93 protein-coding genes and 1 riboswitch (1 of these 94 running past the window's edge) are annotated in these 115,343 nt (G+C 31.6%); of the genes, 15 read left to right on the top strand and 78 right to left on the bottom strand.

Annotation, left to right across the window (positions count from 1 at the left end; translation table 11 throughout):
* Both O5Y44_RS02415 and O5Y44_RS02410 read left to right on the top strand, forming a co-directional pair.
* Positions 1-817 carry the 3' portion of a purine-nucleoside phosphorylase gene (locus tag O5Y44_RS02415; protein ID WP_204641693.1) on the top strand. The gene continues 8 nt to the left of window position 1, outside the view, so the window shows 817 of its 825 coding nt (coding positions 9-825); its start codon lies beyond the left edge, outside the window; its stop codon occupies positions 815-817.
* A gap of 13 nt (positions 818-830) precedes the next feature.
* Entirely contained in the window at positions 831-1,256 is a 426-nt protein-coding gene (locus O5Y44_RS02410; RefSeq protein ID WP_371465438.1) for an HIT family protein, read from the top strand.
* A gap of 163 nt (positions 1,257-1,419) precedes the next feature.
* On the opposite strand, the gene O5Y44_RS02405 is transcribed toward O5Y44_RS02410, so the two are convergent.
* Positions 1,420-2,232 (bottom strand): hypothetical protein, encoded by an 813-nt coding sequence (locus tag O5Y44_RS02405; RefSeq protein WP_371465437.1) that lies wholly within the window; start codon positions 2,230-2,232, stop codon positions 1,420-1,422.
* Positions 2,233-2,545: 313 nt separating this feature from the next.
* Positions 2,546-4,729: an anaerobic ribonucleoside-triphosphate reductase gene (gene nrdD / locus O5Y44_RS02400; RefSeq protein ID WP_271965791.1), complete on the bottom strand. Its 2,184-nt coding sequence runs from the start codon at positions 4,727-4,729 to the stop codon at positions 2,546-2,548.
* 406 nt (positions 4,730-5,135) lie between these two features.
* On the opposite strand from nrdD, the gene O5Y44_RS02395 reads away from it, so the two are divergent.
* Positions 5,136-5,828 (top strand): GTP pyrophosphokinase, encoded by a 693-nt coding sequence (locus tag O5Y44_RS02395; protein WP_271965792.1) that lies wholly within the window; start codon positions 5,136-5,138, stop codon positions 5,826-5,828.
* A 60-nt stretch (positions 5,829-5,888) separates the two neighbouring features.
* Here the strand turns inward: O5Y44_RS02395 and O5Y44_RS02390 are convergent, their stop codons facing one another.
* From O5Y44_RS02390 to O5Y44_RS02350, 9 genes are all read right to left on the bottom strand, one after another.
* Positions 5,889-7,259 (bottom strand): APC family permease, encoded by a 1,371-nt coding sequence (locus O5Y44_RS02390; RefSeq protein WP_271965793.1) that lies wholly within the window; start codon positions 7,257-7,259, stop codon positions 5,889-5,891.
* 358 nt (positions 7,260-7,617) lie between these two features.
* Positions 7,618-8,757 carry a glycine/sarcosine/betaine reductase complex component C subunit alpha gene (gene grdD, locus O5Y44_RS02385; RefSeq protein WP_371465436.1) on the bottom strand — a complete coding sequence of 380 codons (1,140 nt, stop codon included), beginning with the start codon at positions 8,755-8,757 and terminating at the stop codon, positions 7,618-7,620.
* Between the two features lie 10 nt (positions 8,758-8,767).
* Positions 8,768-10,291 carry a glycine/sarcosine/betaine reductase complex component C subunit beta gene (gene grdC, locus O5Y44_RS02380; protein ID WP_371465435.1) on the bottom strand — a complete coding sequence of 508 codons (1,524 nt, stop codon included), beginning with the start codon at positions 10,289-10,291 and terminating at the stop codon, positions 8,768-8,770.
* 55 nt (positions 10,292-10,346) lie between these two features.
* Positions 10,347-11,654 (bottom strand): glycine reductase complex selenoprotein B, encoded by a 1,308-nt coding sequence (gene grdB, locus O5Y44_RS02375; protein WP_239650319.1) that lies wholly within the window; start codon positions 11,652-11,654, stop codon positions 10,347-10,349.
* Positions 11,655-11,690: 36 nt separating this feature from the next.
* Positions 11,691-12,152 carry a glycine/sarcosine/betaine reductase complex selenoprotein A gene (gene grdA, locus O5Y44_RS02370; protein ID WP_081459799.1) on the bottom strand — a complete coding sequence of 154 codons (462 nt, stop codon included), beginning with the start codon at positions 12,150-12,152 and terminating at the stop codon, positions 11,691-11,693.
* 50 nt (positions 12,153-12,202) lie between these two features.
* The gene (locus O5Y44_RS02365; protein ID WP_048802008.1) at positions 12,203-13,489 is read right to left on the bottom strand and encodes a glycine/sarcosine/betaine reductase component B subunit; all 1,287 of its coding nucleotides are present in this window, start codon (positions 13,487-13,489) and stop codon (positions 12,203-12,205) included.
* Positions 13,490-13,515: 26 nt separating this feature from the next.
* Positions 13,516-13,833: a thioredoxin TrxA gene (gene trxA / locus O5Y44_RS02360; RefSeq protein WP_003147793.1), complete on the bottom strand. Its 318-nt coding sequence runs from the start codon at positions 13,831-13,833 to the stop codon at positions 13,516-13,518.
* 36 nt (positions 13,834-13,869) lie between these two features.
* Positions 13,870-14,814, bottom strand: coding sequence for a thioredoxin-disulfide reductase (gene trxB / locus O5Y44_RS02355; RefSeq protein WP_204641713.1), 945 nt, complete (start codon positions 14,812-14,814; stop codon positions 13,870-13,872).
* A gap of 23 nt (positions 14,815-14,837) precedes the next feature.
* Complete coding sequence (locus tag O5Y44_RS02350; RefSeq protein ID WP_271965797.1) at positions 14,838-15,206, bottom strand: GrdX family protein; 369 nt, start codon at positions 15,204-15,206, stop codon at positions 14,838-14,840.
* 69 nt (positions 15,207-15,275) lie between these two features.
* Positions 15,276-15,372, bottom strand: a riboswitch (glycine riboswitch).
* Positions 15,373-15,767: 395 nt separating this feature from the next.
* On the opposite strand from O5Y44_RS02350, the gene rarD reads away from it, so the two are divergent.
* Entirely contained in the window at positions 15,768-16,685 is a 918-nt protein-coding gene (gene rarD, locus O5Y44_RS02345; RefSeq protein ID WP_371465432.1) for an EamA family transporter RarD, read from the top strand.
* A 60-nt stretch (positions 16,686-16,745) separates the two neighbouring features.
* Here the strand turns inward: rarD and O5Y44_RS02340 are convergent, their stop codons facing one another.
* From O5Y44_RS02340 to O5Y44_RS02290, 12 genes are all read right to left on the bottom strand, one after another.
* On the bottom strand, positions 16,746-17,624 hold the full coding sequence (locus tag O5Y44_RS02340; protein WP_271965715.1) for a sulfite exporter TauE/SafE family protein: 879 nt from the start codon (positions 17,622-17,624) through the stop codon (positions 16,746-16,748).
* Between the two features lie 13 nt (positions 17,625-17,637).
* Positions 17,638-18,657 (bottom strand): proline racemase family protein, encoded by a 1,020-nt coding sequence (locus tag O5Y44_RS02335; protein ID WP_271965716.1) that lies wholly within the window; start codon positions 18,655-18,657, stop codon positions 17,638-17,640.
* Positions 18,658-18,689: 32 nt separating this feature from the next.
* Positions 18,690-19,163, bottom strand: coding sequence for a glycine/sarcosine/betaine reductase component B subunit (locus O5Y44_RS02330; protein ID WP_271987665.1), 474 nt, complete (start codon positions 19,161-19,163; stop codon positions 18,690-18,692).
* Between the two features lie 14 nt (positions 19,164-19,177).
* A complete protein-coding gene (prdD, locus tag O5Y44_RS02325) occupies positions 19,178-19,915 on the bottom strand; it encodes a proline reductase cluster protein PrdD (protein WP_371465431.1) in 738 nt (245 codons plus the stop codon).
* A 117-nt stretch (positions 19,916-20,032) separates the two neighbouring features.
* Complete coding sequence (locus O5Y44_RS08765; protein ID WP_204641747.1) at positions 20,033-20,284, bottom strand: hypothetical protein; 252 nt, start codon at positions 20,282-20,284, stop codon at positions 20,033-20,035.
* Between the two features lie 21 nt (positions 20,285-20,305).
* The gene (locus O5Y44_RS08760) at positions 20,306-20,758 is read right to left on the bottom strand and encodes a glycine/sarcosine/betaine reductase selenoprotein B family protein (RefSeq protein ID WP_483299443.1); all 453 of its coding nucleotides are present in this window, start codon (positions 20,756-20,758) and stop codon (positions 20,306-20,308) included.
* A gap of 18 nt (positions 20,759-20,776) precedes the next feature.
* Positions 20,777-21,064 carry a CBO2463/CBO2479 domain-containing protein gene (locus tag O5Y44_RS02315; RefSeq protein ID WP_271987659.1) on the bottom strand — a complete coding sequence of 96 codons (288 nt, stop codon included), beginning with the start codon at positions 21,062-21,064 and terminating at the stop codon, positions 20,777-20,779.
* A 26-nt stretch (positions 21,065-21,090) separates the two neighbouring features.
* Positions 21,091-23,022 carry a D-proline reductase (dithiol) proprotein PrdA gene (prdA, locus tag O5Y44_RS02310; protein WP_371465429.1) on the bottom strand — a complete coding sequence of 644 codons (1,932 nt, stop codon included), beginning with the start codon at positions 23,020-23,022 and terminating at the stop codon, positions 21,091-21,093.
* 152 nt (positions 23,023-23,174) lie between these two features.
* Positions 23,175-24,362 carry a proline reductase-associated electron transfer protein PrdC gene (gene prdC, locus O5Y44_RS02305; protein ID WP_483299442.1) on the bottom strand — a complete coding sequence of 396 codons (1,188 nt, stop codon included), beginning with the start codon at positions 24,360-24,362 and terminating at the stop codon, positions 23,175-23,177.
* A gap of 552 nt (positions 24,363-24,914) precedes the next feature.
* On the bottom strand, positions 24,915-25,154 hold the full coding sequence (locus tag O5Y44_RS02300) for an NUDIX hydrolase (protein ID WP_371465426.1): 240 nt from the start codon (positions 25,152-25,154) through the stop codon (positions 24,915-24,917).
* A 460-nt stretch (positions 25,155-25,614) separates the two neighbouring features.
* Positions 25,615-26,490, bottom strand: coding sequence for a UTP--glucose-1-phosphate uridylyltransferase GalU (gene galU / locus O5Y44_RS02295; RefSeq protein WP_371465425.1), 876 nt, complete (start codon positions 26,488-26,490; stop codon positions 25,615-25,617).
* 260 nt (positions 26,491-26,750) lie between these two features.
* Positions 26,751-28,127, bottom strand: coding sequence for a S1C family serine protease (locus O5Y44_RS02290; protein WP_271986724.1), 1,377 nt, complete (start codon positions 28,125-28,127; stop codon positions 26,751-26,753).
* A 383-nt stretch (positions 28,128-28,510) separates the two neighbouring features.
* Here O5Y44_RS02290 and O5Y44_RS02285 point away from each other — a divergent pair, with 383 nt between their 5' ends.
* Together O5Y44_RS02285 and O5Y44_RS02280 are read left to right on the top strand one after the other, a co-directional pair.
* Entirely contained in the window at positions 28,511-29,032 is a 522-nt protein-coding gene (locus tag O5Y44_RS02285) for a hypothetical protein (RefSeq protein ID WP_371465424.1), read from the top strand.
* Positions 29,033-29,225: 193 nt separating this feature from the next.
* Positions 29,226-30,566: an ISL3 family transposase gene (locus O5Y44_RS02280; RefSeq protein ID WP_371465423.1), complete on the top strand. Its 1,341-nt coding sequence runs from the start codon at positions 29,226-29,228 to the stop codon at positions 30,564-30,566.
* An 83-nt stretch (positions 30,567-30,649) separates the two neighbouring features.
* Here O5Y44_RS02280 and O5Y44_RS02275 read toward each other — a convergent pair whose 3' ends face one another.
* The 5 genes from O5Y44_RS02275 to O5Y44_RS02255 all read right to left on the bottom strand — a co-directional run bounded on the left by O5Y44_RS02275 (position 30,650) and on the right by O5Y44_RS02255 (position 36,636).
* Entirely contained in the window at positions 30,650-31,183 is a 534-nt protein-coding gene (locus O5Y44_RS02275; RefSeq protein WP_271986727.1) for a hypothetical protein, read from the bottom strand.
* A 26-nt stretch (positions 31,184-31,209) separates the two neighbouring features.
* Positions 31,210-31,911, bottom strand: coding sequence for a peptidoglycan editing factor PgeF (pgeF, locus tag O5Y44_RS02270; RefSeq protein ID WP_271986728.1), 702 nt, complete (start codon positions 31,909-31,911; stop codon positions 31,210-31,212).
* A 166-nt stretch (positions 31,912-32,077) separates the two neighbouring features.
* Positions 32,078-32,305, bottom strand: a complete 228-nt coding sequence (locus O5Y44_RS02265) for a KH domain-containing protein (protein WP_371465422.1) — start codon at positions 32,303-32,305, stop codon at positions 32,078-32,080.
* Positions 32,306-32,315: 10 nt separating this feature from the next.
* The gene (gene leuS / locus O5Y44_RS02260; RefSeq protein WP_271986729.1) at positions 32,316-34,745 is read right to left on the bottom strand and encodes a leucine--tRNA ligase; all 2,430 of its coding nucleotides are present in this window, start codon (positions 34,743-34,745) and stop codon (positions 32,316-32,318) included.
* A gap of 214 nt (positions 34,746-34,959) precedes the next feature.
* Positions 34,960-36,636: an N-acetylmuramoyl-L-alanine amidase gene (locus O5Y44_RS02255; RefSeq protein ID WP_371465421.1), complete on the bottom strand. Its 1,677-nt coding sequence runs from the start codon at positions 36,634-36,636 to the stop codon at positions 34,960-34,962.
* A gap of 201 nt (positions 36,637-36,837) precedes the next feature.
* Between O5Y44_RS02255 and galE the strand changes: the two genes are divergently transcribed.
* Positions 36,838-37,860 (top strand): UDP-glucose 4-epimerase GalE, encoded by a 1,023-nt coding sequence (gene galE / locus O5Y44_RS02250; RefSeq protein WP_271964920.1) that lies wholly within the window; start codon positions 36,838-36,840, stop codon positions 37,858-37,860.
* A 66-nt stretch (positions 37,861-37,926) separates the two neighbouring features.
* Here galE and O5Y44_RS02245 read toward each other — a convergent pair whose 3' ends face one another.
* From O5Y44_RS02245 to O5Y44_RS02205, 9 genes are all read right to left on the bottom strand, one after another.
* The gene (locus O5Y44_RS02245; protein WP_271964921.1) at positions 37,927-38,607 is read right to left on the bottom strand and encodes a C39 family peptidase; all 681 of its coding nucleotides are present in this window, start codon (positions 38,605-38,607) and stop codon (positions 37,927-37,929) included.
* A gap of 159 nt (positions 38,608-38,766) precedes the next feature.
* A complete protein-coding gene (locus O5Y44_RS02240; protein WP_316446964.1) occupies positions 38,767-39,768 on the bottom strand; it encodes a glycosyltransferase family 2 protein in 1,002 nt (333 codons plus the stop codon).
* 57 nt (positions 39,769-39,825) lie between these two features.
* Complete coding sequence (locus O5Y44_RS02235) at positions 39,826-41,568, bottom strand: glucosaminidase domain-containing protein (protein WP_271964923.1); 1,743 nt, start codon at positions 41,566-41,568, stop codon at positions 39,826-39,828.
* Between the two features lie 159 nt (positions 41,569-41,727).
* Positions 41,728-42,423, bottom strand: coding sequence for a sugar phosphate nucleotidyltransferase (locus O5Y44_RS02230; protein WP_271964924.1), 696 nt, complete (start codon positions 42,421-42,423; stop codon positions 41,728-41,730).
* Between the two features lie 7 nt (positions 42,424-42,430).
* A complete protein-coding gene (locus tag O5Y44_RS02225; RefSeq protein ID WP_003147758.1) occupies positions 42,431-43,309 on the bottom strand; it encodes a DMT family transporter in 879 nt (292 codons plus the stop codon).
* Positions 43,299-44,168, bottom strand: coding sequence for a phosphotransferase (locus O5Y44_RS02220; RefSeq protein WP_371465420.1), 870 nt, complete (start codon positions 44,166-44,168; stop codon positions 43,299-43,301). Before O5Y44_RS02220 ends, O5Y44_RS02225 begins: the two co-directional genes overlap by 11 nt.
* A gap of 176 nt (positions 44,169-44,344) precedes the next feature.
* Positions 44,345-45,376, bottom strand: coding sequence for an acyltransferase family protein (locus tag O5Y44_RS02215; protein ID WP_271964927.1), 1,032 nt, complete (start codon positions 45,374-45,376; stop codon positions 44,345-44,347).
* Between the two features lie 259 nt (positions 45,377-45,635).
* A complete protein-coding gene (locus O5Y44_RS02210; RefSeq protein ID WP_271964928.1) occupies positions 45,636-46,658 on the bottom strand; it encodes a ribitol-5-phosphate dehydrogenase in 1,023 nt (340 codons plus the stop codon).
* Between the two features lies 1 nt (position 46,659).
* Positions 46,660-47,367 carry an IspD/TarI family cytidylyltransferase gene (locus O5Y44_RS02205; protein ID WP_271964929.1) on the bottom strand — a complete coding sequence of 236 codons (708 nt, stop codon included), beginning with the start codon at positions 47,365-47,367 and terminating at the stop codon, positions 46,660-46,662.
* Between the two features lie 162 nt (positions 47,368-47,529).
* On the opposite strand from O5Y44_RS02205, the gene O5Y44_RS02200 reads away from it, so the two are divergent.
* Complete coding sequence (locus O5Y44_RS02200) at positions 47,530-49,011, top strand: oligosaccharide flippase family protein (RefSeq protein ID WP_271964930.1); 1,482 nt, start codon at positions 47,530-47,532, stop codon at positions 49,009-49,011.
* 48 nt (positions 49,012-49,059) lie between these two features.
* Here the strand turns inward: O5Y44_RS02200 and O5Y44_RS02195 are convergent, their stop codons facing one another.
* The 12 genes from O5Y44_RS02195 to O5Y44_RS02140 form a co-directional block, all read right to left on the bottom strand.
* On the bottom strand, positions 49,060-50,052 hold the full coding sequence (locus tag O5Y44_RS02195; protein ID WP_271964931.1) for an acyltransferase family protein: 993 nt from the start codon (positions 50,050-50,052) through the stop codon (positions 49,060-49,062).
* Between the two features lie 16 nt (positions 50,053-50,068).
* The gene (locus O5Y44_RS02190; protein ID WP_271964932.1) at positions 50,069-50,785 is read right to left on the bottom strand and encodes a LicD family protein; all 717 of its coding nucleotides are present in this window, start codon (positions 50,783-50,785) and stop codon (positions 50,069-50,071) included.
* 1 nt (position 50,786) lies between these two features.
* Positions 50,787-52,871 (bottom strand): LicD family protein, encoded by a 2,085-nt coding sequence (locus O5Y44_RS02185; RefSeq protein WP_371465417.1) that lies wholly within the window; start codon positions 52,869-52,871, stop codon positions 50,787-50,789.
* Between the two features lie 79 nt (positions 52,872-52,950).
* Positions 52,951-53,913, bottom strand: coding sequence for a glycosyltransferase family 2 protein (locus tag O5Y44_RS02180; protein ID WP_271964934.1), 963 nt, complete (start codon positions 53,911-53,913; stop codon positions 52,951-52,953).
* Positions 53,897-54,742, bottom strand: coding sequence for a LicD family protein (locus O5Y44_RS02175; RefSeq protein WP_271964935.1), 846 nt, complete (start codon positions 54,740-54,742; stop codon positions 53,897-53,899). Before O5Y44_RS02175 ends, O5Y44_RS02180 begins: the two co-directional genes overlap by 17 nt.
* Positions 54,735-55,952, bottom strand: a complete 1,218-nt coding sequence (locus tag O5Y44_RS02170; RefSeq protein ID WP_271964936.1) for a DegT/DnrJ/EryC1/StrS family aminotransferase — start codon at positions 55,950-55,952, stop codon at positions 54,735-54,737. The genes O5Y44_RS02175 and O5Y44_RS02170 overlap by 8 nt, the downstream gene beginning before the upstream one ends.
* 467 nt (positions 55,953-56,419) lie before the next feature.
* Positions 56,420-57,100 carry a sugar transferase gene (locus O5Y44_RS02165; protein ID WP_271964937.1) on the bottom strand — a complete coding sequence of 227 codons (681 nt, stop codon included), beginning with the start codon at positions 57,098-57,100 and terminating at the stop codon, positions 56,420-56,422.
* Positions 57,101-57,219: 119 nt separating this feature from the next.
* A complete protein-coding gene (locus tag O5Y44_RS02160) occupies positions 57,220-58,230 on the bottom strand; it encodes an acyltransferase family protein (protein ID WP_271964938.1) in 1,011 nt (336 codons plus the stop codon).
* A complete protein-coding gene (locus O5Y44_RS02155; protein ID WP_271964939.1) occupies positions 58,230-59,828 on the bottom strand; it encodes a hypothetical protein in 1,599 nt (532 codons plus the stop codon). Before O5Y44_RS02155 ends, O5Y44_RS02160 begins: the two co-directional genes overlap by 1 nt.
* 203 nt (positions 59,829-60,031) lie before the next feature.
* A complete protein-coding gene (locus tag O5Y44_RS02150; RefSeq protein ID WP_271964940.1) occupies positions 60,032-61,018 on the bottom strand; it encodes an excalibur calcium-binding domain-containing protein in 987 nt (328 codons plus the stop codon).
* Positions 61,019-61,259: 241 nt separating this feature from the next.
* Positions 61,260-63,314: a heavy metal translocating P-type ATPase gene (locus O5Y44_RS02145; RefSeq protein WP_271964941.1), complete on the bottom strand. Its 2,055-nt coding sequence runs from the start codon at positions 63,312-63,314 to the stop codon at positions 61,260-61,262.
* 1 nt (position 63,315) lies between these two features.
* A complete protein-coding gene (locus O5Y44_RS02140; RefSeq protein ID WP_271964942.1) occupies positions 63,316-63,597 on the bottom strand; it encodes a DUF6110 family protein in 282 nt (93 codons plus the stop codon).
* A 591-nt stretch (positions 63,598-64,188) separates the two neighbouring features.
* Between O5Y44_RS02140 and O5Y44_RS02135 the strand changes: the two genes are divergently transcribed.
* From O5Y44_RS02135 to O5Y44_RS02120, 4 genes are all read left to right on the top strand, one after another.
* Positions 64,189-65,118 (top strand): SAM-dependent methyltransferase, encoded by a 930-nt coding sequence (locus tag O5Y44_RS02135; RefSeq protein WP_371465412.1) that lies wholly within the window; start codon positions 64,189-64,191, stop codon positions 65,116-65,118.
* Positions 65,119-65,139: 21 nt separating this feature from the next.
* The gene (gene mnmM / locus O5Y44_RS02130; RefSeq protein ID WP_371465410.1) at positions 65,140-65,709 is read left to right on the top strand and encodes a tRNA 5-(aminomethyl)-2-thiouridylate-methyltransferase MnmM; all 570 of its coding nucleotides are present in this window, start codon (positions 65,140-65,142) and stop codon (positions 65,707-65,709) included.
* Complete coding sequence (locus O5Y44_RS02125; protein ID WP_271964945.1) at positions 65,697-66,269, top strand: CYTH domain-containing protein; 573 nt, start codon at positions 65,697-65,699, stop codon at positions 66,267-66,269. Before mnmM ends, O5Y44_RS02125 begins: the two co-directional genes overlap by 13 nt.
* Positions 66,270-66,721: 452 nt before the next feature.
* Positions 66,722-67,936: a Fic family protein gene (locus tag O5Y44_RS02120; protein WP_271964946.1), complete on the top strand. Its 1,215-nt coding sequence runs from the start codon at positions 66,722-66,724 to the stop codon at positions 67,934-67,936.
* Between the two features lie 187 nt (positions 67,937-68,123).
* Here O5Y44_RS02120 and O5Y44_RS02115 read toward each other — a convergent pair whose 3' ends face one another.
* The 5 genes from O5Y44_RS02115 to O5Y44_RS02095 form a co-directional block, all read right to left on the bottom strand.
* Positions 68,124-69,155: a hypothetical protein gene (locus O5Y44_RS02115; protein ID WP_371465407.1), complete on the bottom strand. Its 1,032-nt coding sequence runs from the start codon at positions 69,153-69,155 to the stop codon at positions 68,124-68,126.
* On the bottom strand, positions 69,149-70,153 hold the full coding sequence (locus tag O5Y44_RS02110; protein ID WP_371465406.1) for a hypothetical protein: 1,005 nt from the start codon (positions 70,151-70,153) through the stop codon (positions 69,149-69,151). The genes O5Y44_RS02115 and O5Y44_RS02110 overlap by 7 nt, the downstream gene beginning before the upstream one ends.
* A gap of 1,257 nt (positions 70,154-71,410) precedes the next feature.
* A complete protein-coding gene (rfbB, locus tag O5Y44_RS02105; protein WP_271964949.1) occupies positions 71,411-72,439 on the bottom strand; it encodes a dTDP-glucose 4,6-dehydratase in 1,029 nt (342 codons plus the stop codon).
* A gap of 933 nt (positions 72,440-73,372) precedes the next feature.
* On the bottom strand, positions 73,373-73,945 hold the full coding sequence (gene rfbC / locus O5Y44_RS02100; RefSeq protein ID WP_271964950.1) for a dTDP-4-dehydrorhamnose 3,5-epimerase: 573 nt from the start codon (positions 73,943-73,945) through the stop codon (positions 73,373-73,375).
* Positions 73,946-74,140: 195 nt separating this feature from the next.
* Positions 74,141-75,226, bottom strand: a complete 1,086-nt coding sequence (locus O5Y44_RS02095) for a hypothetical protein (protein ID WP_371465403.1) — start codon at positions 75,224-75,226, stop codon at positions 74,141-74,143.
* A 459-nt stretch (positions 75,227-75,685) separates the two neighbouring features.
* On the opposite strand from O5Y44_RS02095, the gene O5Y44_RS02090 reads away from it, so the two are divergent.
* Together O5Y44_RS02090 and O5Y44_RS02085 are read left to right on the top strand one after the other, a co-directional pair.
* Positions 75,686-77,938 carry an AAA family ATPase gene (locus tag O5Y44_RS02090; RefSeq protein WP_271964954.1) on the top strand — a complete coding sequence of 751 codons (2,253 nt, stop codon included), beginning with the start codon at positions 75,686-75,688 and terminating at the stop codon, positions 77,936-77,938.
* Positions 77,938-79,974 (top strand): UvrD-helicase domain-containing protein, encoded by a 2,037-nt coding sequence (locus O5Y44_RS02085; protein WP_271964955.1) that lies wholly within the window; start codon positions 77,938-77,940, stop codon positions 79,972-79,974. The genes O5Y44_RS02090 and O5Y44_RS02085 overlap by 1 nt, the downstream gene beginning before the upstream one ends.
* A gap of 229 nt (positions 79,975-80,203) precedes the next feature.
* Here O5Y44_RS02085 and O5Y44_RS02080 read toward each other — a convergent pair whose 3' ends face one another.
* The gene (locus tag O5Y44_RS02080) at positions 80,204-81,613 is read right to left on the bottom strand and encodes an oligosaccharide flippase family protein (RefSeq protein WP_371465400.1); all 1,410 of its coding nucleotides are present in this window, start codon (positions 81,611-81,613) and stop codon (positions 80,204-80,206) included.
* Positions 81,614-81,951: 338 nt separating this feature from the next.
* Here O5Y44_RS02080 and O5Y44_RS02075 point away from each other — a divergent pair, with 338 nt between their 5' ends.
* Positions 81,952-84,864 (top strand): SEC10/PgrA surface exclusion domain-containing protein, encoded by a 2,913-nt coding sequence (locus tag O5Y44_RS02075; protein ID WP_371465398.1) that lies wholly within the window; start codon positions 81,952-81,954, stop codon positions 84,862-84,864.
* Between the two features lie 113 nt (positions 84,865-84,977).
* Here O5Y44_RS02075 and O5Y44_RS02070 read toward each other — a convergent pair whose 3' ends face one another.
* The 23 genes from O5Y44_RS02070 to O5Y44_RS01960 all read right to left on the bottom strand — a co-directional run.
* Positions 84,978-86,063, bottom strand: coding sequence for a glycosyltransferase (locus tag O5Y44_RS02070; protein ID WP_371465396.1), 1,086 nt, complete (start codon positions 86,061-86,063; stop codon positions 84,978-84,980).
* A 57-nt stretch (positions 86,064-86,120) separates the two neighbouring features.
* Positions 86,121-87,149 (bottom strand): acyltransferase family protein, encoded by a 1,029-nt coding sequence (locus tag O5Y44_RS02065; protein WP_271986776.1) that lies wholly within the window; start codon positions 87,147-87,149, stop codon positions 86,121-86,123.
* On the bottom strand, positions 87,142-88,245 hold the full coding sequence (gene glf / locus O5Y44_RS02060) for a UDP-galactopyranose mutase (protein ID WP_261086813.1): 1,104 nt from the start codon (positions 88,243-88,245) through the stop codon (positions 87,142-87,144). Before glf ends, O5Y44_RS02065 begins: the two co-directional genes overlap by 8 nt.
* Positions 88,246-88,328: 83 nt before the next feature.
* Positions 88,329-89,477, bottom strand: a complete 1,149-nt coding sequence (locus tag O5Y44_RS02055; protein WP_371465393.1) for a hypothetical protein — start codon at positions 89,475-89,477, stop codon at positions 88,329-88,331.
* A 14-nt stretch (positions 89,478-89,491) separates the two neighbouring features.
* A complete protein-coding gene (locus O5Y44_RS02050) occupies positions 89,492-90,556 on the bottom strand; it encodes a glycosyltransferase (protein ID WP_371465391.1) in 1,065 nt (354 codons plus the stop codon).
* A gap of 26 nt (positions 90,557-90,582) precedes the next feature.
* Complete coding sequence (locus O5Y44_RS02045; protein ID WP_371465389.1) at positions 90,583-91,539, bottom strand: glycosyltransferase family 2 protein; 957 nt, start codon at positions 91,537-91,539, stop codon at positions 90,583-90,585.
* A 26-nt stretch (positions 91,540-91,565) separates the two neighbouring features.
* The gene (locus O5Y44_RS02040) at positions 91,566-92,558 is read right to left on the bottom strand and encodes a glycosyltransferase family 2 protein (RefSeq protein ID WP_271986783.1); all 993 of its coding nucleotides are present in this window, start codon (positions 92,556-92,558) and stop codon (positions 91,566-91,568) included.
* Between the two features lie 15 nt (positions 92,559-92,573).
* Positions 92,574-93,365 (bottom strand): DUF4422 domain-containing protein, encoded by a 792-nt coding sequence (locus O5Y44_RS02035; protein ID WP_271986785.1) that lies wholly within the window; start codon positions 93,363-93,365, stop codon positions 92,574-92,576.
* 19 nt (positions 93,366-93,384) lie between these two features.
* Entirely contained in the window at positions 93,385-94,377 is a 993-nt protein-coding gene (locus O5Y44_RS02030) for a stealth family protein (protein WP_271986787.1), read from the bottom strand.
* A 122-nt stretch (positions 94,378-94,499) separates the two neighbouring features.
* Positions 94,500-95,162 carry a sugar transferase gene (locus O5Y44_RS02025; RefSeq protein WP_271964967.1) on the bottom strand — a complete coding sequence of 221 codons (663 nt, stop codon included), beginning with the start codon at positions 95,160-95,162 and terminating at the stop codon, positions 94,500-94,502.
* A gap of 72 nt (positions 95,163-95,234) precedes the next feature.
* The gene (locus O5Y44_RS02020; protein ID WP_271964968.1) at positions 95,235-95,939 is read right to left on the bottom strand and encodes a polysaccharide biosynthesis tyrosine autokinase; all 705 of its coding nucleotides are present in this window, start codon (positions 95,937-95,939) and stop codon (positions 95,235-95,237) included.
* Positions 95,940-95,950: 11 nt separating this feature from the next.
* Positions 95,951-96,652, bottom strand: a complete 702-nt coding sequence (locus O5Y44_RS02015; RefSeq protein WP_271964969.1) for a YveK family protein — start codon at positions 96,650-96,652, stop codon at positions 95,951-95,953.
* A gap of 19 nt (positions 96,653-96,671) precedes the next feature.
* A complete protein-coding gene (locus O5Y44_RS02010; protein ID WP_271964970.1) occupies positions 96,672-97,415 on the bottom strand; it encodes a CpsB/CapC family capsule biosynthesis tyrosine phosphatase in 744 nt (247 codons plus the stop codon).
* A complete protein-coding gene (gene cpsA, locus O5Y44_RS02005) occupies positions 97,416-98,885 on the bottom strand; it encodes an LCP family glycopolymer transferase CpsA (protein WP_371465385.1) in 1,470 nt (489 codons plus the stop codon).
* On the bottom strand, positions 98,866-99,741 hold the full coding sequence (locus O5Y44_RS02000) for a diacylglycerol/lipid kinase family protein (protein ID WP_271964973.1): 876 nt from the start codon (positions 99,739-99,741) through the stop codon (positions 98,866-98,868). Before O5Y44_RS02000 ends, cpsA begins: the two co-directional genes overlap by 20 nt.
* A gap of 583 nt (positions 99,742-100,324) precedes the next feature.
* Positions 100,325-100,825 carry a DUF4064 domain-containing protein gene (locus O5Y44_RS01995; RefSeq protein ID WP_271964974.1) on the bottom strand — a complete coding sequence of 167 codons (501 nt, stop codon included), beginning with the start codon at positions 100,823-100,825 and terminating at the stop codon, positions 100,325-100,327.
* 65 nt (positions 100,826-100,890) lie between these two features.
* Positions 100,891-101,307: a hypothetical protein gene (locus O5Y44_RS01990; protein WP_271964975.1), complete on the bottom strand. Its 417-nt coding sequence runs from the start codon at positions 101,305-101,307 to the stop codon at positions 100,891-100,893.
* Positions 101,308-101,783: 476 nt separating this feature from the next.
* Positions 101,784-102,464, bottom strand: a complete 681-nt coding sequence (locus O5Y44_RS01985; protein ID WP_371465382.1) for a hypothetical protein — start codon at positions 102,462-102,464, stop codon at positions 101,784-101,786.
* A gap of 440 nt (positions 102,465-102,904) precedes the next feature.
* Complete coding sequence (locus O5Y44_RS01980; RefSeq protein WP_371465380.1) at positions 102,905-110,377, bottom strand: MucBP domain-containing protein; 7,473 nt, start codon at positions 110,375-110,377, stop codon at positions 102,905-102,907.
* A gap of 373 nt (positions 110,378-110,750) precedes the next feature.
* Complete coding sequence (locus tag O5Y44_RS01975; RefSeq protein WP_271964978.1) at positions 110,751-111,629, bottom strand: glycosyltransferase family 52; 879 nt, start codon at positions 111,627-111,629, stop codon at positions 110,751-110,753.
* 122 nt (positions 111,630-111,751) lie between these two features.
* Entirely contained in the window at positions 111,752-113,080 is a 1,329-nt protein-coding gene (locus tag O5Y44_RS01970; RefSeq protein ID WP_271964979.1) for a glycosyltransferase, read from the bottom strand.
* Positions 113,081-113,332: 252 nt separating this feature from the next.
* Positions 113,333-114,271, bottom strand: a complete 939-nt coding sequence (locus O5Y44_RS01965) for an Rpn family recombination-promoting nuclease/putative transposase (RefSeq protein ID WP_271964980.1) — start codon at positions 114,269-114,271, stop codon at positions 113,333-113,335.
* Positions 114,272-114,518: 247 nt separating this feature from the next.
* Positions 114,519-115,343 (bottom strand): MucBP domain-containing protein (locus tag O5Y44_RS01960; RefSeq protein ID WP_371465377.1); only part of this gene is annotated, 825 nt, incomplete at its 5' end.

Here is a 115,343-nt window from a genome sequence, read left to right as displayed (position 1 = left end):
TTATGAAAATATTGTAGAAACTGCAAACTACATAAAGAAATATTTTGGAGAACCTATCGACTATGCAGTAGTTTTAGGAAGTGGTATTACACTTGAACTTGAAGATCAACAAGAACTTGGTTATGAGGCTATTCCACTTTTCCCAGGAAATAAACACGCTAATCGAGTTAAAGGACATGCTAACAAACTAACTTTTGGTAAAATCTCTGGTAAAAACGTATTAGTATTAAACGGTCGTCTTCACTTTTATGAAGGTTATAGCATGAAAGATGTTGCTTTTATGACATATGTTGTTAAATTTTTAGGAGTAAAAGGATTATTCATAACTAATGCATGTGGAGCTATTAACACAAACTTCACTGAAGGTGATATCGTGTGTCTTGACGACTTTATTTCACTAGTGAGTAAAAACCCTCTAATGGGAGAAAATGATCCACGTCTAGGTGAAAGATTCGTCGATATGACTACACCATTCGATCCATATCTAGTAGAAAACTTACACAACTCTGCTAAAAAACTAGATATTACTTTACATACAGGTGTTTATGGATTCTTCCAAGGTCCATACTTTGAAACACGTGCTGAAATTCGTGCATTCAAAACAATGGGATGTGATCTCGTAGGAATGTCTACAGTCCCAGAAGTAATCGCTGCAAACCACGCATCGCTTCCTGTAGCAGTTTTAGCTTGCGCTACTAATATGGCAACAGGAATACAAGAGAAAAAACACGACCACGAACACGTACTAAAAACTGCTCAAAAAATTAGTATAAACCTGAAAAATCTTTTAATTGAAACATTAGAAAACTTAAAATAAAAGGAGTAAAATTATGGAAAAAACTATTTTCGAAAAAATCATTGATGGAGAAATCCCAAGTTACAAAGTTTATGAAGATGAATATGTATACAGCTTTTTAGATGTATTCCCTATAACAAAAGGACATACATTAGTAATACCTAAAAAACATAGTAGAAATATATTCGACTGCGATCCAGAAACAGCAGCTAATATCGGACGAGTTCTTCCAAAAATCGCTAATGCTGTGAAAGACGCATATGGATGCGATGGTGTTAATATCTTTCAAAACAATGAAGAATATGCTGGACAAAGTGTATTCCACCTACACTTCCACATTGTACCAAGATACAAAGATAAAGATACAAACTTCGATAACTTAGAAGTTAAATGGCCACCACAAAAAGTTGAACCAGCAGAATTTGAAGAAATTAGGAAAGCAATTGCTGATAAACTATAATATTAAGAAAGACTAGGTAATTTGTGCGTAACCAAAAAAATTAGACCATAGCGTCTAACTTTTTGAATGATAAGCAATAATGAATTTACCTAGTTTTTATTCTTAACATAAAAAATACGAGCCTGAGATAGATCCTCAGTCCTCGTATTTTTATATTATTGTATTATTTTCTTCCTTCTTTTGATGCGAATAAAGAAACAATCGAGTCTAAAGTAGTTTTTGGTTTTTCTTCAACAAATTCTTCAGCTTCTTCTTTTACTTCTTCTGCTTTTTCAATTACAGGAGCTACTGTTTCGTGAATTTGTTCAAATGTAGGTTCTACTTTTTCTTCATAGTGAGTTTTTGCTGTTTCTTTAGCTTCTTCTGTAAACCCTTTTACTTTCGTAAAAGTAGGCTCAGTAGCGTGTGAAAAATATTCTTTCACTTCTTCAGCCGCATCTTGTACTTTTTTTGCAACAGGCTCTGAAGCTTCTTGTGTCGCTTCTACTGCAGGCTCTGCAACCTCTTGTACTTTTTCTACTACTGGTTCTACAACTTCTTGTGCTTTTTCCACTACAGGCTCTGCAACCTCTTGTACTTTTTCTACTACTGGTTCTGCAACTTCTTGTGCTTTTTCCACTACTGGTTCTGCAGCTTCTTTTACTTCTTCTACTTTCTCAGTAGTTTCGGCTACTACATCTTCTTTTACTTCTTCTGCTTTAGCACCAAGTTGTACAAAGTTTTCTTTCACTTTTTCAGTTTCTTCAGCTGCTGTTAATTCTTCTAATTTTTCTTTAGCAACATCTTTTTCTTCTTGTGCTTGAACTTCTAATTCTTGAGTTTTTTCGTTAATAATAGCAGTTAATTTCTCAATACCATTTTTAGTATTTTCTTTTAATAATTCTTTGTGTTTTTCTAATTCTTTAGGATTTTTATAATAATAAGCTCCTAATGCACTCACTGCTCCTAATAAAGCACCCTTAAAAATTTTACCCATGTTTAAATTCCTCCTAATTTCTTATCAGTATTGATTTTATCAAAAAAATCAAATAATGTAAAGAATTTAAAGGTTTTTATTTTTGTAGATTTAAGTTTTTATTTTCTTTAAGCTTTTAAAATTATAGAACCTGACCAAAAAATCCTAAAATTTAACAGTTCATATTAGAACTCATAGACGCAGTGGTTTATTGATATCTAAATTCGCTTTATAAAAGCTTTTTAGATATCTAATAAACTGTCCGAGGGTGACTCGACAAAATCTTGTTTCTAGAAATCACGATTTTTGAGTCGCTCCCTATCAATAATTACTTTTATTTTAAGTGTTTAACCCTTGCTACAATTTCCTTATGACGACCTTTAATCATCGGACGAGCTTGTGGATTCCCTAGGTATCCACATGTTCTTTTTACTACATCGCAACTTTTTGGATCTCTATTTCCGCACTCAGGACATTTGAAACCTTTTTTAGTTGGTTCAAATTCTCCCTCATAACCACATTTATAGCAACGATCAATAGGGGTATTTGTTCCAAGATATCCCACTTTATCATATGCAAAATCCCAAACCGCTTCTAGTGCCTTAGGATTTTGTTTTAGCACCGGATATTCACAGTAATGGATAAATCCACCACTAGCGTAATAAGGATAATCTTTTTCAAAATCTAGTTTTTCAAATGGAGTCGGATTCTTTCTAACATCGTAGTGATATGAATTAGTATAGTATTCTTTATCAGTTATGTTTTCAACTATACCAAATTTCTCAGTATCCATACGACAGAATCTATCAGTTAGAGATTCACTAGGTGTTGAATAAATACTATACCAATAATCCCCTTCTTCAGTCCACTTATCAACGCATTCTTTCATATAACGCATAATGTCTAATGTAAATTCCTTCGCTTCAGGATTTTTCTCCCAGTCACCACCATAAAATACACTCGCAACCTCATATAATCCAATATAACCTAGTGATAATGTAGAACGTTTATTATCAAATAGTTGTTTCACCCTATCTTCAGGTTTAAGTCGTTTCCCAAATGCTCCATGCATATAAAGGATAGGTGCATTTTGAGGTTTTGCTTCACCACAACGTTTTGCTCTGTAATCTAGTGCATCTTTACAAATAGCTAATCTTTCTTTAAAGATTTCCCAGAATTCTTCTTTACTACCCTTAGATTCTAGTGCTATTCTAGGAAGATTTAAAGTTACTACGCCAAGGTTCATACGCCCACTTTCTACAAGCTCTCCTTGTTCATTTCTCCACGCAGGTAAAAATGATCTACATCCCATAGGAGTTTTACAGCTTCCTGTTATCTTCGTAATTGTATCATACATCAAAACATCTGGATACATTCTTTGAGTTGCACATGCTAATGCAAGTTCTTTTACATCATAGTTTGGATCTGTTGGTTTTAAGTTCAAACCATCTTTAATAACAAAAATTAACTTAGGAAAAATAGCTGTTCTTTTTTCTTTTCCTAACCCATCTATTCTAACTTGCAGAATTGCTTTTTGTATTTCTTTTTCAAAATATCCCTCACCTAAGCCAAAACCTAGAGATGTAAATGGTGTTTGCCCTTGTGATGAATATAAAGTATTTATTTCATATTCTAAGGACTGCATAGCATCGAAAATATCTTTTTTCGTTTTTTTATCTGCAAAAGCTTTTTGTTTTTCTTCGTCATCAATCCACTCTTGAGCCATTTTTAAATTTTTCTCATAATTTAATTTAGCAAAAGGAGCAAGTACCTCATCTATTCTATCAGCACTACATCCGCCGTATTGACTTGATGCCACATTAGCAATAATTTGAGCCATTTGAGCTGTTGCTGTTTGGATACTTTTAGGGCTATCTACATCTGCATTTCCTATTTTAAATCCTTTTGTCAGCATTTCTTTAAAATCGATTAAACAACAGTTTGTTAAAGGTTGATACGGAGAATAATCTAAGTCATGATAGTGAATATCTCCTTTTTGATGGGCATTTGCCACATGTTTTGGTAACATTTTAAGACCTATCGCTTTTGCCACAATACCACTTGTTAAATCTCTATGAGTATTAAATACTAAACTGTCTTTATTGGCATTCTCATTAACTACATTTTCATCACGATTAACTAGTTTTTCAATAGCTACATTAATATCAAGACTACGTTCACGTTCAATATCTCTCATACTTCTATAGCTAACATACTCTTCATATATTGCTTCTTCTCCCAAAGTAAGTAGCGTATGTTCAACAATATTTTGAAGTTCATAAATTTTAATATTATCTTTAAATCTGTTCCCTATTTCAATAATAACATTATCAACAATTCCATCAATATTAACGCTATGATTTTTTCCAAATACAGAATGAATCGCTTTTTCTATCGCTTTATAAATTTTTTCAGCATCAAATTTAACTATTCTACCATCTCTTTTTATAACTAATAAATTATTTGTTAAACTATCTACCTTCGCTTGTGTGTATGAATATAAATTATTATTACGCATGTTATCCCTCATTCCTATATAATCTTAATTTAATAAAAACATTATAATACTATCTTATCTCAAAATATTTCCTCTGTCTACGGTTAATATTTCCCGGAAATCTAGAAATCCTATAGCGTAGCCTTTGAGGTCAATTGTGAATTTTTATAGCCTTACTGTTTTCAAAAAGATATCTTTGAAATCCTATAATATCGGCAATTATCATAGTTTACATAAATTTCTGTATTATTTTCTTTTCATTTCTATTTATGATACAGATTCTTTATCCTTAACATAATAATAAATAAAAATGACACTTAAAAAGTTCTCCTATAACAAAAAAAATTATTATTTTATTACTTAAACTATGTTTTAATAATATAATTTATGATAAAATTGTATTAAAGAATAAAGTGAGAAAAGACATATGAAAAAAACACAAATAGAGAAACTAACAGATCAATTATTTTCTATGGAAAATGACAACTCATTATTAATAAATGAACTAGAACCTTATGTTGAATTATTTATGCACTATGAATGTGCTATGCTTGAGATTGAAACAAAACTTAATGTATTCGACAAAGAATTTTCATTACATGGTGAGAGTAATCCTATCGAATCAGTCTCTACTAGATTAAAAACACCAATTAGTTTAATGAATAAACTAAAAAGGTTAAATTTACCCTTTGACATAGACACAATAAAAAACAATATTTATGATGTTGCTGGTGTCCGTGTTATATGTTCATTTAAAAACGATGTATATAAGCTTGTAGATGCCTTGAAACAACAGGACGATTTAACTGTAATAGCTGAAAAAGACTACATTAAGAATTACAAAGAAAATGGATATAGAAGCTATCATCTTATAGTAAAAGTACCTATCTTTTTATCAGATAAAGTTGAACATGTTGCTGTCGAAGTTCAGTTCAGAACTATAGCAATGGATTTCTGGGCGAGTTTAGAACATAAACTTAGATATAAGAAAAACCTTAGTGAGGAAAAAGAGAAAGAAATCGAACGACGTCTATTACTCTGTGCTGAAATAAGCGCTAAACTAGACAATCAAATGCAAAAAGTTAAAGAAATTATAGAAGATGATTCACAATTTCTATAAGAATAAACCTCTAATATTAGGTGAAAATCCTATATTAGAGGTTTATTTTATTCATATAACCTATTTTTCTAAACTATGTTTCATAGAATAACTAAAGTAAATCACTAAACCAATTAAAATCCAGCTACCGAATATTAACCATGTTGATAACTGTATACCATATAATAATATTACAAATAGTAGTATTGAGATAATCGGCAAATACGGCATCCCCGGCATAGTAAAACCACGTTTAGCATCAGGATATTGTTTCCTAATTATAATAGTTGAATAACTAACCAACGCGAATGCTATAATCCATGCAACATTAGCAAGGTCAGCTAGTTGGCCTAGCGGTAAAAATCCTGTTAGCACAGCCATTAATATACCTGCACCTATTGTCGTTGAACCTGGTACATCATTCTTATTCAATTCACTTAGTTTTTTCGGTAATAATCCATCTCTACTCATAGTGTATAATATTCTAATTGAAGCATACATTGTGGCTAGAGGCCCAGCTAAAAGTCCTAATACAGCCCCCAAGGAAACTATTCCTGCAATTTTGCCTTGCCCAACTACTTCCAATACATACGCAAGTGCATCTCCTTTTCCTAATTGTGAATATGGAACCATTCCTGTTAAAACAAGACAGACAACAATATAAAAAGCTGTGCATATTAACAATGTTATTATTATAGATCTTGGTAATGATTTTTGTGGATTTATAGCTTCTTCTGCTGAAGTTGAAATAGTATCGAATCCAAGATAAGCAAAGAACACTGTTGTAGCTCCTATCATAACTCCTGATAGACCTTGTGGAGCGAAGTTATCAGTCCAGTTATTAGGCTTCACATAAAAGATTCCGACCAAAACAAATAGAATTATTACAATAATTTTAATAGAAACCATAAAATTATTGACTAACTTACTGCTACTCGTCCCTTTAAATAGCACTAACATAATCAGTAAAACAACGACTATAGCCAAGATATTTCCATAGCCACCCTCAGAAGGCAAACTAGTAAGTTCTCTAGGTATTTTGACTCCAAAGCCTTCTAATAAATTTTTAAAATAGCTGGACCAACCATTCGCAATCGCTGCCCCTGCGATTATATAGCTTCCTCCAAGAAGCCACCCCATCAAGTGTGCTACTACTTCACCTAAGGTCATATAACTATACGTATAAACGCTACCGCTTGATGGTATTGTCGATGATAGTTCCGCATAACATAAGGCAGTTAGACCGCAGGCTAATCCTGCAATTAAAAACGAAAACACTACAGATGGGCCAGCCTTAGAAGACGCTTCTCCTGTAAGAACAAGAATCCCTGAACCAATTACAGATCCTACTCCTAATAACACTAAGTCAAAAGTTCTCATAGTAGGCTTCAAAGTTTTTTTATCACTTTCATGAAGTATTGTTTCCAATGTTTTTTTTCTAAAGATTCTCATCAATCTCCCCTCCCATTATTCATTCAAATTACTTTTTCATCTCTTCTTTAAACTCATACTTCAATAAACTAAAAAGTAGGAATAATCCTCCCAATATTAAAGAAACTAGAGCATCGTAAACTTATATTTTTTCCATTGCTAAATTACTTCACATAGTTCTCTAGAGAGTTAGTAACACTCTATTTTAGTATCAATTAACTATCAAAACTATATTTACTAATTATTATAATTATTTAACAACCCTAATCTCTCTAATAAACATCATTTAAAAGTTATTCCCACTTAAATTAATATTTAACTTATATTATCTTCCTGTTTTTAATGTTTAATTAATAATATTTTTACCCTTTTTTATATATTAAGAAATATATCCTGCATCTTTTAGAATTTCTTTTGCATTTGGTTTCTTAGAAGAATTTACTAGAACTATTGGTCCTGTGCATCCCATTCCACTTTCTGCATAGATACCTTGTTTCCATAATAATTTCGTAGCATCTTCAAGATCCAATATGTCTACTCCTGATATTTGTGAAGTTACTACTTCTTTCTCAGGTACTTTTACTTCCTCAGTATTTGATCCTTCTTTTTTAACTTTTAATTTTGAAATTAGTTCCCCTAATTTGGCATTATTTGCTTTTTTGTATTCTAGTTTAGCTATTTCATTAACTTTACCTTTAGCTATCTCATAAGCATATTTAAGCGCATTAGCTACAACTGGTGAGCCAGATGCTCTCGATAATATTAATATTCTTCTGTCATAATCTTCACCAACACCTGGACCATAACCATAGCCACTAGCCTCATAATCTCCACCTGTATTAAATGCTGAAAATACCTTCATAAACAAGTTCCCAGTCAATGAGTCAACAACCATAACGTCTGGTGTCGCCATTAATAAATCGTTACCTCTCATTACTAATCCACCATCTGCTCTTTGTGATGTTGCAAATTCAAAATTGTATCCATTACCTTTAAGGTCTAACAATATTTTTTCAACTTGTCTCGCACCTTCTACGTTTGCAATTCCTACTGTAGGATTTTCTATTCCTAGTGATTTCGCAGTTGCAATACCGTATAATGTATTTCTCACCATAGCTTCTACTCTATTAGTAGCAGAAGTCCCTGTAGTGGTCGCAAGAAACATTTCGCGCCCCCTAGCAGGTGTAATAACCCTACCAACTGTAGAAACTCCAATAGGGAAATTATAGTGCATTGTAACACAAGATGCTATTTCCCCTTTATCTAATAGGTCTTCCATAATTTTGTGGGCTTCTTCTTCATCTTTTGCTTCATATGATTCGAAGTCCTTATGACCCTCACCTATTAAAACTATATCGAATATAGGATTTTTAGCTAATATCGCACCTTGAACTAAATTTTCAAAGCCATGTTCACTACCTAAAGTTGTTAAACCAACTTTTAATTTTTTGCCAAAGTTTCCTGTTTCTATGGCATTAGCTACTTCTAGCAATACTTCTGATATAATTTTTTTACTCATAGTATCACCCCTATTCTTCTAACATTTCTTGGGAAATTTTTCTCATTGATTCTGCTATAATTTTTCTTATTTCATCTTTAGAAATTCCTGCAGCTTCTCCTTCTACAGCTCCATTATTTCTTTCAATTACAATAGATACTCCATCGAATAAGTTAGTCATTCTTCCTAAGAATAAACTTCCTTTACCTACTATCATAGCACGATTTTTATCTCCTTTTGTAAGATCATCAATTAAGAATCCTACATATGGTACACCTGAAGGAATATGTCCTTGAGTTGGAGCCCATCCAGGTAATCCTTTAGCTTCGATAAATGATTTTAATTCTTTTTTCTCGATATCTCCACGCATCGCTGCTAAAGCTGCAATCATTTTGTAGTTAGCTTCGGGAACATTCCCTGCTCCTGCAGACTTAGTAATATCTGGGTTTTGCATTTCTACAGAAAATACATCAACATCTGTAATTTTTAAGTTAGCTTTATCTAATGGATTAGCAACTAAAGCTCCCATTACAGCCTGTGGTGAAGATCCTGTTCCTACATTATGTTTTCCTACTAAGTCAGTTCTTATAATTGGATTTACTCCATCATTTTCACCGATAAGAACAGCAAATCCACCTAGTACATCTTCAAGAATCGGTAAACCTTTTTTAACATGATCTTTACCGTTCATTCCAAGTTTTGCACTAGCTCCACCTGCTACCACTAAAACATTTTTGTAAACACCAGATTTTACTAACGCTGAAGCACTTATTAGAGCATGAGTTGGGGCTGCACAAAAACCTCTAAGGTCAGAACCAGTAGCATTAACCAATCCTACAACCTCGGCTATAGATTTTGCGAAGTTACCACCACCACGTTGGTTAATATCTCCACACGCTTCTTCAGAACATTCAACTACATAATCAATATCTTCTGGGTTTATTTTGTAACTACGAAGTAATTCTAAAGCTGAAATAACTCCAGAAGCCTTAACTACTAGATTTTCAAATATAACATGAGCATTCAAGTTCACATCGACATCGTGAGCTTTTTTAACATAACCTACTACTTTTCCTTCGTGAACCAATGCTTCAAAATCATCTTCTTTATCGTTTATATCAGTTCCTTCTAATTTATCGAATAAAGGAGCTAGCTCTTTGAAGTTTTCCTCTATTTTTGGACGAACACTGGCTACAAACTCTTCTGATAGTTTTACTAAATCAAAAGCATCACAGATTTTCATCAAAGCTAAAAATTCATCTTGAGGAACAATTTGTCCAAATTTTCCGTGACGTTGACCTTGCTCGTCTTTAATATCATACCAAGGCATTGGATAAGCTTTTAGCTCATCAGGAGTTTTATTTCCTATATACACTTGGTTAGGTAAGTAGTTAACTACTTCTTCATATGAACGAATATGATTCGACACTTCTTTTAAAAACTCAGAATCTGGATTCGTTACTCTTTCTATCGAGCAAGTAGATCCATTTCTTACTATCATATCTGGTGTGTGAACAAGAATGTATCCTGCTCCCTTAAATACTGGATAATTCATAGCTATTGTGTGCTGAGGGTAAAATACCTACCCTCAGCTCCCCTTTCTTTATTTTTTATTCGAATACTGTTTGACTATCTACTTCAACAGTTAAAGCATGTAATGCTTTTTCTACAAGACCTCTTCTTAGTTTTTTCTCTTCATCAGCATCTAATTTAGGATTTCCTAGTGGGTGAGGAATTGCTATAGTAGGTACGATTCTGTTCGCTCCTACTGTTAGAGAAATCGGTACTACTGTACACATGTGAACCACAGGTATACCCGCTCTCTCTATTTCTTTTACCATCGTTGCACCGCAACGAGTACAAGTACCTCAAGTAGAAGTTAAGATTACAGCATCTACTCCATCAGCTACTAATTTTTGTGCATATTCTTTTGCAAATCCTACTGCACTAGCAACGGCTGTACCATTACCTACAGTTGTATAGAATTTTTCATGTAAACTTCCAATTTTACCTTCCTTAACGAAATCTCTCATTACATCAACTGGTAATACTCTATCTGAGTCTTCATTTGCATACACAGGGTCATATCCACCGTGAGCTGTTTCATGAGTTTCGGCAGTTAAATCATTAAATCCTTCTAATGAGTATTCTCCATATTTAGAAGCTGAAGATGATTCGATATGATCTGGATTACCTTTTGGCACGATTCCTCCAGAAGTTACTAAAGCGATTTTAGCTTTAGTTAAATCTTTAACAGCTGGATTCGGTTCTACTCTATCGAAGTTAGGCATAGGATATTCTGTTTCGAACTCTTCACCTTTAATTTTCTTAACAAGCATTTCAACAGCACGTTCAGAACCACGTTTCTCACTAAAGAAGTTTACACGAACTCCTCTTTCATGGTATCCTTCTTCTTTTGGAGATAAGATTTCTTCTCCTTTAGCTAATTTCGCTGCGAATTTAGCTAATTTTGGTAAAGCTTTTCTCATACCTGCAGCACTGTCAGATGTTTCAAGAATATAAACTTCTTTTCTAAACATATCTGTACCAGGGTTTTCTACATACATAGCTGTTACTGCTGGAATATGAAGTTCGTCTTGAACAGCTTTAGTAATTGTTCCTGCTGCAACCCCGTAACGCCCTGCATTAAAAGCTGGTCCTGCGATAAATAATTGAGGATCGCATCCTTTAATCATATCAATAAGTTCTACTTGAACTTTTTCTAAATTTTCATTGAAGTAGCTATCTCCACAAACTACTGTAGCTACTACTTCGAATTCTTCTCCCAACTTGCCTTGTAACTGAACACTAATTGGTGGTAATTCAGTTCTTAATTCTGGTGCAATGTGGGCTTTTTCTTCTCCACCTACTCCGGCGAAGAATTGGTTTATATAATGTACTACTCTTATTTTAGACATTTTTATTTCCCCCTATATTGTTATTCAGACAATAAACTACTCTCCACGAACATCTTTCATTTCACTTGCGATTTCATCTACGTCTAATACCATTTCCATCATTCCTACTTGATCTTCATAGATTGCTTCATCTATTTGTGATTTAATTTCTTCTTCTACAATGTGATATACAGCTAGATTAAGTTCTACTCCAGCAAGTGGTCCTGCGAATGTTGGATCTCCCACTGTTACAGTTTCAGCTGCTAGACCAGCAGCTTCGGCTTCTGCAGCACCTAGTAAAACCACAACGTTTTCGTTACCGAATTTTTCGGCAGCTTCTTTAATACGTTTTTGGTTTTCTAAGTCCATAGCCCCTGCAGCCGTTCAGACAAAACACTCAGTAGATGAAAATACTACTTCTAATCCCTCAATTGGTTTTACACATTCTTCGATAGCTAATCCTGGAATCCCATCACGGTCACCAATGATAACTACTTTTTTATTAATAAGATTTACCATTATCTTATTCCTCCTTATTCAAATCTATAACATTTATTATTTTTGGTTAATTAGAAAGTTTTGGCACTTAAGTACCCAAATCCTGTTTCGTTAGTAGCTCCTGTAATAGCTTGAATTTCTACTTCGATAGTTCCATCTTCTCTTAATGAATCTTGGTTACCACCAGCAATTACATTTACTACATCGATGTGTCCTATAATTTTATCTAGTTTTGGTAATACTACTACTTGGTTAGCATTTCCACCTGTAACTACAGCATTAGCAGCTACGTCAGCGTCAGCTAAACTTTGGCTGGCTCCATCACGTCCTGCATATTCATCTGTTACGATAACAGTTTTAACTTGTTCCGCTTCAATTTTTTTACAGTTCATGATTAAGTCAGTATCTGGATTACCGAATCCTTCTTGAGATACGATTACCGCATCTAAGTTTAAGTAACGGCAAAGTTTTGCAGTCCAGTTAGATGAACGTTCTTTATCCATTAAATAAACATTTTCATTAGTAATTATTACACCTAAGAAGTTAATTTCTTTACCATGTTTTTTGTATAGGTCTTCAATAACTCCATTGTTTAAGTGTACATAAGTTGGATTTTTATCACATGCTGATACACAGTTACCACTTACGATAGCGCCATCCATAATCTCTGTTGGATATAGAATAGTTGGTACTATTTGTTTTGCATCAACACCGTATACATAAGTATCATGTAATAATCCTTGAGTTTGAAGCATGTATACATATCCTACTTTTGGAAGATCTGGATACTCAGCAATTTGTTCTAATAAAGGTTTTGTTTCATACACTTCTACTTCTTCAGGCTCTAAAGTACGAGCTAATTCTGCAATATATCTTGCAGCTTTAAATCCGATATAACGAACTGCTTTTTCATGTTCGTGTTGCTTAATTCCTTCTTTTGGTTCAGCGATAACGATTAGGTTATTTGTTTTTGAAAACGGAGTATATTCAGCTCCAACACCAGTCATATCGATGATACCTTCTTGGAATCCTACTATTTTACCAGTAGTTACAACAGCCATACCTTTAAGGGCGATAGTACGTCCTTCTCCTACAGTATCTACTTTTGAAAGTATACCAGGGAATATTCCACCACGTCCTTCAACTTTTACACGAGGTTCAATTACATCCTTAACCGGAGTAATACGAACACTTTCACCAGGACGAGCAATTTCTAAATCAACAGATTCTATTGCATCATCCTCAAAAACAGCTTTTACAAGCTCTTCTTTATTTACATATAATACATTTGCCTCAATTTTTGACTCTGCAGCAAACTGTATATCTTTAATATGAATCTTTCCTAATTCAAGACGCATACCTAATACCTCCCTTTGAGTTAATTTTAATAATATTTTTTAATCATAGCTTCAATATTAGGAATAGTTGCATCGTCTTTAGTTACTTCTTCGACTTTGCTACCATCTTTATATATCGCTAATGTTGGTAACCCTAAAACTTTTTGTTTAATCGCAAGTCTTCTTGCTTTTGTTGTATCTAGAGATGTAAATTTGATTTTATCTCCATATGTTTCTGCCAATTTGTGTACATCAGGCATAAGAGCTTTACACGGTTCACAACCTTGGCTCCAGAAGTCTACAAACACATATCCTTCTGCTTCCAATACTTCTTGTTCAAAGTTTTCTTTATTAAGTTCTAACATTTTCTTTTTCTCCTTTTATTATTTTATTTTTAAATTTTATTCAAATTTCTCAGCAATATATTTTTCAGCGCGAATCGCTGCTACAGCTCCGTCTGATACCGCAGTAACTACTTGGCGGATATCTTTAACACGGCAATCACCAGCTACGAATACACCATCTACATTTGTTTTAGTATCTTCTCCAGCTTTAATGTAGCCATCTTCTGTCATTTCAACTTTTCCTTCAAATAGTTTTGTTTGAGGAATATATCCGATGAAGAAGAATAATCCCATTGTTCCATCCTCTTCGTCAGCTTCAATCACATATTCTTCACCAGTTATTAAATTTTTCAATCTAATAGCTTCTAAGATTCCATCTCCGATTGCTTCAGTAACTACAGTATTTCCTAAAATTTCAATTTTTGGATTGTTTTTAGCTTTTTCTGCAGTAACTTTTTCACAACGAACATTTTCTCTACGGTATACAATCGTTACTTTACGAGCAAATTTAGTTAAGAATAAAGCTTCTTCCACAGCACTATTAGCTCCACCAACTACATAAACATCAAGCCCTTCGAAAAAGTCACCATCGCAAGTTGCACAGTAAGAAATACCTTTACTTTCTAACTCTTTAATTCCTGGCGCATCTAATTTTCTTGGAGACGCTCCTGTTGCAATAATTACTGTTTTAGCAGTATAATCACCACTTACACATGTAACTACTTTTTCATCTCCTTCAAGTTCAACATTAAGAACTTCATCTTGTTTTATTTCAGCTCCGAAACTCTTAGCCTGCTCAACCATTCTTGCTGTTACACGAGGTCCTGTTGGATCTTCCACCGCTCCAGGATAATTTTCAATTAAGTGCGTAATCGCAGCTTGCCCCCCATTTTTAGATTTTTCAAGAACCAAGGTACTTAATTTTGCACGTGAAGCATACAAAGCAGCAGATAATCCAGCTGGTCCTGAACCTATAATAATTACATCATAATGTCTACTCATAATTATTCTCCTTTAGTTATTTTTTATAAAATTCTATTTATCGCGTTTATTATTAAATCATGATCAATTACACTAAAATCATCTTTTACTCTATCAGTCCACTGAGGCACTTCTCTATTATTTCTAAATTTTTTAAATGTTAATATCGCATCTGAGATTAAATTAACCGACGTTATATCCAAAGAATTTTTTTCTTTTATGACAATCGTTCTATAAATTGTTTCATTTGGTTTCACACTACCATAAAGAGGATGTGTTACTATCTCCCAGTTTTCATGAACATAGTCTCTTACCTTTCTTAAGATATCTATATAACTCACATCTAAATACTCAATTTCTATATCTTTTAAGTTTTCCTCAATAAACTTTGGATTGTTAGTTATTAGTTTCATGTTGTTCCTCCTAAAAAATAAAAACAGAAAGAAAGTTAGCTTTCTCCCTGTTGTCTTGCTTCAGAGTTCTGTCCTAGTATGGTCTTTTTACCTGAGAATTTCATTAATATTTGCCAAATATTAACTTGTACCTTCGGTGTCTTGCGTCCTCTCCCATACTACTCTTACAGTATATTTCCTTATATTTTTATTTTATACTATTTCTCAAATAAATTAAAACGTTTTCTTAAGTGCTATAATTGGTTCTCTAAAATATCTTAGCATAAAGATTTACATAAAATATAATTAATTTTTAAGAAAATGTATTTTTTAAGCTTTTATATTTTAAAATATAAAAAATATATTTATTTTTTTGATATACTATTTTTATAAAGTTAATGAATTATAATGTTGCAATTGTAATATATATAATTTGTCTAAATATACACTAAAATATATAAATATGAAAATAATTTGAATTTTTTTCAAACAACTGAAAATTTCCATTGAAAAATATTGCTATTTTCGTTATACTTAATTTACTACAAAGTAAGTAAATTTATTTTATAAAGGAGGAATATTATGAATAATACTCAAAAAAGTTTAGTAGCTATTCTTATTTGTTACTTTTCCTGGGGACTCTTCCCCATATATTTTAAACTACTAAAAAGCATAGGTGCATATGAAGTTTTAGCAATGCGAATTCTGTGTTCATTTATTTTTATGATTTTAGTAGTAGGAATTGCTAAAAATAAGAAAACTATTTTTGAAGAAATAAAAAAAATCTGGGATAACAAAAAAAGTTTTTTACTATTAGTTCTAGCTTCATTTTTAATTACTGGAAACTGGCTAACATATATAATCGCGGTAAATACTAACCACGTATTAGAAGCAAGCTTTGGATACTACTTAAATCCAATTGTTACAATCATCTTAGCTGTGGTATTTTTAAAAGAGAAATTAACTCGTACACAAACTATAGCTTGCCTCTTTGTTGGAGGTTCACTATTGTACTTATTTATGTCACTAGGCTCTTTACCTTGGATATCTATCATGCTTGCATTAACATTTGGACTTTATAGTCTATGTAAAAAGAAAATTATTCTTAGTCCTAAAGCTAGTCTATTAATTGAAACTGCAATAGTATCTCCAATAGCAATAATCTACATGGGCTATCTAGCATCAAATAATTCTGTAACATTCCATACTTTTGGAACAGATACACTAATTTATCTATTATTATCTGGTGTCGTTACTGCAGTACCTCTAATGTTATTCGCTAAAGGAGCAACGGATATCCCTCTATATATGCTGGGAATTTTACAATATTTACCACCTACAATGCAATTTTTCATTGGAATTTTTGTTTATGGAGAAGAATTAAGCGTTCAAAAATTAATATCTTTCTCAATAATTTGGGTGGCAGTTGCAGTCTTCTGCTATTCTGCTATTTTATCAATGAAAAAACAAAATTTAGTTAGTGAAAGTCATAAAAAATAAAAATTTCTGAAACACAAAAAGCGAAGTTTGATTTCTCAAACCTCGCTTTTTACTTTTATATTAAGCTACTTTTTTAGTACCTTGTCTAATCATAGAGATACCAGTTACGATAACTACACCGATGATTACCCATGTTAGTACTGCAAGTGGCATGCTCTTAACTAATGTGTAAGCAATTGTTACCCCAATTACACCACCGATTGTGATAGCTACAGAACCAATTCTTGAATAGTTACCAGCTTTAATGAATTCTGGTGAACCGATAGCCATAAGTCCTGCACAAGATCCCATCATAATTGGGAATGCTACTAATGGGCTAAGTCCTAACATGTAAACCATAGCCATACATGGCGCATATAATCCTACACCAGCCATCATAAGTGCTCCAAGGATGAAGTTCCCTACAATACCGATAATAAGTTTAATTCCTGTTAATCCAACAGCTTCGTTACCAGCTCCAAGAGCTTTTAACCAACCAAGTTGACCAGAAGCCATTAAGAATGCAGTTACGATTAAACACACACCCATAACAAGTTGAATTTTTTTCTCAGGAAGTTTATTTACTATTCTCGCACCTACTAATGCACCTGCGATAGCGGCTGCGATCATTGAGAATAAAGTAACACCCTCAACTTTAACCCCTGTTAAGAACAATACTGCTTCCATAATAACTGGCACTGTATGAGCTACGTTTAATGTACCTGGAATTTTTTTATCAGTGTCTAAAAACTTAGTAACTTTGAATAATAATGTTGTTGGCGCAAAACTTCCGATACCTAATGTATCAAAGAAGTCAGTTACTAACCCGATAAGGAATCCGACAACTGGACTTTCTTTACCTAAGTCATTTTTGTGCTTCACAAGGTCAACAACTAAAGACGCAAGGAAGAATACCCCTCCAGCACCTATAATAATTAATAATACCGTTAATAAATCCATATAATTTTCACTCCTATCCTAATAAGAATCCGTATGTAAGTGAATCGTCTGGATCATAAACATAGTTACTGAATCCTAAGATGTAACCAGAACCTGTAATTTCTGGGATAACAGCATCGAAGTCTGCTAATTTACGTTCTTCAACGATTCTACCTTTGAATAATGTACCTAAAATACTTTCGTAAACAAAAGGTTCACCTGGTTTTAATTCACCTTTTGCATATAATGTAGCCAATTTAGCTGAAGTACCAGTTCCACAAGGTGAACGGTCAATGTTTCCATCACCAAATACTACAACATTTTTGAATGTAGCTTCTGGATGAGATGGTTTATCATAGATTTCAACTAAGTCTACAGTTTTAATGTGAGCTAATGTCGGGTGTTGAATTTCAATATTTGCATTGATTGCATCACGAATTTTTAATCCAGCTTCTTTTAATTTAGAAGCATTTTCTGGTTTAACTTCTAAACCAAGTTGGTCTGCAGAAATAATACAGAAGAAACTTCCACCAAATGAGATATCAAATTTAACGTGTCCTACTCCTTCTACATCAAGTTCTACATCGCGTTTATATAAGAATGACTCAACGTTTCTAAATGAAACTTCTTTTACTTTAGTTCCATTGTCTTTTAATTTAGCAGTTGCATAAATTAATCCAGCAGGTGTTTCTACAACAACTTCTTTTTCAGTAGCACCTTCTTCAACATCTACCATACCTGTTTCTACGGCTGCTGTAACTGCTGCAATAGTGTTGTGACCACACATGTTTAAGTAACCACCAGTATCCATAAATACTAATCCAAAATCAGCTTCTTCTTTTGTTGGTGGTAATAAGAATGCTCCAAACATATCTTGGTGACCACGCGGTTCAAACATTACTGATTTTCTTACATCATCAAGGTGTTCGATAAAGTATTGTTTTTTCTCTACCATATCTTTACCAGGAATTTTTGGAATTCCTGCTGTAACTAAACGAGCAGCTTCCCCTGCTGTATGTGTATCTATAACTGAAATCATTTTATTTAGTTTCATAATAATTCACTCCTTAATTATTGCCTTTGTTGTTATTTGTTATTTGCATCTTGTCTCATTTTAAGTTTTAATAATGCTAATGCCTTTCTGGCATCCGTATAATCAACATTATTTTGACAAACTATTTCTGTTTCTACACCGTCTTCAGATTTATTAAAATCTAAAACGAACTTCGTGTATTGATTTTCAACTACAAATTTATGTTTACCCATAAATTTTAGTCCTACGATAGAAATTCCACGCTCTCCTATTTCAAACATAGTATTAGCATAATCAACATCACTATTTCCCCAACCATCCGCTGAGATAATAGCTCCATCAGTTCTCATTGCTTCTAACCATGTTGCAGCTCGCCATCCTACTAAATGTTTTAATCGATTATCCTGTGGAGTTCCCACTACAACTACTCCTTGAAAATCAATATCTGGATCACTTGCTAGTACATCTAATAATGGATCTCTAAAGTGGTGTAAGCTTGTTTCTTTTGTAGATGGTCCGATACCCATAATAACACCTCTTTCTATACCATTGCTCTTATCGCACCATCACGATATTCATTAGCTGTTAGTAGCACTGGCATATTGTTCATATCTATAATAGAAATACCTTTATCTATTCCACTAGGTTCCATTGGGAATAACTGATTATCATACATCATCCCTTGTCCTGCAACTTCTTTAACTAAAGCTACTTTAGGTTTTCCAGGATTTTTTGGATTATAAAATTCGTGAACTTCATCAGCATCACGTCCGCTAAGAACTTTCATCACTTCTCTTATATTTTGTAAATATACATCTGATAATTCAAAAATAGAAAACGCTAAAGCCCTATCGAAATCCACATCTGGTTTAATAATAACATCAATATGTATTAAATAATCATTATCAGTTGGGGAACCTGCTTTATTCAGCACAAGTTGCTCCTTTAAAATACCTTCTGAAGAACCAAATTCATGCATTTGTTCTCCTTTAGTATTCGCACCTGTTAGTAACATGTAAACCCCTGTTAAAGTATGCGTAATCCCTTCACCAAGTCTTCCTAAAACCTTTGTAGATATAGGAACTATATCCATTATAGTATTCACATAAAAGTCATGTTCTCGAGGTTTTATTACTTTCACCTCTACACTTTCAAATATATTTTTATCATATTCAATCTCTGTTGGAATAATAAGTTCATTATTTTCAATTTTAACTTTTTTTCCTAAAGCAACATTTTTTATGTGAAATGCTTTTATTTGCAATCTCTCTTTTGACATAACTATCAATCCCTTACTATTTTATTTACTGTATTAATACAGTGTGTAAGTTGTTTACTAGTACAGATATTTTGTTAAAAAAGAAGAGGGACACCCGTCCCTCTTCTGATATTTCTCCTACACGTGAGCAATATACTCAAATGGAAGAGGAACTATTTTACCTGAACTTGGTATTTTAATTAGTTGCTCTAATGTTGCTTTTAGAATTTGTGTTTGTTGCTCAACGTTTCCTGGTTCTCCTGCGTTTGCTCCCATTGGTACAAGTGGTGCAACAGCTCTAGGAGTACCGTTTTGACGCACTACTGGAGGTAGTGCTGCTATTAAGATTGTTGGAATACCTGCTTCCTCAATTGCTCTCTGCACGATCACGGCAGTTCTGTGGCAAGTACCTCAACCAGCAGTTAAAATAACTGCATCAACATTTTCTTCTTTTAATTTTTTAGCAATTTCTGGTCCTGTAGAGTTTGTGAAAGCCTCTTGGTCTCCACCACCACCCATGAAACCATAGTGGAATTCTGCTACGCTACCGATGAATCCTTCTTTTGCAAGTTCGTGTAATCTATCGATTGGGAACATACAGTTGATGTCTCTGTTTGCATCAGCGTTATCATATCCACCGTGTGATACCATAAGATCTGTACTGTGAGCAGTATCTGGGATTTCACGGAATGTAGTATCCCCTGCTAAGTTAAATCTTTTATCTGTTTTTAAGTGAACTCCTGCTGCTGTAGCTAATGCTACTTTCATATCTTTTAACTCTTTAGTTACTGGAGCCCAAACTGGTTTTGGTGTAATAGGTACAAAAATTTCTGATTGTAGACCTTCAAATATCGTTAATGACATTCTAATTTCTCCTTCCTACTATTCTTCATTTAGTCTGTTTTTTACTTCTTCTTGTAATTTTTTTGTGTTTAATATTGCATTTACATAATGTTCGTCAGGTTCTTCGCTAATAACTTCTGGATAACTCAGTAAAAATGCTACCTCTTGGCCGATTTTTACTGGATAATCAGAAATTAACATTCTCATAGGAATTTTAAATTGCCCTAAGCGTCCTTTAATGTCTATCGTAACGCTGGCGTCGTTATGATCAACTATAATCCCTTCGAACACTCTTTCTGTAGATGCATATTTTAATTTTTCAATCATAACTTATTTCCTATCCTCTTTAAAAATTAATCTTCTTTTTCGTAGATTTCTTGACGTTTTTTAGATTTTGGTAATACTTGTTCGTTATCAAGTAATTCTACTTTTTGTCCTGTAGTTTTTTCAATAACTTCTACGTTATTTAATTTAACGTTAGGATTCCATTTTCTTTCAGCTTTTTTAATTGTTCCGCCACCCATTTGTGTTTTAAGCATTGCTAAAGCACGGATAGCATCTTCTTTACATAATGTATTGTTTGAAAGAATTTCGTTTTCAATACCTTGTTTAGATTTGTTGTTATCAACCATAGCTTTCATGTATTCGTTACCTACTACAAGAGCACCTTGTACTGCTGAGTAAGTCATACCAACTACTGATACTCCACGTTTACCGATTTCTTCAATGTGAGAAGCGAAGTCGATATGGTTGTTACCAAATCCTTCAGTTGTTACGATAGCACCATCGATATCCATTGCTTCGATAGTCATACCTACACGTTTAGATACATAGAATTTTTCTGAGTTAGCTTGAGGTGATCCAACTAATAATACCCCTACTAAGTCAATTTCTTCATCAGCCATTGCTTCAAGTACTAATGGTTCACGATAGTAGTGACGAGAAGTTTCTTTAGAAGCTGGTCCAATACAAGTTAATGCGTGGATACCACCGTCTAAGATTTCTGTTGGTGCAAGCATTACTGGTAGGTTACCAAGGTCAACGTTTGGTTTAGCACCAAGTGTACCAACTGGTTCTACTGGTAAAATTAAGTTATCGTGCATAGCACCTTGTCCCATGATTTCTTTAACGATTAATACTTTTTTGTTTCCTGGGTGACGATATTGTTCAATATTGATGTTTCCAACTACTAGGCTTTCATCGTCTAATTCTTTAAGAGCTTTACGAATTTCTTCTGTAATGTGGTCGAATGCTTTGTGAGCTGCTAATGGTCCTGGACGTTCCATGTTAGCTCCTGCTTTAATTGTAACTTGACCTTTAATGAAGATTTCACCTTTATCTGGAGCTCCTGGACGACCCCACATAATGTTACGTTCTAATTCACCTTCAGAAGAACCAAATTCCCCGATTTGAACTCCGTTAGCATCAGTTCCTGTAAGAACCATTACTACACCTTTAAGTTCACGAGTAATACCGTGACCAAGATCTCCTTCTTCTTTAACAGCGATTGGTTGAACGTCCATGATTGTTTCACTGTAAGTATCGTATTTATCAGGAGTGATAATTTCTAATTTAACACTTTCTACTAAAGCTTCTGATTCAGCAGCTTCTTTACATAAATCTTCTGCTGTTCTTAAAACTAAAGTAGTTCCTTTAATTTCTGTTTTTTCACCAAATTCTACTTTATCAATTTTGTAGTGTTTAGTGTGTAGAGAACGGATAAATTTAGGTTCTCCTTCGTGTTTTTCTTCCACTTTAGCTGCTACTGCTTCTACTTTTGCTGCTTCAACAGCTTTAGCTTCCACTGCTTGAACTGGAGCTTGTGCTACTGGAGCTGCTTGTCCACCGATAGCTGCTAATGGAATTTCAAGGTTAATGTTTTCACCTTTTCCGATTTGTAGTTTTAATACTCCCGCTGGAGCTTGTACTTGAGCTACCGGCGTAACCGGAGCAACAGGCGCAACTGGTGCGCTAACTTCAGCTACTGGAGCCTCTACTACTTCTTCTTTTTCTTCTGCTTTTTCTTCTCCACCTTGCACGGCATCAATGATACCTGGTGTAATAGGTATTAGAGCGTCTGTTGTTTTTAATAATTTAGCTCCTAATACTTGTCCGATTGTTAATGCATCGTCTGGGAATGATAATAATCCTGAATCTACTAGATCGTCGAATAATCCTGGATCTTCTAAGTTTTCTGGACTAATTACGATACCTTCCTCAGCTCTGCAACAAAATACCGCTTTATCATTTAAGTGCTCTTTTGCAGTTTCTACTGTAATTGACATTACTTCTAACCTCCAACTAATTATTTATTATTATGTAATTCTAAGCTTTTATAGCTTCTGTATAAATGATGGTCAGTGGCACGAAGCACATGATCGGTACTATGATAAACTTTTACTCCTAACCTAGGAGCTACACCTGTCACGGTGTTAGTTCAATCTTGACAAGTACCAGTGATAACTGCTTTCGCACCATCTTTTTTCATTTTCAATACTTTTTCCGCTTGTCCTGGACAAATACCAGGTAATTCACAACGTAATCTACCATTTTTATCAGGTTTCATACGTTTACACATTTGAACAGATACTACTTCTGCACCCATTCCATCAGCTATTTGTCTCAAGCGTTCTTCTTGTGCTCCACATTCACAAATAAGTATTCCTACTTTTTCTTTTTCTTGTGGATATGGCATAGCTACAAGTAACCCACCTGTCGTTTTGTTGATTGGGTCTGTTTCTAATGCAGGTCGCCCTGTAAATGGACCACCACGCACTATTTCTCCGTGTGGATTAATATAACCACCAGCTTTATCTATAAATACGCTTATTGGTAATCCAATTGGTACATCTAGGAAAATACCAGGATTTTGAACACGACCACCAACAGTAATATCTTTATCAATAAGTGGTTTATCTTCTTCAATCGCTTCTACTATACGTTTGATAGTTTCCACGTTTGAAATAATTGCATTTGCTTCTAGTGGCAATTGACCTGGTTTTAAGATTACTCCAAGTGTTTCTCTTACGATAACTCTTTCATCACCAGCGGGATACATATTAGGCAAAATTTTAATACTAATATTAGGTTCATCTTTACATGCTTTTCCTAATGCTAGTAATGCTTTACGATATTTTGTTTTAATAGCAATATATCCTTCTTTTGCACCAGTTAATTCGACTATGTATTTTAAACCTCTAACTAAAACTTCTGGATGTTCTTCCATGAATTTTACGTTGTGACCTAAGATTGGTTCACATTCTGCTGCATTGGCAATAACATATCCTCCAGGAATTTGTGCAGATAACTTAATTCCAGTTGGGAATCCAGCTCCACCAACTCCAACGATACCAGCATCTTTAATTTTTTGAAGTTTATCATCAGTTTTCTCTAATCTAACATAGTCATCAGTTTGTTCTTTATCCAATTTAACAACAATTTCCATATCGTTAATTTCTTCTACTACACCTGATAAACTAGTGTGAATATTTGCCCCTAGCCCATTGGGGGTTGCAACTAGTTGACCACGTTTAACATGATCACCAACATTTACAATTGGTTGACAAGGACCACCAACGTGTTGTTTAAGTGGGATATTGATTTTTTCAACATTAAACTCTAACATTCCATTTTTCCTCCTTTCTTTAAAATTTGTTTACAAGCAGTAGTTCCAAACTTCTACTACATTTATTGTATAACAGCATATAACTTTTTGTAAAGGTTTATTTTTATTAAAAAAACAATATATATTTAAATTTTTTTATATAAATATTGCATTTTCTATACAGAATGTTAGTAAGAAAGGATTTTCATTCTAATTTTTTTTAGAATTTTTATTTATTTAATTTATGTATAATTGAAAACAGTTATCAATTTACATAATCTCATAAACTATAACAATGTATACATTTACACATATAACAATATTTTATTAATTACAAAAAAATATCTATTAATTATAGTTAATCCTATTATATCTACACACTAAAAACCTATAAAATAAGACTTTCAAACACTTTTTTACATACTTTAAATAAATACATGTTATACTACCAACTTGAAATTTATATATACATCTGTATTATAGAAGATGTATGTAAAAATTTATTTTTTAATTACAAAATATACCGACTCCGTAGTAGTTAGATTTTTTCTCTAACTTTCGAAGTCGGTACTTTTATAATATGCTCCAAGATTTATATTCTATTTTTTCTAATATATTACTATCATTCAATATTTCCTGTTTTAATTTTAGAAGAAGTGGTGATGCATTAGTAATATTTAATTCACTTATATCCATCCAGTAAATACCGGCAGAATCATTTTTCTCATTGCCTAAAAATGTTTGTATCTCTTTTGACTGATAAGTTTCTATCTCTACATCATAAAAGACCATCATATGATGGGAGTGACTCAAAAATCGTGATTTCGGAGAAATCGCGATTTTTTAGAGTCACCCCCGCAAAGTTTATTAGATATCTAAAAAGCTTTCACAAAGCGAATTTAGATATCAATAAACCACTGCGTCTATGAGTTCTCATATGAACTTTGTTAAATTTTAGGTCTTTTGGGTAAGCTTCTTCCTCTTCTACAAATATATCATAAACTCTGCAATTGTCATAAGAGCTCACTTTATACCCTGTTTCTTCTAGAAATTCTCTAACTAAAGTTTCCGTAAATCTCTCACTAGTTTTTTTGACTACCTCCTGGTAGATCGAATCTATTCTTATACGGTCCCCTTGCCTTTTTTATACACAATACTTTATTTTCTTTTAAACACACACCATAGATACCTAAATAATCAATAACCATATTACCTCCTAAAATACAATAAAAATGATGCAAACCTTGTTTAAATCTGCATCATCTCTTGTTTATTATTCTAATTCTGCTAATTTTTGTTTTAGATAAGGTACTAACTCATCTTTAAGATCACTCTTAAGGGCAAAGTCAATTGTTGTCTTAACAAATCCAATTGTTTCACCTACATCGTAACGTTTACCTTGGAAATCATACGCATAAACATTTTCTTCTTCATTTAACATTTGGATAGCATCAGTTAATTGAACCTCTCCACCAACACCTACTTGTTTCTTAGCTAAGTGTTTAAAAATTCCTGGGTTAAGAACATATCTTCCCATAATCGCTTGGTTAGATGGCGCTGTTCCTGGAGCTGGTTTTTCTACAAATGTCTCAACTTCGTATAAATGACCATCTTGTGATTTTGGAGCAATAACACCATATCTATGTGTCTGATCTTCTGGTACAGTTTGTACTCCGATTACAGAGCATCCTGTTTCTTCGGCTTTATCAATAAGTTGTTTAATTGCTGGATACTCTTCATTAATTACTACATCATCTCCAAGTAATACCGCAAACGGTTCATCTCCAATGAAGCTACGTGCTGTTAAAATCGCATCACCTAAACCTGCCATTTCTTTTTGACGTACATAGTGAATATTAGCAAGTTGCGTTGGGTACTTAACTTTTTCTAACATTGCTAACTTACCTTTGTTTTCTAACTCAACTTCTAATTCAACATTTCTATCAAAGTGGTCTTCAATAGCTCTTTTTTGTTTACCAGTTACAATAATTATATCTTCAATTCCAGCTTTTACCGCTTCTTCTACTATGTATTGAATAGTAGGAGTATCGATAATCGGAAGCATCTCCTTAGGTAATGCTTTAGTTGCAGGAAGGAAACGTGTACCATATCCTGCTGCTGGAATAATCGCTTTTCTAACTTTCTTCATGTATTCACCTATATTCTTTTCTTAAAATTTTACAAACTAATAATAACATATTTTTATTGTTTTGGCAAATTTTTCTTTATTTTTCAAACTATATACATAACATTTTTTGTTTTAGCTTCTCTAGACATCTCTAATTTAAACATTGATATTATGTTAATTCAAAATATACAAAACTAAAATAACGTTACCTTTCGAACATTTTACGAACAATCATTAATTAAGACTTGGAATAAACTACTCTATTCCAAGTCCTAATTATTTTATCGTGTATTCAAGGCTTGCACCACTACACTTGTTGTATTTTCTTTACCATTTCTATAATAGGTCACTTTAATAGTATCTCCTATTTTTGATTTTTCAAATAAATATTTTCTAACTGCAGCAACATCTTTGACATCTTCACCATTCAATTTCGTGATAATATCATATTTTTCTATCCCTGCTTGTGCAGCTGGAGTACCATTTTCAACGTATCGAACTACTACCCCTTGCTTACCTTCAAAGTTTAATTGTGATTTCAATGTATCACTATCAACTGTATTTACAGATACTAATTGAACACCTAAAGCTGGACGAATTACTTTACCAGATTGTTCCAGCTGCTCAGTAATTAATTTCACCTCATTAGACGGTATTCCAAATCCTATACCTTCAGCACTTACGTTCGATGTTGCTTTTGCTATTTTTGATTCATTAATTCCGATAAGTTTACCTTCATTATTAATTAATGCTCCACCTGAGTTACCTGGGTTAATAGCGGCATCAGTCTGAATTACCGTTTGATTCCAGTCATTTTTACCATCACCATCAACATCCATAGGAATTTGTCTATTTACAGCAGATACTATACCTTTTGTAACAGTGTTAGATAAGTTAACATCAAGAGGAGATCCGATAGCAAAAGCTGTTTCTCCTACTGCGATTTTATCACTATCAGCAAAATCCATTGTAGTTGTCACATTATCACCACTGATTTTCAATACAGCTAAATCTGTCCATACATCAGTTCCAACAACTTCTGCATTAACATTAGTTCCATCACTTAAAATTACCGATAGTTTTTTAGCTCCATTTACCACGTGATTGTTAGTTACAACATAAGCAGTATTACCAGATTTTTTGTAAATAACCCCACTTCCGCTAGATGCTGGTTTTAATTCACTAGAATTACTAGAATCACTAGAGTCACTTCCAGATCTTCTTGAATTTCCTCCTAGAATTGACTCAAGATTATTGCTAGAGTTACTTTGATAGTTTACGATTGAAACTACAGCATCTTTAGCTTTAGAAATTGCATTTACCGTAATTTGTTGATTATCTTTATCTTCTTTCGTAGTAGTTACCGAAGAATTCAATGCTTTTCCAGTTCCCATCACAGCTTGCGCTCCAAATACACTAGTAGCTCCAAGCGCAAATGCTGCAAAGACAGTTAAGAATAATTTTCCATAATTGTTCTTTTGCGGTGCAGCTACCTGCTCATTATTCATTCCCTGTAAATTTTCAAAATCATTATATTGAGAATTATCAACATTATCATAATTTTGATAACCTTGATAATTATTCTGTTCGTTATAATTTTCCTGATTATTTAAATCTTGTAAATTTTTATTATTTTGGTTGTTATTTCTGTTTTCCATAAAAATCCTCCTTTTTAATTTTTATCTTTCGTTGTGTTTCACAACCTATTAAAAAAATCTTTAATCTACATTTTCTATAGTTTTATCATACCAACATCAACTTAAACAAAGTTTAAAGAAAACTTTAAATATAATTAATATTTTTTTACACCTACTATCCTCTCTCCGACTTATAAACAAATCCCTAATATTACTAAAATTCATAAATAAAACAATTCATAATTACTATGCAATATAGATTCCAGACGGTAAAATGTAAATAAAGAATAAAACATCTCACATAGTTCCTTGTTTATAATTTATCTTAATGTTATAATTCTATATATAAATTATATGAAAAAAATAAGAAGGATGCAACATTTGTTGCTTGGAAAGAGAGATATATGAAAACTAAAAGATACATTACATTAGCTAGCATACTTGCTCTAATCTTCACATTCCTATACACATTTAATATAAACTTTGACCTCAATAAACAGTTAAATCTTGCTAATTTAGCAATTACTTTGATTGTTTTAATTTTATGGGTATTATCAGGATATATATTATTAATTAAAGATATTTTCACAATCACAGAAAAAGAACGAAATGGAATCACCTTAATCTTGGTATTATTAGCGATTATATTCTTCTACTATAATCCATTCCCGAATCCAGAAAGCTTTTTTATCACTATACCTAGAATTATATATTTTATACTAACAATAATAATATTTTTCCTACTTATTATTGCTTTTTGGAAAGAAAATCTTACACCTCTAATATCAGCTATCTTTACTCCATTTAGTGTTCAAAGCTACTTGGTAAATATTAAAGGAATCACACAATATACAAGCTACACTCTTTACGTAATAATTTTCTTTATAGCTATAGCTTACACATTAAATTACTTTAGAGGAAAATAAAATTAGAGTTGCAAATTTAGTGCACAAAATAAATTCATTAAATACAAAACAAAAATCTTCAAACATAGGTTGTATACTAAATCCGGGGCATGGAAAAATTCCAGCCCCGGATTTCAATTTTTATATATAAAAAGACAAATATCCAATATAATTAAAGTGTAGAAAAATAATTAACTAAGAAAGGATATTTGTCATGAATAATTTTATCACAAATTTACTATTAATAAAAGACCAAAATATAACTATGGAGGATAAACTTGATTTAATCAATGTAGATGGTCAAGATACATTCATATTTCATGGAGCTTTGTCATATGAACCAAAGTGTTGTACAAACTGCGGTTGTATGAAAGAAGGAAATAATATAGTTAAAAATGGATTCGGCGATCCTTTAAAAGTAGCTTTATTAAAGATATCAGAATGCCCTACATACCTTAAATTAAAGAAACAACGCTTTAAATGTAGAGAATGTAATTCTAAGTTTTGTGCTGAAACATCATTTGTACAAAAGCACTGCAGTATATCTAAAAATCTTATATTTCACATTATGAAGAATCTTTCTAAGACACTATCATTTAAATATATAGCTGAATTAAGTAATGTATCAGTATCTACAGTAGTAAGAGTAATGAAATCATGTAGAGAAGCTGTAGAAGTTACGACTCATTCAAACCTACCAGAACACCTGTGTTTCGATGAAATAAAATCAACTAAAGATAGTAAAAATGGAATGAGTTTCGTATTCTTAGATGCTAGAACACATGATTTTATAGATATTGTAGATGGGAGAACACTACATATATTAAAACAATACTTTATGAGATATCCAAGAAAAGTAAGAAAGAAAGTAAAAACGATTTGTATAGATATTTATCCTCCTTATATGAATATGATTAGAGAGATGTTCCCTAACGCTGAGATAATAATAGATAGATTCCATATGGTTCAAAATATTAATAGAGAATTAAATAAAGCTAGAGTAAAACTAATGAATCAATATAAGAATAAAAAAGGTTCTACTTACACTATTCTAAAGAACTTCTGGAAAGTAATATTAGAAGATAGAGATAAAGTAAATTCAACAAAAATATTCTATTCTAGAAGCTTTAAACGCTATGTAACTAGAAAAGAAGTATTAGATTATATATTAGCTATAGATGCTGAATTTACAGCCAGCTATGAGAGAGTACATGCGATAAGAGAAGCTATTAAGGCTAAAGATTCTGTAGAATTAGAGAAGTATATAGATATGGACACTAGAGGATTATCTAAAGGTGTATCTAAAGCTATAAATACTATGAAAAAACACAAAGAGTATATGCTTAACGCTGTTAAATATGAGTATTCTAATGGCCCATTAGAAGGATTTAATAATAAAATAAAACTACTAAAGAGAGTATCTTATGGATATTCTAGCTTTATTAATTTCAGACTACGTATTTTAATTATGTCTAGATTATTTGTTTCTGAGTATAAAAATAATATCAAGCTTAAAGAAAACAAGAAAAAATCTAAGCAGCAAAATGCTGCCTAGATTTCATTTCCTATTTTTCTCCATGCCCCGAATTTGACAAAGAGCCCAAACATACAAGTTAAATTATGTTTGAAGATTATTTTTTATACTAATACTATATATTTTTTACAAATATCCGCAAAGAAACTTTGGACATCACCTGCTTTTAACATAGCTTCTTGTTCTTCATCTACAATATAGTTCTCACTAGCTTCCATAACTGCAAGAAGTCGTTTGAATGTATCAGCGAACAATGCTTCGTCCTCATTTAATAAATAATTAAAGTTCTGCTCAGCAAAAAATGGAACAAACACCTCTCTAAAGGCACCTTGACGTATTCTACCAATAAGTTTTTCTCCACTAGCAGTAACGAATAAATCACCTTGCTTTTCTACAAATTCCTTCGCTTTTATATGACTGGAAAAAATTTGGAATCCTTCCGCCTCTTTATACTCTCTAAAAACTGGAATTTTTAATCCTTGTTCTTCATAAAGAGTTTTATCTATTATTACGAAAACCTCTTCTAAATCCCAAAATTCTTTCGCTATATAATAAAATGCTACACGCCATCTACTATCACTTTTCGGTAATCTCTTAAATGTAGCTATTTGTTCAACTAATTTAATATCTTTTTCCAATATTGTTTCCTCTATTCTATATGAATTTAATCTATTTGAATTATTGTTCCGATACGTTTTGGAGTAGCGTTGTCTAATCTATATGAAAAGAATTTATCATTATCTCTAACCGTACAGAAATCAATAATTTTAATGTTATCTTCTAGTATACCACATTTTCTCAACAATTCTTTATTCAATTGCCATAAATCTAAATAATATTTACCATCATTTTCTTTATAATAATTCGGCACTTCTAAAGCAGCGAATTTCTCTATAAGATCATAAGAAACTTCATAGTTATCAACACTAACTGACGGCCCTATAATGGTCTTAATGTCTTCTACCTTACAATTATATTTACCTGTCATGATATTTACCATTTCTCCGGCAATATTTCCATATGTTCCTCGCCATCCTGCATGAGCTAAAGCAGCAACACTTTGCTTTTTATCATAGAAAACAACAGGTACACAGTCAGCTGTGAAAATCAATAATGGTGTCGCAGCTAAATTAGTAATTAAGCCATCAGCTTCCCTCCCGTTCTCATTAAGATCAGAATACGATTCAATAATACGCACATCTGCTCCATGAACTTGTGTATTAAAGACTATATTATTATGATTAAATCCATATTCATCAGAGAATCTTTTCATATCCTCACTATTTTTCGCATCAACCTTTCTATTAGTGAATGCAATTTTTATATTATCATCATTAACTAAATATCCATCAACTATCTCTATCATAACAACCTCCTAAATTAACGCTAATATTATTATACACAAAATATAAGTCTATGTCCCATTTCTCTACTCTATAAAACTATTACTTTTGTGTCCTTAATTCAAAATTCAACTAAAAAATAGGAATCTGAAAAATATCCATCTTTCAGACTCCTACTCAACATTTATCTTATTCTTCTACTAAATCTAAGTAAACTTTTTTACTAAATGTTGTTGAATTTAGCACAGTACGGATTGCATTAATTACTGTACCTTTTTTCCCTATTATGCGCCCACAATCTTCTGGGTGCACTGTTAAAATGTAATGTTCACGAGCATTTTTAACAATTTTTTCAATTTTAATTTCATCTTTATGCTCAACAATTTCACTAACAATACTATAAATTAATTCTTCCATGTGTCTCTCCTTATTTAGCTACAATATTAACTAATCTTCCAGGAACAACAATTACTTTCATAACTTGTTTTCCTTCGATTAATTCTTTTACTTCTTCATTAGCTAGAACGATTTGCTCTAATTCAGCCGGTGTTAAGTCTTTCTTAACATCTAATTTAGCCTTAACTTTACCCATAAGTTGAACTACGATTTCTACAGTGTCACTTACAAGTTTGCTCTCATCGAATGTTGGCCATGGTACATATGAAATTGACTCAGTATTACCGTAGATTTCCCACATCTCTTCAGCAAGGTGAGGTGCAAATGGTGCAAGAAGTTGGATAAATCCTAACGCATATTTACGAGGAATGTATTCAGCTTTGTAACAATCATTTACAAATACCATAAGTTGAGAAATAGCTGTATTAAATCCAAGAATTTCGATATCTTCAGATACTTTCTTAACAGTGTAGTTATAGCTTACTTCTAATTCTGCATTATCTTTATCTTGAACTTTATCATTTACTTTTCCAGTTTCTTCATCTACGAATAGACGATATACTCTATCTAAGAAACGACGTGATCCGTCAAGCCCATTTTCACTCCATGCGATAGACGCATCTAATGGCCCCATGAACATTTCATAAACACGTAATGTATCAGCACCGTGAGATACGATAATATCATCAGGGTTAACTACATTACCCTTAGATTTAGACATTTTTTCCGGACGACCATCTTTACCTTCAGCAAGAATCATACCTTGATTGAATAGTTTTTGGAATGGTTCACGACTTGGTACTAAACCTAAATCGTAAAGCACTTTATGCCAGAAACGAGCATATAATAAGTGAAGAACTGCGTGTTCTGCTCCACCGATATATACATCTACAGGTAACCAGTATTTTAATTTCTCTGGATCAGCAAACATTTCATCATTGTGTGGGTCAATATAACGTAAGTAATACCAACAAGAACCAGCCCATTGAGGCATTGTGTTAGTTTCACGTTTACCTTTTTTACCAGTCTCAGGGTCTACTACATTTAACCACTCTTCGATATTAGCAAGTGGAGATTCCCCTGTTCCTGAAGGTTTAATGTTATCAGTTTCTGGAAGTAATAGTGGAAGTTCACTATCCGGTACTGTAGTCATAGTACCATCTTCCCAGTGGATGATTGGAATTGGTTCTCCCCAGTAACGTTGTCTTGAGAATAACCAGTCACGTAGTTTGTAAGTAACTTTACTACGTCCAACATTATTTTCTTCTAAGAATTCAATAACTTTTGCGATAGCTTCTTCGTTATTTAATCCGTTGATAAAATCAGAGTTGATGTGTTTACCATCACCGTAGAATGGCACAACAACTTCTCCATTATCTTCGATAACAGCTTTGATTGGTAGGTTAAACTTAGTCGCAAACTCATAATCACGCTCATCGTGTGCAGGAACAGCCATTACAGCCCCAGTTCCATAGCTTGCTAGAACGTAGTCCGCAATCCAAAGTTCTACTTTTTCACCATTTACAGGATTAATCGCATAAGCTCCTGTGAATACTCCTGTTTTATCTTTGTTAAGGTCTGTTCTTTCAAGGTCAGACTTACGTTTAACGATGTCAAGGTACTCCTCAACAGCCGCTCTTTGTCCTTCTGTAACGATTTCTTCTACAAGTTTGTGTTCAGGTGCAAGTACACAGTAAGACACACCGAATACAGTGTCAGCACGTGTAGTGAATACTGTGAATACTTTATCAGTTCCTTCAATTTTGAAATCAATCTCAGCACCTACAGATTTACCGATCCAGTTACGTTGCATAGCTTTAAGACTTTCTGGCCAATCAAGAATATCTAAATCAGCAAGAAGTTTTTCAGCGTAATCAGTAATTTTCAGTACCCATTGACGCATAGGACGACGCTCTACAGGGTGTCCTCCACGCTCAGATTTACCATCGATAACCTCTTCGTTAGAAAGAACTGTTCCTAATGCTGGACACCAGTTTACAGGTACTTCATCAACATAAGCAAGTCCTTTTTCATAAAGTTTTTTGAAAATCCATTGAGTCCATTTGTAATACTTAGGATCTGTTGTATTTACTTCTCGATCCCAGTCATAAGAAAATCCTAATTCTTTAATTTGGCGACGGAACGTATCGATATTTGTTTTTGTAAAATCTCTTGGGTCATGACCAGTATCTAATGCATATTGCTCAGCTGGCAATCCGAATGCATCCCATCCCATTGGATGAAGCACATTATACCCATTTGCTCTTTTATATCTACTTAAGATATCAGTAGCCGTATACCCTTCTGGGTGACCTACGTGAAGTCCAGCTCCTGATGGATAAGGGAACATATCTAATGCATAAAATTTCTCTTTTGTATGATCGTCTAATGTTTTGAATGTTTTATTTTCATCCCAATATTTTTGCCATTTTTTTTCTACAACTCTGTGGTTATATACCATAATTTAAGCACACTCCTTCGCTTTCAAGTTCTCTAAGTTATAGTATACCAATTTTAAAGACTTTTAGCAACAACTGAAAAGATTTAATATGAATTTATTGATATAACTTAATACATAAAAATGAGGATACCTCATAAAAATGATTTTACAAATCAAAATTTTTGAGATATCCTCGTTATAATTATTTACACTTTATTAAATAATAATATTAGATTTATTTGTAGTATTCTACGATTCCATCTACAATTCCATCAGCTAGTTTTTCTTGATATTCATTAGTTTTAATTTTGTTTACTTCCTCTTGATTGTCAATAAATCCTAACTCAACTAAAATTGACGGAATAGATGTTTCACGAAGCACCGCAAATGATGCACGTTTCACGCCTCTATCATATGCTCCAGTTTTGTAAAGTAGATTTTGTTGAATTTTATTAGCTAATTTTCTACTTTTCTCTATTCTGTCAGGGTTGTTGTGATTTTCTTTATTTATCGCAGGAGTATACCCAGCTTCAGGTTTATAATAGTAAGTTTCTATACCGTAAGCCGCTCCTCTTCCTCCAGCATTAAAATGAATACTTAAAAACATGTCCGCATTAGATTTATTTGCTTGATCTGCACGACTTACTAATCCTACATCTTTATCTGTGTTTCTACTTGTTAATACTGTATAACCTAAAGAAGCAAGTCTACTACTTACTTTATTATATACACTAAGAGTTAAATCTTTTTCTTTAACACCATTTTCAAATGCTCCTGAGTCACTTCCACCATGTCCTGGATCTAAGAAGATAGCACGTCTAGTATTTTTATCTCTTGATGCATCTTTTACCCATGCTCCATTTGCTCCAACATAATAACGACCATTATCTACCCAGCTGTTTGTTGCCATTTTCCCATCGGCTCCTAACCAGTAGTTTCCTGCCCATTTGTTTCTCGCTAATGTCCCATCTGCGTTGTAGTAATACCAAACGTTAGAATCTTTTACCCAACCTTGTTTCTTCTCTTCTGGATGTTTAGCACCTTTTACCCATGCTCCATCAGTTCCTACATAATAACGATTGTTATCTACCCAGCTGTTTGTCGCCATTCTTCCATCGGCTCCCAGCCAGTAGTTTCCTGCCCATTTATTTCTTGCCAATGTTCCGTCTGTGTTGTAATAGTACCATGTGTTCGCTTCTTTTACCCAACCTTGTTTCTTCTCTTCTGGGTGTTTTGCATCTTTTACCCATGCTCCATCATTTCCTACATAGTAACGATTATTGTCTACCCAGCTGTTTGTTGCCATTCTTCCATCAGCTCCTAGCCAATAGTTTCCTGCCCATTTATTTCGCGCTATCGTTCCATCTGTGTTGTAGTAGTACCATGTGTTCGCTTCTTTTACCCAACCTTGTTTCTCCTCTTCTGGGTGTCTAGCATTTTTTACCCATGCTCCGTTTGCTCCTACGTAGTAGCGATTATTGTCTACCCAGGCATTCGTCATCATTTTTCCATCTGCACCTAACCAGTAGTTTCCTACCCATTTATTTACTACTAAACTACCATTATTGTAGTAATACCATGCACTACCTGCTTTTGTCCATCCTTGTTTTGTTGTAGTTGCTATTATTTGGTTTTGAGCTCCTTTTACCCACGCTCCATTTGCTCCTACATAATAACGACCATTATCTACCCAAGCATTCGTTACCATTTTCCCATCGGCACCTAACCAATAACTTCCTACCCAAGCATTTCTTACTAGCGTACCGTTTTGATTATAAAATGACCAAGAATTCCCGCTTTTCACCCAACCTTGCGCTGCTTGTACGTCATTACTAGATACAGTATTAACTATGATTGGCGTAGCTAATACTGTTAATAAACTTAATCCTAATTTAATGTGATTTTTTCTCATAAATTATTCCTCCTAATTCCTTTCTAAAAATAAATACATTCTTTTTAATTGTATTATATTTTCAAACTATTTTCAAAGAAACATAGTAAATGTAATAGTTTTTTAATATTACTCTCATATTTATTGACACTTACTTCTACTTCTTATAAAATTAATATATAAAATTATAGGAAGGACTCGCCTATGCGAGAGATTTACACTATGACTAAGAAAATACTTGTTACAGGTGGAGCTGGATTTATCGGGTCTCATACTTGTATAGAATTATTAAATAATGGAAATGAAGTAGTTGTCGTTGATAACTTATATAACGCAAATAAAAAAAGCTTAGAAGTTGTAGAAAGAGTAACTGGTAAAAAAGTAACTTTCTATGAAGTTGATATTCGTGATGAAGATAAATTAAACGAAGTATTCGAAAAAGAAGGAGATATTTTTGGAGTTATTCACTTCGCTGGTTTAAAAGCAGTTGGTGAATCTTGCCAATTACCTTTAAAATACTATGATAACAACGTTGCTGGAACTACAACTTTATGTCGCGTTATGGAGAAACATAACTGCAAAAATATTATCTTCAGTTCATCAGCTACAGTATACGGAGATCCTCATGCATTACCAATTAAAGAAGATTTCCCATTATCTGTAACTAACCCATACGGACGTACTAAACTAATCTTAGAAGAAATCTTAGGGGATGTTTATGCAGCAGACAATGAGTGGAACGTAGTACTACTTCGTTACTTCAACCCTATCGGAGCACATGAGTGTGGAGATATCGGAGAAGATCCAACAGGAATTCCAAACAACCTACTTCCATACGTTATGCAAGTAGCAGTAGGGAAATTAGAAAAAGTTAATGTCTTCGGTAACGACTTCGATACACACGATGGAACTGGTGTTCGAGATTATATTCACGTAGTAGACCTAGCTCGTGGTCACGTAGCAGCCCTTAAAAAATTAGAAAAAGGTAGCGGACTATCTAAATATAACCTAGGAACAGGAATTGGATATTCTGTACTAGATATTATTAAGAGTGCATCAGCTGCTGTTGGACGCGACCTACCTTACGTTATTGCGCCACGTCGTGCTGGAGATATCGCTGCATGTTATGCTGATGCTACAAAAGCAAAAGAAGAACTTGGATGGGAAGCAGAGTACGATGTAAAACGTATGTGTGAAGACTCTTGGAGATGGCAAAGTAAACATCCAAATGGATTCGCTGAATAATATAATTTAATAAACAAATTAACATAAAAAACGAGTATCTAAATATTACTTAGACACTCGTTTCTTTTATTTAGATATCACCATAAATGGTCCTCCCACAGAATTATCTTCTGGTGCCATACTACGTTGACTCCAAATTTCATCGATACTATACCATTTATTAGTTTTTTCTTGATTATCTGGATCTATTGCATGAACTTTTCCATTTTGATACCCACTTAAAATAATTGCATGTGTACCATTTCCTTTTACAAAAAGTCCATGACCAACAGAACCAAATACAATATTCCCACTTTTTAACGCCACTTTTAAATCATCCTTGGAGTTAATCACACGATAATTACATCCCCAGTGTTCTATTGCAGCAGCTGCTCCATCACTAGAAGTTCCCACAAACATAGTATTCATTTCTGTAGATGTATTATAAATATAATCAGCAACCTGAACTGGTGTAACTTCTTCTTTCAATACTGATAAAACCATAGATAAGGATGTAGGAACACAGCCTGATATTTTCATATTAGAAATACCATATCTCTTAGATCCCCACCTAGCATCCGCTTGATAATATTGAGGGAATTTCACAGGTTTTACAGATTCTTTACCTGTAGCATTATTCATTATACTATCTTCTGAAGTAAAGGATTCCACTTTATCACTTTGTTCTTTTAACAGATCCGCTTTAACATCATTAAAACTTGCTAATAATAAACTACCTACAAGAATCATACTTATTCTCTTTTTCATAAACCTGTCACCTCCTATATTTCAGCTAAATTTATTTATAATTATACTATTTTTAACTAACAAAAACAAATAGGAGTACCTCAAAATCGATAATTTTATAAAGTCAATCTATTCAAAGCACTCCTAGGTATTTTTTCAAAAAATATCAACAAGAATTTTCTACTTATTAGTATATTCTTTCTTCCAACTAAATCCTTTTATTAACCCTACTAAAGTTCCCCATCCATAGCTAAAATGAACTAAAAATAGTAAACATGGAATTAATAATAAAGTTGCATTAAACTTGTTATTAATTATTGTCATAGTTGTAACAAAAACTGTAAATAATGCATAAGAAATCCCAAGCAATATTGCGAATACCTTCGTTAATGGCAACATCAATAAACTAAAAATTATACCTAAAACAAAGACAAACGGTACAAAATGGAAAATTGAGAAAGCCTTAGGGTATACATGACTTACTTTACCAATCCAGTATCCATTAGAATATTTTTGTTTCAACATTCTCTTTACAGTAGGTCTAGTATATTGATAAGACAATATATTATTACTATAACGAATTTTATAACCATTTTTTCTAATTCTATAATGTAATTCATTATCTTCTACACGACCAACTTGTTCATCTAATAAACCTATCTTATCAAAAATCTCTTTTCGATACATTCCTTGAAATACAGAGCTTACATATTTTTTAGAAGTTTCTTTTCGATAATTAGCTATACCGCTACCAAACATATTTTCTTCAACTAGCAACAACGTTTTACTTAAAGCATCCTCATTTTCAATAATATTAGGTCGTGGTCCACCACAAACATCTTCTCCACTTTCTATAACTTTAACATTATTTTCTATAAAATTCTCCGTTATATGTGAATGACAATCTACCTTAAGGATACATTCTCCCTTTGCAGCTCGAATTCCAACATTCATCCCCGCAGATAGAATCACCTTAGGATTTTTTAATAAAACTACATCAAAGAAATCATGATTACTCTCTTTAAACTCCTGCAATATAGCCCAACTATTATCTTTCGACATTCCATCTATAAAGATAAGTTCGATATTATCGTGATTATATGTTTGATTTTTAAAATCTTCAATTAACCTTGGTAAAAATTTCTCTTCATTTAAAAGTCCGATTACAACCGAAACTAACATAATTTTCTCCTTACCAAAAAGGAAGCTAGATTAAAATAACCTAGCCACATCCTTTTCTTATCTATCTTTTCTTCCTAATTTTTCATTAGCACTAAACATTATACTTGCAATAGATTCTCCCCAATATGGAGCCGTTGCATAGTTAACATTCATTCCACCTGCTTTATTTCCTAAATAAGCACCTTTTGCTGGATATCCTGTGTTACTTAAGTAGTTACGATCAATCCAACGTGCAGCACCTAGAATACCACTATCTACATTATCAAATTTTGTCGCAGAAGTATATGGAGTAGTATCATAAGCAGCGATACCAAAGAAATTATTTTTATCTCTCGCAATTTGACTTCTTCCCCATGCACTCTCAAGAGCACTATGAGCAACTAAGTAAAGAGCATTAACTCCATATCTTTGTTCAGCAGCTTTAAATGTAGCACCTTTTCCAGCAAGCTTACTATTGTTAGCTCCCATCAGACTATATAATCTATTGATATCTGCAGCAGTATAGTTAGATCTTGATTTTAAATTAGAAAATTGGAAAGGATGATCTAATTTAAATGTTCCAAAGTTAATTCCATCAGCAGAATAATATGATTTTCCTACTTGCATATTTGGATTGTGGTAAGCAACCATTACCTTGTTATATGCTGAGTATCTGTGATATACATATTTACCATCACTTACATAGTCAGGGATAAATGTTGTACTAGAGTTAACAGCTGCAACTTGTCCTGAGTTTACATAACCTGTAATTCCAGCTACTTGTACAGGGATTCTTCCGTTCACAGTAGCTCTATTATCTCTAAATAAGATTGTATCTTTTGAAACATGAGATAAAATTCTACCATTAGCATCATATACAGGAATGTATAATGCTGTTACTTTGTAATATCCAGAATAAGTAGTAGAGTTAGTAGTATTCTCAGATTTCGAAGCTGTTCTATCCGCTCCTTTTACCCACGCTCCATTATTTCCTACGTAATAACGATTGTTATCCACCCAGCTGTTTGTCGCCATTCTTCCATCGGCTCCTAGCCAGTAGTTTCCTGCCCATGCATTTCTTACTACTGATCCGTTTTTATAGTAGTACCAAGAACCGCTCTCTTTTTGCCATCCTGACTTGTTTGAATAGTTTTTAATCCATGCCCCATCAGCTCCTACGTAATAACGGTTGTTGTCTACCCAGCTGTTTGTCGCCATTCTTCCGTCGGCTCCTAGCCAGTAGTTTCCTGCCCATGCGTTTCTTACTACTGATCCGTTTTTATAGTAGTACCATGTGTAGCCTTCTTTCACCCAACCATTTTGCACTGTTGTAGTATGTTGAGCTCCTTTTACCCACGCTCCATTACTTCCTACATAGTAACGACCTCCATCTACCCATGCATTAGTCGCCATTCTTCCATCAGCTCCTAGCCAGTAGTTTCCTATCCATGCATTTGCTACAACTTTTCCATGGTTATAGAAGTACCAGGCATTACCAACTTTTGTCCAACCTTGTTTAACTGTATTCGTAGCCGCTTGATTCTGAGCTCCTTTTATCCACGCTCCGTTACTTCCTACATAGTAACGACCTCCGTCTACCCATGCATTAGTCGCCATTCTTCCATCGGCTCCTAACCAGTAGTTTCCTGCCCATGTATTTCTTACTAATGTTCCATTTTGATTATAAAGGTACCAAGCATTACCACTTTTCACCCATCCTTGTGCTGCTTGAGCATCATTACTTGCTACTGCATTAACTGCGATTGGTGTAGCTAGTACTGTTAACACTCCTAATCCTAATTTAAGTTTATTTCTTCTCATTCTTAATATTCCTCTGTACTCATATTTATGCACTAATAATTATACCATATTCCCTTCTTATTTAAGGTTACAAATAGATTATTTTTTATTACATATATATTACAAAATAGCAAGAAATATTATTACTTAATCTCTATGAATAACAAAAAAGAATGGAGATTATTTCTCACATTCTTCTTTTAGTATTTCTTCTAATTTTTTATAGTCTTTAACACTATCAATTTCATATATACTGTTAGCTTCTAATTCTTCTACATAGACATCTAATTTTTCTATGTTATCTTTAACCATATTATCCCAGTATAAATTCATAAACTCATTGCTTTCGTAAGCTTTATCGATAAAACCTACGATTTTCTCTGCAGTTTTCTCATCCCAGAAAGATACTCCACTTAAAATTCTTCCAGCTTTACTATCTACGATAATATCTTGAACCTTGTAATCATCTCCGTAGATCAAGAACCACTCATTTTCACAATCTTCACGATACACGCTAAAATATGTTGATCGATCGATATCCGCTCTAAACATATTTTTAAATAAATAGTTATCTGCATCGATTACATAACTATCTGCCAATTTTTCCTTAACTAAGTATAACGAGTAGAAGTTATTATACTCAGCGTATTTATCATTGAACACTAACTCTACATTATACTTCTCTTTTAAATAATCGAATTGCTCATGTAGATAACCAACAACTACGATTATCTCATCTATTCCTTTTTCTTTTAAAAATTCTATTTGATACTCCACAAGAGGCTTATCTTTAACTTTTATCAATGCCTTTGGAGTATTATCCGTCATAGGTCTAAGACGCGTGCCTAACCCTGCGGCTAATATAATTGCTCTCACTATTTTGTTACTCCTCTCTCACAATAACATACACACCTAATATTATAATAAGTGATGTTACTACTAATTGTACATTTACTGCTAATCCTACAAAAATCATAGAAAATATTATTGTCCAAACAACATAACTAACATTTAGCCCAGTTGCTTTCGCTGGTTCTAATCTATTAATAGCCATGTAATATAAGATATAAGATACCATATTACTCACAACGAAGAATACAATAAGTCCTCCGAATTTAACATCAAGACTAGTTTCAATTCCTAATCCGTTAAATAAAATTATTACTAAATATGCTAAAAATGATGTCACCTGACGGATTAATAACGTCTCAAGCTCATTTAAATTATTTTTCATTGCATATGAACTTAATACACTCTCACTCCCCCATGCAATAGCACAGATTAACGCAAACATGAATCCAAGGTAGAATGATTCAACCTGTTCACTCTTATAACTTTGAATGAAAATACCAACAATAATTAGCGCTATACCAATAATAGTTTTTGATGAAACTTTATTTTTTAAAAATATAACAGCTAATATCACCGATACAGCTGGATAAATAGCTGTTATCGAAGAAGTAAGACCACTTCCTATATACTTCACCGCATATAAGTTACACTGCATACCAATAGGCCCGGCAAGAAGCGCACCTATAATAACACTAATACTTTTTATATTCGTAAAGATTTTAAAATTGATTCGTTTATACTTAACTAATATAATCGCCAAAAGGACAAAAATACTAATAAAATCATGGATTACCGCGACTGCAAAAGGCGAAACATTATACAATGAAAATATATACGCACTTATTGCAAGACCTAATCCCCAAAACAACCCTGATAATAAACCTGCTGATACACCTATTTTATTCTTCATAACTTTCTACATACTCTTTCAAATTTTTTAATGCTCTTAAATATCTGTCTTTTCCATAAGTTCCAAAGTCTGCACCTTGTTCTTCTTTATAAATCGTCCACAGACTCCATACGAAGTCTTGAAGTATTTTATAAATCATAATCTTAGCCACGCTAACAGGAGTATTTTCACTAAAATAATATTTAAAAAACTCTCCTTCTTCTGCTTTTCTAAAATTAGACTCTAAAAATAACGCAGCTAAATCCCACATTGGATCATTCATTGAAGAATACTCCCAATCAATAAGATACACTCGACCATTTTCATCTTCAATAAAATTCTCAGGAACAAGATCAATATGACATGATTTCTTGTCCACACCAATTTCTTCTAGGTGTTTCTGTAAAGAGAATATTTTCTCCCTTATCTTGTCATAATATGGATAATTAATATTACCTTCTATCAAGTCCTCATATTTCCTAATCTCATCAAAAATTTTAAATTCACCTTCAAGAATTTTTCCAGAACTGTGCACTTTTTTAAGAATATTAGCAACATCCTCTTTTTTCGATTTTAAATAATGCGCATCAAAAGTAGTCGCATTTTCAATATATTCATTTACTTTGATTCCAGATTCAATATCAAAAATATAATTTTTAACATCTAGTTCTAAATCCGCAAGATTTGCAAGATTATTTTTTTCCGCAATCCTGTTGATTAACTTATCCGTTCCTTTACCAAAGAATTTGACTATATACTTGTTATTAGTAGTTTCAACTAAGTAATTGCTATTTGTCATTCCACCTAGTTGCTCTACTTTTACTATTTCTTCTGATTCAGTAAGTAATTTTCTTATCTTACTTTTTATTAATTGTTTCAATGTAAATCCTCTTTTCCACATTACAATATTACTTATCATTATAACATAAAATGTGATAACTCATAGTCTTTTTACTATATTTTTTCAATATAAAAAATCAGGAGCGACTCAAAAATCGTGATTTCTAAAAAAAACAATTTTGTCGAGTCACTCCCTAATCCTACTTTTAAAATATGTTAAATAACTTTCACAAGCTTCTTTTCAATAGCAATTATTAATTTCTTTATACAATATGCAAAAATAACGCTAACTAATAATACAACAATAGTATAGATTACGTCATTAACTGGTGATGAAACAAAAAACTTACCAAGATAATGCATAACTAAACCATGAATCATATATATTTCAAATGATATATCTCCTAAAAAATTTAGATATTTATTTGAGAAGTTGAGTTTATTTGTTAACAATAAAAAATAAACTACAAAAACCATCGTACATAGATTTCCAACTATTCCATAATAAACATATTTGTTTGTAATCCCGATATTTTTCATAATAATTTCATAACGACGAAATACATACATCAGTATACTAAATGAAACGAGAAAAACAAAATATTTTTTCTCAATAAATTTATCTATAAGACTTCTATCTTTCATCCAAAATACACCTAAGAAAAACGCCATTATACTAACGTATTCCCAATCTCCATGGTTATGATATGCTTTCCAAAAAATATAAACCAATGTAAAAAATACTAGCTTAAAAATTGCTTTGGAATCTTTCTTTTTGAAAGAAACATAGAAAATAACATATAAAACTATTATACTGTTAATAAACCAGCCATTATAAATAATATTGCTGTGGTCTCTCCAAAAAGATAAGAAAAAGTCTACATTAACAACTTCACCTAATGTCGCTCTATAAATCACATAAATGACTATGAAAACAAAAAATGGTATAAATATTCTAACCAATCTTTTCCTTAAGAAATTCTCCATATAAGTTGCGTTGTTGCTATACTGGAAATATAGTCCATAACCAGATAGAAAGAAAAACAATGCAACTATATATCGACCCATATATTCAAAATTCGAAAAATTTTCACCAGTAGTAATTTTCTGAGAAACATGATGAAAAATTATAAGTATAGCTAAAAGACCTTTTAGTGATTTCGTTGATTTACTACTCAAATAGTCGACATCTGTTCTTGGTATAAGATAAACAAATAATGAAATCAATAATAATATAAAAATATCCACTATGTTCTCCTTTTTAAAATCTTAAAAAAATCATTTGAATTAAAATTTATATTCTCTGGAACTTCATACAAATATTCTTCTAATTCTTCAGCACTTATCATTGTAACACAAAATTTAATAATTCTTAAAAATAAACGTATTCAATTTAAACATCACATTATTTAAAGGTGACTCAGAAATCTTCCTTAGTAGTTTTCATGAATCACCTAATTAATTTTATTCTATTACTTTAGTTAATTGATAACAGAAATAGCCTCTTCTATATCTCCCACTTAAACACAGTTTTAAAGGCTGTATTCAAATCAGTTGCGAACACCCTATGTATATCTTTAATATTTCTCACAGGTTGTTCAAGTTCAATAATGTTCTTAAATCTTCTTTCGAATTTCTTATTGCTAAGCATCTCAATAGCTTTCTCAAAGTCGATTCTACCTGAACGCGATGAACCTATTAGCGTTAGTCCTTTTTCTAATATATCACGTGTATTGATATTTACTTTGTATTCACTAACTCCCATTAATACTAGGCTTCCTTGTGGTTTGATGTATTTGATTATGTCATTTATCGCATATCCACTACCATCTCCACCACAACATTCTACACCGTGATCGAAAGTTAAGTCTTTAGGAATATCATCTGTGATATATCTTTCTTTTGCGAAACTAAATAGTTCTAGTTTCTCCCAGTGACGACCTATTACGATTATCTCGCACTCTGGTAGAGTGTAGTTTATTATATTCGCCATAACATAAGCTAGACTACCATCACCAATTATCGCTATTCTTTCTTTTTTACTATGTGAGTTTTTTAAGAATCTATCCATTGCGTGCATTCCAACACTTATGAATTCTGTAATAGCCGCAACAGAATCTTCCACTCCATCATAAGCTACCACTCTATCTTTAGGTAAAGCTACAAACTCTCTCATAAAACCATCGAAACCACTTGATAGAAAGTGTGTGCCGGGCATGTAGTTTTCATAAAATTCTTCGTCACTTTGTCTTGGTGGTTGGTTAGGTATCATTACTACCTTTTGTCCTACTTTATACGTACCTGTTGGGTCTGCGATTACTATCCCTACACATTCGTGAATAAGTGCCATAGGTAGTTTTTTAGCTAGTACCTTTGGATCTCTTTTCCCTTGGTAGTATCTTTGGTCTGCGTGACATAATGCCATGTAGTTTGGACGGATGATGATTCTATCCCCATCATTTATGTTCTCTTCGTTGTATTTTACATTAATAAATTTCGGTTTAATTAATTGATATATTTGATTTATCATATTACTCGTCCTCTAGCATACTTTTAGCTATCTTAAGGTCAGTTACTGTAGTTATTTTGATATTAGAGTATTCTCCCTTAGCTAGTGCTACTTTTTTCCCTTTTATAACGAATATCTTACATGCATCTGTAAGTATTTGTTTTTCTTCTTCGTCTAATGAGTTATATAGATTTAAGAAATCTAAACATTTGAAACTTTGAGGTGTTTGACCTTGGTAGTAATGAGCTCTGTTTGGAATGTTTGAAATGTATTCTCCATTAGTACTTTCTACGATTGTGTCTACAGCTTCTACTACTGTATCTACTGCATCACTCTCTTTAGCTAGACATATGTTGTCTTTAATAATTCTAAGTGTGATGAATGGTCGAACTGAATCGTGAGTAACGATAATATCTTCGTCAGTTAAAGGTTTATATTCATTAATTCTATTAATGATGTTTTCAATAGTTGTATTTCTATCAACACCACCAGGTGTAATAATGACTCTATCAGCAAACGCTGAAACATATTGTTCAACTAAGTCTTCAGCATGAGATACCCAATCTTCATGAACACCGACCACGATTTTTTCGATTTCGGGTTCTAATAAGAACTTTTCAATTGTGTGAATAAGTATTGGTTTTTTACCTAATTCTAAGAATTGTTTTGGCATATTGCTTATTCCCATTCTAGTTCCTGTTCCACCAGCTAATATTCCTGCATATATCATTTTCTTCTCCTTTAAAATCTATTTTTCAATATTCTATCTATTTTATTATATCATAGAAAAACTATAAACATCAAAAATCTTCTATCTAGTCTGATTATTATAAGCCAATAAATTGAAAATATGTTATAATGTTAAATAGAATTTTAGAAAGGATTTCTTTTTATGAAAAACATAAAAGTTAATGCACTAGCAAGCTTAATGGTTAATGTACTAAACATAGTATTTCCATTAATCACTAATCCTTATTTAACTAGAATACTTAGCAAATCAAACTATAGCTATTTCAACACAGCAAATACCTGGGCTAGTTTTGTAATACCTCTTGCAGCCTTTGGGATATATAACTATGGTATTAGATCGATAAGTAAAGTTAAAGACGATAAAAACAAAATTAACTACGTATTTTCAAAATTATTCTATATATCGGTAATTACTTCGATAACTATAACAGCCTTATATTTCATATTTATTAGTGTAGGAACTCATGAAACTGAAAATCTAAAAATATTATATTATATACTTGGAATTCAAGCACTATTTCAATTTTTAAATATTGAATGGATGAATGAAGCGTACGAAAACTACACATTTATTCTATATAAAACACTATTTATTAGAATAGCTATGTTAGTATCAATATTCGCATTTGTAAAAACAGAAGATGATATTATACCGTATGCAATTATAATGAGTGCTACTACAATCTTAAACTATCTACTAAGTTTCTTATGGATAAAAAGAGAAGTTTCATTTATTAAAATCAAAATAAAAGATTTATTAACTTCTACAAAAGCACTAACTACCATGCTATTATTAGCAAACGCTAATATGCTTTATACATTGCTTGATAGGATGTTTATTACAAAAGCTCCGAATGAAAACTATATTTCATACTACACTATAGCATCGAGTATAGTAATGCTTATAGCTGGGGTTCTTAGTGGTGCATTAAATGTTAGTCTTCCTAGACTGGGGTATTACTTAGGGAAAAAAGACCACGACTCGTATGAATATCTAATTAGACAAGGTTCTTCCCTATTCTTCTTCCTAATGATACCTACAAGTATAGGGATAATGATTCTAGGTACATATGCAACTGTTATCTATTCATCAGACAAATACTTAGAAGCAGGAATCGTAACAAGTATCTTCGCCATTAGAACTATTATTTGGGCTATTGAGATGATACTAGGAAAACAAATTATATTTATCAATGACTTCGAAAGTAAACTAACTTCATTTTACTTCATCGGTGGTGGATTAAATGTAATATTAAATTCTACATTATATTTCTGCAACATTTTTAAACCTGAATATTATATCGGAACAACAATTTTCGCTGAAGGACTAGTAGTATTATTAGAAATACAGTTTATTAAAAAACATAAGTTGATCAACTTATCATCAGTATTTTCTTCGCTGTATAAATACCTTATAGTATCACTTGGATTTATACCAATTTACTTCATTTCTAAATTTGCTTTTCATGTTCATTCTTATGAAATAACACTAAGCATGCTGCTTATGGTTTGTACAGTTATAGCAATCTGTGGAATTTATTATTTAGTTGCTCTAATAATACTAAAAGATTCAACAATAAACTATGCCATAAATATGGTTAAAGGGAAAATTAAAAAGAGTTAGAGATTTATTCTTCTAACTCTTTTTGTATTATTTACATGTCTCTTAAAATCACGATGCTTTTTTACTTGAAAATACTTGATTTCTTATTTGTTTTATCGGGAAATTAAATATATTTTGGGATAATATTATACTTAAAATAACCGCAATTACAAGGAAAGCTATTTTACCTTTCACACCATAATGGAATATATAAGAAATTCCAAATAGCTTATTCAACGTATAATATATGTGCATATGCCAAAAATACACATTTATAGAATTTTTTCCCATATCTGTAATCAAGCCCAGTCTTTTATTAGGCATAAGCATAATAAGAGAGAAACCTATACTAAAAGATATGATATAGCTCGCTAGTCTCACTAATGGAGCATAACTCATTATCTTTGGGAAAAATGGATTTCTCCCTGTAAACAGATATCTTAGCCCATATATTCTATCAACTTCATAAATACATAATCCTAACCAAACTAAAACTATAAGTCCTGCTAAGAGTTTATATTTAAAATTTTTATCTTTAAAACTTACTATATCAAAATTTTGTAATAATACCCCACTCAAAAAGAATGGGAAAAATATTATTATCCTTGATATGTATAGGAAATCTCCTATTCCTGGATCATACCCTACAAAACAAGCCAATACAATCGAAAACACTAAAATATATTCCTTGTTCTGTTTCTCAATTATTTTTAAAATTACTATATATGCCGCCAAGGCAAACATAAACCATGAAAGTCCACCATCCCATAACAGGAAAAATTCAACTTTCACCGTACCTAGTAATCTTTCCACTATTGCTGAAACTATTTTATATGCAAAGCCAATACTTATAAAAAATATAGCTTTAGCAGTAATATTCTTATTCTTGAACATCAATCCAGCTATAAAAATAAACAGCGGAATATGAAACGAATAAATAAATAAAAATATACTATCATAAATATTAGATAAACCAGTAAATTGATCTACAAAATGTCCTATCACAACACATGTTACAAGGAAGAACTTCAGATTATCCCATAGCGCTATTCTATTTCCCATAATATTATCCTCTAACTTACTTTCCTTTATGTAAAATAACCTCAGCTAACTCTGCATCTCCTAGCTTATAAATTGGATTTTCTTTCCAATTATAATTAGTATTTGGTGTTTCAAAATCTTCTCCATATAAAGTTCTTAGATACTCCTGTGTATTATCAGGAACTTTTACTTTCATACCTTTGAAATCACATTCTTTTAAACCTGAAAATGGAATTTCATAGTGGTAAACCTCATAACGGGTAGGATTTCCTAATGCATTTGTCATAAAAAATATTGTATCAGAAGATACTCTATCATTTTCCTTATTATAGATAATAAAATCTACATTAAGACCTTTATAACTATAAGATAATTCAACTAAATTTTTATTGAAATAGAATTCTTTTGTTCTGTTAAAACCATTATTAATAAGATATTTTTCTATTACTTCAAATTCTTCAAAACTTGAAACTTGAACTCCAAAATCCATATCCAAATCATGGCTTATAAAATCATTTTCTCGGTAGTAACCTAATAATGTTCCAAAGTCTAACCAAATATTATAATCCTTCAAATCAGAACTATAAACTACATTCAGAATTTCCTCAAAGTTTTCTTTTAACAAATTACTTCTTTTAGAATCTAATTCAATATTAGCTTTCTCATTTAATTTTTTTATTAAAGGGAGATTTTTAACCACATCTTTTTTATCACCTAAAAAACTGGCTAAACTTCTCTTGAGCCATTGCAACATATTACTTCTCCTTTTTTATATACGCTACAAAATCATCATGTTGTATTCTTTTTTCTACTGGTGGTATTTCCATATAATCATCACCGTAAATTGCAGTAAGAATATGATCATATTCTTTTGGAATATTATACATTCTATCTTCAAATTTACATTCAACTACTTCATCTAAAGCCTTAGCATCTATCTTTGTACTGTATTTTTTAGATTCCATCAGATAATCGATAAATTCACTTTTACTATCAATTGTAGAATAAGCATTAAGCTTTCTGTTCCAACTTCTTACACTAGTTAATCTAAACACTACTAATAATACATAGCGAATGATATTCTTAATACCCGCTTCTTTGTTTCTTATACCATACAAAGTATATACAGAAAGTCGGCGATACATATCTAATTTAGTAACTTCTTTGTTTATATCTTTATAGTTATCAAAAGGAAATACATCCACACAAATCCCTAATTCTATATCATTTTGTATATAATTGTTCTCATAGACAGTTCTACTATCATATACTCTATAAAACGGATAAGGATATTTAGAATCATTTTCCCATGAAACTACTTTATAAACACTATCATTATCCTCTAATATTGCTTGGTATAAACTATCATACTCATCTCTCTTTAATGCAATATCAACATCGTCGTCCCAAGGAATAAACCCTTTGTGTCTTACTGCACCTAGTAAACTTCCATAAGCTAAAGAGTAATTGATTCCTTTTTTTTGACAAATATTATGAATATAGTCCATAACACCTAATTCTATCTCTTTAATCTCATTTGCATCTAATTTTTTAAAATTATCTCTGTCAGTACTTACTATAGAGTAATTATATCCTGCCATTAAGAATAGAATAATACCTAATAATGAAATACCATAAAATGTAGAACTTAAGAATAAATTAGATACTAAAATTACCACCAATATCATAATCATCGATAATAAATCTTTATTAACTAAATCTTCTTTTTTATCTTTAATTAGTCGTTTTACCATTGACATAAAGAATGATAAAACAAAGATTCCCATCGAGATAAATCCTGCAATTCCATTATAAAATAAAATTTCTAAATATCCATTATGAGTAAGATAGTGTTCTCTTATTATATATTCATCTGGATTAGTCTTTTTACCTATTTCATACCAGTTCCCACCTGAGTAACCAAAAATAGGTTTTTTAGGTACGAAAGATGCTGTAGATTTCCAAATTGCGAACCTATTATTAGAAATATTCTCTTCGCTTGTATCAGTTCTTTCTAAAGAAAGATTGTTATCTTTATTTTCTAACTTTTTATTTTGAGCTTCTAACCTTTCTTTATTGTATTTTAAATACTGTTCACTAGTGAAATTAACAGCTTTATAACTGAATAATACAACTACAATTGCCATAACTACTTTTAACAGCGATTTAGTATTTCCTTTTTGATAAAACATCACTATCGAATAAATAACTGATGCTAAGAACATACAGATAAATGCTGTTCTTGAACCAGATAAGACAATATAAATAAAATTCAATGCAATAGTTGATGAAACTAAATATCTATAATTCTTCTTGAAACCACATATTTTTGACACTAAAAATATAATTACAATTAAAGAAACTAATGATAAAAAGTTTGGACTTGCTAAAATACCAAATAATCTAGACTCTACAAATCCTTGTCTAATATACAGTCCTTTGTAGTCATGTACTCTGTAACCTTTCAATAATACAAATTGAATTAATGAAACTAATACTCCAAAAGTATTAAGTACAGTAACCGTATAGAAAAAGTAATTATATAATTTTTTACCCTCTTCTCTAGTAACCCCTGTAAATATAGGGAATACTGTTAAGAAATAAATATAAAATATTAACGTGTTTTTAATATTTGTAGAATACCCATACGATATCACTAGAATGCTAGTAATTATATTAAAAGCAAAAAACAGTAATAAATATTCTATTGTTTTTATTTTTAAATAAACTTTTTTTATGAATAAATTATACGTCGCTAAAAGAATTCCAAATAATGTCATTCCTCCCGCAACAATTTTATTTGCTGATATAAATTGTAATGGTACTATTAAACCGCACATACAATAAACAGCAACTATTAAAATAAATGCCAGATTTATTTTAAAATAATTTTTTTCTATTAGTTTTAACATACTCTAATTAATATCCTCTCTTCTCTATTATTTTTCTATATAGATTTCTATTCAATAATAAGGCTACGAATCCAATTTTTCTACCTTTTGTAAATAATGAATCTTTTAGTATATCCCTACTATGATTTTTCAAATACGATATTAACTTGTTTTCTAATTTTTTATCATTGTATTCCTTATCTAACAATAATCTATCCAACACATAGAAATATGCCCAATTCATTCTCATCTGAGCTACATCTTTTAATTCTGGATACTTTTCTAAAATAATCTTTCTATTTTGTTCGTAAGCTTCTATTACATTTAAAAACTTAGTTGAAAATTTCTGAGTAGTAATACTATTTTCTCTATGAACATAGTAGTATTTTTTTTCATTTGTCGCTACCACTACATTGCATTTATCAAGAAGTTTTATCATAATAAATGCATCTTCAGCAATTTTCCCAATTTCAAATTTCAAATCTGAAAATAAACTCTTTTTATATAATTTATTAACAGCAGTTACTGACAATATCTTCGCTTCCATAACCATTTTAATGGCATCTTTAGAACTTAATTCCCATATTTTCTTATCAGCAACTTGCGCCTCAGGAACATTATTATAAACATCGTAGTGCCCACACATAGATAAATCAGCGTTTGCATCTTTTAGATTCTTCATCAATACTTCATACATATCTTCATCTATGTAATCATCACTATCTATAAAACCGATTAAATCAGATTTTGCTTCATCTATACCCACATTCCTCGCGTCTGATAAACCGCCATTTTTCTTATGAATAACCCTTATCCTATCATCTTTCTTAGCAAGTTCATCACAAAGTTGTCCACTGTTATCAGTAGAGCCGTCATTAACTAAGATAATTTCTAAGTTTTTATATGTTTGATTGATTATTGAGTCAACACAGCGCTCTAAATATTGTTCCACATTGTATACCGGTACTATTACACTAATTTTTTCGTCCATAATATTCCCCTTTATACTTAAGATAACTATTTTCCATATCCGCTATTACCGAATCATGATGTGGAACTTGTTTTTCTTTCGGTGGCGGTGTCATATAATCACCAAATGCTGTTTTTAGATAAATATCATACCCCACAGGTATTGGCATTTTAGTATTCTCAAAATCTATAAAGATATTATCTTCAAATGCTTCAATCGGATACTTTTTCTTCATATATCCAGGACCTGTACAAAGTTCTGTTATTCCATCACTTTCCTCAAGCGTATATTTAGTCATTTCTTTTTCTGCTTTTTTCCAGATTTTATAACGTAATTTTCCAGGTGTTAAACCTAAAAGAAGTGTACTACCCCATTTCATAATTGCACCGTGTTTTTCTGGGATAGTTTGAGCACAGAATAGTGAATAAATCAATGCCCAACAAACTTGTTTTTTTCTATCCGCTTCATTTTTAGGATAATAATCCAAAGGAATAACATCTAACGCTAAACCATGTGGCATATCTAAATCTTGCTGATATGGTTTTATACATGTTGTTTCTCTATCACGAATCGTAATAAATAAATTTCTATCGACGAAGTTACTATCACTTTTTGATAGGAAATATTGTTCTTTGGCATACTTTCTCCAAAGTTCTGGAAGTTTCTCATAATCTTTTCTAGGCATGAAAAAATCTAAATCATCATCCCAAGGGATAAATCCTTTATTTCTTAGTCCTCCGATAGCTCCACCACCACAAAGATAACAAAGTAAGTCATGTTCACGACAAAATTCTACAAAATATTCAGCCATCTCTAAGCTTTTATTTTGTATTTCCTTTAAACTACTCACCTACTACCTCCTCAACAATTTCCTTGAAGTTTTCAATAATAACAGCTACATCTTCATCACTAAGTCTAGTATGTAGAGGTAATGTTATTTCTTTCACATAGTAATTATATGCGTTAGGATAGTTTTCAATGTCAAATCCTAAGTTTTTATATGCAGTTAATAATGGTAATGGTTTATAGTGGACATTACAGCTGATTCCACGCTCTGCCATCTTAACAATTATTTCACCACGTTGTTCAAATGTAGCACCTTCAACATGAGTTATATACAGGTGTCCACAAGATTTATAATCTTCTGAACTGTGACTTAGAGCTGTAATTCTTGTCCCTTCGAATCCTTTGTTGTACTGATCAATAATATTCTCACGACGCTCTAAAAGTTTAGGATAACGATCTAGTTGAACTAGTCCAATAGATGCTGCGATATCAGTTAAGTTGCATTTATATCCAGGAATAACAATATCATATTCCCAAGACCCTGCTTTCGTTTTAGCTAGAGCATCTTTTGTTTGACCGTGAAGAGAATATATTTGGTATTCTCTATATAACTCTTCATTATCAAAGTTTTCATTTTCTTTCCATGTTACACTTCCACCTTCGGCAGTAGTGAAGTTTTTCACAGCGTGGAAAGAGAATGTAGTAAAGTCAGCCACAGTCCCTATTTTCTTACCTTTATAAGTACTTCCTAAAGCATGCGCCCCATCAGCTACAACAGCTACTCTACCAAGTTTTTCTTGATATTCACTATTAGCTTTGAATAAGTGTTTCTTACTTTCAACAACTTCAAAAATCCTGTCATAATCACATGGAATCCCCGCTAAATCAACAGGAATAACAGCTTTAGTATTCTCAGTAATAGCATCAGCTAAAGCATTATAGTTCATCTCATGGCTATCTTCAGCAATATCAACGATAACAGCCTTCGCACCAACATGGTAAATCACACTACAAGAAGCAGTATAGGTCATCGCAGGAACGATAACTTCATCACCTTCACCAATACCTAGAACACGTAATGTTAATTCTAGCGCTGCAGTTGCAGAATTAAGACAAACAGTTTTCGGTGTGTTAGTAAATTCCGATAATCTTCTTTCTAATTCTTTTGTCTTCGGTCCTGTTGTAATCCAACCTGATTTCAAAGTATCTATTACTTCATTAATTTCTTCTTCACTAATATCTGGTGGCGAAAATGGTATATTATATTTTTTCATCTCAAACTCCTAATTATTTGTTTCTACTCTTATCAATAAAAAAACACAAGAGACTAATATTGTGGAAGGCCTCTTGTGTTTTTTGATCGAATTATCTAGATATTATTATACAATATTTCCTATAGTTAATCAATCAAAATACACTTTAGAAATTTCATCTACTCTATAGTAAACAGCAATCCATATTTTATTAACTATAATTTTTATTATATGACTACAATATAAGATAATCCACCAACTCATAAGCCTCAGTTAATTTTAATATCATTTAATAATATGATATAATTAAATTACTATCAACTAAATACACTACTGTGAAAGGAGTGTAAAATATGATCGAATTACTTCAATTAATAGTTATCTTTTTAATTCTTCGCGAATTAAATAAAGAATAATTTCATTGGAGTTTCGTTACTTACATTCGTTTAGTGTTGATAGTAGGCTGCAATGTGGAAGTTGCAGCTTTTCTATTTAACAACCGCTATAGCTGTTCTTATCATTATTTTAATATCATTTATAACACTGAATTCTTCAATATACTTTAAGTTATATTTCATCTTATCTGGAAGAATTTCCTCCACATAGATTTCATCTACACTTCTTCCGCTTCCTTTGAATTTCTCAATAACTTCGTCTTCATCTTTATATTCGATACTCGCTGGAGAAGTTATTCCTGCAGGAAGAAGTAATGTCGCATTCATTTCATCAGTGTACTTATCTACATATTTAGCAACTTCAGGTCTTACTCCAACAAAACTCATATCGCCTATAAGTACGTTAATAAGTTGTGGAAGTTCGTCAAGGCGAAGTTTGCGAAGCTTATGTCCTACCTTGCTAATACGAGGATCGTTTTGCTGAGTAACAGCTGCCCCAAGCTTATCCGCATCCTTAACCATAGTTCTAAACTTAAAGATTCTAAACGTTCTGCCATATGTAGTTATGCGCTCTTGCCTGTAAAACACGGGACCTTCACTATCAAGTTTTATCCAGATAGCTATTCCTAAAATTATCGGTGATAAAGGAATAAGCAAAATTAATGCCAGCACCTTATCAAAAAGTAATTTCAGAAATAACGATATCTTCTTCTTTTCTATCGAAGCTCTATACTTTTTTACCGCTTCTGTTTCAAATCTATTATCAATGTTCATCTTTCACCTTACTTATTTAACTGAATATTTATAAACAGTTTTTCAAATTTATTCCATCCTTTTATTATAACATATTTCTAGATATAACAGAAGAAAACCCAGTAAAAAAGACAACCAAATTAGGTTGTCTTAAATGATTTTCCAATAAGAAACGGAAAACTTTTATTAACTATACGTGCTATTAATTCACACAATATTATAGCTAATAGTAGTTCCACAATAGTAATAACATAGTTACTAAAGAATATTCCTGTATATTTACTAGATAATTGCTCCATAATTATATCGAGAATAAATAATACTATTGGAGAATGGTATGCATAGTAAATTAGAGTGTTCCCACCGATTTTTTCTAATACATATAAATTAGGTATATTTACAAAAAATATTAAACTTGCCCATATACCAAAGAAAGCAGCAACAAAATACAAGAAAGTTGAATTAATCTGTTGATAATATAAATCTACTCTTGTATTATATACACCACACACTAAACTAACTGCTAATACTGGTATAAAATATAATTTCTTGAAATAGTTCTGTATGTTAGCTAGATTCTTTCTCAATATATAACCAGATAAAATAAAGATTGATGCATACGGTACAAGATCAAAACTCCAGATTAGCCAAAACTCCATCGCGTATAATTTCTTTCCTAAACTACCACATAGTATAAGAACAATAAATACAATCAAATATTTATACCATGTATCACTATATTTTATCGCAAAATAACAAACTAGCTCTGCTAAAAAAAGTACATTTAAAAACCATAGTTGATAATATATGTGCATTCTATCAGCTAAAATTAATGCTTTTATAAAATATAAAATATCTATCTTTAATATCAACTGTGGTTGTAAAATAACTGATTTGATAAAAAATATAGAAATATTCATTAGAAAACATGGTATAACTATCGCCTTAAATTTCTTCGAAAAAAATTGAACGATAGAATCATACTTTTCAACATTTAAAGTCATCCCTGATAAAAAGAAGAATAAAGGTATATGGAAAATATACAATAATAATTTTACTTTAGCAGGAGTGTATCCCATATGTCCCGCAATTACTAATATTATACAGAACGCCTTCAACATATCTATATATTTAATTCTCTTATTACTCACTACTTATCACTCCTTAATAAATATACATTAATATCATTTGTAATATTACTATCTTTTACAAAATACACTTCTCTACCATAATTCTCTTTAAATAAACTTTTTATTTTATCAAAAATACTAGAATCACTAGATAAAATAAATTTAATATTATTACTATTAATAGCACTAGAAAGTATATTATTCGTATCTTCCACTCCAAATCCTTTTAGTTTATTATGATATTCAGGTGAGAATGTTTGCCAAGTCCCAAAAGTTATCATATTATTCGTTAACTTATTTTTATCAACAAAAACTTTACTTAAATTTGGTTGAGAACTAACTAAGTTTCCATATCCTGAAATAATATATAAATTATCTTTATTATTAACTAGTACATCATTATAATCCTTATTAAACTCGTAAGAGTTATAGTTAAACCAATATAATTCATTTTTCCCATAGCTACCTATAGAATACATTAATAATACACACAAAACTGTAAAAATAACATTTTCTAAACCACTTAATAGTTTATAGTTTCTTTTTATAAATAACGCGTTCCCATATACAATAAAAATAAATATAGACAGGATAATGATAGGTATATAAACTCTCTCTACTACTCTCTGTCTAACTATTAAAGCTGTTAACAGTGCTATAGGACTTAAAAATAACAAATACCCATAAAAGCTTTTAGATTTATAAAATATAAAGACAAGCATTACAAAAAATGTAAATAACTTATAAAACTCATTAGAAAAATACTCAAGAATAATCTTTTTAATCGATATATTATATTTTTCTGGTACTAACCTTACTTTATCAAGATTGTCTAACAATTCATTGCTAAAGACCCTTTTTTCCGAGAAAATCCAAGAATTATGACTTGCTAATGTATTTTCAGTAATACCCATATTATCTAGACTCTCTTTTTTTGCAGAATAATCAATGGCTGGATAATCCCTTATTAAAGTACTTTTTTCATTCCATTGTATATAAGATTTCTCAACATCATTACTTTGTATGAATAACCAATTCGTTAGGATTACAATAAAAATTACACCAATTAGTATACCGATTTGTTTTACCTTTTTATTATTTATTAATTCAAATATAATTACAGCTAGACATAATACCAAGAGGCTAGATATAATTTGAACTCTTAGAGAAATCCCAATAAATATAAGTATAGTTGAAACAACAATATTATTTTCTTTATACAATAAAAATATTCCAGATATAGCTAACAAGTAAGCAACCATAGAATATGTAAAATATTTCAACAAAGCAAATTCTATAACTAAAACAATTATCCATAATACTATTTTATATTTTTTATCTCTAAGCAGATAAAGTAAACATGAGAAACTTATACTATACGCTAATACTAAGAATACAAAAAATATATTAATACTAGGAAATATACTTTGTAATATTGTTAGTAACTTTGTTAATATTATCCCCAAATATGGAAGTAATACATATTCTTTATTTAATATGGAATAATTAATTGTAACATCATCAACAGCGTGATAAATATAGCCATATAAATATCTATAAAAAACTACTATTAATAATGTAATAACAAACGAAATCATTAGAGATACCGCCTTTTTCATCACTTACTTTACCTCCTTTCGCCTTAGATATCGTATTTAAATTTAATGTCACTAGTATAATACTATAATTAAGTATTTATTTCAACTTCAACTAGCAACCACAAAAAGCTTTAGCTCATCTAACCAGTGAACTAAAGCTCTTATTGTTATATTAATTCTTTTTATAATATCTTTCTGATTCTAAATAAATCACAGTTTATAACCTATTTACCCGGAATCCACGCTCCGTCATTTCCTACGTAGTAACGACCGTTGTCTACTCTGCTGTTTGTTACCATTCTTCCGTCTGATCCTAGCCAGTAATTTCCTGCCCATGCATTTCTTACTGCTGAATTATTTTTATAGAAATACCAAGATCCGCCTTCTTTTTGCCATCCTGATTTATTTCCGTAGCCTTTTATCCATGCTCCGTCATTTCCTACGTAGTAACGGTTGTTATCTACCCAGCTGTTTGTTACCATTCTTCCGTCTGATCCTAGCCAGTAGTTTCCTGCCCACGCATTTCTTACTGCTGAATTATTTTTATAGTAGTACCAAAATCCGCCTTCTTTTTGCCATCCTGATTTATTTCCGTAACCTTTTATCCACGCTCCATCATTTCCTACGTAGTAACGGTTGTTATCTACCCAGCTATTTGTCACCATTCTTCCATCTGATCCTAGCCAATAGTTTCCTGCCCATGCGTTTCTTACTGCTGAATTGTTTTTATAATAGTACCAAGATCCGCCTTCTTTTTGCCATCCTGATTTATTTCCATAGCCTTTTATCCATGCTCCGTCATTTCCTACGTAGTAACGGTTGTTATCCACCCAGCTGTTTGTTACCATTCTTCCATCTGATCCTAGCCAGTAGTTTCCTGCCCATGCGTTTCTTACTGCTGATCCATTTTTATAGTAGTACCATGCATCACCGCTTTTTACCCAACCATTTTGAGCATGTTGAGCGTGTTGAGCACGTGGTTTATATTGTCCATTTGATTTACTGATTTCACATGCTATTCCATCACCATCTCTATCTAGATGTCTTGAATAACCATCTTCTCCTACTCGAATATCTCCATACCCTTGGTTCCACGCTTCTTTACAACTATGGAATGTAACTGCTTGTGCCTGTGGACTTGCTACTTCTCCTATACCTGCTACTAATGACGCAACCGCCACAATACTTAATAATCTTCTTTTTTTGTTCATTAATACTCTCTCCTTTATTTTATTATACTGATATAATACTATATATTGTATCCATTTTCAAATATAATCATAAAGGAAATCTCAAGTAATTAATATGTATTTTTTAAAACCTAGGTTGTCTATATAACAAAACTCGAATCTAGCTTATTCCAGACTCGAGTTTTATTGTTATTTAGTTTACATATTCAAAGGGAAATAGGACTTTTCCATTCATAATTAACCAAGCACCTTTTGACCTTCTCTACTTTATATTAAAGTTTTTCAGTACAATACTAAATGTAGTTAAATTATGCAGTAATGCTAGTAAGTTAGATGGTAATACGTTTATTAACCCTAAGAATATTAATAAACTATTGATCGATACCGTACTCTTAACATTATTACTCATCTGCGCACGTAGTGTTTTAGAAACATCTGATAATAGTAATAATGAGCTAAGTGAATCTGATTTTAGAACGACATCACTGATTTGTTTCGAAAGATCAGCACTTTCACTCATAACGATACTTACATCACTTTCTGATAATGCTGCTGAATCGTTTAGACCGTCACCTATCATTAGAACTCGACGTCCTTTTTCTTTTTCACTCTTAATGTACTCAAATTTTGTAACTGGAGTCATACTTGTATGTACTTCATCAAAAGTTACATCATTTAAGATTTTTTTAGTCCTTACTTCGTTATCCCCTGTTAATAAGACAACTTTTTTACCATTATTTCTAAGTTCAGTTAATACCTCATTCGCTTCATCTCTTAGTGGTATATCTACACAGAAAATCGAAATTAATTGTCCTTTATACCCTAAGAATAATAGATTATACTGTTCTTGTTTTTCAGCAATTAGTTGTTTTTGTTCGTCTGTAACAACTACATTTTCATCTTTTAGTAATTGTCTACTTCCGATAACAACTTTTTCTCCATCAATATGAGAAACTATACCTTTTGATGCGATGTGATATAACTCTGTATGCATTTCTTCATGCTCAATTCCATCTTCTTCAGCCTTACTCACAACGGCACTAGCAATCGGATGATAGATATGTTCTTCTAAACACGCTCCAATTTTTAGTACTTCTTCATAAGAATATCCATAAAATGGTAGCACTTCTTGAATATATGGTTTAGATACCGTTATTGTTCCTGTTTTATCAAAAACAAATGTATCGATATCCTCATATTTATCAAGAGTTACAGAGTTCTTAACTACGATTTTCTTATCAATTAAGTTTTTAATAGTAGTTAGATACGCCACCGGTGTTGATAGTTTCAATGCACATGAATAATCAACTAATAGGAACGAAATTGCCTTAGCAAATGATCTAGTAAATAAATACGTAAGTCCCATCGCTAAGAAATTGTATTTTACAATGCTATCCGCTAGTTTTATATATTTGTAGTGGTACGCATCTTCTCTACTTTCAGAATCTTTCATCAATTGGATAAGATGATGAATACGACCATTAACCTGTGGATTTTCAACTTTAATCTTAACTTCACCGTTAACAACTATCGTATTAGAATAAACTTTATCTCCGATATTTTTGACAATCGGGAAACTTTCTCCTGTTAATGAACTTTCATCAACACTAGCGCCCTCTGTCATCACGATACCATCGAATAAAATTTCATTTCCTTCTGAAACTAGAATTACATCATCTTTTCTAACTTCTGAACAAGTTACTTTTCTATTTCCTTCTTCTTCAACAATCCAGACTTCTTTATCCATAGAAGTTAAACTTTGTTCAAGAACTTTTACAGATTTTTTCTCAGACCAATTGTTAAGTGACTCCCCTAGTTCTAAAATAAACATAATAGAACTTGCTGTATCTCTCGCACCTGTCGCTAATGATACAAGAATCGCCGCAGAATCGAGTGTTTCCATAGTAACTTGCTTACGTGCTAGTAGTTTTAATGTGTCTTTCAAATATCCTGAAGCTTTCCACCATGTATGAATCGCTCTTAGTGGAAGTGGTACGAATAATTTCGACATCGCACGCCAAAACAGAGCATCCATTATTATTGAATAAGGACTTTCCTCAGCTTTAGCTACCGGATTCTCATAACAATTTTTTACTTTTTCTTTATCAACTAGTTTAAAGAATTCTTGTAAACAACTGCTGCGATTTTCTTTAAAAATAACAACAAAAGTGTACTCATCTTGATAAAAGTCCACTTTTTGTATATTTTCGATTTTGGCTGCTTGTTTTTTAAAATATACTTTTACATCTGGTGTTAAGCGAAAATCAGCTCTAACCCTCGCTCGGGCACTTGACAGATGCAGTATTTTAAAATCCATCTTATTTTGCCTCTAATTCTTGAAGATTGCTTTCTCTTTTTTCTTTTTCATATAAATCTTTAGCATCTGCCACTACATCATCAGCATGTTGCTTGATATTTGATACAGTTCCTTCTACGCCATCTTTTGCTTTATATAATTTTGATAAAACAACTGAATAACCTTTCTTAGCATCTTTACTTGCTAAAAGTTTAAGACCGAAAGTCCCGAATGCTACTCCTCCTGCAAATACCCCTGGTGTTTTAAGCGCTGCTTTCGCAACTTTTAACGCTTTAATTGACATATTCAATTCCTCCTTATAAATACATTATTATAATTCAATTATATCACTTTGCTAATTATATGTAAATCTAAAGATATCAAGCTTTCATCTGTTATTTTTAATATTTTATCAATGTTTCGACTCTGAAATATTTTTATTTTTTCTTAAACTTGTATAGTCAAAAAAATAATATTTCATTTTCTTACCGATAACTTTACAACCCTTGTTTTTACAGTATTTAGGTAGATATTTATTTTTTTCTTTAGGAAAAATTAACTCTAAAATTATATGTTTTCTAACATTCCCTCACGCAACTTAACTCACCATGGTAATTTTTCTTCTCTATACTGTAGTAAACATAGTTGTTTATCAATATAAAACATATAATTATTATTTATATTTTCTATCTTTTTTCAACATTAAAAATTCAGTTCTCTCACTACATATTTGTGTTAGAAATGTTTTTAATCAATCGATAGACTATTTATGTTATAATAACTATGTTAAAGAATGAGGATAATTCGGCAAATCGATTTCTCCGAAATCGCAATTTTCGAGCCATCCTCTTTAAGATTAGAAAATTAGACTAAACCTATAAATAAGGAGAAACTTATGATTTATATTATTGGACTTGGACCGAATGACAGTTCAAACATTAAAGAAAATATTAAACAACTTTTGCTAAATAACACTAATGCTATGGTTATTGCGCGTACTAAAGAGCATCCTGCGATTTCTTTCTTAGAAGAAAACAACATCAAATTTGAAACTTGCGATAGATTTTATACAGAAAGCGAAAATTTCGAAAATACTTATAACGGTATAGCGAATTACATTCTTGAAGTCGCTGAAAATAATGATGTGATGTATCTTGTTCCTGGACATCCGATGGTTGCCGAGCTAACTACTCAACTTCTAATAAATAGCGGAAAAGATGTTAAAATTGTTGGTGGAGAAAGCTTTTTAGATTCTTGCTTCAATGCTGCACAATTTGATCCTGTAGAAGGATTTTCTCTTGTAGATGCTACTGCATTAGAAACATTAAGACAGGTTAATCCTCTGCAACATCTACTTATTACACAATGCTATGACGATTTGACTGCGGCGAATGTATCAGACGAGCTTATGTCTTTCTATCCTTACGACCATGAAGTTAAAGTTATCGAGCAAGCTGGTGCTGACGATGAGAAAATTTACACAGCACCTCTACATGAACTTTCTGCTGCGGTTGGTGAAGAAGTGAATAACCTACGTGCTTTATATATCGCACCATTAAAAAATGGTCTTAGCTTTAATATTAAAGATTACACTAAAGATTTCGATGAAAATGATGACACTACAGAAACTGATTTAGTGGAAAAATTAGAAAAACTTGTCTCAAATCTTAAAGCTAACCTTGATAGAGAAGAAGACTATACAAGTGATAATTCGAAACTGCTAGCTGAAATTATCAATACGTCACTTGACTTTACAATCGCTAGCGATAACTACTACGAACTTAATGACATTCTTTCTGAAATGACAGTAGACAGACAAAAATAATTTTATAATAAGGACATTAATATGGATAAGGTATTAGCTTTTAGCAAAAAATTATTAAAAGAAGTTATAGATAAAAATTCAATCGTTGTTGACGCTACTGCTGGAAATGGAAATGATACGCTGTTTCTAGCGAAAACTTCAGCGAAAAAAGTTTATGCATTCGACATCCAACAATTGGCAATTGAAAATACTACAACCCTTATTAAAGAAGCAGAACTAGCTGATAAATGTGAGATTGTTCTTGATTCTCACTTTGAATTCGATAAATATATAAATGAGAAAATTCGTGCTGTTGTCTTTAATCTAGGATATCTACCAAATGCTGATCATGAGATTACAACACTAGCTGAGACGACACTTGCGACTATTAAGAAATTTTTACTACATCTAGAAGTTGGTGGCAGAATCGTCATCGTTGTCTACTGGGGGCATGAGAATGGTAAGGTAGAAAAAGAAGCATTGTTAACCGAACTTCAAAACCTTGATCAAAAAGAAGCTGAAGTGCTAATTTATCAATTCATAAACCAGAAAAACAATGCGCCATTTATTATTGCAATTGAAAAAAGAAAGGAAATCTCATGCGAGAAATAGAAATAGAATTTAAAAACTTACTGACAGAAAATCAATATGATGCATTATATGAGAAATACAACCTAAGTAATTCTGAAGAAATAATTAACAAAAATTTCTACTATGATGATGCAGATGAAAGTTTTAAGAACATTGGAGCTGCACTAAGAATTCGATATACTAACAAAAAAACAGAGATGACTCTAAAAATAAAAGGTGAAACTCAAAATGTTGAAATAAACGTACCACTTGATAAAAGATATCCAAAAGAACCAACGGTACTACCAATTTTACCAAATGAGATTATCTCAGAACTAGAGCGAATGAACGTGAAAATTAAAACTCCGATGCTAATACAAAAAATAGAAACATTAAGACATGAAGTAACTTTAGAAGAAGGTTTGCTAGTTTTTGATAAAACAACATTTATCAACGATATTGTCGATTATGAACTAGAATTCGAGACTAAAGATTACGAAACAGGACTAGCTGCATTTGAGAAACTATTAGAAGAAAATAATATAGATAAAAATCCAGCAAAACCAAAAATAGCTAGAGCTGTTGAATATTCAAAACGATAAACTAAATAAATAATTAATAGAATCAATCATAATTTAAGTTATGATCAAAGCACTATGAATATTTCTATATTACTAAGCTATTAAATTAAAGAATTATAAAATTAAATATAACCTCCCTTACGAAAATTATTCGAAATAATATCTTTTAAATAAATTCATACGGAAGGTTTTTATTATAACTTATTTTGGGAGTGAGGAGGGGGGGACTTACACCTTGATTTCAAAATGGAAATTTTGACCATTTTTTCCATTTTGAATTAAATTTTTGACCTCAAAATGGAAATTTTGACTGTTTTTTCCATTTTGAATTACTTTTCTGGTCTCAAAATGGAAATTTTGACTGTTTTTTCCATTTTGAATTACTTTTCTGGTCTCAAAATGGAAATTTTGACTGTTTTTTCCATTTTGAATATGTTATAATTATTAAAAATATATTAAAGTAGGTGATTTATATGAATAAGTATTATCCTCTAGAGAAATTATTTCATATGAATTTAGATATAGAAAATGAATATAACAATAGAATCCATTCTCCTTCTAGTTCTGTTACTTCGCTTAAAATCAATCCCTTTATTAAGGGGGTAAGAAAACTAGAAGAGTATCCATTATTTATATATAACTCTGCAGAATTGATCTTAATTTTAGAGAAAATTTACACAAATAGTGCTGAGATTACTGCGAAACAAAGTATGCTTCCAGAAGCTGCACAAGAAAAATTCTTTAATTTGTTGCTTATCAACGAACTTCAAAGCACTAATGAAATCGAAAGTATTCATAGTTCTAAAAAAGAGATTAGCGAAGCACTTTCTAAAAAAGATAGTACTTCTCCTAACTTTAAACGTTTTTCTGGTATGGCTTCACTATATTCTCACCTCAACAAAGAAGTCCAAATACTTGAACCTAAAGATTTCAGAAAAATTTATGATGTTCTCGTTGGGGATGAGGTTTCAACAGAAAATATTTTAGATGGAGAAGTTTTTAGAAAAGGAAGCGTAAGTGTCTATGCTGGGAATGATATCATTCACCACGGTTTAGCAACTGAAGATGATATCAACAACGGACTGGTTGATTTAATTAGGTTTATGAATTATGACAACTTACCAAAACTATATAAAATTTTTATTGGACACTATTATTTTGAATACATTCATCCATTTTATGATGGAAATGGTCGCGTAGGTAGATACTTACTCGCCAAATCTCTTACGAGTGTAGTAGATATATTTACGGCAATTACTCTTTCATACAGTATTAATAGAAATAAAAATAAATACTATAAGAGTTTTGAGAAAACATCACACCCTTTAAACAAAGGTGATATGACTCTATTTGTTAAAGAGAACTTAGAGCTTTTAGTTTCAGGTCAAGAACATATATTATCTTTCCTAACCGAAAATATCGAAAAAATGTTCACAGCAAGAAACTATATTAACGATAATATCGCTGACGATACACTTAAAAATATACTATTCTTACTTCTACAAAGTCATTTATTTAGTGCTAAAGATGCTTTAATAAGTCATACAGAAGTTTCTAATATTTTAGAAATTTCTACAAAAACTCTAAATAAATATTTAGAAGATAATGAAGACAAGATTACAGTAATTAAGAAGAAACCAAAAATATATACGCTTAGTGATGACTTTTTAGCTAAGATATTTGAATAACAAAAAAATCTGGGAAACAATGAATCACTTTAGATTCACTTCCCAGATTTTTTATTTTTATATGTACAAGTACACCTGCACTGAATTTTTGTTTTTGTATATACAACAATTCAGCCAACGAGTTATTGTTTAGTGTATGTATATACATAATATCGAAGACAAGTTATTTTTCTTCCTACAAAAACCTCTAGTCTTTTTTAAACTTAACTCCGTTATTTTTTAGCTTTTGGATAACTGTAGCACCTATGCCACCTAGCTTTTTCAGTTCTTTTTCTGTATAAGATTCAATAATTTCTTTATTATACAATTCAGCATCGATAAACTTGTTTAATTGTCTTTCCATACCAGCGAAAATTGGATCTTCTTTCATCATTTCCTTGGAAATATTCAGACGACCTTCCACTATCAGAATTACTCTTTTTTTTATTTCTTCTCTATAGAATTTTTCTAACAATTCATAATGATATTTATTAGTAAGGTAATCTTTAGCTATATTAGCTGCGAAATGCATTTCGAAAGCTTCTGGTTTTTGCAAATCTTTTTCATCTTGCAGAGTTCCCTCTATAAAGCTTTCAACTTTTTCAAAACCACCTTTAAAGATAATACTAGTATATTTATTAAGTTCTTTAAGCTTCGTCATATAATAGTGAGCTTCATCAAGTTTACCTTGATTTATACTAAAGATACTTAATAGTAATAATGTAGGTTCTGATTCTAAATAATCGAAACGTTTAATATGATTTCTCATCAAGTCATCTCTATTTAGGTGGACATAAACATGTGTAAGTTCATCTGTTACCTCTGAAAAATCAGACGGACTAGCTTTTAACAAAAGTTCATACAATTTCGCAGCTTCTTCGTACATACCTGCTTTAACATAATACCCTGCAAGTGCATCCGCTAATATCATCTCTTCGGTATCTTCATCACTTTCTGAATATAAAATATCCTCTCCAAGCTCAATAACCATCTCTATACCACTATGATTTTCCTCATACAGTTCTCGTAAGGCATTAACCTTATTAAAAACACTCATATCACTATCGTCAATCGCATCGACAATATCACCAAGAGGTCCATCTACATCATCCCCCCCTTCCACCATATTATAAATATGTTCAAAAACCTCGATAGCATCTTCTTTATTAGAAAAATTCTTCCCTTCAGTTTCTATAAACTCTTTAAGTAATAATTCAAATTTTTTATCACGTTTTACCATAAGTCATCCTCCATTAGCTCCATCTGGATATCAAACTCACTATCATCAGCAAACATTACACCATTCATATGTAAGTTTCTGATTGTTCCCTTACCTAAACCTTTTATTTTTAAAAACTCAGCCTTAGTAATCTCTAAGAAGTCTTCTTTTGTTAGCAAGAAGTTCTCATGCATAATTTTTAGTTCAGTATCTCGAATAGCCATAAACGATCTATCTCGTTTCATATCAGCAACTGTTATTTCCTTGCGATTCGCATATTTATCCAAATCATCACCAATAACATATTCACTTTCCCTAACATGTATAAGGAAGTCAAAATAATATTCTTTACTTAAAAAATAATCAAACTTCATAACGATATTAAGAGCTTCTAAATACTTACAATCATCATCCGTACTAAACTTGATTAACTTAGGATTAGTTATTCTATCTAAAACATCAGAAATATATTTATTAACTTTAATCAATTTGTTGAAAAATGCAACAGCCTCTTTCTCTTCTCCCTGCATCAAATGGTAAAAAACTTTTGACAATAAAATGACCTCATCATCATTTTTACCGTGTTTATTCGCAAGTTTATAGTAACGATTAATCTCTGTAAAATCATTTAATATAAGACTCGCTACTACAAAATTGTGATACATCGGCATCATAACTTCATTATCCATATCTAAAATGAAATAAAACGGCTTATAAGCATTCTGAACCTTATTGTATAACTTATTACCTAAATAAAATTCCGCAAGATGATGACAGACTCTCAGATATAGATAATTAATCGGGAATAGCTTACCATCAACAAAGCCTTCTTCAAAATTGTAAGCTTCATCTCTTAGTCGTATTAATCTTAATTCTGTTTCATATTCCGTACAATCTTTACTAACTATTTCCCAGGCCCTAGCATCCACATTATACTTAGATAAATCTATAGCCTTTTTTACATTAGATGCATATTTAGGATCTTCAAAATTCTCGATAAATTCCAAAAAAAGTTTCATCGATTCATTAAAATCAGACTCAATCTTTTTAGAAGAGAACTGTATTTCACCATAACCTTGATTAAGATTAAAATCTCTATACTTACTACTTCTTATTCCTGTATATCCTTTTTTATCAACAGGAAATTTTATTATTTTTTTATTATTCATTACTTCTCCCCCTTTTATTTTCTAGTAAATCTATAAAATTTACAGCGATTTTTACAATCGGCTTATATGTTAAAATTTTTATAAAATTCATTATCCTTCAACTTTATTCTACATCAAAATACAATATAATACAAACTTAAAACTACCAAATAATCATGTACTCAGAATATAAAAAATTTAAAATAATTAACATAAATTAAAAATTTTATCCAGTGATTAACATATAAAAAAAGCAACTGAATCTCCTTTCAGTTGCTTTTCGTGTTGGAATTTGATAAACATCATTCACTTCTTATAGTCTATCCTATATTTTAGCTATTTACCCAGCGTAAAACATCTTCACTTATGTCTAATATAAATTGATACCTTGCCCGAAAGGGAGGTGGTTACATGTACTATATAATCGTCCAAATTCTTGTTAATTATTATCAGAAATACTAATCCTAATATATAATATTATCCTCTTAATTTATATCAACTTACTTTTAGACACAGCTCATAAATTCCACTCTATACGTGATTTTCACCACTAATCTGATTAAAATCAAAATTAGGGCTTATATTAAAAAGTATTATTACTTCTTATTCACTTGTCTATACTTTATCATGCCTTTCTAAATCATGTCAAACAATTTCCATTTAAAATCACTATTCTTTTTTCTTGACAACCACCTTTTTTATTTTCTATTTACATAATCTTAAAAATATAATTTTCTTTATGATAATAAATAGAAAACCTTTTCCGATATAATTTTTGGTGCTATAATAAAGATAGGCTACTAGCTCCAAAAGGAGGTGATGAGATGAAGATAGACATTTCCCAAATCCTTGTGAATTTGTTATCAGGAGTTATACTTCTTTTAATAGAATACTATCTGCTAAAAGATAATCACAGGAAGAAGTAGCCATTTTAGCTCACGACGCACATACTTCACTTGTGTGTGAATATTAAATATTAATATAAAAAGCCAATTGAACTCACACTTCAATTGGCTTTCGTGATGAAATTTGATAGACATTTCCCATTCACTTTCCTATATTTTAACACATACCTTTTCTTATTGTCAATTATTTAGAAGAGCATCTGCTACACTCTATCCTCTCTTATTACTGTCCATTTTTAGCGTAATTAGCTTCTACTGCTTCCTTTTGCTCTTTCCACCAAAATTCATTTTCTTCATACCAGCGGATAGTATCAGCTAATCCTTGACGGAAGTTTGTAAACCGTGGTTTCCAACCTAGTTCATCTCGTAACTTAGATGCATCTATCGCATAACATAGGTCATGTCCCGCACGGTCATTTACATGTTCATATGCATTCTTGTCTTTACCCATTAATTCAAGAATTAACTCAATAACAGTTTTGTTATCCTCTTCTCCATCAGCTCCAATCAAGTAAGTTTCACCAATTCTACCTTTTGTTAAGATAGTCCAAACTGCTGATGAGTGATCTTCTACATGAATCCAGTCTCTAACATTCTTACCTTCACCATATAGTTTCGGGGTTTTTCCTGACAATACATTAGTAATTTGTCTTGGAATGAACTTCTCAATATGTTGATATGGTCCGTAGTTGTTTGAACAATTAGAAATAGTTGCCTTAAGCCCAAAAGAACGCACCCATGCTTTTACAAGTAAGTCTGAACCTGCTTTTGTTGACGAATATGGGCTTGATGGATTATAAGGTGTTTCAGCTGTAAACTTCTCTCCTACACCTTCGCCTTTCCCTGGTAAGTCTTCACGTAAAGGAAGATCTCCATAAACCTCATCTGTAGATACATGGTGATATCTAACATCATACTTACGACAAGCTTCGATTAAAGCATATGTTCCAATAATATTCGTATGTAAAAATGGATAAGGATCTTTTAGGGAGTTATCATTATGAGATTCAGCTGCATAGTTAACTACTGTATCAGTTTTGCTGACAAGTTTATCTACTAGTTCAGCATCCGCAATATCACCAACAACTAATTCAAATCTATCCTCTGGAAGTCCAGAAAGATTCTCTCTATTTCCCGCATAAGTCAATTTATCCAAGACAGTCACATGAATATCTGGATGATTATTTATAACATAATGTACAAAGTTAGAACCGATAAATCCAGCCCCACCTGTTACTATAATATTCTTCATTTTTTCTACCTTTTCAAAAATATTTAACACAAGATTACTGCTACTCAAGTCAACAATCTACTATTTCTACTTTATAAGAAAAGCCCCCACTGTAAAGTATAACACAGCAGGGACTAATATTCGATCTGTGAATTTAGTATAACATACCTTAAATAAAAATACAATAAAGCACCCTGTTTCCGATTAGAAAAATATTTCTAATTACACTTCGCTCACAGTCAATTAATTCGAAGGAATACCTTCTATTTCTCTTCCTATTTACATAATCTTAAAAATATAACTTTCTTTATGATTATAAAAAGGAAACCTTTTCCGAAATAATCTCTAGTGCTATAATAAAGGTAGGCTACTGCCCCAGAAGGGAGGTGTTGGCATGAATACTAGCATTTCGCAAATTCTTGTGAATCTATTATCCGGAGTAATTCTTCTAATAATAGAATATTATTTCCTAAAAGATAACAACGAGAAAAAGTAGCCGTTTTAGGACGCGACGCATACTCGTCACTTTGTATGTGAATATTAAATATTAATATAAAAAGCCAATTGAAGTAGAAGTTCAATTGGCTTTCGTGTTGGAATGTACTAGCATTTCACATTCACTTTCCTATATTCTACCATATACCTTTCCTTGTTGTCAATTAATTCGGAGAGTTCCTTTCCAAGTAGTAATATTATTATATAAAGAGATTAAATAAATTCCTTTAAACTATAAATTGCAATACTCACAGAAAGGAACTTATTCTTATGAGTATTCAAATATAGATTTTCAGAGTGACTCAAAAATTACAATTCTAATTATCTAGTCACTACCTCAAAATTCGTTAGACTTCTTAAAAACTCTTATAAAAAAATTCAGATATCAATAAACTACTGCGTCTTTGAGTTCTCGTTCAAATCTAGGTCTTTGGGAATACCCCTGAAAACATATTACAATTACTCTTCCCCGTACACAAAATCATTGCTCTTTTCAAACTCTTTGAATGTAGGAATGTTTTTATCTTTTTCTGAAATAATAGCTTTTGATAAATCAATCTGCCAGTCAATCCCAAGCTCTTTATCATCAAATATTATACCAGCGTCTGCTTCTGCATTATAATAATTATCACACTTATACATGAAGTTAACATTTGGCGTTAATGTCGCAAAACCATGAGCAAAGCCCCTAGGAACTAAAAGTTGTCTTCTATTATGTTCTGAAAGGATAAAACTTTCCCACTGACCGTATGTAGGACTTCCCTTTCTAAGATCTACTACTACATCTAAAACTTCACCAGTCACTACACGAATAAGCTTTGTTTGTGCAGCATTTCCCCTTTGGAAATGTAAACCACGAACGACACCAGCTTCAACTGATAATGAATGATTGTCTTGAACGAAATTAAAATCTATCCCTAATTTTTTATACTTTTCTTCAGAATAACTCTCCATAAAGAATCCACGTTCATCTTCAAAAACATCTGGTTCTATTATTTTTACATCTTTTAATTTTGTATCAAAAACCTGCATTCCAAACTGCTCCTATTCCATTTGTTTTACCCTACTTGTTATTTATATATAACTATTTCCCTATAAACAAACCCTATACAGCGTTTCTTACACTACTTACTACTTAAATAATTCCAACTTTTATAACATGTTGATTATCCTGTTTCAATATTTATTATCATTCCCTACATTATCATTTTTCTAAAAGTCAATTACTTAATAATGTTTTTTTACCATATATCTCAATAATGTTATAGAAAGCTCAGCAAGAAAATCTCCATATTTTTTCAACTCCCTAGTATGCTCCGTATCGAATAAAAATGCTGGACTTTGGAATACAGCATGCATACTCTTATTTCTCAAATAATACGTATAATTCATTAAAAATCTCAATGCATCAGTATCTTCAGCATTACCTCCAATTTTTTCATTGAACCTCTTGATTATTTTCTCATATTCGCTAGTTTCTTGAAATTTATATTTTTCTTTTTCCTTGTTCAGGTCATAATCTTTCTTATATTCAATAAATATATTATTAAAAATACGTAACAACTGAGTTAAAAAAGTGCTATCTTGTATTTTACTAATTTCAAAAATGTTTTCAAAAATACCTAATCTTTTTACTGCTTCAGAATCATTTTTACACATAAACGCTATTGCATTACCTGTATTTATTCCCTTTACAAGATTTTTTGACTCTAAAAAAATATTTTTAAAAATGCTATCAGGATTAGATTTATAGTCTGATTTCATTTCTTCAAAGACTTTTATATATGCATCTCTATCAGAAGTTATTTTCGTCATATAGTTATAAATAACATTAAATGCCTTCCATGTGTGTTCTAATTTATACTCCTCATAATTTAACCCTTCTAAAATATGCATCAAAGGTAAATAAACTGAATCATCCTCATAATCAAATAAACGATTTAACACCTCATCCTCTAGCGTAAACTCATTCATAACTTGAAACTTCTGAAAATACTCTTCAACCATATCTCCATTAAAACTAATGCTATTAATTGTCATACTCCCGAATTTAAAGTAATAAAATATTAATGAACTCACTACTTCTCTATATACTCTACTTTGGCGAGTATATAAAGTATTTTTCCCTTTTATTTTCTTACGTCTACTTACTAATATTTCTATTTTATCTTTTTGAAATATCATTTCATCTATAGATGTTCCCCCATTTGCCCTGTAATAAATATACTCCTTTTTTATTGTTCCTAAATCCCCATCTTTAATAGACCTATCCCCATGTGTTTCCATATTGATTTCTATTTTGCATTGCTTCATATTATTTTTCCTTTCTTATCTTAATCTTTTATGTTTCTAATTTTTTTATCAAAAACATATTGCATATAAATTTTCACATTCAATTTACCAATAAAACATAAATAATTTTTTATTAATTTAGCTTACATAACTTCATTATAACAAACCCTAGCTATATATACAATAAAATTATTTATTAGATTATACTATATTATTTTTCACGTTTTACCAACATAAAATTTTAGAATTTTATTTTATCAATCTTATAATAGGTAAGTTATTATATAATTGATAAATTTAAGTAACATTCTAGTATTAAATAGTAACTCCCGATGTTATAATATAAGTGTATTTTTCATTTTTGCATAAAATGATACCGTGATTATCTATACTCATTAGCATATCATGTACAAACCATTTAATTCTGTTATCAGAAATAATAAAAGAAAAACTACTAACTAAAAAAGCAGGAGGGATTTTATGTATTTAAAAAGTTTATCAATAAAAAATTATAGAAAATATGGCAAAGACTTTCAGACTATTAACTTTGCTCATAGTAAATGGCCTGAAATATCGGATAATGAAGATCATGAAACTAAGATAAATAAAACAGAAGAGTATATATCAAAAAATTCATCACTTATTGTAGGTAAAAATAACTCTGGTAAAAGTACAATTATCAAATTATTAACTACATTACAAAATACCAAGGCAGGTAGTAGGAATGTTTTCAAGTATACGGACTTTAATTTAAAAATATTAGCAAATTGGTATAAAACTAATATTAGTAATAAATCTGAAGAAGAAATAAGAAGTATTGATAAATCTGAGTTTCCTAAACTAGAGTTTCAGTTGGTATTAGGAATTGATGATGGAAATGATTTAATTTCAAGTTTCGAAGATATATTAATTTTAAGTGGGATAAAAACAGTTAAAATACAAGAAGAACAAGAAACAGAGGAGATTTCTGAAGTGACTATCGATGTTAAGTACGAAGTTGCTGATGCTCAATCTTTCTCAGAAGAACTTGTTAACCTTAAGACTAGTTACTCAGAAAGAGAGAATCACCAAGATAAAGAATTTTTAAACTATAGCAAAGAGCTTCAATATAGACAATATTTAGCTTTATTTAGTAGCAATTACTTTGTTTTAAATTTTTATGCTAAAGGAAGGTATGAGCCATCTAAAGATTTCTCTCTAGCTCCGTTATTAAAAGTGGATACAATAGAAGCAAATACGGTTAAAAATGACAAGATCCTTTCCCAAGCTTACAATAAAATAGTTTCAACATATGTGAAAAATAATGATATGAAAGCAATTAATACTTTAGTTGATGATATTAATTATAAAGTAAAGGATATGGTTGATACCAATATAAAGAATATTCTTCAAGGCGCAGTATCTAGCATTGAATCAACTAAAAATTTAAAAATGAATTTGCATCCAGATGTGACTTTAGAGAAGATTTTTACAAATAGTATTATTTATGAGTACCAAGAGGGAAATAATAACATACCTGAAAGTCAGTTTGGTATGGGATATACAAACTTGATGGTTATTATTGCAAAGATTGTTGACTATATTGAACTATATAGCGAGAAAGATATCAACGGTTCAGTAAATATTCTCTGTATTGAAGAACCAGAGTCATTTATGCATCCTCAAATGCAAGAATTATTTATAAAGAATATTTCAAAAGCAATTGCTACTTTACTAGGTAAAAAACAGCAACTAGATACTTTTCAAATTATCATCACAACTCACTCAACACATATCTTAAACAGTAAGATTCAATCAGGAAACACTCTAAATAATATTAGTTATCTAGGTCGACTAGATGAAAATAATACTATACAGAACATCAGTGATACAGCAATAGTATCTAATGGAAATATTGATAAAAAAACCTATGAATATATAAAAAAATATTTAAGATTAGAGGCATCAGATCTTTTCTTTGCTGACGCAGTCATTTTAGTTGAGGGGATTTCGGAAGAAACATATTTAAGATATGAAATTGATACGCATCCCATTTTGAAAAATCATCATGTGAAAATTTATAGAATTGATGGCGCCCATTCTCATAAGTTTATTGAGTTATTAGAGTTACTAGGCCTTAAAACTATTATTTTTACAGATTTGGATTTAAAAAGAAAAAACAAAAATAAAAACGGTAAAATAATAAAAAAACTATCTACTAACATTAACGATTTGAGTTCTGAATACGATAACTCAACCGAGTGTCTAAGCACTAATAAAACTATACAATATTTTGTAAGAAAAGAAATAGATGATGAAAAAGCCAAATATACTAAAATTAACCCTAAATTAATTGAGAAACTTGTAAATAAGGAAGAATTACATATTGATTATAGTAATACTATCACTCTGTACTCTCAAGGTAAAATAAATGGATATTATGCTACTAGTTTTGAAGAAGCAATTATTTTAACAAATGCAGTAGATAAAGATAAACAAGAATATACACAATCCTTAATTAAGCTTCTAAAATATGTCCATCCAAATAAGGAGCGCTTTTCAAATATCAAAGAATGTTTCAAGATTGTTGAGGAATCTTACATATATCAAGTAGATTTGTCTAATGATAAAACAAAGTTTTCTACCGGAATAGTGTATTTATCAATAACAGATAAAGAGTTTAATCTCAAATTACCTAAGTATATTGAATCAGGCTTAAACTCGCTTTGTAATTATTTTAAGGAGTATGAATAATGTTATATACAATTAGTCCAGAAAACAAACAATTAGAATTAGATATCCAGCAAAACATTAGCACATGTCTGGATAACTTTGAAAGTTTTTGTTTTGATGCTGGTGCAGGAGCTGGAAAAACTTATGCACTTCAAAAATCAATTGAGCATGTTTTAAAAACAAACGAGAAAACTTTAAAACAAAATAATCAAAAAATCTTATGTATCACTTATACTAATGCTGCAAAAGATGAAATTCTTAAACGACTTGGGAAGAACTCTTCAGTAGTGGTTTCCACAATCCATGAGTTTCTTTGGGGATTTATCGCTATTCAGCAAGAATTACTAACCATAGAACATGAGAAAAAAATTAAAGAAACACTTAAGGAGCTCGAACAAAATATAAACGATAATCCTCTTTCTAGAAGTATTAATCTGATTGAGTTTAAAAATGCGATTATCGATGAAGAGTTTTTGAAAATTTTCTATAATACACCTAGTACTCCCGCAGAAAAATTTAAATCTATGATTAAAGAATACCGTGAATACTTTTCTCCCTATTTAAGTAATGTTAAAACGTTTAGAAGTTTAGTTAAGATTGTTATCAAGAAACACAAACTTGAAGAAACATTGAAACAAATTGATGATAAAAAATCTAAACAGGTTATCTATAATCCTATTCAAAATCGAGATAAACTTGAAAATTATATAATTAGCCACGATACATTGTTACTTTACTGTGAAAATATTATTACAAGTCAGAATATATTAAAAAAATTATTTTCAGATAGATATCCATATGTCTTAGTAGATGAGTATCAAGATACTGATAAAAAAGTTGTTAGTATTATTGATAGTATTAAAGAATATACAAGTTCAAAGAAAAAATTTATGGTAGGTTTCTTTGGGGATTCTTTACAGAATATTTATGAAACTGGAGTAGGGATTCTTCCCCAAAAAAATAAGTATCAAATTATTGAAAAAAATTTTAACCGCCGTTCTTCTTCACAAATAGTAGGCTTGATTGAAAAAATTAGAAATGATAATTTTGGTCAACAGTCTATATACACTAATTTTAGCAATGGATCTTATAATTTTTATATTGCAGAAGATAATTTTAACCTACCTAGTTTTCTACAAGAAAAAAATCTAACCAATAATACAGCCTGTCTTTTAATGAAGAATGACGATATTACAAAAGCAAGAGGATTTGATGAAATATTGACAGTTTTGAAAAAATCTCCCCGATTTAGTGGAAAAAACTATGAAAACATAACTAAAGAATTTTTACAGAAGAATTTACAGCATATGGGATGGTTTTTAAGAGATATTTTAACTTTCATAGACTTTATCCAAAAAATAAAAAATGATAATTCAACAGTTAGAGAGATTGTCCAATTTATAACTCCATATAAATCAGCACTAACGTTTGCAGAGATGCAGAAATTCATTAGTAGTTTAAGAAAAATTAACTTGTCAACACTGACAATCAATAAGTGTATTAAAAAAATTGTTAATATCAAAGGGTATATCTCAGGGGAAAAAATTTTAAGGAAAATATTCTCGATAGATGATACTGAAAAGGAAATATTAGCCAATATAAAGGATCGTGCACATGATTATTTCTACTATTCTCAAGATTCGGAAGACTCCAAAAAAGAAATGACAGTTATCGATGATTTTTTTGAATTAAATATTTCTATATTTTTCAAATGGTATAACTATATTTTTGATGGCACCAAAAATGAAGGAATTAGTTATTATACATTGCATGGTTCAAAAGGATTAGAATTTGACAATGTAGTTGTTGTATTGCAAGATAACTTTGCAAAGGGAAATGATTATTGTGAAAATTTTTTTAAAAAATACCACTCTCCTTCAGCTGCTTCTGATTCACAATTTCAAAAAGTTCGTAATCTACTATACGTTGCTTTTTCAAGAGCAAGAATTAATCTTCATGTCATTTATAAAAACAATTCCCCTGAAGATTCATTAGAAAATATAAAAGAAATTTTTGGAGAGAAGTTCGTACTTTACCTTAATAACAAACAATATTAAATTCTTATTCAGCAAAAAAGTGCTGACTTAAAAGTCTTAAATAAAAAAATCTCTAAACAAAATAATTTATCCCCGTTTAAATACACTTTATAAGAACCTTTAGATATCTAATAAACTTTGCCGGGAGTGACTCAACAAAATCGATTTCTCTGATTGAGTCACTCCCTTAAATTCTATAATTTTAAAAGCCCACAAATTTTATAAATCTAATATATCAAAACTATACTACCTACTTAAGCATTGCCTTCATCTCTTTGATATTAACAGTTTTCAGTAAGAATAACATACCTAAGTAACTAATTCCACCGATTGCAAGGTAAATTACAAGACCTACAATTCCATCAAATCTTAGTGTCATTTTACAGAACATTACAGCCCCGAACATTACAAGGGATGACAATATGATTTTTACTAAATCTTTATTGAACAGTAAGTTCTTATTAATAATATTACGGCTATAATACCATTGGATGGCGAATACTAAAATTTCAACAACTACAGATGTTATACTCGCTCCGATATAACCGAAAAACGGAATAACAGCAATGTTAACAGCCACACTGACAAATGCAGGAATCGTTGTCGATAGCATAAATTCTTTGTTCTTATTTCTTACTACTAACACTTGATATCCAAGGATATTCGTCCAACCTACAAACATAATGTTAAACACAATAATATATAATACATACTTAACATCTTGGAAGTTTTGTCCTAAGAATAATTTAACGAATACTTCATTCACCGCAATTAGGCCAAAAATCATGGGGAAGATTATAAGGTTATACAAAATGAATGAGAATTTCACCATATTTTGCGCTTCTCTATCTTTTCTTTCAGAAAGAAGATTCGCAACTCTCGGTAACATAACAACTCCTAGTGAACTAACAACCTTAAGTAATATACTAATTAATTTTTGACCTTGTTCGTAAATCCCCACATCCGAGTACGATCCTAAAAGTCCTAATAACGTTCTATCTAAAACAACATAAAGTGATATCGCTACTTGTGGTAAAAATAACAATACAATAGGATGTAGATTTTTCTTAATAGCATTCGCATTAAATGAAGGACGTTTTATGAATTTCTTCGCCGGCACCCACATTACAAATTGTCCTAAGAAATCAAAGATAACAATTAAAAATACGTAAAGATATAAGTCATCACTACTTTTAACAAAGGTAAAAATACTGATTACTCCAATAAGCCTAATAACTACGTTTCTTATTGTTATTTTCTTGAAATCTTCTTTACCTGAGAATAGCCACGAGATGTCAATCATATTTGCGAATAGAGTAATCCCCACTATTAATGGTAGTATACCTCCCATCTGTGGGATACTAAATATCGATATTACATAAACAGAAATTGCTAATATACTCGCGATAAGTTGAATCGCATATATATTCCAAAATACGCTACTTACATCACTTGCAGCCGCTATTTGCTTCGTACCATAAACACCAATACCTAACATCGCAAATAACGAGAAATAACTCACTATAGAATTATAAAATACATAATTCCCTAAAGCTTCACTAGTGAAAATTCTCGTAACATACGGAACCGTTACTATCGGTAATATTATCGTTAATATTTGATACGAAAGATTATATAAATAATTTTTTATTACTTTCATTATATTTCCTCATCACATATGAAAAACCCCTAAAAATAGGAGATTTCTAAATTTTTATTACTAGTATAAGTATACGGAATTTATCTCCATATTTCAACTATTTCTAAAATAAATTAATAGAAAAATATATCACCATTTCAAATATATTTCATTATAGAATTTTATTAATAAATATTTACTCCAAAACCTTGTATTTTAATAATAACTATTAATTTAAGAAACTATTAAAAATAACGTAAATAATTTGAGTTAGTTTGATAATTATGATAGAATAAATTATATTTATGTACTTATAAATAACTAAAAAATAGAAATATAAAGGAGAACTTAGTAATATTATGAAGAAACAAACGTTTTCATTAAGAAAAAGCAAACTTGGGACAGTTTCTGCATTAGTAGGACTTAGTATCGTTGGAGCTGTTGCTTACGCTGACGGTAGTGCATTAGCTGCTGATACTACTCCAACTTCTACTAATGCTACTGAAAGTAAAACTACAGTAACTAAAGAACAATTACAAGACGCCGAAAAGAAAGTATTAGACACTAAAGCTGCTATCGAGGAAAAAGAAAAAAAACGCCCTGAATTAGCTTTAATCGCTAAAAAAGCTAATAGTGAAGAAAAATATGCAGCTGAGAAACTAAGCGAAGCTACACCTGCTGCTATTCAAAAAGCTAAAGACGATGCAGCTAAAGCTGCGGAAGATGTTAAAGCTGCGGAAGATGATCTAAAAGCTAAAAAAACTAATCAAGAAACTCTTACTAAAGATGTAGCAACAAAACAAGCTGCTGCTGATAAAGCAAATACTTCTGTTGATACTGCCGCTAAAAAAGTACAAGACTTAGAAAATGGTACTCCATCTCTAACTGCTGCTGAAAAAGCTAAAGCTGACGCTGAAAAAGCTAAAACTGACGCTGAAAAAGCTAAAATTGATGCTGAAAAAGCTAAAACTGACGCTGAAAAAGCTGATGCTGATGCAGCTAAAAAGGTAACTACTTTAAATAATGAGTTAACTACTAAAAAACAAGCTTTAGCAGAAAAAGAAAAAGCACTTAAAGATCTTGGAGATGCTCCTCAAGGATACGATTTCTCTGATGTTAAATTTAATTTAGGTGCTGACTTTGCAGCTGCATTAAATGAACGTGCTAAATTGATGGGTGAAAATGATCCAAATAACACTGGTGATGGACGTGCCAACGAACTTAGCACAAGAAACCAAGCTGAAGTAAATGCTAATGCTGAAAAATTAAAACAATTAGCAAAAACTAATATGGCTAAAAATACATACACTAATACAACTGACACGCGTGAAGTTGATATTTGGAACTTAACAGCTGATCAAAAGAGAGAGATTAACTTATTCGGTCTTCACATCGTTAACCAAATCCGTGAACAACTAGGAAACCCTAAAGTTAAGACAACTGTAGGTATGGAAAAATTTGCAAATGAAGCTGCAACTAATCGTAACAACGCTAAATTCCAAGGAACTACTAATCCAAATGATCCTACAGAGAATTCTAAATATAAAAAAGTTCTTAAAGGTAGTAGCTTCAATTATGCTAACTATGACTACGATGGAATAAACGCTGCTGCTAGAGCAAATGGTTTATCATATAAAACTGATAACAATCAAAACCAAGCAGATATTATGCAAGTTACTAAAAACCCTCGGGATGGTAAGTTCATTGAAGAAAAGAGCTATCCTTCACTACAAGAAGCTGCTAATCCAAAATTTACAATGACGATGGGACAACTAAAAGAGTATATTTTTGAAGCGTACAAACAAAAAATGTTTACTAACGATGAAGATTTTCGTGGAAGTAATTATCACCGTAAATGGGAAAATGCTCTATCAATCGGTGGAAGTATCGCTTTCCGTAAAGATGGAGAAGGAAACAAGCTAGGGCGTAAAGCTTCTGAATATAATGCAACAAGTGTTACTGCTACCGTGAGTGTTAATCCAAAACAATTTGGAACTGAATATTACTCTAATCTAGAGATTTTTGTTCACAACTTCCAAACAGCGGGTGAAAATACAGCTCCTGGTCAAGATACAAACAGTATAGTTCTTGATCCAGCTAAATTTAATGCGACTGAAATCAAAAATGATCCAACAGCTGCAAAAGAATATAGTGCTAAAAAACAAGCTACCGAAAAAGCAGTTAAAGACGCACAAACTGAGGTTACTACAGTTCAAAACAACTTAGATGCTGCTAAGCAATATAAAAATCAATTACCAGTAGCTGAAAAAACTCTTCAAGATGCAACTAGCAAACTTACAGCTGCTGAAAAAACTCTTCAAGATGCTGAAACTAACTTAGACAACTTACGCAAAGGTATTAGTAATAAATCCGATGAAATTAATAATGCTAAAACTGCTCTAGAAACAGCTAAACAAGAAGCTGAAAAAGCTAAAATTGCTCTTGCTGAAGCTAAGGATAAATTAGCTAAGGCAGATGAAGACGTTAAAAAAGCTGCTCCTTCAGTCATCTTTAAATTAGCTGCTAAAAATGAAGCAGAAGAATTAGTACGTTCTCTTGAAAATGCTAAAGAAAATTATGCTAAAGCTAAAGCTGATAAAGAGACTGCAGATGCTAAATTAAAAGAATTAGAAACATGCTTAGCTGATAAACACACTGAACTTGCTAAATTAGAAGAAGAATACAAAAACCTTCTAAAACAATACATAGGTAATTTAACTCAGCCTGGAAATCCAGAATTAACATTCACTGAAGAAGTTAAAGAAGAAGAAATCAAATTCAACGTTGTAGAAGAATTAGATTCATCTCTTAAAGAAGGAGAGCGTGTTGTTAAAACTAAAGGTGTTACAGGTCGTAAATCTGTTAAAACTATCACATTTAAATCAGGAAATACTGTAGTTGATACAGCTAGAGAAGAAACTATTCTTACTCCTGCAGTTGATGAGGTTGTGGCAGTAGGACCAAAAGTTCCTGAACAAACACAACCAGGTAACCCTGGCACTCCTGGAGTTTCTGGTAACCCTGGCACTCTTGAAGTTCCTGGAAAACAAGAAACACCTGGTGCTTCTGAACAGCCAAAACCAAAACCTGGAAATCCTGGTTCTCAAAAAACTCCAAGTACTACTGAACAACCTAAAGCTCCTGTTCAATCTCAAGTTAATGCTAAACTAAAAGCATTACCTAACACTGGACAAAGCGAAAATGGAGTTGCTTCAGTTGCAGCACTTGCTGCTTTAGCTATTGCTGCTAGATTAAGAAAAGCAAAAAACTAATTAACTAAAATGATAAATAGAGGTGAAGGCACGCTTCAACCTCTATTTTCATATCTAAAAAATAGGATTCAAAGTATTCATTAGAACACCTTGAATCTTATTTTTAATTTATCTTATTTATCTAATAAAATATTCTCTATTTTCTTAGTTTCAGAAACTAAATCAAATCCTTTTTCTATTAAATTATTCTTAACTATATTTGTATCAATTCTTTTTTCTTGGTGTAGTTCTAATATTTTTTCAGCCCATTTAATTGGAGAATCATTTAATGAAAGATAGTAATAATTCGAATTTACTATAACCTCAGGCGGAATGACATCCGAAGCAAGTATAGGAATACCATTTGCTTGAGCTTCCAATAGAGCTACTCCCAGACCTTCAAATCTTGATGGGAATATGAAGAAGTCAAACATACTACACAATTCCTCAACATCACTTCTCATTCCTAGAAATTCTACTTTATCTCTTATCCCTAGTTCTGTTGCTTGTAATTCTAAACTACTCGTATCTCCCCCACCAACTAGAAATAGCCTTGTTTTATCTTTTCTTTTAGCAAATTCAGAAAATACATCTATAATAAATTCTTGATTTTTTTGGTAATCTATCCTTGCAACATTACCTATAATAAACTCTTCATCTGTTATATTAAACTCTTTTCTAAGTTTAATTCTCTTTTCTTCGTTAAAAATAAATTTATCAATGTCAATCGCATTAGGAATCCACTTAACTTTATCATGAATTTTCTTCGGAAACATCCATTCAGTAGCTTGTTTACTACACGACCAGAAATCAGTAGCATAGTGATGAACAAATTGCTTTGTAACATCATGAACTAAATTAGAAAATTGCTTAGCTGTAGTTTTAGCATTATGTGAATGTAAAATTATTTTTTTCACACCATATTTTTTTGCCATTTTCATATTCCCTAAATTAACAATCATTAAGGCATTAATCCAAACTGCATCATAATTACCTTCTTTAAATACTTTTTCCAGAGCTTTTTTATAGAGTACAGGTTGTTCCCTTCTTCTTGGCACTCTATGGTATTGAATTGGGCTTTTAGATAATCTATCAAAATCTTCTTTAAACCCTATCTCACCCTCACGAGTACATACGAAATCTAAGTGGAACTTGTCTTTATCCATGTATGTAAAGAAATTTTTTATGACACTTTCCATACCACCTCTATTATTTGTCATCCCAAAAACTAATATTTTATACATAATTAAATCCTCTCATTCTTAGTTTAGATATTACTATCTAAAGTTAATGTATTTTTGTGGCATCAATACAATATTGATATACGGAATTTTTTTAAGGATATTAGTAGCTACTATCGATAAAAACCAACCTAGTACTAATCCACAGATTATATGTATATATACTGATGTGATTCCTGCTTTTAACATAATTATTCTTAACATACTACAAATCGGAGCATGTAATATGTATATTCCTAAACTATCCTTACCATATTTAGAAAAATAGTTAAAGAACCTTGGAAATACCTTCTCTAATCTAGGATATATTACAAATGCTACTCCTACACTTACTATAAATGCAATAGCCCATAACTGTGGTGTATCATATGTTACATACATTTTCTTCACATTTGGTCTGTAATAAATCGACCAACATAACATATAAATTATATCGAAGATTACAGCTCCACCAACCACTAACTTGATACTTAATTTACTTAAATCTACTGAACGTAGTATTGCCCCTAACATGAAGAACATTCCCCATACTAGTGTTTTTTGAACTATGTAGATATCGAAATTCATTAATAGAGAAATTACAAAACTTACTCCACTAATTATAAATAATATCTCTTTTCTTTTTATATAGACAGACAATAATCCATATATCATTGATATAATCCATAAAGTATATAAATACCACGATACTCCAAGTGGAGTCTTATATATATCAATTAAATTATGTATTGTCGTTGGAACTCTTACTGATGATCCAGCTGCTTTTTGCAGAATAAAATGAATTATAGAGTAGAATATATAAGGCAAACCTAATATTACAGTTCTCTTTAATGCATACTTCTTAAAAATTTTTAAGTCTTCTACAGGTTTGAAGAAAAAACCTGATAAAGCAAAAAATACCGGTATATGGAAAATATAAACCTGAGATGTTATTGTTATTAACATCTTATCATAGCTTGGAAATTTCCCAGATTCATATAACCCTAAAAATACATGACCTAATAGAACTAAAAAGATTGTGAATCCTTTCCCAAAATCTATCCAGTTTATTCTATTTTTAGTCATTATTACCTAATTCCTCTCTTACTACATTAAGAGCTCTTTCGATTACTACGTGCATATCATAATATTTATAGTCCGCAAGACGTCCGCAGAAGATAACATCTTTACCTTTTGCTTCTTCTAAATACTTTTGATACATTTCATTGTTTTTAGCGTCATTAATTGGGTAGTATGGTTCATCTCCACGTTTCCAATCTACTGAGTATTCACGTGTAATAACTGTTTTTTCTTGAGTTCCTTTTTCGAAGTGTTTGTGCTCGATAATACGAGTGTAAGGAACTTCGCGTTCTGTGTAGTTCACTACAGCATTACCTTGGTAATTCTCTTCATCTAATACTTCATGCTCAAAACGAAGACTTCTGTATTCTAATTCTCCATGTTTATAATCAAAGTATTGATCGATCATTCCTGTAAATACAACTTTTTTCGCACTTGCTTCTAACTCTTCACGGTTCTCAAAGAAGTCTACATTTAGTTCTACTTCAATACCTTTTAACATGTTTTCAATAATAACATTATATCCACCGATTGGAATACCTTGGTATCTATCATTAAAGTAGTTGTTATCGAATGTGAAACGTACTGGAAGACGTTTAATAATAAATGGTGGTAGTTCAGTTGCACTACGTCCCCATTGTTTTTCTGTATAACCTTTAATTAAAGTTTCATAAACATCCGTACCAATAAGTTTAATTGCTTGTTCTTCTAAGTTTTTAGGTTCACTATCTTGCAGATGAGCTGTTTGTTCAGCGATTTTAGCTTTTACTTCTGCAGGAGTTTTAGTTCCCCATAATCCATAAAAAGTATTCATATTGAAAGGTAGATTGTATAATTTACCTTTGTAGTTTGCCACTGGTGAGTTAATATAGTTGTTAAACTCAGCAAACTGATTCACATAATCCCAAACTTCTTTGTTAGAAGTATGGAAGATATGTGCACCATATTTGTGAACGTTTATTCCTTCAACGTTCTCACAATAAATGTTCCCACCAATGTGGTCACGTTTATCAATTACCTTTACTTTTTTTCCTTGTTTTGTTGCTTCATGAGCAAAGATTGCACCTGACAATCCAGCTCCTACTATTAAATAATCGTACATTTGTTCCTCCTATAAATGACTATATAACTTATCATATTTTTATTTTTCAACTTTAAATTAAACTTATATTTTAATATTTTTTACTACTCATTTTGTAAATCTAACCTGGTCTTATAGAATAATGCCGCAATTACAAACCAGAAACTATTGTATTGTGGTAATATCATCAGATCATCTATAATTCCATGTAAAGCAAGTAGAGAGAATATTATATATAAATAGATGTCATTAAGCCTATACACCCTCCACATTACTATCGTCATTCCTAGTATAAATATAACTAAAAATAATAAACCTAATTTCAATAATAATTGAATATATAAATTATCAACATAATCATAAGTTTCTGTTGTAATATACCCATCAACGTCCAAGCCATTACCTACTAACGTTATTCTTTTACCAAGTAGACCATAACCATAGTATTTTAAAGTACTATATCCTAGTGAGAGTCTTCCACCTAAAAATTCATTAATATTTGAGTGCCATTCACTCAGATGGTTGTAACCAATAGTAAAGTACAAGCTAAGCAATCCAGATACTACATATGAGCCAATAAGTATCTTATTCATTAAAACTCTTTTAAATTTAGAGAACAACTTTATTAATATTGTTAAGATAAGAAGTAACATTCCTAATCCAAAAGTAAGCCTTGAATCAGTAAATTCATATAAAGCATAATTTCCAATAATCAAAAACATTAATGTTCTCCATTTTATATTGTCTTTTTCTAAGTATACTTTTAAGAATATTATGTTACATAAAATAGCTGGGCCGAATAACGAATATCTGAATCCAACATACTCTCTCTCTCTTCCACCATCATAAGTTATATAGTTAGTAATCCACCCTAAATAACTACTCACTATAATAAAAATTAATAATACTAAGCTTATTCTATAAGAGATTTTAACTATAGTAGTAGTATTCACATTTCTTGCTGAATATACAAAAAAAGGTAACATAGCATAGTTGTAGTCCATATAATTAAAAAATAATCCACCTATAATTGCTAGAATTATAAACAACGTTAAATCTCTAGAATTAACTTTAAAATCAATAACTTCCTTAAATATCAACATTACTAACACAATTATAATTAATAAATTACCAAATACATTGATGTTTTTTGAATAAAACGAAGTATCTAGTAGATTGTACCCCAAATATATACTGTATGCAAAATAAAATAAAAAATTCTTTAGGGAACTTTTCTCTAATGTTATCTTCATAGTATCCCCCTACTCTATTTATTACTATTCATATTATCTAAACACTTCTGTACTGCTTTTTTATAGTAATATCCATTACGAAGTTGCATACCTATTTGAATAGCATTATTTTTCAATTCAGTATAGTCACTATCCGAGATATTATTAATTACATCATCAATTTCTGTTAAACTTTCAACTAATATACCTGCTTTATGTTTTTCTATAAAATTAGACATTGCCGCTTCTTTCCAAATGATAACTGGAATTCCTGCTGATAAATATAGGGACGTTTTATGCGGATTATTGTATCTTAAATAGTTTCCTGTATTTCCACTACAAGTATCTAAACTGTCTCCATCCCATACTAGTCCAAACTTACCTTCTAATTTTCCTGGCAATTCATCAGGTTTAAAACTTCCAAAATACTTTATATTATCGCCTAATTTAATATTTTTATCCATATAAGGACCATACAGATTTAACTGATAATTAAAAGTATGTTCAATTAATTTATAAATATAGGGACTTTTCTCAGGAAATAAATTTCCTGCAATTGCTAAGGAATTACTATAATAGTTATCTTTCATTTCTAATGAACTAATATAATCGAATATTTCTAAACTTACTAGTTTGTCTTCGGAGATTCCTCTATCAATAAGATACTTCTTCATTTCATCGTTATGACAAATAATTTTATCAAAATTATTCAGTAATTCATTATCTGCTATTTTATGAATTGCATCATTATACATATATGATAATTTCCTTAAACTTTCTAAATCATGAATAACTACAATGAATTTTGCTTTCTTAATTTTTTTAATCCAGGGAATTATTTTATTTGCTATCCTAGTACCGTTAGCTGGGTGTTGATAAACAAGAACATCTCCTTTCCCTAGTTTTGCAAATACTTTCCCCCATTGAGAAATACCAACAGTCAGCATCCATAACTTTCTGTGTAAATCACCTTTATTGGGAGGTACTTTAAATCCTATGCTTTTTCCTCCTAATTCCTCTGTAAATTCATAAATATCATTAGGTGCCTTAGGCCCAGCAGTTTCTTCTGTTCCATTATGCATTTTTATATAATATAACATTTATAACTAGTCTCCTCTCAATCAACTTATTTCAACAAATATTTAGCTCTGATAACTATACCCAGAAGTCCAATTTTATATAAAATATATTTTAAATATCTAGGTTGTTTTAATAATCTATTAAAGTTTACTTTTTCTTTAATAATTTCACTTTTTATTTTCGCAAAAAGTTCTGCATCCTTGTCAGTAGATTTCAGATAATCTATATATAGCTGAGACATCTCTACTTTATACCAAGCTACTATATTCGAAGCATCTTTACCTCTATCCTCTAAATATTTTTTACTCGCGCGATATATTTCGTTAGCTGATAGATAATGATCTTTTATATTTTTCATAGTAATTGTATTAGTAATTGCACCCTCATTTCCTTTCCAATAATAGTAAAGGAAATAATCTAAACCTACTACTTTTTTCAAGTTTAGGAATAATCTATGCATTATTTCTAAATCCTCATAGTTTCTTCCTTCTAAGAATCTAATATTATTAAATACTTCTGTTTTAAAAATCTTTGTCGTTACAAAAAAGTCATATCTACCCAAGAAAGATGAATCTATATATTGACTTACATCCATATCTTTAGGATTTTTTTCACCTTTTTCAACAACTTTCTCTTCCGTAAGATATGTTCTCTGAAACGAAATCATATCGTAATCTTTTTCCAGGTACTCATTCAGTACTTCTAATGTATCTAAAGCCAACCAATCATCTGAGTCAACAAAGAATATATAATCTCCTTTTACACTATCTAAAGCTACATTTCTTGCAGAAGATAACCCCCCATTTTCTTTGTGGATTACCCTAACCCTACTATCGATTTTTGCATATTCGTCACATAATGCAGGACAATTGTCTGGACTTCCGTCATTTACTAAGATAATTTCAATATTTTTGTATGTTTGATTTAATACACTATCCATACATCTTTTCAAATATTGTTCTACTTTATATACAGGTACTATTATACTAACTAACTTATTCACAATATCAGGCCTACTCTCCTTTTTTACTATATTGTTTTCCCACTAATTTTACTTAAAATATATAATACTTTACTTCCTAAACTATAGTTTAGTGTAAATAATATTAAAATTACTTTTCTTGAAAATGGCAAGTACTCTGATAATAATTGTTTATTTTCTCTTATACTCTTTAATAATTCTTTTATTTTCTTATCGTATTTTTTCAAATTATCTTTCTTATTATCTGCTAAAGCTATTCTACATAATAAATTGAAGTCTATTCTTTTTCTATTTATTACGGCATATTTTAAGAAATTTTGATTCTCGTATGCTCTCGACTCTTCTACAATTGTATCCCAAATTTTCTCTAAATCAAAATCTTTATCTCCAAATTTTGCTGTTAATCCATTGTCATTAATAAAATAATTGTATGTTACTCTATTACTATAGAATATACTTTGAGCATTTTTCATATATCTAAATGTTCCTAAAACATCTTCAGCGAATAGACCAACTGGAAACTCAACACCTTCCATTATTTCTCTTTTATACAGTTTTGACCAGGCGTAATATTCAATAGAATTCCCATCTATTTTAAAGAATTTTTTCGCATATTCTTCTTGCGTCAGAACCTCTTCTGTTAGACTATCAGGTTGAGAAGTTTTTTCTTGATAGCCTTTAGTTCTTATATTATTTGTAACAACCATATCTACATTATGTTTTTTCATAGAATCAACATAATACTCAATCGCATCTGATTCTAACCAATCATCTGAATCAACAAAAGTAACTGCTTCACCATTTATGTGTTTCAGTCCTGTATTCCTTGCAGCACTTAATCCTCCATTTTCTTGATTGATAAGAGATATATTCTCGTATTTTTTCTCATATTCCTCACAAATATCACGAGAATTATCCTTTGATCCATCATTAACTAATATTATTTCTATATTCTTATATGTTTGATTGATAATTGAATCTAAACAACGCTTAAGATACTTCTCAACATTGTACACAGGGACTATTACACTTACTTTCAATTTTATACCCTCTTTCTAGAAACTTTCTTTATATTTCTTTTTGAAAAACTTCGCTTTTAAAAATGCTCCACCTTTTTTTAACCAATCCACTTCAAATGCATCAAAAAATGGTACTTCTTTAACTTTATATTTTTTCTCTTCTAACCAAACATTGAATAGAAGCTCACTCACTCTTCCAAATAATCTTGCTTCGAAAGCCGTAAGATTAAAAACATCTATTCTATTTTGTAATTCGAATAAAATTGGGAATAACCACGAACAATATTCATCAAGTAGTTCTTTCTTCATAATAAACATATTGAACATATGTCCACTAGTTTGTTTCATGACTTTATCGAAAGCCTTAATATACTCAGGACTCATCTCCGAAATTATATCTCTCGTTTTATCGAGATGACTACCATCAAATGTATTTGCATAATGATTGTAAAGTGTTTCAATATAATATTTTCTTAATTTTGGAACTAGTATATCTGCTTCTTTCAAGTACTCTTCTGTTCTTTTTCTATCTAAAACTACTTCATTTATATCCATACCATCTTTATATTTCACTTTTTTAGTACTAAAATATCTACGATAGTGATCTAATCCAATATACTCTGCATCTAAATTTTTCCACGCCCAATATACACCTGTTAATTCACAAAAGTAAGGATTTAAACATGATATATTTTCACCAATATTGTCTTTTTGATAACCTAGTTCCTCTTTACCTTCAGCTCCAACATGAACAGGTAGATATATCTCATCCTTTGGCACAATAAACTCCTTGTGAGCTGCTATTAATATTTTTATATCTTTATTCATTTAATCTCCTTTGCTTTCTTTATTTTTCAAACTCAGATTTATTAGGATATTTCTGATTAAACTCTTTTAGCATTACATCTCTTACATATCCAAAATTTTCTACTTCACTATCATTTAAACAAATCATCTTGTGCGTAGAATTTCTAATATCTTGAATAATTTCTTTATAATCCATCATACTATATGAATTACCTGTATTTATACTTCGAGGATAAAATTCCCCCTTGGTCAACTGCCAATATCTAATCAACCAATGACTTATTCCCTTACTACTTCTGAATTTATAACTATAATTTTTTTCAAACAAATCTTTTTCTAATTCATAAACTTCTTTAAATATAGATTTCTTATACGATACAGGTATGTGATCATCATAATATCCTAATATATTTTTCCAAGGTAATAAGAAAATATTTTTTATCATGTGTTTCCCATATTTAAATTTATAAATTTTAGAGAGTGAATTTTTTAAAACATGTCTAGAATTATAATACTTGTTTACTATTTCTAAATTATTCAATATTACATGCTCTATACCTGTACCTTGCGATTTAATAGGCTCAAATACACCAATATCACATGGTAATCCATTTTTGAAGAAGTCCTCTTCTTTTACATCTCCATTTAAAAACATGTCATCATTAAACAAAACAAAACACTCTGACAATTCTTTTATTTTGTGAATATTTAACTCTATAACATTAGAATTATACGTCGGTAAGTATTTCTCATCTATATAATCACCGTGCTTAATCACTACCAATTTTTCATTTTCTAAATTTAACCACTCAGGAAGATGCCCTTCAGTTATAAAATAAACTTTGTTTACCCACGGAGCATGTTTTTCTACTGCTCTAAACCAATATTTCATGAACCCCCAATCACGGTACCTCAGATTGTCATTTAAGTCTACATTGATACTCATTTTGTCTTCATAGTATTGTTTTTCTTTTCTCCAGTTTTCATCATTACTATCTACCCACGTAACAACAAAATCTATTTTTTCACACATTTCGTAGACTCCTCTCTTCCTTTTTTCTGTTTTTTATGGTATCATATCTTTATTACTCATTTAAGTCTGTGTTTTAGTTTGGCGACGAAACACAGTCTTTTTTATTTAACTACTTATTTATTTTAATACGCAGCATCTCTTGTTATTATCCTCTTCAATTCCAAGAAAAATATTTTTATATCTAATTTTAATGAACAATTATCCACATAATACAACTCTACGTCACATCTTTCTGGATAACCTACTTCACTTCTTCCACTAACTTGCCACCAACCTGTTGCTCCAGGTTTAACAGATAAAAATTTCGGAGCTCTCTCACCATATTGAAGCAACTCTTCTGCTATAACAGGCCTAGGTCCTATAAAACTCATATCCCCTTTTAGGATATTAATAAATTGTGGAATCTCATCAATACTATGCTTTCTTATGAATCTGCCTAATCTAGTCATCCTTGGATCTTCTTCCGGAAGCAGTTTATAACTATTTTCTATATATTTTTGATAAAGTTTCGGATCTTTTTTTAAAATTTCTTGAGCATTCTCTACCATAGATCTATATTTATAAATTTTAAATCTTTTGCCATTTAAACCTATTCTTTCCTGAGAGAAAAATATTTTTCCTTTATTCTTACCGAAACTATAAAAGATAGCTAGGATGATAGTAACTATTACCAATACTATCACCCCTACTAATGCTATAGATATATCAAATACTCTCTTGAAAAATAAATAACCGGCTTTATTTCTTACTCCCTCGAACTGATTATTAACTAAGTTCTCTTCCATTTTATTTATTTTCCCTCCTTATTATTTCTTCTAATATAATACATCTTGTTCTCCTCTTATATTATATATGATTTATTTTTTATCTTTATTCCCCTTTATTCCGTAACTACCATAGTGACCGTAGTAACCACCATAACCAAGTTCATTTGAGTTAACTTTGTTTAAGATTACACCTAAGAACTCTGCTCCACCTTTTTCCAGTTGTTCCTTAGCTTTTTCTATACTTTTCTTCTTAACGCGATTTGCTTCTACTAACAGAATTACTCCATCAGTCTTAGGAGCTACGATAGCTGCATCGATTACCTGACCAACTGGTGGTGTATCGATAATTACATAATCATAATATTCTCTGAACACCTCTATCATAATGTTGAAGTTTTTATTTTGTAATAATCCTGTTGGGTTTGGCGGTACTTGTCCTGCAGGAATAACGTTCAGATGCTCCACATCAGTCTCATAAATAACATCTTCAATTGGAGATACTCCTGATAGATAGTTTGATAACCCGCTAATTTTATGTTTAAACTTAAAACGACCTGCCATAACTGATTTACGCGTATCAGCATCAACTAACATAGTTTTTAATCCTAGCTTCGCTAATGAGATTGCTAAGTTAGTCGATACAGTACTTTTCCCTTCATTTTCTGAAGTTGATGTAATTGCAATTACTTTTTTATCTTTTCCTAAAAATTGGATGTTTGTACGTAAGGCATTATAATACTCTTCATTTTTAGGATCAACTATTTTTTGGTTTGTTAGTAAATTAATTTGTGCCATGTATTTTCACCTTATCTCTTTCCTGTTTTTGTGTCTGGAACTACACCTAAAAGTACTAATCCCATTGTTTCTTCAATATCTTCTGCTCTCTTAACTCTGTCATCTAGTAATTCGAATAATACTACTCCCGCTACTGCTAAGATAAATCCTAATGCTGTCGCTAAGATTGCATTCTTAGGAATATTTGGAGAACTTGGTGAAGTAGCTGCTTTTGCCTCTTCTAGTGTTGTTACATCATCGATTTTTGTTACTTCCTTAATTTGGTCTGCTGAGATTTCTTTTACAATATTCGCTAAATCACTAGCTACTTGTGGATCTTTGTCTTGAACAGTAATTGAGATGATACGAGTATCTTTCGGTGCATCTACACTAACTTTTTTTGCTAGTTCTTTCGCTGTAAGTCCTGTTCCACTTTTCTCTGCTGAATCTTCCATAACTTTGTTAGAAAGAATGATTTCTTTATAGTCTTTTACTAATAGTGATCCTAATTGAACATCTTGAGTAGTAATTGCTTTTTTCTCATCTTTCGTTTGGTTAACAACATATACTTTCGTAGTAGAAGCATATTGTGGTGTTACTATGAAAATACTAACCGCAAGTGATAAAGCAGTAAATAATAGTGTCACTAATACTATTAATATCTTCTTCTCCCAAATTCTTCTTAACAGTAGCATAATATCTAACTGTATTAAATCTTTTTCTTGATTATCCATTGTGTTGTTTTTCCTCTCTTTATATTATTTTATTCATTAATAGTTTTTCTTGATTTTTTTCAAATAGTTCATAAGCTATTGTTGGTCCGTATTTTTTCTCGATAATATCGTATGCTTCTTTCATAAATGTTCTACGAGAATCCATATTGTGCATGTCGCTTGCGATGAAGTGAACTAGCTCTTGGTCTAAGTATTTCTTAGCACGTTTTTTGTAATGTTTATGTTTATCACCAATAAGCTTTGGTTTAAGAACACTAGCTGCATTAACCTGGATATAAGCACCCATGTTAATTAACTCTTGTACACCTTTTTCGTCTACATCGTTGTACCTTTCAACGTGTGCTACTACTGGCGTTAACCCTAGTAAGATTATCTTGTTCAGTGCTCTATGAATTTCTTTATAACGCATTTCATAAGGGAATTCAACAAGTACGTAGTCTGTTTCTGCTAATCTTGGGTATTCCCCACTTTCGATTTTTTCGATTTCACCTTCTTTGTAGTAGACTTCACTTCCTAAGTAAACTCTTAGGTCTTCCGCTACTTCAGCAGCGATTCCTTCTACTCGTTTGAAGTTTTCTCTAATTATTTCTATGTCTGTTTCGAACATTCCGCGTCTTCTATGAGGTGTTGCGATAATAGTTCTGACACCTTGTCTGTAACTTTCTTCTAGTAAATCACGAGTATCTTTTTCAGTTTTTGCTCCGTCATCTACTCCGAAGACTACATGGGAATGTATATCTATCATTCTAATTCCGTCTCTCATCTACTTACCTTCCAATACATCTTTAATATTCGCTGTAACTTCCGCTAGACTTTTATCGTCAATTTGCATCATGTACAGTTGAGCTCCTGGCATCGCGTATGATGGTAAGCCCATACTTCCAGTACCAGTCAAAGCTTGAGAAGTTACGTTGTAATCTTTACCTGCACTAAGTTGTTCATTCGCAAGTCCCATAGCTGTCTCTATAGGCATATTCGTCTGGATTGACTCACTCAAGTCTTTAATAACGCTTTGATAGTTCGCTAATCCTTCTTTCGATGTCAGTTTTTTAATTATCGCTGTAATAACCTTTTCTTGGTTTTTACCACGATCATGGTCTCCACCAGTAAGACTATATCTTTCGCGTACAAATGAAAGCGCCATATCAGAATCCATATGTAATAAGCCTGGTTGGAAGTTTTTACTTCCAATATGCGATACAAATGCTTGATCATTGTAAACATCTACCCCACCAACAGTATCAATCAGTTTTAGGAATGATGTGAAGTTAAGTCTTGCATAATAATCAATTTTAATACCGTAGATATTCTCTAATGTATGAATTGATGATTCTACACCGTATAATCCTGCGTGCGTAAGTTTGTCGTATTGATTATTACCACCGTCTGCAATCTTCACATATGAGTCACGTGGTGTTGTAGTTAATAAGATTTTTCCAGTTTTTTTGTTTACTGTCATAATAATATTAACGTCTGAACGACTAACACTTGATACTGGTCCGTATGTATCAATACCACTTACATAAACATTGAACACATCTCCAGCATTTTGTTTTGCTTTAGCATTTACAGTTTTTGTTATTTTGTATGAGTATATTACTTTTGTTTTATCTTTAAAGTCTTGATGTTGACTTGTGATTAAGTCTTCAAACGAGCTGTTTAGCACCATTGCTCTAGCTGTTCCCGCTGTTAGTTCTTCATAAGCTGAGATGTAGTTTTTCGACTCAGAAAGATTTAAACTTTGTTTTTCTTTGTCTCTAATCTCTTTCATCAGCTTATTGATGTTTTCTCCATCTGAAGAAACTGGCGCTGATACTGTAGCATCTTTTAGGTCAGCTAGTTTTTCTGCTTTATCATCTTTTAAGACTACAACACTCATAGTATACTCACTAACTGCTGCATTATTGTTTAAATTATCGAATAAACCAATCGCTGTTCTAAATTGCATGTATGAGAATATCAAGGCAATATTCATTATTACTAGCATTATTACATTAAATATTTTTGCTTTTTTCTTGATTATTAAAAATATCGACAGTATTATCGCTACGATTATTACTCCAATTATCGCATAGTTAATTCCTCTAAAATTAAGGAAGTCGTATTTTAACATTGTCCAACTTACCAATCCACCGAGTATAATCAGTAAAGCAGCTAATATACCATTAACTATATCGAAAGCTCCTATACCCGATTCGCTTCTAGCATTACGGCTACTTGAATTTCTTCTCATTATTTTTTATCCTCTTTAATTTATAAAATTTACTAAGACAGCTCAGATTTAATTGTTCCTCACCGTTTATTGATTCTCCATCAATCTGAAAATATTTCTGATTTGTCGTTACTGTTAATGCGTTCGCAGTTAAATGCTTAACTCTCTTTAGTTTATTGTGTTTTTTAAGAAGTAAACAAAGGTAATTATAGATAAACGTTAGAATATTCATGTTTTCCATTATCATAATGTGGAGTTTACCATCTTGACCCGTGGCCGTTTGTGAAAACTTTATCCCACCACCTTCATAAGGTTGAATCATAATATTTAGTAAATATAAACTATCAGTATCTATTTCACCAGAGTCCCACGATATTTTTGCCTTATATTTTTTCAGCATGAAAATACCTATTACTCCTTGAAGAAGATAGATATACTTGCCTAAATATTTCTTTAACTTCGAGCCATTCGCTCTTTTTATTATGTCAGCATTAAAACCGATATCTAATCCCGAACAGAATTTTCTATCGTTAACAACACCTACATCATATTCTATAAATTTCTTTGAATCTAATAATTTACTTATTTCAATAGTTTTATCGAACTTTATAGATCTCGCAAGATCATTACCAGAGCCATACGCAAGATAAATGAATTCTTTCCCGTGATAGTTATTTACTACCTCATTAATAGTACCATCACCACCGATGACAATTAATTCATCACCGCGGATTTCATTCATCAAGTCACTTGCATTCTTATTTTTAGAGGTTTTCAGTACCTTGTACTCTAGCTTTTTCCTCTTTAAATCACGCTCTATTTTTTCAAGTTCAACAAGACTTTTTTTACTCCTAGAATTAACAATTATTTCAATCATATTACGAACCTATTCAAAAATACTTCATCCTAACAATTATACTACAAAAACAAGCATTTATCAAAGATTTATCTGTTTTAAAACGCTTAAAACAATAGATTATTTTACTTACTTTAAGACTAATTCTGTTATTATAATTTTCGTGTAAAATACTCCCTAAGTGAATTATTTTTTATATTAAATAATTTGAAAATTAATTTTAATTTTTATAAAAACGGAACCCTTCAATATCTCTTATTTACCAAGTTATTTAGATAATTAGAATATATAAATGGTTTCTAGATTAATATTCAAGCATCCCCCCTTAGAACCAGCTTCCTTATATTTTCACTAAAAAAATAGCCAGCTAATAATACCTATAAAACATCTAATTAAAATACTTGAAAATACTTGATCAATCGAAGATTTTATGAGCCAACTTTTCTAGGTAAAATCTCAGATAATGCCCAATTTATGATTTTTGGCATAAATAAAAAACTATTCTATCAATATTTTGACGAAGATATCCAATCTCCGACAACTTTCAAATCAATAGAATAGTTTATTATTTTTATCAAATATTCACAAATATAGTAAGTTACTCTTACAGGTACTCTAATCTGTCAATTTCTGGCTTTTCAGGTGTTTGTGTAAAATCTATATCGACTGGATTTTTAGGCGCTTTTCTTGCGAACAACATAATCGCCACGATAAAGTATAGTAAGTATACAGGAAGTAGTATACCAACTGTCATTACACCGATTACAATCGCTGAGATTAAGAATAAAATTCCCGAAACAATTCTCGCTTTCATAGTAAATGACGCTATTAACGCTAATAATAAAGCAACAATCGCAACTATTGTATAAACTTTCACCAATAATACAAGTAACGATACTATGTCTAAACCTGAACTTTTTAACAATGATTCAACTCCTGGATCTTGTAATAAATTATAAAGTATAGGTTCAAATTCCTTTTGTTTAAATGCAGTCGCTAACTGACTAGAGAATGCCCCAAGAGATAGTAACACTGTTATAAGTATCATAATAACATTCGCAATCCACGCTAATATTTTTTCAACTTTTCTGCTAAATGGTTTCATAAAGTTCTCCTTTAAATATATATATTGATTAGATTATACCACAAAACACTTAGAATTAGTAATATTTAACCTTTTCTAATAAATAACATAAAAGCGACAATAAAATACAATAAGTAGACAGGAAACGCAACTTCTGTCGCCATCCCAGCAATCATAAGAGCTAAAAATAAAAATAACACACCTGAAAAAATTCTATGTTTCATATTGAAAGTCGCTAATAATGCTATAAGTGTTGATAGTAAGACTGAAAATTTAATAAGTTGTACAAATATTTCAATCATTCTATAATACTCCATTCTTGTGTGAAGTAAAAAAGTTTCTACAAGGCTAGAAGATGTAAACCTGATAAATTCAGGAGTTAAAAACATTCCTTCCAGCAGTCTATCAAAAAAACCTGTGTACATCAAGACTACCATTGAAATTAATATTATATTCGCTATCCAAGCTAAAGTTTTTTCTATTTTTCTGCTAGATGATTTCATAAACTTCTCCTTTATTTCAATTAACAACTAAATTATATCATAAAGCGAAGATAATTTATTTAACTTTAACCACTCTTACAGAAAAATTTACAAGTGATTCGATCTAATATATGGATGTATTTCCAACCCCATTTTCCCTTGTCTTAAATTTTTTTTTGAAATTATTACTAATATTCTACTTAATCCTATATAAAAAACCTAAGTAGCAACATTAATATCAATTCCCCACACTGGTGTTCCCAGCTTAAAGGATTCATATCAAATACTACTTAGGTTTCTATTAAAATTTTTTCGCTTCTGCCCCGGAATTGGCTGTGAACTATTCGGTTGTGAACCTTTTTAAGTTACGAACCTATTTTAGCTATGAAGTCTGATTCAACCTCAAGCATATTTAGCTACGAGCCTACTTGACTGCGAACCTGATTTGTACGCAAGATTAGTTGGCTATGAGCTTAAATTCTTAAAACCCTTAAATACTATCTTCCACGACGTTTTGCTTGTGGAGTAGCTTTTCTTACAGGTTTGTGGTTTTGTTGAACAACAGGTCTGTGTGCTGCCGGTTTTTGAGCAACTGCTGTTGGTCTTTGAACAGCTGGTTTTTGAGCTACTGGTCTATGTACCACAGCTGTAGGTCGTTGCGCTAGTTTGTGTGTAGTCACTACTGTAGGTTTGTGGTTTATCACTACTGTGTGGTTTGTAGTAGAAGAGTGACTTACAGAACCTGAAGCAACTAATTTTTTATGAACTTGAGTTGTAGCTACTACGTGAGCTTGAGTTTGAGTAGTTACATATGCATATGTTTGAGTGTACGGTTTGCTAATTTGACTAGCTGGTTTTTTAGTGAAATACACTTGATATACTAATTCTTGATCGTAGATCTTGTTAGCTGCGATTTGATTTTTACTTTCATTAGAAAAATCACGTTTTGAAATATTGTATTCATTAGCTAAGTTTTGAGGTAGAGAAATTGTTGCAAATACGTTCTCATCTCCTGATAATTTTACACTTTCTGCTAATTTTTTGTTAGTCCCTTCTTCAAGGTAATCAACTCTTACGTTGATTTTTTTGTTTGTAGCTTCTACTTTTGCATCATTCACATTAGCAAATGAGAAAACTAGTAATGCTGGTAATACTGCTTTTAAAAGTTTTTTAAACATAGTTTCTCCTTAATTCGTTTCTTTCGGAATTGATATCTAATATAAATACGTATCTTTACCGGAATTAATAATATCATAAATAGAAATTTACGTCAACCATTTTTTAAATAAATTTCATTATTTTACAAAGTTTTATATTCCTATAAACCATGTCTTCTATTACATTAAAACTCAACTTAAAATATACTTAAAATACAGTTAAAATAACATTAATTATCTACACAAACAATCGAACTTTCTTACGTGTTATTTGTCAATATTTCATATAAAAGATATCTAAAATAAAATAATACCAATATATTTAATTATTATATACAAATTACACTTCGCCTTTTATTTAAAACAATAACAACGACCTTACTACATAAAAAAATCGAGGCTGAGATTGCTCTCATACCTCGATTCATAATTAATAGTAGTAAAGTTATCTTGCTTTAATACTATTTGTTTTTGTTTTGACGTCTTCTTATAGCTAATGAAATTCCTGCGATTAGTGCTCCGAATCCAGCTGCGGCTGAGTTAGTTGTTTCGCTACCTGTGTTAGCTAGACGTTTAAACTCATCTTTAACTACGTCTACTGGTCCTCTTTCTCCTGCTGGGTTAGCTGGAGCATTTGGATCCATTGGTTTTTCTGGGTTTTGCCCCGGTGTTCCTGGGTTTTGTCCTGGTGTTCCTGGATTTTGTCCTGGTGTTTCTGGATTTGTTCCTGGAGTTCCTGAGTTCGCTCCTGGAGTTCCTGGGTTTTCACCTGGTGTTGCAGAACCTTTAGGTTTGAACACATGTAGAAGATTTCCTGTTGCCGGATCAACTTTTGTTCCTACTAGTTCGTATCCTGGTACTTCTCCAGCTGGATTACTTCCTTCTGCCAATGGTTTTAATGGTTTACCATTTACATCTACCCATACTGTTACTGGTTTCTTAGTTACTGGTTTGAAGATGTGCGTTACTTTTCCTGTTTCTGGATCTTTCACTGTTCCTACTAATTCATAGTTAGGTACTTTTCCTGGGTCTTTTGATCCATCTTCTTGCGGACGGATTACTTTTCCTTCTGTATCAACCCACTCAGTTACCTTGTTGACAACTGGTGTAGGAGTAAATACGTGGATTACATCACCAGTTTCTGGGTTTGTAATTGTTCTTACTAGTTTGTAGTTAGGTACACTTCCAGCTTCTTCTGTTCCTGGTGCAGTTGGTTTTAATGGTTTACCATTTACATCTATCCATACCGTAGTTTTTCCTTCTTTAGTTACTGGTTTGAAGATGTGTGTTACTTTTCCTGTTTCTGGGTTTGTAACTGTTCCTATTAATTCATAGTTAGGTACTTTTCCTGGTACTTTTGATCCATCTTCTTGTGGACGGATTACTTTTCCTTCTGTGTCAACCCACTCAGTTACCTTGTTGATAACTGGTGCAGGAGTGAACACATGGATTACATTTCCAGTTGTTGGATCTATAGTTGTACCTACTAGTTTGTAGCTTGGTACTTTTCCTGCTTCTTCTGTTCCTGGTGCAGTTGGTTTTAATGGTTTACCATTTACATCTACCCATACTGTAGTTTTACCTTCTTTAGTTACTGGTTTAAAGATGTGTGTTACTTTTCCTGTTTCTGGGTTTGTGATAGAACCTACTAGTTCGTAGTTAGGAATAGATCCCGCTGGGTATGTTCCTGGATTTACAGGTTTGATTGGATTTCCTTTTTCGTCTACCCACTCAGTTGTTTTACCTTCTTCGATAGATTTCTTAACTTTTTCAGCTTCTTTCTTAGCTTCTTCTTTAGCTTTTTCTTTTTGCTCTGGAGTTAAGTTTGGATCTTTATCGATGTTTTTGATTTTCTCTTCAAGTTCTTTTTCTACAGATTTTTTAGCTTTAGCTTTGTCTTCTGGTGAAGGTGTAGTTGGGTTATCAGAAGATGGAGTTCCGTTCTCAACTTCTTTCTTACCGTTTTCTTTTGCTTTTTCTACTTCTTCTCTAGAAGGTGCTTTATCAATTTCCTTCTTAGCTTCTTCTGCTATTTTCTTAGCTTGTTCTTTTGCTTTTTCTTTTTGCTCTGGTGTTAGGCTTGGATCTTCATCGATTTTCTTAACTTTATTTTCTAAAGTTTTGTCAATCTCTTCTTTAGCTTTAGCTTTGTCTTCCGGAGTTGGTTTTTCTGGAGTTGGAACTTCTTTTTCAAGTTCTTTCTTACCAGATTCTTTAGCTTTTTCTACTTCTTCTTTAGAAGGTGCTTTATCGATTGCTTTCTTAGCTTCTTCTGCTTCTTTCTTAGCTTGTTCTTTTGCTTTTTCTTTTTGTTCTGGTGTTAAGTCTTTGTTTTCATCAATTTTCTTAACTTTTTCTTCTAGTGCTTTATCGATTGCTTCTTTAGCTTTTGGTTTCTCTTCTGGAGTTACAGGAGTCTTCTCTACATTTTCTTTACCTTTTGTAGTAACTTTTTCTACATCTTCAGGAGTCTTAGCTTCTTTTAATGCTTTCTTAGCTTCTTCAAGAGCTTTTTCTTTCTCCTCGTTTGTTAACTCAGGATTTTCTTTGATCTTGCTTTCTTTTTCAGATAAAGCTTTGTCGATTGCTTTGTTAGCTTCTTCTTTAACATCTTTATAAACGTAAGTTACTTCTGTAGTTCCTTCTGTTACTTTACCGTTCTCATCACCTTTAGTTGATGTTGGTACTAATACGTATAGTTTTCCATCTTTTGTAGTGATTGTTGCTGGTTTGTTGTCAGTTGTGTCATATGCTGAGCTTACTGATCCGTCTGTAGTATCTTTAACATCTTCTGCGATTGTGTTACCTGCTTCATCAGTGTAGTGAACTACTACGTTTCCTTTAACTTCTTTGTACACATATGTTACTTCTGTAGTTTTACCTGCTTCAACATCTCCAGTTTCGTTACCTTTAGTTGATGCTGGTACTAATTCGTATACTTTTCCTTCTGGGGTAGTGATACGAGTTGGTTTCATGTCGTTGTCAGAAGTATCATATTTAGCTCCTGGTTTACCGTCTTTAGTATCAACAGCGTCAGTTTGAAGTGTGTTTCCAGCTTCGTCTACGTAGTGAACTACTACTTGTCCTGCTTTTTCGTATACATAAGTGATTTCTGTAGTTCCTTCTACAACAGCACCGTTTTCTGGTTTAGAACCTTCTTTAAGTTCTTTAGCTGTTAAGTAGTAAACTTGTCCATCTTTTTCAAGTTTAGCTGGTTTATTGTCAGTTGTATCATATTTGTCACTTAGTGATCCATTTTCTACGTCTTTAGTATCTGCAGCTAATGTGTTTCCTTCTGTATCAACATAGTGAACTACTACATTACCAGTAATTTCTTTGTACACGTAAGTTACTTCTGTAGTTTCTCCAGCTTTAACTTTACCAGTTTCATCACCTTTAGTTGATCGAGGGATTAATTCGTATACTTTTCCTTCTGCAGTTGTGATACGATTTGGTTTCATGTTGTTATCAGCAGTATTGTAGTCTGAGTTTGGTTTACCGTCTTTTGTATCAACAGCATCTACTTTAATAGTGTTACCTTTCTCATCAGTGTAGTGAACTACTACTTGTCCTGCTTTTTCGTAAACGTAAGTCACTTCAGTTTTACCTTCTACTACGTCTCCGTTTTCTGGTTTAGAATCGTTTTTAACAGCTTTTTCTGTTAAGTAGTAAACAGTTCCGTCTTTTTCGATTTTCTCTGGTTTGTTGTCAGTTGTATCGTATTTAGCGTTTAGAGAAGCACCTTTAGTATCTTCTTTATCTTCGGCGATTACATTACCTTCTGTATCAACGTAGTGAACTACTACATCACCAGTTACTTCTTTATAAACGTATGTTACTTCTTTAGTTTCACCCGCAACAACTTTACCAGTTTCATCGCCTTTAGTTGCTGTTGGTACTAGTTCGTATACTTTTCCTTCTGCAGTTGTGATACGAGTTGGTTTCATTCCGTTATCAGAAGTGTTGTAGTCTGATCCTGGTTTTCCATCTACAGTGTCTTTAGCGCCTGAAGCAACATTTGCACCAGTTGCATCAACACCTACTAATGGAGTTCCATCTTCTGTTTGATAATTAACTACTACTTGTCCTGCTTTTTCATAAACGTAAGTTACTGTAGTTGTTCCTTCAACAACATCTCCAGCAGCTGGTTTAGAACCATCTTTAACTTCTTTAGCTGTTAAATAATATTTAACACCGTCTTTAGTGATTTCAGCTTTTTTGTGGTCTGCTGTATCGTATTTAACGTTTAGAGAAGCATCTGTTTCGTCTTTCTCGTCTTCAGCAAGTACGTTACCTTCAGTATCTTCATACTTAACAACAACATTACCTTTTACTTCTTTATAAACGTATGTTACTTCTTTAGTTTGACCTGATTCTACAGTACCTGTTTCATCACCTTTAGTTGATGCTGGTACTAGTTCGTATACTTTTCCTTCTGCAGTTGTAATACGAGTTGGTTTCATTCCATTATCTGCAGTGTTATATTCAGAACCTGGTTTTCCATTGTCAGTATCTTTAGCACCTGAAGCAATATCTTTACCATCTGCAGTACCTGTTAATGGAGTTCCGTCTTCTGTTTGGTAGTTAACGATTACTGATCCAGCTTTTTCATAAACGTAAGTTACATCAGTTTTACCTTCTACTACATTTCCTGTTTCTGGTTTAGAATCATCTTTAAGACCAGCTTTTGTAATGTAGTATACAGTTCCGTCTTCTGCAGTAATTTTTTCTGGTTTGTTATCAACAGCAGTGTCATATTTTTCGCTTAGAGATGCACCTTTAAGGTCATCTTTATCAGCTGCGATTTTGTTACCTTCTTTGTCAACATAGTGAACTACTACGTCCCCAGTAACTTCTTTATAAACGTATGTTACTTCTTTAGTTTCTCCAGCTACTACTGTACCTGTTTCATCACCTTTAGTTGCTGTTGGTACTAGTTCATACACTTTTCCTTCTGCAGTTGTGATACGGTTTGGTTTCATTCCGTTATCAGAAGTGTCATATGCTGATCCTGGTCTTCCGTCTACAGTGTCTTTTGCACCTGAAGCTACGTTAGCACCTGCTGCATCAACACCTACTATTGGAGTTCCGTCTTCTGTTTGGTAGTTAACTACTACTTGCCCAGCTTTTTCGTAAACATATGTTACTTCAGTAGTACCTTCTACTACGTCTCCAGTTTCTTTAGAACCATCTTTAAGAGCTTTAGCTGTTAGGTAGTATTTAACACCATCTTTGGTAATTTCATCTTTTTTGTGGTCTGTTGTATCGTATTTAACGTTTAGAGAAGCATCTGTTTCGTCTTTTTCGTTTTCAGCGATTACGTTACCTTCAGTATCTTCATACTTAACGACTACGTTACCTTTTACTTCTTTATAAACGTATGTTACTTCTTTAGTTTCTCCAGCTACTACTTTACCAGTTTCTTCACCTTTAGTTGCTGTTGGTACTAGTTCGTATACTTTTCCTTCTGCAGTCGTGATACGGTTTGGTTTCATTCCGTTGTCTGCAGTGTTATAGTCAGTTCCTGCTTTAGCGTCTGTAGTATCTTTAGCACCTGAAGCTACATTTGCACCATCTGCAGTTCCTTCTAATGGAGTTCCATCTTCTGTTTGGTAGTTAACGATTACTGATCCAGCTTTTTCGTAAATGTAAGTTACTGTAGTTGTTCCTTCTACTACGTCTCCAGTAGCTGGTTTAGAATCACCTTTAAGTTCTTTAGCTGTTAAGTAATATTTAACACCATCTTTAGTGATAGATTCTTTTTTGTGGTCAGCTGTATCGTATTTAACATTTAGAGAAGCATCTGTTTCATCTTGTTCGTCAGCAGCAAGTGTGTTACCTTCAGTATCTTCATACTTAACAACAACGTTACCTTTAACTTCTTTATAAACATATGTTACTACTTTAGTTTCTCCAGCAACAACTTCACCTGTTTCTTTACCTTCAGTTGATTCTGGTACTAATTGGTAAACTTTTCCTTCTGCAGTTTTAATACGTTCTGGTTTTAAACCATTATCTGCAGTGTTATATGCTGTTCCTGGTTTTCCGTTATCAACATCTTTTGTGCCTGAAGCTACAGTTTTACTTTCATTACCAACTACTGTACCTGTAAGAGCTGTTCCATCTACAGTTTTGTAGTTAACGATGACTGATCCAGCTTTTTCATAGATGTAAGTTACTTTTGTAACACCTTCTACTACTGTTCCTGTTTCAGCTGGAGCGTCTTTTTCTACATCATTTACAGCTGTTTTAGTAGCATCTGCTTTAAGGTAGTAAACATTTCCTTGTGCATCTGTAAGTTTTTCTGGTTTTTCATCTGCATTTTCTTTAGTGTTATAGGCTACGTTTTTAGGAGTTGTAGTGCTACTTACAATTACATCTTGTCCATCAGCATCAACATAGTATTTCTCAGTTACTACTTCAGCTACTGTTTCAGGCGTATCAGTGTAAGGAGCTTTTAATTCTGTTCCGTCTTCTGTTTGGTAATTAACAACTACCGAACCTTTTTTCTCTACTTCACGAGTTTTTTCTTCTGCATATTTGTAAGTGATTGTTGTAGTACCACTTGCTAAACGGTATGCACGAAGAGGAGTGATTTCATCACGGTAAGAGTACTCTTCAACTTCCGGCTCAGGACTATTTAATTTAAGAAGAAAATCAGGAGTATCTTCTATAGTACTTGAATCTGATTCAGAAACGCTTGCTATATCAGCTGTTATATCAGTTGTAGGTCTTCCTTTATCATCAACTTGATCTCCCTTATCAGCAATAATCGCCGCAGGAGTACCAGCTTCCGCTTCCATTCCTATAGTTATATATTGCTTGAAGTTTAAAAGGTTATCTTCACGTCCTTTTTCTTGAAGATATGCAAGATATTTTTTTACAAAAGCTTTGTTTGCATCTCCTGTTAAAGTATCTGGAGCCGCTTTAAAGTTTTGTACCATTTCATATGTTCTATTTAAAGTAGCCCCAGCTCCATCTTTACTATCTGCTACATTATCACTAGATGACAATTGTATCTGTGCTGTTAAAGAGAAACTCTCTTTTTTAGCTGTTACATAGGTATTTTTCTCAAGGACGAAAACATAGTCTCCTTCTTTGATTCCACCATCAGCTGTTACGTTAGCTGAAGTGAAGTTTTTTGCTGTAGCTTCTCCGGCTTTGAAAGCTTCTACCATCTTAGCATCAGAAGTGATCGCACCTGAATCAGCTTGTACATATTTACCATATGTTCCTTTTCCTGTTTGTTCAACGATCCAAGCTTTTCCACCAGGTTTTACAGTATCATAAGTGATTTTACCTTCTGCATTGTTTAATCCTTCTGGAGTCAATTTCGCAGTTACATCACCTAGAGTTGTATCAGAGTAAACTCCAGCACCGTCACCAGTAGTTTCAACCTTAGGTTCTCCGATTAAATGATAAGTTTTTCCGTCTTTTACGATTGTTTCTTTCTTACCAGTTTCTTTAGCGTTATCTAGATCGCTAGATTCTGCATCGCCACCTGTAGTTCCTTTGAAAACTTCTCCTGATTTTCCGTATACATCGTATGGTGTTTCGATAGTTTTATCAGCACCAGAATTTTGGTTTTTGTTTTCTTCTAATACAGTATTACCTTCAGCAGTTACATATTTATAATCTACTTTTCCTGTTTTAGTAATTGTATTTGTTCCATTTTCAGTTGGATCAGTTGAAAATTGTCTACCTTCATCTGGGTTCTGAATATTAGCTGTATCTACAATTACTGATCCCTTATCATTTGAGATCGTCGTTGTATTATCGCTGTTTTCTTTCATCGCCGCTTCTGCTGAGTTAGCACCAGCTGATAACGCGATTGCAGTACCAACGATTACACCGATTGCTCCGATTTTAACTGAATCAGAACGACCGTTTTTGAACTTACGTATAGAGAATTTATCATTCTTATTTATTAACATAAATCTACCTTCCTTTTTTTATTTTTATAACTTAACAATATTTTCTTTCATGATTCTTTCTAAACAAAACTTAAATAACTAACGTTAGTTTAAAAATTCTCAGGATATATTCTAATACTTTAAGCCCTTAAATGCAATTATTTTGATATTAAATGAATGTTAATAATATAAAGTATCATTTACATTTTTATTTTCAATAATTTACATAAATTTACTTCAAATCAATAATATTCAAAATCTGTGATTTTTTAACGGTTTACAGAAAAAATCCACCCTTGCGAGTGAATTTTTACCTTTTATATTATTTAATTGAATTATTTTATATTTTTTATATATTCTAGATATACTATTCAGTGTATTTGTCTATACCAATTTACCAACCTAGTGTTACATTTATAAATTCACATCCAAGACGACGTAATTCTTTTTGTCTATCGTTATAATAGGGTACTTCAATACCTTTCACAACAACGTTCTTCGTGTTTTTAAGGTGTAGACTTACAGACGATGTGAAATGATACACTTCGACAAACTCATATTCTTTGAATAATTCTACTAAAGCATCTTCAAATATTAATGGCGTAACTAGATATTTAACATTATCAATTTTGAATTGTTCTTTTGGATGAGGTACATAATAATCTACATTCAATGCTTTTGCATAAGTAGTAATGAAGTTCACCGAAATGCTCTCATCTTTTTCTGAGAAGTTTTGACCAAGAAGAACTTTAGCTGTTCTACCATTTTTTACAGGTTCTACATCTAACTTAAAGAAGTTTTCTAAATAGACCAACTTCTCTTTTGCGACAACATGAAAATCACTATCGTATAATGTATAATGTTTTTCTGTGTTTTTGATTAAATCATCACGAGTTAAACCATATTTACCTACTTGTATACTGTTCAAAGGTTGTGCATACATTCCTTTGGGATAGATATCTGCATAACCATCATCAAAACTCAGCAAGTGTTTATATTTTGAACGAGCAACTATATCTAGAATTAACGGATTATCAAAGCTCGCATAGAATATTTTATCGTATTCTTTCGTGCACTCATTAAGAGCTTTTTCGTAAATCGTTTTATCAGTACCATGAAATACTAAATCAAAATCACGAGAATAGTACGCTTGTCTTTCATTCATCACAGGCGTGATATATACTTTTAAGAATTTTTCTTCTGAATATAGGTTTTCGATATAGTTAGCTATCTTCGCCTGCAGAGGTGTCGTTGCGATTATTAAATTTTCCATATTGTTCTCCTTTCACTTTTTATCTAAATTTAAAGGGAATGACTCAAAAATCGTAGTTTCAAAGAAACGTTTTGTCAAGTCAGTCCCTTATTTCCTATTTTTTATTATTTTACTGAGCTTACTTATCTCATGTTCATTAAATCCAAGTAGTATTTACTTACATTTTCTAGTGAATATTTTTTCGCAAGAGTTATATTACCCTCATTAGATTTTTGGAAATCAGCTTGCTCCATCTGCATTATTTTTTCTACTAGGCCGATTTGACTTCTGAATAATGTTATTGAATCCGACTGACTAGCATAATATCTATGCGCAAAATCAACATCAGATAACAATCCTAATAGACCTTGACTTGCCGCTTCAACAAAGGCATTCGCAAATAGTTCTGAAAAACTTGCCGAAATATAACACTGATGTTTTTGATAAGATACTTCTTCCACAATTCCTACAAATTTGATATTAGGAGTAAGTTCATACTTATCTTTCAACTCAGCAAGACGCTCTTCAGTCCCACCATAAAATGTGATTTTGGCTTTTGAACCAAGGTTATACAGTTGGATAAAAGTTTTAATAACAAGTTCCACGTTTTTCAGTTCTTGCATATTCCCTACAAGGCAGTAATCCGTAACAGGACCAATATTTTTCACCTCGGCAAAATTCTCCGTAACCATCGGCGGTAAAAATCTCACATCATAATCAAGTTTAGCAAGTTCTTCAGTAAGTCTTTCACCAGCGACTAGATAACTAGTCATCCCACGAAGATTAGCAAGCTCTAAATTTCGAAGGACATTTTCATGAATAACTTCGTAATAATTTTTTCCAGTATTTTCCATAAAACGACATAGGTTCGGCGCAGGAACAATATGTTGATCACGAATAAGAAGATCATCTTGCTTAGCATTAACCGCAAGATATTTCACCAGTAAATCCTCCTCTGCCAGGATTTCATCGTCTTTTAGGAAGATATATCCAGGATAAAATAAACGAACCGGCACTGGCTGTTTAAATGGATCCATGTACTTCATTTTTAAAGCTACACTACCGTCCCTATTGTACAGAAGCACCTCTCCAGCCTTATAATCTTCGAAAAGAAACGGTGCTTCAGTGAAATAAAACTTACCTGAACCGTCACTTAGAGTAACCGAGCTAACAAAACCATCTTCCGTCAGAACTAGCTTATCACCTTCTTCTAATTCAAGAACATCAGGACGGATTGAAGGATCTTTATGACCGATGTCAGAATAACTAAATGGCACACAAATTATCTCCTCATCTAAAAAACCTAGTTTTTTTATATTCTCTTTCCAGTTATCTCTAATTTGAGGTGCACTTGCTAAATGCAGATAGTCTACATTTAGGTTTCTCGCCACCTTTGCTCTATATAGTTGAGTGGTTTCAAAACCGTATCTATTAGTTTCTCTAACCGGGTGCATAGTTATTATTCTTGGCATAATCTTTCCTTTCTCTATCTAATATTTATCGATGAGTTCATCATCTTCTATATACTATTTTAGTCAATTAATTTTATCATAAATAGGTTTAGCCCGCAACAGAAGGGCGTGTGGTATGTGGGGAGGAGGTTTCTCAGCGTTTCTAACTATAAAAACGAGCTAGAGATACATAACAATGCATCTCCAGCTCTGAATATATTATCTTTCTATTTTTACGTAGATTATAGTCACTAGTTATTACCAATATAATTTCTATAAATATTTCTCAAATTCTTGTTCACTTAGATTCAATTTACTAGAAGCTATTTCTTTCGTTAGGAATCCGCCTTTTACTAAATCTACCATCATACTTAATCTTCCTTGCTCGATTCCTTCTTCTCGCCCTTGTTGAAGTCCTTGTTGAAGCCCTTGTTGAAGTCCTTCCGCTATTGCTTGTTCTTTTTCTTCTTTAACATAAGCTAGGTGAGCATAATATCCATCAAAGTCTCTTCTTTTCTCATCAAACATACTCTTCTCCTCCTTGGTCCATTCTCTTGGATTTATTATACTATCCGCTTGTTCCATTATTTTTTCTGGTTCATGTGTAAATGGTTTATTTCCGAAAAATTCTATCCAACGCACTTTTTTGTAGTTTTCAGTTGTGTTCGTACTGTATTTTTCTATTTCCAAAAACACGATTCTAATTAAATTTCTTTTCTCTTTTATACCTTTAAATTTAACTTTTAGTTCTTCATAATTGTCATCATCTCTCATACTGAATGTATGAATCGCTCGATTATCATCAAAATATGATTTCTCTGTTATCGCTATTGCATAAACCGGTATTAATTCTTGAGAGAGATAATGTGTATCTACTCCCTCTTTCTTATACTCGTCTAAGTTTTGTGATACTTGTTCGCAGATGTATAACCACAATCTTTTTATAAAATCTACCTGCATAGCCACTTGAATTTCTATAATTACTTGCGTTCCATCATCTAATCCTGCAAGTACATCTACATGAGTCACATATGGAAGTACCTCTTTATAAGGTTTAGCATGTATCTGCGCACCATCTAGAATTTTTACAGAAGTTACTGGTAAGTCTAATAAGTCTCGTATAAATTGTGCTGTTACCTCTGTATTGTTAAATACTTTTTTCGCTACTAAATCCATCATAGGACGTGTGTCTTTATTACGTAATTGTTCCATTGTCTTTTCCCCCTATTATTTACATATGAAACTGATTTTAAATTTTAATTTTTTTCTTCCTCATCATCTTCATTATACTCTATAAATTACCTTATTTCTAATAAAAACCTCATTAGAATCCATTATTTTTTTGGTATTACAATCATACACTATATTCCTCCCACCTCAGAATTTGACAAAGAACCAAAAAATCACCCTCGAAATGTATCGAGGGTGATTCTCTTTATTTTAGACTGATAATTAAATCTTAGTCTTCTTTTTTACGTTTTCTGATTGCTGCTGCAATTCCTGCAAGTAATACACCGAATCCTGCTGCCACTGTGTTAGATGTTTCGCTACCTGTGTTAGCTAAACGTTTAACTTGTGCCTTAGGAGTAGCTGCAGTTACTTTTCTGAAGATGTGACGGATGTTTCCATTTTCGTCAACTACAGTTCTTACGAACTCGTATCCTGAAACTTTTCCTGCTTCTACTGAACCTTTTACAGATGGTCTTAATGGGTTTCCATTTTCATCTGTCCATGTTGTAGTTTTTTCTACTACTGGCGTTGGTGTTGGAGCTGGAGTTGTAACTTTTTCGTATACGTGTTCGATATCTCCGTTTGGAAGTTTCTTAGTTTCTACGAATCTGTATCCTGGAATATCTTTCTTCGGTTGTTCTCCATCTTCTGTTGGATTTCCTGGAATTACATTTCCTTCTTTATCCTTGAATGAAGTTGTTACTTTTTCGTATACGTGTTCGATATCTCCGTTTGGAAGTTTCTTAGTCTCTACAAAGCGGTATCCTGGAATATCTTTCTTCGGTTGCTCTCCATCTTCTGTTGGGAAGTTTGGAATTACATTTCCTTCTTTATCCTTGAATGAAGTTGTTACTTTTTCGTAGATGTATTCTGTATCTCCGTTTGGAAGTTTCTTAGTCTCTACTACTTTGTATCCTGGAATGTTCTTAGGATCTTTTGTTCCTTCTTCTGTTGTTGTTCCTGGGATTGGGTTACCGTTTTTATCTAAGTGTTTTGTTGTTACTTTTTCGTATACGTGTTCTACGTCTCCGTTTGGAAGTTTCTTAGTCTCTAC

It is taken from the genome of Gemella sp. 27098_8_155 (genome assembly GCF_041433725.1).
GTDB classification, from domain to species: Bacteria; Bacillota; Bacilli; order Staphylococcales; family Gemellaceae; genus Gemella; species Gemella haemolysans_D.
Note: the sequence above shows the minus strand (reverse complement) of the source record. Positions and strands in the feature narration are given on the sequence as shown.

Excerpts from the sequence above, each read along its gene's own strand:
- O5Y44_RS02410 (WP_371465438.1), top strand. The coding sequence starts at position 831 with ATGGAAAAAACTATTTTCGAAAAAATCATTGATGGAGAAATCCCAAGT.
- O5Y44_RS02405 (WP_371465437.1), bottom strand. The coding sequence starts at position 2,232 with ATGGGTAAAATTTTTAAGGGTGCTTTATTAGGAGCAGTGAGTGCATTA.
- nrdD (WP_271965791.1), bottom strand. The coding sequence starts at position 4,729 with ATGCGTAATAATAATTTATATTCATACACACAAGCGAAGGTAGATAGT.
- O5Y44_RS02395 (WP_271965792.1), top strand. The coding sequence starts at position 5,136 with ATGAAAAAAACACAAATAGAGAAACTAACAGATCAATTATTTTCTATG.
- O5Y44_RS02390 (WP_271965793.1), bottom strand. The coding sequence starts at position 7,259 with ATGAGAATCTTTAGAAAAAAAACATTGGAAACAATACTTCATGAAAGT.
- grdD (WP_371465436.1), bottom strand. The coding sequence starts at position 8,757 with ATGAGTAAAAAAATTATATCAGAAGTATTGCTAGAAGTAGCTAATGCC.
- grdC (WP_371465435.1), bottom strand. The coding sequence starts at position 10,291 with ATGAATTATCCAGTATTTAAGGGAGCAGGATACATTCTTGTTCACACA.
- O5Y44_RS02365 (WP_048802008.1), bottom strand. The coding sequence starts at position 13,489 with ATGCGTCTTGAATTAGGAAAGATTCATATTAAAGATATACAGTTTGCT.
- trxA (WP_003147793.1), bottom strand. The coding sequence starts at position 13,833 with ATGTTAGAACTTAATAAAGAAAACTTTGAACAAGAAGTATTGGAAGCA.
- trxB (WP_204641713.1), bottom strand. The coding sequence starts at position 14,814 with ATGAGTAGACATTATGATGTAATTATTATAGGTTCAGGACCAGCTGGA.
- O5Y44_RS02350 (WP_271965797.1), bottom strand. The coding sequence starts at position 15,206 with ATGAAACTAATAACTAACAATCCAAAGTTTATTGAGGAAAACTTAAAA.
- rarD (WP_371465432.1), top strand. The coding sequence starts at position 15,768 with ATGAATAATACTCAAAAAAGTTTAGTAGCTATTCTTATTTGTTACTTT.
- O5Y44_RS02340 (WP_271965715.1), bottom strand. The coding sequence starts at position 17,624 with ATGGATTTATTAACGGTATTATTAATTATTATAGGTGCTGGAGGGGTA.
- O5Y44_RS02335 (WP_271965716.1), bottom strand. The coding sequence starts at position 18,657 with ATGAAACTAAATAAAATGATTTCAGTTATAGATACACATACAGCAGGG.
- O5Y44_RS02330 (WP_271987665.1), bottom strand. The coding sequence starts at position 19,163 with ATGGGTATCGGACCATCTACAAAAGAAACAAGCTTACACCACTTTAGA.
- prdD (WP_371465431.1), bottom strand. The coding sequence starts at position 19,915 with ATGTCAAAAGAGAGATTGCAAATAAAAGCATTTCACATAAAAAATGTT.
- O5Y44_RS08760 (WP_483299443.1), bottom strand. The coding sequence starts at position 20,758 with ATGTCATTAACGATATTTGAAGGTCTACAATCAGAAATTTTTGTACCT.
- O5Y44_RS02315 (WP_271987659.1), bottom strand. The coding sequence starts at position 21,064 with ATGATTGAAAAATTAAAATATGCATCTACAGAAAGAGTGTTCGAAGGG.
- prdA (WP_371465429.1), bottom strand. The coding sequence starts at position 23,022 with ATGTCAATTACAGTAGAAACTGCAAAAGAGCACTTAAATGATAAAGCG.
- prdC (WP_483299442.1), bottom strand. The coding sequence starts at position 24,362 with ATGTTAGAGTTTAATGTTGAAAAAATCAATATCCCACTTAAACAACAC.
- galU (WP_371465425.1), bottom strand. The coding sequence starts at position 26,490 with ATGAAGAAAGTTAGAAAAGCGATTATTCCAGCAGCAGGATATGGTACA.
- O5Y44_RS02290 (WP_271986724.1), bottom strand. The coding sequence starts at position 28,127 with ATGGAAAACAGAAATAACAACCAAAATAATAAAAATTTACAAGATTTA.
- O5Y44_RS02285 (WP_371465424.1), top strand. The coding sequence starts at position 28,511 with ATGAAAACTAAAAGATACATTACATTAGCTAGCATACTTGCTCTAATC.
- O5Y44_RS02280 (WP_371465423.1), top strand. The coding sequence starts at position 29,226 with ATGAATAATTTTATCACAAATTTACTATTAATAAAAGACCAAAATATA.
- pgeF (WP_271986728.1), bottom strand. The coding sequence starts at position 31,911 with ATGATAGAGATAGTTGATGGATATTTAGTTAATGATGATAATATAAAA.
- O5Y44_RS02265 (WP_371465422.1), bottom strand. The coding sequence starts at position 32,305 with ATGGAAGAATTAATTTATAGTATTGTTAGTGAAATTGTTGAGCATAAA.
- leuS (WP_271986729.1), bottom strand. The coding sequence starts at position 34,745 with ATGGTATATAACCACAGAGTTGTAGAAAAAAAATGGCAAAAATATTGG.
- O5Y44_RS02255 (WP_371465421.1), bottom strand. The coding sequence starts at position 36,636 with ATGAGAAAAAATCACATTAAATTAGGATTAAGTTTATTAACAGTATTA.
- galE (WP_271964920.1), top strand. The coding sequence starts at position 36,838 with ATGACTAAGAAAATACTTGTTACAGGTGGAGCTGGATTTATCGGGTCT.
- O5Y44_RS02245 (WP_271964921.1), bottom strand. The coding sequence starts at position 38,607 with ATGAAAAAGAGAATAAGTATGATTCTTGTAGGTAGTTTATTATTAGCA.
- O5Y44_RS02240 (WP_316446964.1), bottom strand. The coding sequence starts at position 39,768 with ATGTTAGTTTCGGTTGTAATCGGACTTTTAAATGAAGAGAAATTTTTA.
- O5Y44_RS02235 (WP_271964923.1), bottom strand. The coding sequence starts at position 41,568 with ATGAGAAGAAATAAACTTAAATTAGGATTAGGAGTGTTAACAGTACTA.
- O5Y44_RS02225 (WP_003147758.1), bottom strand. The coding sequence starts at position 43,309 with ATGAAGAATAAAATAGGTGTATCAGCAGGTTTATTATCAGGGTTGTTT.
- O5Y44_RS02210 (WP_271964928.1), bottom strand. The coding sequence starts at position 46,658 with ATGATAAATCAAATATATCAATTAATTAAACCGAAATTTATTAATGTA.
- O5Y44_RS02205 (WP_271964929.1), bottom strand. The coding sequence starts at position 47,367 with ATGATATATGCAGGAATATTAGCTGGTGGAACAGGAACTAGAATGGGA.
- O5Y44_RS02200 (WP_271964930.1), top strand. The coding sequence starts at position 47,530 with ATGAAAAACATAAAAGTTAATGCACTAGCAAGCTTAATGGTTAATGTA.
- O5Y44_RS02195 (WP_271964931.1), bottom strand. The coding sequence starts at position 50,052 with ATGGGAAATAGAATAGCGCTATGGGATAATCTGAAGTTCTTCCTTGTA.
- O5Y44_RS02190 (WP_271964932.1), bottom strand. The coding sequence starts at position 50,785 with ATGTTGCAATGGCTCAAGAGAAGTTTAGCCAGTTTTTTAGGTGATAAA.
- O5Y44_RS02185 (WP_371465417.1), bottom strand. The coding sequence starts at position 52,871 with ATGTGCGGTTTAATAGTACCATTACAATTTATATCAGCAAATAAAATT.
- O5Y44_RS02180 (WP_271964934.1), bottom strand. The coding sequence starts at position 53,913 with ATGGACGAAAAAATTAGTGTAATAGTACCGGTATACAATGTGGAACAA.
- O5Y44_RS02170 (WP_271964936.1), bottom strand. The coding sequence starts at position 55,952 with ATGAAAAAATATAATATACCATTTTCGCCACCAGATATTAGTGAAGAA.
- O5Y44_RS02165 (WP_271964937.1), bottom strand. The coding sequence starts at position 57,100 with ATGAACATTGATAATAGATTTGAAACAGAAGCGGTAAAAAAGTATAGA.
- O5Y44_RS02155 (WP_271964939.1), bottom strand. The coding sequence starts at position 59,828 with ATGAAAAAGGCGGTATCTCTAATGATTTCGTTTGTTATTACATTATTA.
- O5Y44_RS02150 (WP_271964940.1), bottom strand. The coding sequence starts at position 61,018 with ATGAACAAAAAAAGAAGATTATTAAGTATTGTGGCGGTTGCGTCATTA.
- O5Y44_RS02145 (WP_271964941.1), bottom strand. The coding sequence starts at position 63,314 with ATGGATTTTAAAATACTGCATCTGTCAAGTGCCCGAGCGAGGGTTAGA.
- O5Y44_RS02140 (WP_271964942.1), bottom strand. The coding sequence starts at position 63,597 with ATGTCAATTAAAGCGTTAAAAGTTGCGAAAGCAGCGCTTAAAACACCA.
- O5Y44_RS02135 (WP_371465412.1), top strand. The coding sequence starts at position 64,189 with ATGATTTATATTATTGGACTTGGACCGAATGACAGTTCAAACATTAAA.
- mnmM (WP_371465410.1), top strand. The coding sequence starts at position 65,140 with ATGGATAAGGTATTAGCTTTTAGCAAAAAATTATTAAAAGAAGTTATA.
- O5Y44_RS02125 (WP_271964945.1), top strand. The coding sequence starts at position 65,697 with ATGCGAGAAATAGAAATAGAATTTAAAAACTTACTGACAGAAAATCAA.
- O5Y44_RS02120 (WP_271964946.1), top strand. The coding sequence starts at position 66,722 with ATGAATAAGTATTATCCTCTAGAGAAATTATTTCATATGAATTTAGAT.
- O5Y44_RS02115 (WP_371465407.1), bottom strand. The coding sequence starts at position 69,155 with ATGGTAAAACGTGATAAAAAATTTGAATTATTACTTAAAGAGTTTATA.
- O5Y44_RS02110 (WP_371465406.1), bottom strand. The coding sequence starts at position 70,153 with ATGAAACTTTTTTTGGAATTTATCGAGAATTTTGAAGATCCTAAATAT.
- rfbB (WP_271964949.1), bottom strand. The coding sequence starts at position 72,439 with ATGAAGAATATTATAGTAACAGGTGGGGCTGGATTTATCGGTTCTAAC.
- rfbC (WP_271964950.1), bottom strand. The coding sequence starts at position 73,945 with ATGCAGGTTTTTGATACAAAATTAAAAGATGTAAAAATAATAGAACCA.
- O5Y44_RS02095 (WP_371465403.1), bottom strand. The coding sequence starts at position 75,226 with ATGAAGCAATGCAAAATAGAAATCAATATGGAAACACATGGGGATAGG.
- O5Y44_RS02090 (WP_271964954.1), top strand. The coding sequence starts at position 75,686 with ATGTATTTAAAAAGTTTATCAATAAAAAATTATAGAAAATATGGCAAA.
- O5Y44_RS02085 (WP_271964955.1), top strand. The coding sequence starts at position 77,938 with ATGTTATATACAATTAGTCCAGAAAACAAACAATTAGAATTAGATATC.
- O5Y44_RS02080 (WP_371465400.1), bottom strand. The coding sequence starts at position 81,613 with ATGAAAGTAATAAAAAATTATTTATATAATCTTTCGTATCAAATATTA.
- O5Y44_RS02075 (WP_371465398.1), top strand. The coding sequence starts at position 81,952 with ATGAAGAAACAAACGTTTTCATTAAGAAAAAGCAAACTTGGGACAGTT.
- O5Y44_RS02070 (WP_371465396.1), bottom strand. The coding sequence starts at position 86,063 with ATGACAAATAATAGAGGTGGTATGGAAAGTGTCATAAAAAATTTCTTT.
- O5Y44_RS02065 (WP_271986776.1), bottom strand. The coding sequence starts at position 87,149 with ATGACTAAAAATAGAATAAACTGGATAGATTTTGGGAAAGGATTCACA.
- glf (WP_261086813.1), bottom strand. The coding sequence starts at position 88,245 with ATGTACGATTATTTAATAGTAGGAGCTGGATTGTCAGGTGCAATCTTT.
- O5Y44_RS02055 (WP_371465393.1), bottom strand. The coding sequence starts at position 89,477 with ATGAAGATAACATTAGAGAAAAGTTCCCTAAAGAATTTTTTATTTTAT.
- O5Y44_RS02050 (WP_371465391.1), bottom strand. The coding sequence starts at position 90,556 with ATGTTATATTATATAAAAATGCATAATGGAACAGAAGAAACTGCTGGG.
- O5Y44_RS02035 (WP_271986785.1), bottom strand. The coding sequence starts at position 93,365 with ATGAATAAAGATATAAAAATATTAATAGCAGCTCACAAGGAGTTTATT.
- O5Y44_RS02030 (WP_271986787.1), bottom strand. The coding sequence starts at position 94,377 with ATGTGTGAAAAAATAGATTTTGTTGTTACGTGGGTAGATAGTAATGAT.
- O5Y44_RS02025 (WP_271964967.1), bottom strand. The coding sequence starts at position 95,162 with ATGGAAGAGAACTTAGTTAATAATCAGTTCGAGGGAGTAAGAAATAAA.
- O5Y44_RS02020 (WP_271964968.1), bottom strand. The coding sequence starts at position 95,939 with ATGGCACAAATTAATTTACTAACAAACCAAAAAATAGTTGATCCTAAA.
- O5Y44_RS02015 (WP_271964969.1), bottom strand. The coding sequence starts at position 96,652 with ATGGATAATCAAGAAAAAGATTTAATACAGTTAGATATTATGCTACTG.
- O5Y44_RS02010 (WP_271964970.1), bottom strand. The coding sequence starts at position 97,415 with ATGAGAGACGGAATTAGAATGATAGATATACATTCCCATGTAGTCTTC.
- cpsA (WP_371465385.1), bottom strand. The coding sequence starts at position 98,885 with ATGAGAAGAAATTCAAGTAGCCGTAATGCTAGAAGCGAATCGGGTATA.
- O5Y44_RS02000 (WP_271964973.1), bottom strand. The coding sequence starts at position 99,741 with ATGATTGAAATAATTGTTAATTCTAGGAGTAAAAAAAGTCTTGTTGAA.
- O5Y44_RS01995 (WP_271964974.1), bottom strand. The coding sequence starts at position 100,825 with ATGAAACCATTTAGCAGAAAAGTTGAAAAAATATTAGCGTGGATTGCG.
- O5Y44_RS01990 (WP_271964975.1), bottom strand. The coding sequence starts at position 101,307 with ATGAAATCATCTAGCAGAAAAATAGAAAAAACTTTAGCTTGGATAGCG.
- O5Y44_RS01985 (WP_371465382.1), bottom strand. The coding sequence starts at position 102,464 with ATGTTTAAAAAACTTTTAAAAGCAGTATTACCAGCATTACTAGTTTTC.
- O5Y44_RS01980 (WP_371465380.1), bottom strand. The coding sequence starts at position 110,377 with ATGTTAATAAATAAGAATGATAAATTCTCTATACGTAAGTTCAAAAAC.
- O5Y44_RS01975 (WP_271964978.1), bottom strand. The coding sequence starts at position 111,629 with ATGGAAAATTTAATAATCGCAACGACACCTCTGCAGGCGAAGATAGCT.
- O5Y44_RS01970 (WP_271964979.1), bottom strand. The coding sequence starts at position 113,080 with ATGCCAAGAATAATAACTATGCACCCGGTTAGAGAAACTAATAGATAC.
- O5Y44_RS01965 (WP_271964980.1), bottom strand. The coding sequence starts at position 114,271 with ATGGAACAATTACGTAATAAAGACACACGTCCTATGATGGATTTAGTA.